The organism is Streptomyces sp. NPDC050674, from assembly GCF_040654575.1.
Lineage (GTDB): Bacteria > Actinomycetota > Actinomycetes > Streptomycetales > Streptomycetaceae > Streptomyces.
In genome coordinates this window covers 228,653-343,995 of the sequence record NZ_JBFAIG010000004.1, presented here as the reverse complement: position 1 = coordinate 343,995, position 115,343 = coordinate 228,653, and the positions used below count along the sequence as shown (strand labels likewise).

General features: G+C 71.9%; 99 protein-coding genes and 1 riboswitch (2 of these 100 running past the window's edge). Of the genes, 63 read left to right on the top strand and 36 right to left on the bottom strand.

The window, feature by feature from the left end; genetic code table 11:
* Together AB0I06_RS10210 and AB0I06_RS10205 are read right to left on the bottom strand one after the other, a co-directional pair.
* Positions 1 to 865: the 5' portion of an aldo/keto reductase gene (locus AB0I06_RS10210; protein ID WP_363118300.1), read on the bottom strand. The gene continues 44 nt to the left of window position 1, outside the view; 865 of the gene's 909 nt are visible here — the first part of the coding sequence; the start codon lies at positions 863 to 865; its stop codon lies off the left edge, out of view.
* A 1-nt stretch (position 866) separates the two neighbouring features.
* Positions 867 to 1,781: an NAD-dependent epimerase/dehydratase family protein gene (locus AB0I06_RS10205; RefSeq protein ID WP_363118299.1), complete on the bottom strand. Its 915-nt coding sequence runs from the start codon at positions 1,779 to 1,781 to the stop codon at positions 867 to 869.
* Positions 1,782 to 1,826: 45 nt separating this feature from the next.
* Between AB0I06_RS10205 and AB0I06_RS10200 the strand changes: the two genes are divergently transcribed.
* The 4 genes from AB0I06_RS10200 (at position 1,827) to AB0I06_RS10185 (ending at position 5,526) form a co-directional block, all read left to right on the top strand.
* The gene (locus AB0I06_RS10200; RefSeq protein ID WP_363118298.1) at positions 1,827 to 2,336 is read left to right on the top strand and encodes an Lrp/AsnC family transcriptional regulator; all 510 of its coding nucleotides are present in this window, start codon (positions 1,827 to 1,829) and stop codon (positions 2,334 to 2,336) included.
* 29 nt (positions 2,337 to 2,365) lie between these two features.
* Positions 2,366 to 2,794 (top strand): MerR family transcriptional regulator, encoded by a 429-nt coding sequence (locus tag AB0I06_RS10195; RefSeq protein WP_363118297.1) that lies wholly within the window; start codon positions 2,366 to 2,368, stop codon positions 2,792 to 2,794.
* 5 nt (positions 2,795 to 2,799) lie between these two features.
* Positions 2,800 to 3,114 (top strand): thioredoxin domain-containing protein, encoded by a 315-nt coding sequence (locus AB0I06_RS10190; protein WP_363118341.1) that lies wholly within the window; start codon positions 2,800 to 2,802, stop codon positions 3,112 to 3,114.
* A 180-nt stretch (positions 3,115 to 3,294) separates the two neighbouring features.
* Positions 3,295 to 5,526 (top strand): ATP-dependent DNA helicase, encoded by a 2,232-nt coding sequence (locus AB0I06_RS10185; protein WP_363118296.1) that lies wholly within the window; start codon positions 3,295 to 3,297, stop codon positions 5,524 to 5,526.
* A gap of 38 nt (positions 5,527 to 5,564) precedes the next feature.
* Here AB0I06_RS10185 and AB0I06_RS10180 read toward each other — a convergent pair whose 3' ends face one another.
* Together AB0I06_RS10180 and AB0I06_RS10175 are read right to left on the bottom strand one after the other, a co-directional pair.
* A complete protein-coding gene (locus tag AB0I06_RS10180; RefSeq protein ID WP_363118295.1) occupies positions 5,565 to 5,975 on the bottom strand; it encodes a hypothetical protein in 411 nt (136 codons plus the stop codon).
* Positions 5,972 to 6,919 carry a LysR family transcriptional regulator gene (locus AB0I06_RS10175; protein ID WP_363118294.1) on the bottom strand — a complete coding sequence of 316 codons (948 nt, stop codon included), beginning with the start codon at positions 6,917 to 6,919 and terminating at the stop codon, positions 5,972 to 5,974. Before AB0I06_RS10175 ends, AB0I06_RS10180 begins: the two co-directional genes overlap by 4 nt.
* Before the next feature lie 90 nt (positions 6,920 to 7,009).
* Here AB0I06_RS10175 and AB0I06_RS10170 point away from each other — a divergent pair, with 90 nt between their 5' ends.
* A complete protein-coding gene (locus AB0I06_RS10170) occupies positions 7,010 to 7,930 on the top strand; it encodes a zinc-binding dehydrogenase (RefSeq protein ID WP_363118293.1) in 921 nt (306 codons plus the stop codon).
* Complete coding sequence (locus AB0I06_RS10165; RefSeq protein WP_363118292.1) at positions 7,927 to 8,919, top strand: alpha/beta hydrolase; 993 nt, start codon at positions 7,927 to 7,929, stop codon at positions 8,917 to 8,919. The genes AB0I06_RS10170 and AB0I06_RS10165 overlap by 4 nt, the downstream gene beginning before the upstream one ends.
* Positions 8,920 to 8,956: 37 nt before the next feature.
* Here AB0I06_RS10165 and glgB read toward each other — a convergent pair whose 3' ends face one another.
* From glgB to AB0I06_RS10140, 5 genes are all read right to left on the bottom strand, one after another.
* Complete coding sequence (gene glgB, locus AB0I06_RS10160; protein WP_363118291.1) at positions 8,957 to 11,887, bottom strand: 1,4-alpha-glucan branching enzyme; 2,931 nt, start codon at positions 11,885 to 11,887, stop codon at positions 8,957 to 8,959.
* A 28-nt stretch (positions 11,888 to 11,915) separates the two neighbouring features.
* The gene (locus AB0I06_RS10155; protein ID WP_363118290.1) at positions 11,916 to 13,358 is read right to left on the bottom strand and encodes a maltokinase; all 1,443 of its coding nucleotides are present in this window, start codon (positions 13,356 to 13,358) and stop codon (positions 11,916 to 11,918) included.
* 191 nt (positions 13,359 to 13,549) lie between these two features.
* The gene (gene treS, locus AB0I06_RS10150) at positions 13,550 to 15,250 is read right to left on the bottom strand and encodes a maltose alpha-D-glucosyltransferase (RefSeq protein ID WP_363118289.1); all 1,701 of its coding nucleotides are present in this window, start codon (positions 15,248 to 15,250) and stop codon (positions 13,550 to 13,552) included.
* On the bottom strand, positions 15,247 to 17,367 hold the full coding sequence (locus AB0I06_RS10145; RefSeq protein WP_363118288.1) for an alpha-1,4-glucan--maltose-1-phosphate maltosyltransferase: 2,121 nt from the start codon (positions 17,365 to 17,367) through the stop codon (positions 15,247 to 15,249). The genes treS and AB0I06_RS10145 overlap by 4 nt, the downstream gene beginning before the upstream one ends.
* A 214-nt stretch (positions 17,368 to 17,581) precedes the next feature.
* The gene (locus tag AB0I06_RS10140; RefSeq protein WP_363118287.1) at positions 17,582 to 18,784 is read right to left on the bottom strand and encodes a S8 family peptidase; all 1,203 of its coding nucleotides are present in this window, start codon (positions 18,782 to 18,784) and stop codon (positions 17,582 to 17,584) included.
* A gap of 276 nt (positions 18,785 to 19,060) precedes the next feature.
* On the opposite strand from AB0I06_RS10140, the gene AB0I06_RS10135 reads away from it, so the two are divergent.
* The gene (locus tag AB0I06_RS10135; RefSeq protein WP_363118286.1) at positions 19,061 to 21,679 is read left to right on the top strand and encodes a glycosyltransferase family 1 protein; all 2,619 of its coding nucleotides are present in this window, start codon (positions 19,061 to 19,063) and stop codon (positions 21,677 to 21,679) included.
* Positions 21,680 to 21,730: 51 nt separating this feature from the next.
* Here AB0I06_RS10135 and AB0I06_RS10130 read toward each other — a convergent pair whose 3' ends face one another.
* The 7 genes from AB0I06_RS10130 to AB0I06_RS10100 form a co-directional block, all read right to left on the bottom strand.
* Complete coding sequence (locus AB0I06_RS10130; RefSeq protein ID WP_363118285.1) at positions 21,731 to 22,270, bottom strand: DUF1990 domain-containing protein; 540 nt, start codon at positions 22,268 to 22,270, stop codon at positions 21,731 to 21,733.
* A gap of 58 nt (positions 22,271 to 22,328) precedes the next feature.
* Positions 22,329 to 23,975 (bottom strand): M4 family metallopeptidase, encoded by a 1,647-nt coding sequence (locus AB0I06_RS10125; RefSeq protein WP_363118284.1) that lies wholly within the window; start codon positions 23,973 to 23,975, stop codon positions 22,329 to 22,331.
* Positions 23,976 to 24,195: 220 nt separating this feature from the next.
* Positions 24,196 to 26,247 carry a M4 family metallopeptidase gene (locus AB0I06_RS10120; RefSeq protein WP_363118283.1) on the bottom strand — a complete coding sequence of 684 codons (2,052 nt, stop codon included), beginning with the start codon at positions 26,245 to 26,247 and terminating at the stop codon, positions 24,196 to 24,198.
* Positions 26,248 to 26,430: 183 nt separating this feature from the next.
* Positions 26,431 to 28,206 (bottom strand): ABC transporter ATP-binding protein, encoded by a 1,776-nt coding sequence (locus tag AB0I06_RS10115; RefSeq protein ID WP_363118282.1) that lies wholly within the window; start codon positions 28,204 to 28,206, stop codon positions 26,431 to 26,433.
* Positions 28,203 to 29,957 carry an ABC transporter ATP-binding protein gene (locus tag AB0I06_RS10110; RefSeq protein ID WP_363118281.1) on the bottom strand — a complete coding sequence of 585 codons (1,755 nt, stop codon included), beginning with the start codon at positions 29,955 to 29,957 and terminating at the stop codon, positions 28,203 to 28,205. The genes AB0I06_RS10115 and AB0I06_RS10110 overlap by 4 nt, the downstream gene beginning before the upstream one ends.
* A 22-nt stretch (positions 29,958 to 29,979) precedes the next feature.
* Positions 29,980 to 31,842 carry an ABC transporter ATP-binding protein gene (locus AB0I06_RS10105; protein ID WP_363118280.1) on the bottom strand — a complete coding sequence of 621 codons (1,863 nt, stop codon included), beginning with the start codon at positions 31,840 to 31,842 and terminating at the stop codon, positions 29,980 to 29,982.
* Positions 31,839 to 33,785, bottom strand: a complete 1,947-nt coding sequence (locus AB0I06_RS10100) for an ABC transporter ATP-binding protein (RefSeq protein ID WP_363118279.1) — start codon at positions 33,783 to 33,785, stop codon at positions 31,839 to 31,841. Before AB0I06_RS10100 ends, AB0I06_RS10105 begins: the two co-directional genes overlap by 4 nt.
* A gap of 205 nt (positions 33,786 to 33,990) precedes the next feature.
* On the opposite strand from AB0I06_RS10100, the gene AB0I06_RS10095 reads away from it, so the two are divergent.
* From AB0I06_RS10095 to AB0I06_RS10080, 4 genes are read left to right on the top strand one after another with little or no spacing between them, the layout of a single operon-like run.
* Positions 33,991 to 34,905, top strand: coding sequence for an ABC transporter ATP-binding protein (locus AB0I06_RS10095; RefSeq protein ID WP_363118278.1), 915 nt, complete (start codon positions 33,991 to 33,993; stop codon positions 34,903 to 34,905).
* Positions 34,902 to 35,651, top strand: a complete 750-nt coding sequence (locus AB0I06_RS10090; RefSeq protein WP_363118277.1) for an ABC transporter permease — start codon at positions 34,902 to 34,904, stop codon at positions 35,649 to 35,651. Before AB0I06_RS10095 ends, AB0I06_RS10090 begins: the two co-directional genes overlap by 4 nt.
* 25 nt (positions 35,652 to 35,676) lie before the next feature.
* A complete protein-coding gene (locus AB0I06_RS10085; RefSeq protein WP_363118276.1) occupies positions 35,677 to 36,927 on the top strand; it encodes a sensor histidine kinase in 1,251 nt (416 codons plus the stop codon).
* Positions 36,920 to 37,579 carry a response regulator transcription factor gene (locus AB0I06_RS10080; RefSeq protein WP_363118275.1) on the top strand — a complete coding sequence of 220 codons (660 nt, stop codon included), beginning with the start codon at positions 36,920 to 36,922 and terminating at the stop codon, positions 37,577 to 37,579. Before AB0I06_RS10085 ends, AB0I06_RS10080 begins: the two co-directional genes overlap by 8 nt.
* A gap of 6 nt (positions 37,580 to 37,585) precedes the next feature.
* On the opposite strand, the gene glgX is transcribed toward AB0I06_RS10080, so the two are convergent.
* Positions 37,586 to 39,838, bottom strand: coding sequence for a glycogen debranching protein GlgX (gene glgX, locus AB0I06_RS10075; RefSeq protein WP_363118274.1), 2,253 nt, complete (start codon positions 39,836 to 39,838; stop codon positions 37,586 to 37,588).
* A 187-nt stretch (positions 39,839 to 40,025) separates the two neighbouring features.
* On the opposite strand from glgX, the gene AB0I06_RS10070 reads away from it, so the two are divergent.
* From AB0I06_RS10070 to AB0I06_RS10050, 5 genes are all read left to right on the top strand, one after another.
* Entirely contained in the window at positions 40,026 to 41,270 is a 1,245-nt protein-coding gene (locus tag AB0I06_RS10070; RefSeq protein WP_363118273.1) for an Ig-like domain-containing protein, read from the top strand.
* 202 nt (positions 41,271 to 41,472) lie between these two features.
* Positions 41,473 to 42,651, top strand: a complete 1,179-nt coding sequence (locus AB0I06_RS10065; RefSeq protein WP_363118340.1) for an Ig-like domain-containing protein — start codon at positions 41,473 to 41,475, stop codon at positions 42,649 to 42,651.
* 88 nt (positions 42,652 to 42,739) lie between these two features.
* Entirely contained in the window at positions 42,740 to 43,507 is a 768-nt protein-coding gene (locus AB0I06_RS10060) for an enoyl-CoA hydratase-related protein (protein WP_363118272.1), read from the top strand.
* Between the two features lie 275 nt (positions 43,508 to 43,782).
* Entirely contained in the window at positions 43,783 to 44,286 is a 504-nt protein-coding gene (locus tag AB0I06_RS10055) for an ATP-binding protein (RefSeq protein ID WP_363118271.1), read from the top strand.
* A 76-nt stretch (positions 44,287 to 44,362) separates the two neighbouring features.
* A complete protein-coding gene (locus AB0I06_RS10050) occupies positions 44,363 to 45,541 on the top strand; it encodes a YncE family protein (protein ID WP_363118270.1) in 1,179 nt (392 codons plus the stop codon).
* Positions 45,542 to 45,550: 9 nt separating this feature from the next.
* Here AB0I06_RS10050 and AB0I06_RS10045 read toward each other — a convergent pair whose 3' ends face one another.
* On the bottom strand, positions 45,551 to 46,222 hold the full coding sequence (locus AB0I06_RS10045; RefSeq protein WP_363118269.1) for a GNAT family N-acetyltransferase: 672 nt from the start codon (positions 46,220 to 46,222) through the stop codon (positions 45,551 to 45,553).
* Between the two features lie 48 nt (positions 46,223 to 46,270).
* On the opposite strand from AB0I06_RS10045, the gene AB0I06_RS10040 reads away from it, so the two are divergent.
* The 3 genes from AB0I06_RS10040 to AB0I06_RS10030 all read left to right on the top strand — a co-directional run bounded on the left by AB0I06_RS10040 (position 46,271) and on the right by AB0I06_RS10030 (position 48,294).
* A complete protein-coding gene (locus AB0I06_RS10040) occupies positions 46,271 to 47,185 on the top strand; it encodes a MerR family transcriptional regulator (RefSeq protein ID WP_363118268.1) in 915 nt (304 codons plus the stop codon).
* Between the two features lie 58 nt (positions 47,186 to 47,243).
* The gene (locus AB0I06_RS10035; protein ID WP_266472295.1) at positions 47,244 to 47,456 is read left to right on the top strand and encodes an EF-hand domain-containing protein; all 213 of its coding nucleotides are present in this window, start codon (positions 47,244 to 47,246) and stop codon (positions 47,454 to 47,456) included.
* Positions 47,457 to 47,529: 73 nt separating this feature from the next.
* Positions 47,530 to 48,294, top strand: coding sequence for an NAD(P)-binding domain-containing protein (locus tag AB0I06_RS10030; RefSeq protein ID WP_363118267.1), 765 nt, complete (start codon positions 47,530 to 47,532; stop codon positions 48,292 to 48,294).
* A gap of 1 nt (position 48,295) precedes the next feature.
* Here the strand turns inward: AB0I06_RS10030 and AB0I06_RS10025 are convergent, their stop codons facing one another.
* The 5 genes from AB0I06_RS10025 to gcvT form a co-directional block, all read right to left on the bottom strand.
* On the bottom strand, positions 48,296 to 48,853 hold the full coding sequence (locus AB0I06_RS10025; protein ID WP_363118266.1) for a glycoside hydrolase family 25 protein: 558 nt from the start codon (positions 48,851 to 48,853) through the stop codon (positions 48,296 to 48,298).
* Between the two features lie 120 nt (positions 48,854 to 48,973).
* Positions 48,974 to 50,341: an L-serine ammonia-lyase gene (locus AB0I06_RS10020; RefSeq protein ID WP_363118265.1), complete on the bottom strand. Its 1,368-nt coding sequence runs from the start codon at positions 50,339 to 50,341 to the stop codon at positions 48,974 to 48,976.
* A gap of 123 nt (positions 50,342 to 50,464) precedes the next feature.
* Positions 50,465 to 51,727, bottom strand: coding sequence for a serine hydroxymethyltransferase (glyA, locus tag AB0I06_RS10015; protein WP_363118264.1), 1,263 nt, complete (start codon positions 51,725 to 51,727; stop codon positions 50,465 to 50,467).
* A gap of 14 nt (positions 51,728 to 51,741) precedes the next feature.
* Complete coding sequence (gcvH, locus tag AB0I06_RS10010; RefSeq protein WP_363118263.1) at positions 51,742 to 52,119, bottom strand: glycine cleavage system protein GcvH; 378 nt, start codon at positions 52,117 to 52,119, stop codon at positions 51,742 to 51,744.
* A 103-nt stretch (positions 52,120 to 52,222) separates the two neighbouring features.
* Positions 52,223 to 53,353, bottom strand: coding sequence for a glycine cleavage system aminomethyltransferase GcvT (gene gcvT / locus AB0I06_RS10005; RefSeq protein ID WP_363118262.1), 1,131 nt, complete (start codon positions 53,351 to 53,353; stop codon positions 52,223 to 52,225).
* A 147-nt stretch (positions 53,354 to 53,500) separates the two neighbouring features.
* A riboswitch (glycine riboswitch) is annotated at positions 53,501 to 53,600 on the bottom strand.
* Between the two features lie 221 nt (positions 53,601 to 53,821).
* Here gcvT and AB0I06_RS10000 point away from each other — a divergent pair.
* From AB0I06_RS10000 to AB0I06_RS09960, 9 genes are all read left to right on the top strand, one after another.
* Positions 53,822 to 54,499, top strand: a complete 678-nt coding sequence (locus AB0I06_RS10000) for an AAA family ATPase (protein WP_363118261.1) — start codon at positions 53,822 to 53,824, stop codon at positions 54,497 to 54,499.
* Positions 54,500 to 55,171: 672 nt separating this feature from the next.
* Positions 55,172 to 55,960 carry an enhanced serine sensitivity protein SseB gene (locus tag AB0I06_RS09995; protein WP_363118260.1) on the top strand — a complete coding sequence of 263 codons (789 nt, stop codon included), beginning with the start codon at positions 55,172 to 55,174 and terminating at the stop codon, positions 55,958 to 55,960.
* A 170-nt stretch (positions 55,961 to 56,130) separates the two neighbouring features.
* The gene (locus AB0I06_RS09990) at positions 56,131 to 56,931 is read left to right on the top strand and encodes an enhanced serine sensitivity protein SseB C-terminal domain-containing protein (protein WP_363118259.1); all 801 of its coding nucleotides are present in this window, start codon (positions 56,131 to 56,133) and stop codon (positions 56,929 to 56,931) included.
* A 351-nt stretch (positions 56,932 to 57,282) separates the two neighbouring features.
* Positions 57,283 to 58,290, top strand: a complete 1,008-nt coding sequence (locus AB0I06_RS09985; RefSeq protein WP_363118258.1) for an ABC transporter permease — start codon at positions 57,283 to 57,285, stop codon at positions 58,288 to 58,290.
* Between the two features lie 70 nt (positions 58,291 to 58,360).
* On the top strand, positions 58,361 to 60,151 hold the full coding sequence (locus AB0I06_RS09980) for an ABC transporter substrate-binding protein (protein ID WP_363118257.1): 1,791 nt from the start codon (positions 58,361 to 58,363) through the stop codon (positions 60,149 to 60,151).
* 108 nt (positions 60,152 to 60,259) lie between these two features.
* Complete coding sequence (locus tag AB0I06_RS09975; protein ID WP_363118256.1) at positions 60,260 to 61,258, top strand: ABC transporter permease; 999 nt, start codon at positions 60,260 to 60,262, stop codon at positions 61,256 to 61,258.
* On the top strand, positions 61,255 to 62,352 hold the full coding sequence (locus AB0I06_RS09970; RefSeq protein ID WP_363118255.1) for an ABC transporter ATP-binding protein: 1,098 nt from the start codon (positions 61,255 to 61,257) through the stop codon (positions 62,350 to 62,352). The genes AB0I06_RS09975 and AB0I06_RS09970 overlap by 4 nt, the downstream gene beginning before the upstream one ends.
* Before the next feature lie 23 nt (positions 62,353 to 62,375).
* Complete coding sequence (locus AB0I06_RS09965) at positions 62,376 to 63,638, top strand: dipeptide ABC transporter ATP-binding protein (RefSeq protein WP_363118254.1); 1,263 nt, start codon at positions 62,376 to 62,378, stop codon at positions 63,636 to 63,638.
* Positions 63,639 to 63,791: 153 nt separating this feature from the next.
* Positions 63,792 to 64,466 (top strand): trimeric intracellular cation channel family protein, encoded by a 675-nt coding sequence (locus AB0I06_RS09960; protein ID WP_363118338.1) that lies wholly within the window; start codon positions 63,792 to 63,794, stop codon positions 64,464 to 64,466.
* Here the strand turns inward: AB0I06_RS09960 and AB0I06_RS09955 are convergent.
* Positions 64,357 to 65,589, bottom strand: a complete 1,233-nt coding sequence (locus AB0I06_RS09955; protein ID WP_363118253.1) for an alpha/beta hydrolase-fold protein — start codon at positions 65,587 to 65,589, stop codon at positions 64,357 to 64,359. The genes AB0I06_RS09960 and AB0I06_RS09955 overlap by 110 nt on opposite strands.
* 169 nt (positions 65,590 to 65,758) lie before the next feature.
* On the opposite strand from AB0I06_RS09955, the gene AB0I06_RS09950 reads away from it, so the two are divergent.
* Together AB0I06_RS09950 and AB0I06_RS09945 are read left to right on the top strand one after the other, a co-directional pair.
* Positions 65,759 to 66,619, top strand: coding sequence for a thioesterase family protein (locus AB0I06_RS09950; RefSeq protein WP_363118252.1), 861 nt, complete (start codon positions 65,759 to 65,761; stop codon positions 66,617 to 66,619).
* 397 nt (positions 66,620 to 67,016) lie between these two features.
* Complete coding sequence (locus tag AB0I06_RS09945) at positions 67,017 to 67,151, top strand: hypothetical protein (RefSeq protein WP_363118251.1); 135 nt, start codon at positions 67,017 to 67,019, stop codon at positions 67,149 to 67,151.
* A gap of 114 nt (positions 67,152 to 67,265) precedes the next feature.
* Here AB0I06_RS09945 and AB0I06_RS09940 read toward each other — a convergent pair whose 3' ends face one another.
* Positions 67,266 to 67,904, bottom strand: a complete 639-nt coding sequence (locus AB0I06_RS09940) for a TetR family transcriptional regulator (RefSeq protein WP_363118250.1) — start codon at positions 67,902 to 67,904, stop codon at positions 67,266 to 67,268.
* Between the two features lie 116 nt (positions 67,905 to 68,020).
* Between AB0I06_RS09940 and AB0I06_RS09935 the strand changes: the two genes are divergently transcribed.
* From AB0I06_RS09935 to AB0I06_RS09925, 3 genes are all read left to right on the top strand, one after another.
* Complete coding sequence (locus tag AB0I06_RS09935; RefSeq protein ID WP_363118249.1) at positions 68,021 to 68,185, top strand: hypothetical protein; 165 nt, start codon at positions 68,021 to 68,023, stop codon at positions 68,183 to 68,185.
* A gap of 56 nt (positions 68,186 to 68,241) precedes the next feature.
* Positions 68,242 to 68,508: a DUF4190 domain-containing protein gene (locus AB0I06_RS09930; protein ID WP_363118248.1), complete on the top strand. Its 267-nt coding sequence runs from the start codon at positions 68,242 to 68,244 to the stop codon at positions 68,506 to 68,508.
* A gap of 140 nt (positions 68,509 to 68,648) precedes the next feature.
* Positions 68,649 to 69,818, top strand: a complete 1,170-nt coding sequence (locus AB0I06_RS09925) for a cysteine desulfurase family protein (RefSeq protein ID WP_363118247.1) — start codon at positions 68,649 to 68,651, stop codon at positions 69,816 to 69,818.
* A gap of 24 nt (positions 69,819 to 69,842) precedes the next feature.
* On the opposite strand, the gene AB0I06_RS09920 is transcribed toward AB0I06_RS09925, so the two are convergent.
* A complete protein-coding gene (locus tag AB0I06_RS09920; RefSeq protein ID WP_363118246.1) occupies positions 69,843 to 70,508 on the bottom strand; it encodes an N-acetylmuramoyl-L-alanine amidase in 666 nt (221 codons plus the stop codon).
* A 60-nt stretch (positions 70,509 to 70,568) separates the two neighbouring features.
* On the opposite strand from AB0I06_RS09920, the gene mnmA reads away from it, so the two are divergent.
* Positions 70,569 to 71,699: a tRNA 2-thiouridine(34) synthase MnmA gene (mnmA, locus tag AB0I06_RS09915; protein ID WP_363118245.1), complete on the top strand. Its 1,131-nt coding sequence runs from the start codon at positions 70,569 to 70,571 to the stop codon at positions 71,697 to 71,699.
* Between the two features lie 57 nt (positions 71,700 to 71,756).
* Here mnmA and AB0I06_RS09910 read toward each other — a convergent pair whose 3' ends face one another.
* Both AB0I06_RS09910 and AB0I06_RS09905 read right to left on the bottom strand, forming a co-directional pair.
* Positions 71,757 to 72,539: an alpha/beta fold hydrolase gene (locus tag AB0I06_RS09910; RefSeq protein ID WP_363118244.1), complete on the bottom strand. Its 783-nt coding sequence runs from the start codon at positions 72,537 to 72,539 to the stop codon at positions 71,757 to 71,759.
* Between the two features lie 61 nt (positions 72,540 to 72,600).
* On the bottom strand, positions 72,601 to 72,924 hold the full coding sequence (locus AB0I06_RS09905; RefSeq protein WP_362051980.1) for a DUF427 domain-containing protein: 324 nt from the start codon (positions 72,922 to 72,924) through the stop codon (positions 72,601 to 72,603).
* Between the two features lie 81 nt (positions 72,925 to 73,005).
* Between AB0I06_RS09905 and AB0I06_RS09900 the strand changes: the two genes are divergently transcribed.
* From AB0I06_RS09900 to AB0I06_RS09875, 6 genes are all read left to right on the top strand, one after another.
* The gene (locus AB0I06_RS09900) at positions 73,006 to 73,809 is read left to right on the top strand and encodes a class I SAM-dependent methyltransferase (protein ID WP_363118243.1); all 804 of its coding nucleotides are present in this window, start codon (positions 73,006 to 73,008) and stop codon (positions 73,807 to 73,809) included.
* Positions 73,806 to 74,345, top strand: a complete 540-nt coding sequence (locus AB0I06_RS09895; RefSeq protein ID WP_363118242.1) for a TIGR00730 family Rossman fold protein — start codon at positions 73,806 to 73,808, stop codon at positions 74,343 to 74,345. Before AB0I06_RS09900 ends, AB0I06_RS09895 begins: the two co-directional genes overlap by 4 nt.
* Positions 74,346 to 74,371: 26 nt before the next feature.
* Entirely contained in the window at positions 74,372 to 75,061 is a 690-nt protein-coding gene (locus AB0I06_RS09890; RefSeq protein ID WP_363118241.1) for an SDR family oxidoreductase, read from the top strand.
* 31 nt (positions 75,062 to 75,092) lie between these two features.
* Positions 75,093 to 76,100, top strand: coding sequence for a methionine synthase (locus AB0I06_RS09885; RefSeq protein WP_363118240.1), 1,008 nt, complete (start codon positions 75,093 to 75,095; stop codon positions 76,098 to 76,100).
* A 15-nt stretch (positions 76,101 to 76,115) separates the two neighbouring features.
* Positions 76,116 to 78,311 carry an NAD-dependent DNA ligase LigA gene (ligA, locus tag AB0I06_RS09880; RefSeq protein ID WP_363118239.1) on the top strand — a complete coding sequence of 732 codons (2,196 nt, stop codon included), beginning with the start codon at positions 76,116 to 76,118 and terminating at the stop codon, positions 78,309 to 78,311.
* A gap of 258 nt (positions 78,312 to 78,569) precedes the next feature.
* Positions 78,570 to 80,846: a bifunctional diguanylate cyclase/phosphodiesterase gene (locus AB0I06_RS09875; protein WP_363118238.1), complete on the top strand. Its 2,277-nt coding sequence runs from the start codon at positions 78,570 to 78,572 to the stop codon at positions 80,844 to 80,846.
* Between the two features lie 94 nt (positions 80,847 to 80,940).
* Here AB0I06_RS09875 and AB0I06_RS09870 read toward each other — a convergent pair whose 3' ends face one another.
* Positions 80,941 to 81,528 (bottom strand): TetR/AcrR family transcriptional regulator, encoded by a 588-nt coding sequence (locus tag AB0I06_RS09870; protein ID WP_363118237.1) that lies wholly within the window; start codon positions 81,526 to 81,528, stop codon positions 80,941 to 80,943.
* An 88-nt stretch (positions 81,529 to 81,616) separates the two neighbouring features.
* Here AB0I06_RS09870 and AB0I06_RS09865 point away from each other — a divergent pair, with 88 nt between their 5' ends.
* The 5 genes from AB0I06_RS09865 to gatB all read left to right on the top strand — a co-directional run bounded on the left by AB0I06_RS09865 (position 81,617) and on the right by gatB (position 85,694).
* A complete protein-coding gene (locus AB0I06_RS09865; protein WP_363118236.1) occupies positions 81,617 to 81,988 on the top strand; it encodes a DUF4267 domain-containing protein in 372 nt (123 codons plus the stop codon).
* Positions 81,989 to 82,122: 134 nt separating this feature from the next.
* Positions 82,123 to 82,419 carry an Asp-tRNA(Asn)/Glu-tRNA(Gln) amidotransferase subunit GatC gene (gene gatC, locus AB0I06_RS09860; RefSeq protein WP_018531282.1) on the top strand — a complete coding sequence of 99 codons (297 nt, stop codon included), beginning with the start codon at positions 82,123 to 82,125 and terminating at the stop codon, positions 82,417 to 82,419.
* Positions 82,420 to 82,424: 5 nt separating this feature from the next.
* On the top strand, positions 82,425 to 83,927 hold the full coding sequence (gatA, locus tag AB0I06_RS09855; protein ID WP_363118235.1) for an Asp-tRNA(Asn)/Glu-tRNA(Gln) amidotransferase subunit GatA: 1,503 nt from the start codon (positions 82,425 to 82,427) through the stop codon (positions 83,925 to 83,927).
* Positions 83,924 to 84,163 (top strand): hypothetical protein, encoded by a 240-nt coding sequence (locus tag AB0I06_RS09850; RefSeq protein ID WP_030851407.1) that lies wholly within the window; start codon positions 83,924 to 83,926, stop codon positions 84,161 to 84,163. Before gatA ends, AB0I06_RS09850 begins: the two co-directional genes overlap by 4 nt.
* Before the next feature lie 16 nt (positions 84,164 to 84,179).
* On the top strand, positions 84,180 to 85,694 hold the full coding sequence (gene gatB / locus AB0I06_RS09845) for an Asp-tRNA(Asn)/Glu-tRNA(Gln) amidotransferase subunit GatB (protein WP_363118233.1): 1,515 nt from the start codon (positions 84,180 to 84,182) through the stop codon (positions 85,692 to 85,694).
* 62 nt (positions 85,695 to 85,756) lie between these two features.
* Here gatB and AB0I06_RS09840 read toward each other — a convergent pair whose 3' ends face one another.
* The gene (locus tag AB0I06_RS09840; RefSeq protein ID WP_363118232.1) at positions 85,757 to 86,560 is read right to left on the bottom strand and encodes a methyltransferase domain-containing protein; all 804 of its coding nucleotides are present in this window, start codon (positions 86,558 to 86,560) and stop codon (positions 85,757 to 85,759) included.
* Positions 86,561 to 86,750: 190 nt separating this feature from the next.
* Here AB0I06_RS09840 and AB0I06_RS09835 point away from each other — a divergent pair, with 190 nt between their 5' ends.
* From AB0I06_RS09835 to AB0I06_RS09805, 7 genes are all read left to right on the top strand, one after another.
* Positions 86,751 to 87,083, top strand: coding sequence for a hypothetical protein (locus tag AB0I06_RS09835; RefSeq protein ID WP_363118230.1), 333 nt, complete (start codon positions 86,751 to 86,753; stop codon positions 87,081 to 87,083).
* A gap of 158 nt (positions 87,084 to 87,241) precedes the next feature.
* A complete protein-coding gene (locus AB0I06_RS09830; RefSeq protein WP_363118229.1) occupies positions 87,242 to 89,488 on the top strand; it encodes an MMPL family transporter in 2,247 nt (748 codons plus the stop codon).
* A complete protein-coding gene (locus AB0I06_RS09825) occupies positions 89,466 to 90,038 on the top strand; it encodes a GNAT family protein (RefSeq protein WP_363118228.1) in 573 nt (190 codons plus the stop codon). The genes AB0I06_RS09830 and AB0I06_RS09825 overlap by 23 nt, the downstream gene beginning before the upstream one ends.
* 35 nt (positions 90,039 to 90,073) lie before the next feature.
* On the top strand, positions 90,074 to 90,610 hold the full coding sequence (locus AB0I06_RS09820) for a hypothetical protein (RefSeq protein WP_363118227.1): 537 nt from the start codon (positions 90,074 to 90,076) through the stop codon (positions 90,608 to 90,610).
* Between the two features lie 199 nt (positions 90,611 to 90,809).
* Positions 90,810 to 90,995, top strand: coding sequence for a hypothetical protein (locus tag AB0I06_RS09815; protein WP_363118226.1), 186 nt, complete (start codon positions 90,810 to 90,812; stop codon positions 90,993 to 90,995).
* Positions 90,996 to 91,123: 128 nt separating this feature from the next.
* The gene (locus AB0I06_RS09810; RefSeq protein ID WP_363118225.1) at positions 91,124 to 94,168 is read left to right on the top strand and encodes an AAA family ATPase; all 3,045 of its coding nucleotides are present in this window, start codon (positions 91,124 to 91,126) and stop codon (positions 94,166 to 94,168) included.
* A 58-nt stretch (positions 94,169 to 94,226) separates the two neighbouring features.
* On the top strand, positions 94,227 to 94,412 hold the full coding sequence (locus AB0I06_RS09805; protein WP_363118224.1) for a DUF6191 domain-containing protein: 186 nt from the start codon (positions 94,227 to 94,229) through the stop codon (positions 94,410 to 94,412).
* A gap of 5 nt (positions 94,413 to 94,417) precedes the next feature.
* Here AB0I06_RS09805 and AB0I06_RS09800 read toward each other — a convergent pair whose 3' ends face one another.
* On the bottom strand, positions 94,418 to 95,590 hold the full coding sequence (locus AB0I06_RS09800; protein WP_363118223.1) for a PQQ-dependent sugar dehydrogenase: 1,173 nt from the start codon (positions 95,588 to 95,590) through the stop codon (positions 94,418 to 94,420).
* Positions 95,591 to 95,716: 126 nt separating this feature from the next.
* Positions 95,717 to 96,715 (bottom strand): aldo/keto reductase, encoded by a 999-nt coding sequence (locus tag AB0I06_RS09795; protein ID WP_363118222.1) that lies wholly within the window; start codon positions 96,713 to 96,715, stop codon positions 95,717 to 95,719.
* 77 nt (positions 96,716 to 96,792) lie between these two features.
* On the opposite strand from AB0I06_RS09795, the gene AB0I06_RS09790 reads away from it, so the two are divergent.
* From AB0I06_RS09790 to serA, 6 genes are all read left to right on the top strand, one after another.
* A complete protein-coding gene (locus AB0I06_RS09790) occupies positions 96,793 to 97,743 on the top strand; it encodes a 2-hydroxyacid dehydrogenase (protein ID WP_363118221.1) in 951 nt (316 codons plus the stop codon).
* 445 nt (positions 97,744 to 98,188) lie between these two features.
* Positions 98,189 to 101,206, top strand: coding sequence for an EAL domain-containing protein (locus AB0I06_RS09785; protein WP_363118220.1), 3,018 nt, complete (start codon positions 98,189 to 98,191; stop codon positions 101,204 to 101,206).
* Between the two features lie 230 nt (positions 101,207 to 101,436).
* Entirely contained in the window at positions 101,437 to 103,281 is a 1,845-nt protein-coding gene (locus tag AB0I06_RS09780; protein WP_363118219.1) for an acetolactate synthase large subunit, read from the top strand.
* Between the two features lie 36 nt (positions 103,282 to 103,317).
* Entirely contained in the window at positions 103,318 to 103,842 is a 525-nt protein-coding gene (gene ilvN, locus AB0I06_RS09775; protein WP_030851453.1) for an acetolactate synthase small subunit, read from the top strand.
* A 121-nt stretch (positions 103,843 to 103,963) separates the two neighbouring features.
* Positions 103,964 to 104,962 carry a ketol-acid reductoisomerase gene (gene ilvC / locus AB0I06_RS09770; protein WP_003993149.1) on the top strand — a complete coding sequence of 333 codons (999 nt, stop codon included), beginning with the start codon at positions 103,964 to 103,966 and terminating at the stop codon, positions 104,960 to 104,962.
* 327 nt (positions 104,963 to 105,289) lie between these two features.
* Positions 105,290 to 106,879: a phosphoglycerate dehydrogenase gene (serA, locus tag AB0I06_RS09765; protein ID WP_363118218.1), complete on the top strand. Its 1,590-nt coding sequence runs from the start codon at positions 105,290 to 105,292 to the stop codon at positions 106,877 to 106,879.
* A 54-nt stretch (positions 106,880 to 106,933) separates the two neighbouring features.
* Here serA and AB0I06_RS09760 read toward each other — a convergent pair whose 3' ends face one another.
* Complete coding sequence (locus tag AB0I06_RS09760; RefSeq protein WP_363118217.1) at positions 106,934 to 108,475, bottom strand: MFS transporter; 1,542 nt, start codon at positions 108,473 to 108,475, stop codon at positions 106,934 to 106,936.
* 113 nt (positions 108,476 to 108,588) lie between these two features.
* Here AB0I06_RS09760 and AB0I06_RS09755 point away from each other — a divergent pair, with 113 nt between their 5' ends.
* A complete protein-coding gene (locus AB0I06_RS09755; RefSeq protein ID WP_363118216.1) occupies positions 108,589 to 109,167 on the top strand; it encodes a TetR/AcrR family transcriptional regulator in 579 nt (192 codons plus the stop codon).
* A 10-nt stretch (positions 109,168 to 109,177) separates the two neighbouring features.
* On the opposite strand, the gene AB0I06_RS09750 is transcribed toward AB0I06_RS09755, so the two are convergent.
* Positions 109,178 to 109,303: a hypothetical protein gene (locus AB0I06_RS09750; protein WP_363118215.1), complete on the bottom strand. Its 126-nt coding sequence runs from the start codon at positions 109,301 to 109,303 to the stop codon at positions 109,178 to 109,180.
* 14 nt (positions 109,304 to 109,317) lie between these two features.
* The gene (locus tag AB0I06_RS09745; protein ID WP_363118214.1) at positions 109,318 to 110,829 is read right to left on the bottom strand and encodes a helix-turn-helix domain-containing protein; all 1,512 of its coding nucleotides are present in this window, start codon (positions 110,827 to 110,829) and stop codon (positions 109,318 to 109,320) included.
* Positions 110,830 to 111,020: 191 nt separating this feature from the next.
* On the opposite strand from AB0I06_RS09745, the gene AB0I06_RS09740 reads away from it, so the two are divergent.
* From AB0I06_RS09740 to AB0I06_RS09725, 4 genes are all read left to right on the top strand, one after another.
* A complete protein-coding gene (locus AB0I06_RS09740; protein WP_363118213.1) occupies positions 111,021 to 111,947 on the top strand; it encodes a proline dehydrogenase family protein in 927 nt (308 codons plus the stop codon).
* A 54-nt stretch (positions 111,948 to 112,001) separates the two neighbouring features.
* On the top strand, positions 112,002 to 113,633 hold the full coding sequence (gene pruA, locus AB0I06_RS09735) for an L-glutamate gamma-semialdehyde dehydrogenase (RefSeq protein ID WP_363118212.1): 1,632 nt from the start codon (positions 112,002 to 112,004) through the stop codon (positions 113,631 to 113,633).
* A gap of 76 nt (positions 113,634 to 113,709) precedes the next feature.
* Positions 113,710 to 114,252 (top strand): GNAT family N-acetyltransferase, encoded by a 543-nt coding sequence (locus tag AB0I06_RS09730; RefSeq protein WP_363118211.1) that lies wholly within the window; start codon positions 113,710 to 113,712, stop codon positions 114,250 to 114,252.
* A 255-nt stretch (positions 114,253 to 114,507) separates the two neighbouring features.
* Positions 114,508 to 114,639: a hypothetical protein gene (locus AB0I06_RS09725; protein ID WP_363118210.1), complete on the top strand. Its 132-nt coding sequence runs from the start codon at positions 114,508 to 114,510 to the stop codon at positions 114,637 to 114,639.
* 61 nt (positions 114,640 to 114,700) lie between these two features.
* Here AB0I06_RS09725 and AB0I06_RS09720 read toward each other — a convergent pair whose 3' ends face one another.
* A protein-coding gene (locus tag AB0I06_RS09720; protein ID WP_363118209.1) for a metallophosphoesterase family protein crosses the window boundary here: on the bottom strand, positions 114,701 to 115,343 show its 3' portion. The gene runs 944 nt beyond the window's last position; 643 of the gene's 1,587 nt are visible here — the last part of the coding sequence; its start codon lies off the right edge, out of view — the gene reads right to left on this strand; it ends in the stop codon at positions 114,701 to 114,703.

The window sequence follows — 115,343 nt, the reverse complement described above, 5'->3', positions numbered from 1 at the left end:
GGGTCCTTTCCTCGTCGGTGAGCAGCAGGTCCGCCGCGGCCGCCGAGTCCCGGACGGTCTCCGGACGGCTCGCGCCCGGGATCGGCACGACCGCCGGGGACCGGGCCAGCAGCCAGGCCAGGGCGACCTGCTGGGGGCTGACCCCGCGCTCCGCCGCCACTGCGTGGAAGGCGCCGAAGCGCTGCGCCCCCTCGGTGCGTGACGGGCCGTCCAGGGAGCTGCGCGACAGTCCGCCGAGCGGGCTCCACGGCAGGAACGCCAGCCCCAGCTCCGCGCACAGCCGCAGCTCCGGCTCACTGTCCCGGACGGCGGGGGAGTACTGGTTCTGCACCGACACCAGCCGGTCGCCGAGGATCTCCCGCGCCCGGCGGATCTGGTCCGCGTCCGTGTTGGACACACCGGCCAGCCGGATCGTGCCCGCGTCGAGCAACTCGCGCAGCGCTCCCACGGACTCCTCGAAAGGCACCGCGGGGTCGGGCTTGTGCAGCTGGTAGAGGCCGATCGCCTCCACTCCCAGTCGCTCGCGCGACGCCTCCGCGGCCGCTTTGAGGTGGCGGGGGGAGCCGTTCACCGTCCAGTCGCCGTCCGCCGGGCGGCTGCGGCCGCCCTTCGTCGCCACCAGGACGCCGGAGGTGTCACCGCCGTAGGAGGCCAGCGCCCGGGCCACCAGACGTTCGTTGTGGCCGGGTTCCGCCCCGGGCAGGTGGTAGGAGTCGGCCGTGTCCAGCAGGGTCACGCCCGCGTCGAGCGCGGCGTGCACCGTGGCCAGCGCGCGTGCCTCGTCCGGCCGGCCCTCGATGGACAGCGGCATCGCCCCCAGCCCGATCGCGCTCACCCGCAGTCCGCCGAGTGTCCGGTAACGCACGTCAGTCGCCCTTCCCGAGCGTCTCGGCCACGGCACGCGGCAGCCACCGCCGCGCGTCGGTGAAGCCGAACCCCAGCCCGGCCGCCCGGGCGCCGTCCATGCCGTAGGAGCGGCGGAAGGAGAACGGCGAGACCTCACCGACCCGCACCGGACGGAACACCACCCGCCCGCCCGGGACATGAGCGGCCACCGCCTCGCACAGTTCCTCGGTGCTCAGCGCCCCGGGCGCGGCGGCGTTCACCGGCCCGGTGAAGTCCTCGCCCGCCGCCCAGGCCAGGAAACGGGCGGCCTCCTCGACGTACACATAGGTGGCCGGCCGGTTCACCGTCGGCACGGCGATCGGCTCGCCGGTGCGGATCCGCTCGGCGTAGTGGGCCAGCCTGCCCGTGAAGTCGTCGTCACCGCCCAGCACATGGGCCATCCGCACCGTCGCGCAGGGGAACGCCGCGCCGCCGCCCGCGAGGACCGCCTCGGCCTGCCGCTTGCCCTCCCCGTAGTGCGCCTCGGCGAAGACCGGGTCGTCCCAGGGCAGGTCCAGGTCGACCGGGACGGTGGCCGGGGCGAGGGCCTCCTCGCGCAGCGGGGCGGGGGAGTCCTCGTACTCGTACACCTCGACCGTCGAGGTCATCACATAGCGGCGGGTACGGCCGGCGAAGACACGGCGGGCGATCACCGCCTGGCGCGGGGTGTAGCAGACCTGGTCGACGACGACGTCGTAGGCCCGGGAGCCGAGCGCGCCGGTCAGCGACCGCTCGTCGTCACGGTCGGCGAGCAGGTGCTCCGCTCCGGCGGGTGGCGGGGAGGAGCCCCGGTTCAGCACGGTGACGCGGTGGCCTTCGGTGAGCAGCCGTGCGATCAGACGCTTCCCGACGTAACGGTTCCCGCCGATGACCAGGACATCCAGGGGCTTTTCCATGGCCATAATTCTCCCGGCGTACATCGACGCCCTGAAGGGGGAACCATGGGAGTTCAGGCCGCCGCGCCGAAAGAACCACGGCATCTGCGCAGCGCCGCCGACGAAACATCGGTGGCCTTCGACGCACTGGACCGGCAGATCCTCCAGCTGCTCCAGATCGACGGCCGGATCAAGCTCAGCGAGCTGGGCCGGCGGGTCAGGCTCAGCCCCGCCGCCGTCACCGAGCGGGTGCGTCGGCTGGAGGCGGCCGGGGTGATCAGCGGCTACGGCGCCCACGTCGTACCGGCCCGGCTCGGCTACGGCATCCAGGCGTTCATCCGCGTCGACCCGCACGGCGGGTACACGCTCAAGCACCCCAGGACCCTGGAACTGACGGAGCGCCCCGAGATCATCGAGGTGCACCACGTGGTCGGGGAGGACTGCTGGATCCTCAAGGTCGCCGTCCGGGACACCGTCCACCTGGAAGAGGTCCTGGAGAACGTCTCCGCGCTCGGCCGCACCACCACGTCGGTCGTGCTGACCTCCCCGGTGGAGCGCAAACCGCTGTTGCCTTGACGCCGGGGTCAAGGATTACGTTCGGGGACATGCGAATCGGCGAGCTGGCCGCACGGGCCGGGACCACGACGCGGACGCTGCGGTATTACGAGTCCCGGGGGCTGCTGCCCGCGCGGCGCACCGGCAACGGATACCGGACCTACGACGAGGGCGATCTGCGGCTGCTGCGGCAGATCAGGACGCTCCAGGACTTCGGGTTCGACCTGGAGGAGACGCGGCCCTTCGTGGAGTGTCTGCGCGCCGGGCACCCCGAGGGCGACTCGTGCCCGGCCTCGCTCGCGGTCTACCGGCGCAAGCTGGACGAACTCGACTCGCTCATCGGGCAGCTGACCGGGGTGCGGGAGACCGTCGCACGGCAGCTGGAGCGGGCGGAGCTGGCGCGGGCCGAACTGGCCGCCGAGGCGGAGGTTCCGGGCGGTCCGGAACCGGTGTGCGAGCTGGGAGGGGATGCATGGTGACCCATGTGACCGAGGTGACGGACGCGGACTTCGAGGCGGAGGTGATCGGCGCGGAGCTGCCGGTGCTGGTGGAGTTCACCGCCGACTGGTGCCCGCCGTGCCGGCAGATGGGCCCCGTGCTCAAGGCGCTGGCCTCCGAGGAGAGCGAGCGGCTGAAGGTCGTGCAGCTGAACGTCGACACCAGCCCGGCGACGACCAACGCCTACAAGGTGCTGTCCATGCCGACCTTCATGGTGTTCCGCGGCGGCGAGCCCGTGAAGGCGATGGTCGGCGCGCGGGCCAAGCGGCGGCTGCTGGAGGAACTCGCGGACGTGCTGTAGGGGCCGGCCCGGTTCGTGCCCGGAATGAGGAAATCCCCCGAGCAATTGCGCTCGGGGGATTTCCTTGCGTATATTTGTCTGTTCGTGACTTCGATGGAATGAGGTCACGGAGAAGTTCAGTGAGCACAGTATATCCGGGCGGGAGTGGAATTGTCAAACACCGAATTTCCGGACGATGAATTGCGACAGGAACAGGAATTCATCGACGAGTTGTACGCGCGCGTGGACGCGCTGCGCGGCGACGCCGAGACCTCCGTCACGGACGCCCTCGCGCAGGGCAACACCCCCATGCAGGCCAGACTCGAGCGGGACATCCTCGTGGCCGAGCGCTCCGGGCTGCTCGCCGCGCTGAACGCGGTGGACGGCTCCCTGTGCTTCGGCCGGATCGACCTCACCTCGGGCGTCACCCACCACATCGGCCGGATCGGCCTGCGCACCGACGACGCCGAGCGCACCCCCGTCCTCATCGACTGGCGCGCCGACGTCGCCCGCCCCTTCTACCTGGCCACCGGGCACACCCCGATGGGACTCAGGCGCCGCCGGCACATCGCCACCGACGGCCGTACGGTCACCCACCTGCACGACGAGATCCTCGACCTCGGCGACGAGACCCGCACCGGTCACGAGGACCCGACGGGCGACGCCGTGCTGCTCGCCGCCCTCAACTCGGCGCGCACCGGGCGCATGGGCGACATCGTGCAGACCATCCAGGCCGACCAGGACCGCATCATCCGCGCCCCGCACCGCGGCGTCATGGTGGTGGAGGGCGGCCCGGGCACCGGCAAGACGGCCGTCGCCCTGCACCGCGCCGCCTATCTGCTCTACGAGCACCGGGAGCTGCTCGCCAAACGGGCCGTGCTGATCGTCGGGCCCAACCCGGCGTTCCTCGGCTACATCGGCGAGGTGCTGCCCTCGCTCGGCGAGACCGGCGTGCTCCTGGCCACCGTCGGCGAGTTGTACCCGGGCGTGAAGGCGACCGCCACCGACACCCCCGAGGCCGCCGCCGTGAAGGGCCGGGCCGACATGGCCGACGTCCTCGCCGAGGCGGTCCGCGGCCGGCAGGCGCTGCCCGACCCGGTCATCGCCATCGAGCACGACCGCGAGGTCCTCATGCTCGACGACGGCCTGGTCAACGTCGCCCGGGAGCGCGCCCGTGCCGCCAAGCTGCCGCACAACGCCGCCCGTGAGCACTTCGAGGGCCACATCCTCAACGCCCTCACCGACCTGTACGCCGAGCGGATCGGCACCGACCCCTTCGACGGGTCCAGCCTGCTCGACCCCAGCGACATCACCCAGATCCGCGACGACCTCGCCGAGAACCCCGAGGTGTGGGCGGCCATCGACCAGTTGTGGCCGGTGCTCACCCCGCAGCGGCTCGTCGCGGACCTCCTCGCCGCACCCGAGGAGTTCCTGCCCGCCGAGGACGCCGACGCCGTACGCCGCCCCGTGACCCGGCACTGGACCGTCGCGGACGTGCCGCTGCTCGACGAGGCCGCCGAACTGCTCGGCGAGGACGACCGGCTCGCCCGCGAGCGCGCCGAGCGCGAGCGGGAGCGCCAGATCGCCTACGCGCAGGGCGTGCTGGAGGTGTCGTACGCCTCCCGGACCTACGAGTTCGAGGACAAGGAGGAGGACGACCCCGAGAGCTCGGAGGTGCTGTCCGCGCACGACATCATCGACGCGGAGCGGTTCGCCGAGCGGCACGAGGAGGACGACCACCGCAGCGCCGCCGAGCGCGCCGCGGCCGACCGCACCTGGGCGTTCGGCCACATCATCGTCGACGAGGCGCAGGAGCTGTCGCCGATGGCGTGGCGGCTGCTGATGCGGCGCAGCCCGACCCGCTCGATGACCCTGGTCGGGGACCCCGCGCAGACGGCGGAGGCCGCCGGTGTCGGCTCCTGGTCGGACATCCTCGCCCCGTACGTCGAGGACCGCTGGGAGCACACCAGGCTGGGCGTCAACTACCGCACCCCGGCCGAGATCATGGACGTCGCGGCGGCCGTGGTGCGCGCCGAGCACCCGGAGTTCGAGCCGCCCAGCTCGGTCCGCTCCACGGGTGTATGCCCCTGGGCCCGGGCCACCGACGACCTCCCGGGCGCCGTCGCTAAGGCGGTCGGCGAACTGACCCCGGCCGAGGGCAGGCTCGCGGTGATCGCGCCGCGCGACCTGCACCGCTCCCTCGCGGCCCGGCTGGACGGCGTGACGGCGGGCGCCGAGCCCGACCTCACACGGTCGGTGGTCCTGCTGGACCCGCGCCAGGCCAAGGGCCTGGAGTTCGACTCCGTCCTCGTGGTCGAGCCGGGCCGGTACGGCACCAGCGACCTGTACGTGGCCCTGACCCGGGCCACCCAGCGGCTGGGCGTACTGCACACCGGCGCACTGCCGAAGCCCCTCGCGGACGCGTTCGCGTGACCGGCCGGCCCCGTGCCCGCCCGGGCACGGGGGCCGACCTACCCCAACAGCGACCTCGGATCCCGCAGGGCGTGCCGCAGTCCCGCCGCGAGCGGTACGACCGTCAGGGCGAAGAAGACCCAGAACAGGAACTCGGCCCCGGGCGCCAGTTCGTACAAGGTGCCGTCCTCCCACCGGCAGTAGGCCCTCGGTGGAAACGGGGTGGAGACTCCGGACACCCTTCCGCTGCCGATGACACCCTCCTGGTACGCCTCCCTGGGGCAGGGGGCGGTCTCCGGGAACAGGACGGGATCGTCCGCCGCCATGATGAACAGCCAGGTGAGAGCGCCGAGGGGCACCGACCAGAAGACCGAGGTCTTCACCCACAGTGGCAGCAGCGGATGCACCAGCAGACCCTGGAGGGCGACCCGGCCGACCACCAGCACGGCGAAGACCACCAGCAGCGTCATCGACTTCCCTGCTCCGTCGCGGCGTTCCCGGGTGGCTCGGGCAGCCAGTCACGCGCCGGGTCGTACTCCAGCCACCTGCTCGGGCCCGCCTGCGCGGCGAGGGCGGTGGTGAGGGTGCCGAGCCCGGGGTGCCCGCCGGCGGTGCGCCACACCAGCGACCAGGCGTACAGCGGTGTGGGATCGACCAGCGGGACGGAGCGCAACCCCGGTACGTCCGGCAGGGGCACGTCGGCGGGCAGCAGCGAGAAGCGCCGCGGGTCCCCGGCCACCTCGGAGAGGAAGTGGGCGAGGCCCAGGTTGAGGGTGGTGGCCGTGGTGGGGATGCCGAAGCGGTGGGCGAACCGGTGCAGGAAGTCGAGCCGGTCCAGCGCCCCGGGCGCCCACAGCACACTCCCGCTCAACTGCCCGGGCCGCACGGCCGGTTCGGCGGCGAGCGGATGGTCCGCGCCGAGCACGGCGTCCACCGGCTCCAGACGTACCAGGCGGTGTGCGAGCCCTTCGGGCAGCGGAGGGTGCACCCGGCCGAAGGCCGCGTCGATGTCACCGCGCAGCAGGGCCGCCGTCACCGACGGCAGATCACGGCCGTGCCCCAGCACCAGGTCCCCGGCGTCCGCCGCGACCCGGGCCAGGGTCCGCATCGGCGCGTAGAGGTGCCCCCAGACGTCGACCCGCAGGGGCCGGTCCGTCCCCACGGCCGCGGCGACGGCCGACTCGGCGGCGGCCAGGGCCTGCCGGGCCGGTGCCAGAAAACGCCGCCCCGCCTCGGTGAGGGCGACCGCCTTGCCTCCGCGCTCGAACAACGCGGCGCCCAGGAGCGATTCGAGCCGGGCGATCCGCTTGGACACCGCCTGCTGGGACAGTCCCATCGCGTCGGCCGCCCGCCCGAAGTGCAGTTCCTCGGCGGCGCGTACGAAGGCCCGTACCTGCGCCATGTCGAGATCCATGGCTCCTCACCCTAGGCGACAACCGAAAGGTGTCGGTCCTGCTCGTCCGTTGTTGGATCACGGGGTGACCGCGGAGGTTGCATGTGCGGCATGCGAAGACTGATTCCCACGGGGCTCCCAGCGCGTCCGGTCGCGTTCGCCGAGGTCCCGCCGCCCGTACCGGAGCCCGACGAAGCGCTCGTCAAGGTCGAGGCGTTCGCGCCGAACCGGGGCGAGACGTTCCTCCTCGAACACCCCCGCCCGGGGCTGCTGCCCGGCAAGGATGTCGCGGGACTCGTCGTGCAGGCCGCCGCCGACGGCTCGGGCCCCGCCATCGGCACCCGCGTGGCCGGACACCTCGCGCAGGGCGGCTGGGCCGAGTACGCCGCCGTACCCACCCACTCCCTCGCCCCGCTCCCGGACGGCGTCGACAGCGTCCGGGCGGCGGCCCTGCCCCTCGCGGGCATCACCGCCCTGCGCCTGCTGCGCGCCACCGGCTCCCTCACGGGCAGGCGCGTGCTGCTGACCGGTGCCTCGGGCGGGGTCGGCCACCTCGTCACCGAACTGGCCGTCGGGGCCGGAGCCGAGCTGACGGCGGTGACGGCCACGCCGGAGCGCGGCGAGCGGCTCGCGGAGCTGGGCGCGCAGGTCGTGCACCAGGTGGCGGCGGCACAAGGCCCCTTCGACGTCGTCCTGGAGTCCACGGGCGGACCGGAGCTGCCCGAGGCCCTGTCGAAGACGCGCCCCGGCGGCCTCGCCGTCTGGTTCGGCCAGGCGAGCCGCACCCCCGCGACCCTCGACTTCTTCGCCCTTCTCAGCGGTCCCGAGCGCGTCACCCTCCAGCACTTCCACTACGCCGGCGCCCCCTACGGCCCCGACCTCGCGACGCTGGTGCGCCTGGTCGAGCAGGAGCGGCTGCACCCGGAGATCGGCCGGATCGCCGACTGGTCGGAGACCGCCGAGACACTGATCGACCTGCGGGAGCGCCGGATACGCGGCAAGGCCGTCCTGCTGACCGGAGGAACCCGATGAACGTCACCGACTTCGCAGCCGCCCAGTGGACCCGTGCCACCGGCGCCGGCGTCGACCCCCACGAGTACCGGCGCCTCACCGCCGGCCTCACCTCCCTGGCCGACTGGGGACCGGCCTTCTCCCGCACCGGACATGCCCACAACGCTTGCGCGGAGCAGGCCGGATCGCCCGTCTCCGCGGGGGAGCACCTCCTGATGGCGGCCCGGTGGTTCCACCTCTCCACGCTCGCGCCGTACGCGGAGGCGGGACGTGCCGCCGCCGAGGCGGACCGGGCCCTGGGACGGGCGCTGTCCGTGCTGGAGCCCGGCGCCCGGCGCGTCACCGGCGACGGTTTCACCGGCTGGCTGCGCGGCCCCTCGGACGCCCCCGGCACGGTGATCGTGGTCCCCGGCCTGGACTCGGCCAAGGAGGAGTTCCTCGACCTGACGGCGGCGCTGCTCGCCAGGGGACTCGCGGTGTTCGCGATGGACGGGCCCGGGCAGGGCGCCCTCGCGGCCACGACCCCTGTCACCCCGCACTACGAGCAGGTCGTCGGCCGGGTCGTCGACGCCCTCGGCGTCCCGCGCGTCGGCCTCGTCGGGCTCAGCCTCGGCGGCTACTACGCGGCGCGGACCGCGGCCCTGGAGCCCCGCGTGGCGGCCGTCGCCACCGTCAGCGGCCCCTTCCGGCTCGACTGGGACGAACTCCCTGCGCCCGTCCGGGACATCATGACCCGGCGGGCCGGAGGAGCCGGCGCCGCCCGCGACTTCGCCCGCCGGGTCGATCTCACCGGCCTGGCACCGCGCGTCACGGCCCCGCTGCTGGTGGTGGACGGCGGCCGGGACGTCATCCCGGGCGTGACGAACGGCGAGCCGCTGGCCCGCCTGGCACCGCACGGCACCTACCTGTCCGTCCCGCACGGCGACCACCTGCTCGGCAACGCGCGCGGTGACTGGCTGTTCCCCCTCGCCGACCACCTCGCGCACACGCTGACGGGAGCGGCGGTGTGAGCCGCTCCCGTCCACGTCCTGCCTCTTCCCCGGCCCCTTACGCCGGCCGCAGCCACACCGTCGCCAGCGGCGGCAGGGTCAGCCGGATGCTGGCCGGGCGGCCGTGCCAGGCCAGCGGCTCGGGCTTGACCGGGTCGGGGTTGGTGACGTCGCTGCCGCCGTAGCGTGCCGCGTCGGTGTTGACGGCCTCGTGCCAGGCGGGGACGTCCTCGGGCACGCCCAGCCGGTAGTCCGGCCGGGTGACCGGCGCGAAGTTGGACACCGCCAGGACCGGGACGCCCTCCGGGTCCAGCCGCAGGAACGCGAGGACGTTGTCGTCGGCGGCGTCCCCGACGATCCACTCGAAACCGGCTGGGTCCGTGTCGAGGCGCCACAGCGCCGGGGTCGCCCGGTAGACGGTGTTGAGGTCGCGGACCAGGTCGCGCACGCCCCGGTGGTCGGCCTCCGCCCCGTAGCCCGGGTCGAGCAGCCACCAGTCGGGGCCGTGCGCCTCGGACCACTCGGCGCCCTGCGCGAACTCCTGGCCCATGAACAGCAGTTGCTTGCCCGGGTGGGCCCACATGAAGCCCAGGTAGGACCGGACCCCGGCGCGCTGCTGCCACCAGTCGCCCGGCATCTTCGACACCAGCGAGCCCTTGCCGTGCACGACCTCGTCGTGCGAGATCGGCAGCACGTAGTTCTCGCTGTACGCGTACACCATCGAGAACGTCATCTCGCCGTGGTGGTACTTGCGGTGCACCGGCTCGTGGCTCATGTACTGCAACGTGTCGTGCATCCAGCCCATGTTCCACTTCAGCCCGAACCCGAGCCCGCCGAAGCCGCTCGGGCCCTTGTGATGGGTGGCCCGCGTGACGCCGTCCCACGCGGTGGACTCCTCGGCGATCGTCACCACGCCGGGCACCCTGCGGTACACCGTCGCGTTCATCTCCTGAAGGAACGCCACCGCGTCCAGGTTCTCCCGGCCGCCGTGCTCGTTCGGCGTCCACTGCCCCGCCTCGCGCGAGTAGTCCAGGTAGAGCATGGACGCCACCGCGTCCACGCGCAGCCCGTCGATGTGGAACTCCTCGCACCAGTACACGGCGTTGGCCACGAGGAAGTTGCGCACCTCGTTGCGGCCGAAGTCGAACTCCAGCGTGCCCCAGTCGGGGTGCGCGGCCCGCAGCGGATCCTCGTGCTCGTACAGCGGCCGGCCGTCGAACTCGGCCAGCGCCCAGTCGTCCCGCGGGAAGTGCGCCGGCACCCAGTCCATCAGGACCCCGATCCCGGCCTGGTGCAGCTTGTCGACCAGGTACCGGAAGTCGTCCGGGGTGCCCAGCCGGGCCGTCGGCGCGTAGAAACCGGTGACCTGATAGCCCCAGGACCCGCCGAACGGGTGCTCCGCGACCGGCATCAGCTCCACGTGCGTGAAGCCCAGGTTCCTGACGTACCCGGGGAGCTGCTCTGCCAGTTGACGGTACGTCAGCCCAGGCCGCCAGGACGGCAGATGGATCTCGTACACCGAGAACGGCGCCTCGTGCGCCGGGGTCTCGGCACGCCGGGCCACCCACTCGGCGTCGCCCCACTCGTAGTGGGAGGACGTGATGACCGACGAGGTCGCCGGCGGCACCTCCGTGCGGCGTGCCATCGGGTCGGCGCGCATCGACCTCGAACCGTCGGACCGGGTGATCTCGAACTTGTACAGCTCGCCCTCGCCGACGTCCGGCAGGAACAGCTCCCACACCCCGGACGAGCCCAGCGACCGCATGACGTGTCCGGTGCCGTCCCAGAAGTTGAACGTGCCCGCCACGCGCACCCCGCGCGCGTTCGGCGCCCACACCGCGAAGCGGGTGCCGGTCACGCCCTGGTGCGTCATGGGGTGGGCGCCCAGCGCCGTCCACAGCTCCTCGTGCCGGCCCTCGCCGATGAGGTGCAGGTCGAGGTCGCCCAGCGTGGGCAGGAAGCGGTAGGCGTCCTCGGTCTCAAGGACCGTCCCCTCGTACTCCACGACCAGCCGGTACGCGGGGACCTCCCGCAGCGGCAGCAACCCGGAGAAGAACCCCTCCCCGTCGGCGTGCAGTTCGGCGCGCAGCTCCCCGGTGACGACGGTGACCGACAGGGCGTACGGCCGGAACGCCCGGAAGGCGATGCCGCCGGGCACGGGGTGCGCGCCGAGCACGGAGTGCGGGTCGTGGTGCGTGCCGCCGAGCAGTCGCTCCCGGTCCACCGCGTCGACGGCGGGCGAGACGGCGACCTCCATCTCCGGAGGGGTGACCTGGGCGGACCCGGCCGTCCCGGCGGGTGCCTCGCGCGCGAGGGCCGTCTCCGCGGGGGCCCCGGCCGTGGCCGCCTTCTTGACCGCGGTCTTCTTGACGGCGGTCTTCCTGGCGGTCGCCTTCTTCGCGGTCGTCTTCGCCGGGGCGGCCTTGGTGACCGGCGTCTTCGCGGCCGTGCTCTTCGCGGCCGTGGACTTAGCCGCCGTCGCCTTCGTCGCCGCGGCCTTCTTCGTGACGGCCTTCCTGGCAGCGGCCTTCTTCGCGGGCGCCGCCGGCTCGGCCGCCTCCGCCCCCGGCGCCGCCTTCTTCGCGACGGCCTTCGCGGGCGCGGCCTTCTTCGCCGCCGCCTTCACGGGCGGCGCCGCCTTCTCGGCTGCCGCCCTCCGGGCGGTCGTCTTCCCGGCAGCCGTCTTCCCGGCAGCTGTCTTCTTTGCGACCGCCTCCTTGGCCGCCGCCTCCTTGGCGACCGATTTCTTCGCGGTCGTCTTCGCCGGCGTCGCCTTCTTGGCCGCGGCCTTCACCGCCGGTGACTGCGCGGCGGGCGTCTTCTTGGCGGCGGCCTTCTTCGCGGCGGCCGTCTTCTTCGCCGCTGCCTGCTTCGGCACCGCCGTCTTCTTCGCGGCGCTCTTGCGCTGGGCGGCCGTGGGCTGCTCGGGGATCTTCTCCCCGGCGGTCCCCTTGGGATGCGAACCGCTGGACTCAGGGCGGGGGGTCACGGGCGGAGCCTCCAGGACGAGGGGTCGGTCAGGTCAGGTGGCCGGACGAGGCGAGCCGGTCTATGGCGGCCAGGGGCACCGGCAGCCAGTCGGGGCGGTGCCGGGCCTCGTACACCACCTCGTAGATCGCCTTGTCCGTCTCGTAGGCCCGCAGCAGCACCGGGTCGGTGCGCGGGTCGTGGCCGGAGGCCTCGGCATAGCCGGAGCAGAACGCGGAACGGCAGGTCTCGGCCCAGTCCGGCCGGGGAGGGTCGATCGAGCGGGCCGCGTAGTCGAAGGACCGCAGCATGCCGGCGACGTCCCGCACCACCGGCTGCGGCATGCGCCGCTCGGCGAGCGGGCGGGCCGGCTCGCCCTCGAAGTCGATCAGCCACCACTCGCCGGACGGCGAGCGCAGGCACTGGCCGAGGTGCAGATCGCCGTGCACCCGCTGCGCGGTCCAGGTACCGCCCTCGGCGGCCAGGTCGCCCAGCGCCGTGAACGCCGACCGCAGCCCACCGGCATACGGCCGCAGCGCGGGCACCGCCTGGACGGCCGCCTCCAGCCGCTCGATCATGCCGTCGACCATCAGCCGGAGCTGCATGTGACCGAGGGTGACGGTCGGCAACGCCCGGGCCAGCGCGGTGTGCACCTCGGCGGTCGCCCGCCCCAGGGCCCGCGCCTCGGCGCCGAAGTCCTCCCCCTTGGCCAGTTCGCGCAGCGCCAGTTCCCAGCCGTCGGTGGCGCCCTGCAGGAACGGCTGGAGCACCCCGAGGACGTACGGCTGGCCCGCGGGGTCGGCCGGTCCGGTCGTGACGACCGGGTCCGCCGTGGGGGAGATGTCCGCGACCATCCAGGCCGTCGGGGCGGGAACCCGGGGGCAGCCCTCGCGGGCCAGGGCGAGCGGCAGCTCCAGGTCGGGGTTGACACCGGGCACGATCCGGCGCAACAGCTTCAGGATGAACGTATCTCCGTAGACGATCGAGGAGTTGGACTGCTCGGCGGTCACCACGCGCGGCACCAGCCCCGAGCGGATGTCCTGCCCCGGGTCCCGGTCGAAGCGGAGCCTGCCGACCCGGGCCCGGGTGCGCAGCGCCTCCAGGAGCAGTTCGGCCGGCCGGGAGTCGTGCAGGGCGTCGTAGACGGTCCGGCCCGCCAGCGGACCCGTCGGCACGTGTCCGATGAGCGCGGGCGCCAGCCGAGGCGGCAGCGCCTCGCGCACGCCTATCAGCAACTGGTAGCAGTCACCGGGGTGGCCCGGCGCGCCGTGGGACGGCACGACGGGCTGATGGGCGCGCACGAGCAGGTGGTACAGGCCGAGCTTGGAGGTGGCCGGGAGCAGCTCCGTGGCCTCGACCAGCGTGAACCCGGTGACCGGCCGTCCCTTGCCCGCGAACCAGCGCTGCCGCGGCAGCCATTCCCGCAGCAGTGGATCAAGGGAGGCAAGAAGGCCGGGCGGGGTGGTGACGGTGCGTGTGACGGCTTCCGACATGGCGTCGCGTCCTTTCACCCGTGATCGGTGCGCCTCCGGCGCCTGTGGCGGGCCCCGGACGGCGCTCCTCCGGCTCACGCGGGTGGGCGGGGTGTTACTGATGCGTGCCCCGGGCGGGGCGGAGGAAACGCCCCGCCGCCGGGGTTTGCCGCCCGCCCCGCGCATCAGGCCTCAACAGGCCTTTTCAGGCCTCACATGGTCTCCTTGCGGAGCCTGAACCAGTAGAACCCGTGGCCCCCGAGGGTCAGCAGGTACGGCAGCTCGCCGATCGCCGGGAAGCGGACCCCGCCGAACAGCTCCACCGGGTGCCGCCCCTCGAAGGCGCTCAGGTCCAGTTCCGTGGGCTGTGCGAAACGGGAGAAGTTGTTCACGCACAGCACCAGGTCGTCCTCGTACTCCCGCAGGAACGCCAGCACCGCCGGGTTCGACGACGGCAGCTCCGTGTAGGAGCCGAGGCCGAAGGCCGGGTTCTGCTTGCGGATCTCGATCATGCGGCGGGTCCAGTGCAGCAGCGACGAGGGCGAGGCCATGGACGCCTCGACGCTTGTGACCTGGTAGCCGTAGACCGGGTCCATGATCGTGGGCAGGAACAGCCGGCCGGGATCGCACGAGGAGAATCCCGCGTTGCGGTCCGGGGTCCACTGCATCGGCGTGCGCACCGCGTCGCGGTCGCCGAGCCAGATGTTGTCGCCCATGCCGATCTCGTCGCCGTAGTACAGGATCGGCGAGCCCGGCAGCGACAGCAGCAGGGCCGTGAACAGCTCGATCTGGTTGCGGTCGTTGTCCAGCAGCGGGGCCAGCCGCCTGCGGATGCCGATGTTGGCGCGCATGCGGGGGTCCTTGGCGTACTCGGCCCACATGTAGTCGCGCTCTTCGTCGGTGACCATCTCGAGCGTCAGCTCGTCGTGGTTGCGCAGGAAGATGCCCCACTGGCAGTTCGACGGAATCGCCGGGGTCTTGGCCAGGATCTCGGAGACCGGGTAGCGCGATTCCCGGCGCACGGCCATGAAGATGCGCGGCATGACCGGGAAGTGGAACGCCATGTGGCACTCGTCGCCGCCGCTCGGGTAGTCGCCGAAGTAGTCGACGACGTCCTCGGGCCACTGGTTGGCCTCCGCCAGCAGCACGGTGTCCGGGTACTGGGCGTCGATCTCCTTGCGCACCCGCTTCAGGAAGTCGTGCGTCTCCGGCAGGTTCTCGCAGTTGGTGCCCTCCTGCTGGTACAGGTACGGCACCGCGTCCAGCCGGAACCCGTCGATGCCCAGGTCCAGCCAGAACTTCAGCGCGGAGATCATCTCCTCCTGCACGGCCGGGTTCTCGTAGTTGAGGTCCGGCTGGTGGGAGAAGAAACGGTGCCAGTAGTACTGCTTGCGGACCGGGTCGTAGGTCCAGTTGGAGGCCTCGGTGTCGACGAAGATGATCCGTGCGTCCTGGAACTGCTTGTCGTCGTCCGCCCACACGTAGTAGTCGCCGTAGGGCCCGTCGGGGTCCTTCCGGGACTCCTGGAACCACGGGTGCTGGTCGCTGGTGTGGTTCATGACGAAGTCGATGATCACGCGCATGCCGCGCTGGTGGGCGGCGTCGACGAACTCCACGAAGTCGGCCAGGTCGCCGAACTCCGGCAGCACGGCCGTGTAGTCGGAGACGTCGTAGCCGCCGTCGCGCAAGGGGGACTTGAAGAACGGCGGCAGCCACAGGCAGTCGACGCCGAGCCACTGGAGGTAGTCGAGTTTGGCGGTCAGGCCCTTGAGGTCGCCGACGCCGTCGCCGTTGCTGTCCTGGAACGAGCGGACGAGCACCTCGTAGAACACGGCGCGTTTGAACCACTCCGGGTCACGGTCCCGGGCGGGGGTGTCCTCGAAGGTGTCCTGGACGGGTTCGTTGACGATCATGTTGTGGGTGACCCTCCGATCTCCGGGGTGGACGGTCGCAGGACCGTGAAGACGTGCGCGGGCCGGTGACCCGGTTCGAGGCGCACGTAGTTGGTCCTGCCCCAGTGGTAGGTCTCGCCGGTGAGCTCGTCGCGCACCGGCACCGACTCGTGCCAGTCCAGGCCGAGTTGCGGCATGTCCAACGAGACCGTCGCCTCCTGGGTGTGGTGGGGGTCGAGGTTGGCGACCACCAGAACCGTGTTCGAACCCTTCCGCTTCGAGTAGACGATCACCGCCTCCTGGTCCGCGTGGTGGAAGTGCAGGTCGCGCAGCTGCTGGAGGGCCGGGTTCTCCCGCCGGACGGTGTTGAGCCGGGTGAGCAGCGGGGCGATGGTGCGGCCCTCGCGTTCGGCGCTCTCCCAGTCGCGGGGCCTGAGCTGGTATTTCTCGGAGTCCAGGTACTCCTCGCTGCCCTGTTTCACCGGGGTGTTCTCGCACAGTTCGTAGCCGGAGTAGATGCCCCAGGCCGGTGAGAGGGTCGCCGCGAGCACCGCCCGGACCTCGAAGGCGGGCCGGCCGCCGTGCTGGAGGTAGGCGTGCAGGATGTCGGGGGTGTTGGGGAAGAAGTTCGGCCGCATGTAGGAGGCCGCCTCACCCGACAGCTCCGTCAGGTACTCGGTGAGTTCTTCCTTGGTGTTGCGCCAGGTGAAGTAGGTGTAGGACTGCTGGAAGCCGATCTGGGCCAGGGTGTGCATCATCGCCGGGCGGGTGAACGCCTCCGCCAGGAAGATCACGTCGGGGTCGGTGCGGTTGACGTCCGCGATGACCCGCTCCCAGAAGACCACCGGCTTGGTGTGCGGGTTGTCCACGCGGAAGATGCGCACCCCGCAGTCCATCCAGTGCCGCAGCACCCGGCAGGTCTCGGCGACCAGCCCGTCCATGTCCGCGTCGAAGGCGATGGGGTAGATGTCCTGGTACTTCTTCGGCGGGTTCTCCGCGTAGGCGATGGTGCCGTCGGGGCGGTGGTGGAACCACTCGGGGTGCTTGTGCACCCAGGGATGGTCCGGGGAGCACTGCAACGCGAAGTCCAGCGCCACCTCCATGCCCAGCTCCCGCGCCCGCCCGACGAACCAGACGAAGTCCTCCAGCGTGCCCAGGTCCGGATGCACCGCGTCGTGCCCGCCCTCCGGCGAACCGATCGCCCACGGCACACCCACATCCTCCGGGCCGGGGGAGAGGGTGTTGTTCCTGCCCTTGCGGAACGTCGTGCCGATCGGGTGGATCGGCGGCAGGTAGACCACGTCGAAACCCATCGCCGCGATCGCCGGCAACCGGCGCGCCGCGGTGCGGAACGTGCCGTGCGGCCGCTCGGGGGTGCCCTCCGAACGCGGGAAGAACTCGTACCACGAGCCGTACAGCGCCCGCTCCCGCTCCACCAGCAGCGGCAACGGCTCGGACGTGGTGACCAGGTCCCGCAGCGGATACCGGGCCAGCACCCCGTCCACCTCCGGCGTCAGCGCCGCCGCCAGACGAGCCGCCGCGGGACGGTTCTCGTCCCGCAGGGCGTCGACGGCGGTGAGGATCACGTCGCGCAGTCCCTCCTCCTCGGGCACACCGGCGGCGGCCCGCTCGTACAGACGAGCCCCCTCCTCCAGGACGACGTCCGTGTCCATGCCGGCGGGGATCTTGATCCGGGCGTGGTGGCGCCAGGTACCGACCGGGTCCCCCCATGCCTCCACCGTGAACGTCCACAGGCCGGGTTCTCCGGCGGTGACGGTGGCGCCCCACCGGTCCGTCCCCGGAGCCAGCTCCCGCAGGGGCGTCCACGGGCCGGGGCGGCCCTCGGGGTCCCTCAGGACGACATTGGCGGCCACCGCGTCGTGCCCCTCCCGGAACACGGTCGCCGAGATCTCGAAGCTCTCGCCGGTGACGGCCTTGGCGGGCCGGCGGCCGCGCTGGACGACCGGGCGGACATCCAGGACGGGTATGCGCCCGACCGCGGTCTCGTCGCCCGGGAGTGGTGGCGAGGCCTGTGGGCCGGCGTCGGCCGGGCGCGCGGGGCGTGCTTCGCCGCCGGGTGCGCGCGCCCCGGTGGTGCGGTGGTCGGGGGGTGCTGGCGAGTGGTGCTTGGCGGGCATGACCGCTCCTGTCCGCGTCAACGTGGGTAGGCGGATGTCTGTGGGGAGGTGGGTCCTGCTTGGTGCTCCTGAGAGGGGTACCCGCAGGAGCCTTCCCACCCTATTCGGGTGAGCAATCCGGCACTTTGTTAACTACTCACGCGTATGTCGACACACAAGACCGGCCTCGTCCGCGACGGACGGGGCCGGTCCCGGGCGTGGCTGTTTCTTCGCCCTACCCGGGCGGCACCCGCAGTAATTTGTCCGGCGAACCGGCGCCCCGGCCGGAGACCTTCCCGGTCGTCGCCGAGGCGGTCAAAGCCCTCCCGACCTGCGACGGAGCAGCTTTTGGATGATCGGCCAAATAGAGGGCGGCCGCTCCCGCGGCATGCGGGGACGCCATCGAGGTACCCGAGGAGACGGCCCGTGCGGTGTCGCTCGCGGCCCACGCCGAGGTGATGGCGACCCCCGGTGCGAACAGATCGAGGGCCGGACCGTGGTTGGAGAAGGCCGGTTTTGTATCCTCCCGGTCGGTCGCGCCGACCGTGAGTGCCTCTTCGACGCCGCCCGGGGAGGTCCGGCCGGCCGGCACGCCGTCGTTGCCCGCGGCGACCGTGTAGGTGACGCCGGAGGCGATGGAGGCGCGGACCGCGGCGTCCAGCCGGTCGTTGCGCGGGCCGCCGAGGCTGAGGTTGGCCACCGCGGGTTTCCTCGCGTGCCGGGTCACCCAGTCGATCCCGGCGATCACCCGGGCCGTGGTGCCCCCGCCCGCGGCGTCCAGGACACGTACCGAGACGACCCTCGCCTTCTTGGCGACGCCGTAGGACGTCCCGGCGACCGTGCCCGCGACATGGGTGCCGTGGCCGTTGGCGTCGGAGGCGACCGGGTCGTTCCCGACGAAGTCCCAGCCGTGGCCCGCCCGGCCGGCGAAGTCCTCGTGGGTGGTCCGCACGCCGGTGTCGATCACGTACACCGTCACCCCGGCCCCGCCCCGCCGCGGCCAGGTGTAGCTCCGGTCCAGTGGCAGACGCGGCTGGTCGACGCGGTCCAGCCCCCAGGACGGCGGGTCGCGCCGGGTGTCCTCGAGTCGCACACGGGTGTCCTGGACGACCGAGGCGACCCGGGGGTCGGCGGCCAGCCGCCCTGCCTGTCTCGCGTCGGCCCGGACCGCGTAGCCGTTCAGGACCGTGCCGTAGATGTGGCTGATCTTCACCCCGTACGTCCGGGCGAGGCCCTGTCCGGCCGCCGACCGGGACCCCGTGCCCTCCTTCAGCGTCACCAGGTAACTTCCGTGCACGGAACCGGGTGATCCGGCGCCGAGTATCCGCCCCTCCGGTACGGCGTGCGCGGGCAGGGTGGTGGCCGAAAACGCCGCGGCGCAGATCGCCGCCGCCAGGCCCCCCGCCCGGCGCAGACGCCGCTCGCGCGTCCGAGCCATGGTCCGAGTTCCCCTCCTCGACTCGGCGTACGGCCGCCGCGCGGTGCCGCGAGCGGCGGGCACGGGCCGGTACGCCAGAGGCAGCCTCTCGTGACGTGTGAAGCACCACAAGGACGCCTATGGGGGTGGAATCGGCCATATCCGCCGATGGTGCCGTTCCGGCCGATCGGGGGCACCGGCCCTGAGCTCCAGCGGAGGGGGCGCCGACGCCGGTACTGTCGTAGAAGACGTCGTCGAAGCCCTGCGAAATCCAGCGAACGCGCCGAGGTGGAACCCGTGAAGGCGATCCGTCGATTCACCGTCCGACCCGTTCTCCCCGACCCCCTCCGGCCCCTCAGTGACCTGGCCCGCAACCTGCGCTGGTCGTGGCACGCGGAGACCCGTGACCTGTTCCGGTCCGTCGACCCCGAGCGCTGGGCGGCCTCGGGCGGCGACCCCGTCCGGCTGCTGGGCAGCGTGCCGCCCGCACGGCTGGCGGAGCTGGCCGGGGACCGCCCGTTCCTGCGCCGCCTCGCCGCGGTCGCGGGCGATCTGCACGACTACACGAGCGGCGACCGCTGGTACCAGACCCAGCCCGAGGACCTGCCCGCGGCGATCGCCTACTTCTCGCCCGAGTTCGGCATCACGGCCGCCCTGCCCCAGTACTCCGGCGGCCTCGGCATCCTGGCCGGCGACCACCTCAAGGCCGCCAGCGACCTCGGCGTCCCGCTGATCGGCGTCGGCCTGCTCTACCGGCACGGCTACTTCCGCCAGACCCTGTCCCGGGACGGCTGGCAGCAGGAGCACTACCCGGTCCTCGACCCCAACGAGCTGCCCGTCGTCCAGCTGGAGGAGCCCGACGGCACCCCCGCACAGGTCGCCCTCGCCCTGCCCGGCGGCAGGCAGCTGCACGCCCGGATCTGGCTGGCGCAGGTCGGCCGGGTCCCGCTGCTGATGCTGGACTCCGACGTCGAGGAGAACGACCTCGGCGAGCGTGGCGTGACCGACCGGCTCTACGGCGGCGGCAGCGAGCACCGGCTGCTCCAGGAGATGCTCCTCGGCATAGGAGGGGTCCGGGCGGTACGCACGTACTGCCGGCTGACCGGACACCCCGAGCCGGAGGTGTTCCACACCAACGAGGGGCACGCCGGGTTCCTCGGCCTGGAGCGCATCGCCGAACTCTGCGCCCAGGGCCTCGACTTCGACTCCGCGCTGGAGTCGGTGCGCGCCGGGACGGTCTTCACCACCCACACGCCCGTCCCGGCCGGCATCGACCGCTTCGACCGCGAGCTGGTCGCCCGCCACTTCGGTCCCGGCGCCGAGCTGCCCCGCATCGACGTCGAGCGCGTCCTCAGGCTCGGCATGGAGACCTACCCCGGCGGGCAGACGAACCTGTTCAACATGGCCGTCATGGGGCTGCGCCTGGCCCAGCGCGCCAACGGCGTCTCCCTGCTGCACGGCAAGGTCAGCCGGGAGATGTTCGCCGGGCTGTGGCCCGGCTTCGACGCCGACGAGGTGCCGATCACCTCGGTGACCAACGGGGTGCACGCGCCCACCTGGGTCGCCCCCGAGGTGTTCCGGCTCGGCGCCCGGCAGATCGGCGCCCAGCGTGCCGAGGACGCCCTGACCGTCGGCGGCTCGGACCGCTGGGACGCGGTCGCCGACATCCCCGACCAGGACATCTTCGACCTGCGGCGGGTGCTGCGCGAGCAGCTCGTCGAGGAGGTGCGCGAGCGGCTGCGGGCCTCCTGGCGGCAGCGCGGCGCCCACACGGCCGAGCTGGGCTGGATCGACGACGTGCTCGACCCGGACGTCCTCACCATCGGCTTCGCCCGGCGCGTCCCGTCGTACAAGCGTCTGACGCTGATGCTGCGCGACCGGGACCGGCTGATGGACCTGCTGCTGCACCCCGAGCGGCCGGTGCAGATCGTCGTGGCGGGCAAGGCGCACCCCGCGGACGACGGCGGGAAGCGGCTGGTGCAGGAGCTGGTGCGGTTCGCGGACGACCCGCGGGTGCGGCACCGGATCGTGTTCCTGCCGGACTACGGCATGGCGATGGCGCAGAAGCTCTACCCCGGCTGCGACATCTGGCTGAACAACCCGCTCAGGCCGCTGGAGGCCTGCGGCACGTCCGGGATGAAGGCCGCGCTCAACGGCTGTCTCAATCTGTCGGTTCTGGACGGCTGGTGGGACGAGTGGTTCCAGCCCGACTTCGGCTGGGCCATCCCCACGGCGGACGGTGTGGGGACCGACCCGGACCACCGGGACGACATAGAGGCCGCGGCGCTGTACGACCTGCTGGAGCAGCGGGTGACGCCCCGCTTCTACGAGCGGGGACGCAGCGGGCTGCCCGACCGGTGGATCGAGATGGTCCGGCACACGCTCAGCCTGCTCGGGCCGAAGGTGCTGGCCGGGCGGATGGTCCGCGAGTACGTCGAGCGGCTCTACGCGCCGGCTGCGCTCTCCCACCGGGCCGTGGGCCCGGACGCGGCGCGGGACCTCGCCGAGTGGAAGACGAGGGTGCGGGCGGCATGGCCGGGCGTCACCGTCGACCATGTGGAGACATCGGCGTCGGAGGTGCTGGCCGAGCTGGGGACGACGCTGGGGCTTCGGGTGCGGGTCGCCCTCGGCGATCTCGGGCCGGATGACGTGGACGTGCAGGTCGTGTCCGGGCGGGTGGACGAGGAGGACCGGATCGGGGACGCGACGGTTGTTCCCCTGAAGCCGGTGGGGTCTCCCGACCAGGACGGGCGCTGGGTGTACGAAGGGCCTTTGTCGCTGGATCGCACCGGGCCTTTCGGGTACACGGTGCGGATCCTTCCCGCGCATCGGCTTATGGCTTCCAGCGCGGAGTTGGGGCTTGTGGCCGGGCCCTCCGAGGAGCTGGTGGCGGCTGCGGGGTTGTTGATGCGGTGAGTTGCCGTCTGCGGGTGCGTGGGGGGTTGCTCGCGTAGTTCCCCGCGCCCCTCAGGCCAACTCGCCACCCCGGGTCGCCAAGTTCCGGAGGACAGTGCCGCACCGCCGTGCATACGCGTGCTGGAAACCCCTGGTCGCCGGGCCGCCCGCCTTCGCGTACCACTTCGCCGCCCGGCTGAACGCGTTCACCGTCAGCCAGACCGTGCCGTCTCCCGTGCGGTCGACCACGAAGGACTCCTCGCCGGTCTCCGGGTGGCCGGGCAGGGTGCCGTAGGCCCAGCCCGCCCGGCGGGGTTCCTCGACCGTCCAAACCACGCGGCAGGGGGCCTTGATCATCCCGGCCAGGGTGACCGTGACGTCCACGCCGGGGGCGGCGCGGTCCGCGGTCGCGTCGATGCCCACGCCCATGGCCCGGTGCATCTCCCAGGTCAGGACCGCCTCCGACGCCCGGCGGAAGACCTCCTCGCCCTCGCCCAGGCGCGTGCGTACGGTCATGGGGTGGAAGCCGGGCGGGCAGAAACCCCGGTCACGGGTGGCGCCGACATCGGCGTAGGTGAAGTCCTGCGAATCCGTAGAAGACACGGTCCCCAAGAGTAGGGCGGTACCCGGACCCGCCGGGGTCCGGGTACCGCCCGTGGCCGTGCTCCGGTCAGCCGACGTTCACGGCCGACCAGGCGGACGCGACCGCCTTGTACTCGGTGCTGGACGCGCCGTACAGCGCCGAGGCCGCGTTCAGGGTCGCCGTGCGGGCCTGCGCGTACTTGGTCGTCGACGTCATGTAGGTCGTCAGCGCCTTGTACCAGATCTGCAGCGCCTTGGTCCGGCCGATGCCGGTGACCGTGGAGCCGTTGGACGTGGGCGAGTTGTAGGTCACGCCGTTGATCGTCTTCGAGCCGCTGCCCTCCGACAGCAGGTAGAAGAAGTGGTTGGCGGGACCGGAGGAGTAGTGGACGTCCACGCTGCCCAGGCTGGAGGACCAGCTGTCCTTGGACGCGCCGTCCTTGCTGGGCTTGTCCATGTAGCGCAGCGGGCTGCCGTCGCCGTTGATGTCGATCTCCTCGCCGATGAGGTAGTCACCGACGTCGGAGGAGTTGTTCGCGAAGAACTCGGCGCCCGCGCCGAAGATGTCGCTGGTGGCCTCGTTCAGGCCGCCGGACTCCCCGCTGTAGTTCAGTTTCGCCGTGACCGAGGTCAGACCGTGGCTCATCTCGTGCGCGGCCACGTCGAGCGAGGTCAGCGGGTGGGTGTTGCCCGAGCCGTCGCCGTAGGTCATGCAGAAGCAGCTGTCGGACCAGAAGGCGTTGACGTAGCTGTTGCCGTAGTGGACGCGGGAGTAGGCGGCCTTGCCGTCGTTGCGGATGCCGTTGCGGCCGAAGGTGTTCTTGTAGAAGTCCCAGGTGACCTGGGCGCCGTAGTGCGCGTCGGCGGCGGCGGTCTCGGCGTTGGACGCGCTGCCGGTGCCCCAGATGTCGTCGGCGCCGGAGAAGAGGGTGCCGGTGCCGGAGGTGCCGCGGTTGAGGTTGTAGGTCTTGTGGCCGCCGCGGGTGCCGTCCGTCAGGTTGTAGGTGGACCCCGACTTGGTGGTGCTGAGGGTGACCTGGCCGCTGTAGGTGGTGTTGCCGGTGCCGGTCTCGACGCCCTGGTACTCGTAGAGCTTCTTGCCGGTGGCGGCGTCGGTGATGACGTGCAGCTCGTTCGGGGTGCCGTCCTCCTGGAGGCCGCCGACGACGGTCTCGTAGGCGAGGACCGGCTTGCCGTCGGCCGCCCAGATCACCTTGCGGGGAGCGGAGCTCGCCTCGGTCCTGTCCGAGCCGGCGGCCTTGGCGAGGGTCACCGCCTGCTTCTCGGCCTTGGCGGCGGTGACGGCGGGCTTGAGCGAGGCGACCTTCAGGGTCGCCTTGGTGGCTCTGGTGACGCCCTTCGTCGTGCCCGACTTCGACGCGTGCACCACGAGGTCGCCGCCGAGGACCGGCAGGCCCGCGTAGGTGCGCTCGTAGCGGGTGTGGACGGATCCGTCGGCGTCCTTCACGACGTCCTTGACGACCAGCTTCTCCTGGGCGCCGAGGCCTATCTCGCGGGCGGTGTGCGTGGCGTCCGCCTGCTGCTCCTGGATGAGCGCGGTGCGGGCCGGCGCCGACAGCAGCACGGGAGCGGCGGCGAGGGCCGGCTTGCTCGCGGCGTCCGCGGCGACGCTGCTGCCGGAGGTGAGTCCGGTGGTGAGCAGGGCACCGGCGGCGACGGCGGTGGCGATGGCGAGCGTGGCGCGCTTTTGACGCGCGTAGAGAGACGTGGACACACGAGCTCCTCGGTGTGGGGGAAGTGCTGCGGTGCTGTGCGGGGTGGGGGAAGAGTGGCACTGGGGACGCGTACATGTCAGGAGTGCGGCGTGATGTTGGCCGGAAAACGACGACCAGATGTACGCGAGGGCAGGTGAAACGGACGCCGCCCCGGGGGATTCGAACCCACCGGGGCGACGCCCTGACTTGGAGGCCCAACGGGCCGACGGATCTGCCGGTCTACGGGAACGTCAGCTTCCAGCTGTTGATGTAGCCGGTGTCGGCGGCCGCGTTGTCCTGCACGCGCAGCTTCCACACACCGTTGGCCACCTCGGAGGAGGCGTTCACCGTGTAGGTGGTGTCGATGTTGTCGGCGCTTCCGCCGGTGCCGTACCCCTTCAGCGTGTACGCCGTGCCGTCGGGGGCGACCAGCTCCACCTTGAGGTCACCGATGTAGGTGTGGACGATGTTCACCGCGACCTGGAGGTTGGACGGGGCGTTGCCGGTCCGGCCGGAGACGGTGATCGAGGACGTCACCGCCGAGCCGCGGTCCGGGATCGCCACGTCGGCGGTGTTCTCGAAGGACGTGCCACCGCCGCCTCCGCCGCCGGAGCGGGTGCCGACGTTGACGCCCGCCCAGGCGTCCTGGACCGCCTTGTACTCGGCGCTGTCCGTGCCGTAGAGCTCACCCGTGGCCGCGAGGGTGCCGGTGCGGGCGCCCGCGTAGTTGGTGTTCGAGGTGAACTTCGTGGTGAGCGCGCGGAACCAGATCTTCTCCGCCTTGTCCCGGCCGATGCCGGTGACCGGAAGGCCGTCCGAGGTAGCCGAGTTGTACGTGACACCGTTGATGGTCTTGGTGCCGCTGCCCTCGGAGAGCAGGTAGAAGAAGTGGTTGGCGGGGCCCGACGAGTAGTGCACGTCGACCGAGCCGATGCCCGAGTACCAGCTGTCCTTGGACGCGCCGTCCTTGCTGGGCTTGTCCATGTAGCGCAGCGGGCTGCCGTCGCCGTTGATGTCGATCTCCTCGCCGATGAGGTAGTCACCGACGTCGGAGGCGTTGTTGGCGTAGAACTCGACCGTCGATCCGAAGATGTCGGAGGTGGCCTCGTTCAGGCCGCCGGACTCGCCGCTGTAGACGAGACCCGCGGTGTTGGACGTGACGCCGTGGGTCATCTCGTGCGCGGCCACGTCGATCGACGTCAGCGGGTGGGTGTTGCCCGACCCGTCGCCGTAGGTCATGCAGAAGCAGCTGTCCGACCAGAAGGCGTTGACGTAGTTGTTGCCGTAGTGGACACGGGAGTAGGCGCCGACGCCGTCGCCCTTGATGCCCGAACGCCCGTGCACGTTCTTGTAGTAGTCCCACGTCAGCGCGGCGCCGTAGTGGGCGTCGGCGCCCGCGGTCTCCGCATTGGAGGCGCTGCCGTTGCCCCACACGTCGTCGGGGCCGGAGAACAGCGTGCCGGTGCCGGAGGTGCCGCGGTTGAGGTTGTAGGTCTTGTGGCCGCCGCGCGCGCCGTCCGTCAGGTTGTACGCCGACCCCGACTGCGTGGTGCCGAGCGTCACCGTGCCGCTGTACATCGTGTTGCCGGTGCCGTTCTCGATGCCCTGGTACTCGTAGAGCTTGGCACCCGTGGCGGCGTCCGTGACGACGTGCAGCTCGTTCGGGGTGCCGTCCTTCTGGAGGCCGCCGACGACGGTCTCGTAGGCGAGGACCGGCTTGCCGCTCGCGGCCCAGATCACCTTGCGCGGCGCCTTGTCGACGTCGGCGCTCCTGGCGTCGTCCGCCTTGGCTGCTGCCAGCGCCTGCTTCTTCGCCTTGGCGGCGGGGAGGGCGGCGGTGGTGGTGGCCGGCTCGATGGCGGCGCGGGTCGCCTTGACGACCGACTTCGTCGCTCCGGACGCGGCGGTCTTGACGACGAGGTCGCCGCCGAGGACGGGCAGGCCGTCGTAGGTGCGCTCGTAGCGGGTGTGGACCGTGCCGTCGGCGTCCTTCACGACGTCACGGACGACCAGCTTCTCCTTGGCGCCGAGACCCAGGTCCCGGGCCGTCCGCGCCCTGTCCGCCTCGGCCTCGCGGATCAGCGCGGCGCGCTGGGCGGGGCTGAGCCTGACCGATTCCGCGCCGGGGTTCGCCTTGCTCGCGGCCGACGGTGCCTTCTCCGGGGCCGCGACGGCGGAGCCGCTCTGGACGGCGGCGGCGATCAGCGCGGCGACGCCGGCGAGGGCCACGGCCGCGGTGCGGCGGGGAGTGCGTCTGTGGGAGGTGCCTCTTCGCGAGGAACTGCTTCTCAACACTGGCTCCTTCTGCGGGACCGGGGGTCGCCCGGCCTGGGGAGGTGGAGGTGTTGCTGTGGGGTTCCTGTGGAGCAGTCGTGGGAAGCGTGGCAGGGGACCGCGCTTTCTGTCAGGACCGCGTCAAAACTATGGCCGGAAAAGGTTCGTTGTCCGGAAGTTCATGTTCGTTATACGGACATGTCATCGGGAGGACGTGTCGCTCTCCCCGGGCCGGTCCCCATGCCAGGAGTGCCACAGCGCCGCATAGGCCCCACCGGCCGTCACCAGCTCGTCGTGCGTGCCGAGTTCGGACAGCCGGCCGTCCTCCATCACCGCCACCCGGTCCGCGTCGTGCGCGGTGTGCAGCCGGTGGGCGACGGCGATGACGGTGCGCCCTTCGAGCACGGCGGCCAGGGCCCGCTCGGTGTGCCGGGCGGTCGCCGGATCGAGCAGCGCGGTCGCCTCGTCGAGGATCAGCGTGTGCGGGTCGGCCAGCACCACCCGGGCCAGCGCCAGTTGCTGGGCCTGTGAGCCGTCGGTGCGGTGACCGCCCTGGCCGAGCGGGGTGTCCAGGCCCCGCGGCAGCTCCCGCACCCACCCCTCGGCGCCGACCACGGCCAGCGCGTCCCACAACTCCTCGTCCCGCGCGGCCGGTTCGGCGATCCGCAGATTGTCGCGGACGGACCCGAGGAAGACATGGTGCTCCTGGGTGACCAGGACGACCTGGCGGCGCAGCCGCTCCGGGCCCAGCCCGGCGACCGGCACACCGCCGACCGTCACCGAGCCGGCGGTCGGCGCGTCGATGCCCGCCATCAGCCGGCTCAGCGTGGTCTTGCCGGCCCCGGACGGCCCGACCACCGCCAGCCGCTCCCCGGGCCGCACCGTCAGATCGACGCCGCGCAGCACCTCGACGCCCCCGTCGTAGGCGTAGCGCACCCCGCGGACGTCGATGCGGTCACCGTCCGGATCCGGACACCCGCCCTCACCGGCCGCGCGCGGAGCCCGGGCGAGCCCCTCCACCCGGGCGAAGGAGGCGCCGCCGGACTGGAGTTGCTCGATCCGCACCAGGACCTCGTCCAGGGGCGCGCTCAGCTGGTGCAGATACAGCGCCGCCGTCACCACCGCCCCGAGGCTCAGGGAACCGGACGCGTGCAGCGCGCCGCCGACCACCAGCACACCGGCCACCGGAAGGACGTACGACGTCTCCATCACCGGGAAGAACACCGACCGCAGGAAGAGCGTGTAGGAGCGGGTGCGGCGGGAGGTCTCCAGGGCGTCCCGGCTCGCGGCCGTGCGCTGCTCCCGGAGCCCGAAGGCCTCCACCGTGCGTGCCCCGGCCGCCGTCGACGCCACGATCTCCGCCACGCCCGAGGTGGCGGCGCCCTCGGCGAGGTACCCGTCCCGGGCCCGGCCCAGATACCAGCGCAGGGCGATCCCGATCGGCGTCAACGCCAGCACCGCGAGGACACCGATCAGGGGGTTCAGCAGGAACACCGCGACGATCAGGAACAGCGCCTGCACCAGGTTGACCAGCAGGACGGGCCCCGCGTCCCGCAGGGTGTTGCCGACCGTCGTCACGTCCGCCGTCCCGCGAGCCGTCAGATCACCGGTGCCGGCCCGCTCCACCACCGACGCGGGCAGCGCCAGCGCCCGGTCCACGAACCGCTCCCGCAGCCGGGCCAGGGTCCGCTCCCCGAAACGGTGCCCCACGTACCGGGCCCAGCGCGCCAGCAGCACCTGCGTCAGGGCGCTCAGCAGCAGGAGCAGCGCCAGCCGGTCCACGGCGGCCGTCCCGTGCCCGGCCCGCACCTCGTCGATCATCCGGCCCAGCAGCCACGGCCCGGCCAGTCCCGCCAGGGCCGCGAGCGCGTTCAGGCCGAGGACGACACCGAAGGCGCGGGCGTCGGCCCGGACGAGACCCAGCAGGGCGCGCCGGGTGTCGGCCCGTTCGGCGACCGGCAGGCGGGTCCGGCTCATCGCGGGACCTCCTCGGTGTCCCGGGCGACGAGGGCCCGGTAGCCCGGGGTGGTGACGAGCAGTTCCCGGTGGGTGCCGGAGGCTTCGACCTTGCCGTCCTTGAGGTAGTGCACGGTGTCCGTGCGGTCCAGGACGAGAGGGGAGGTGGTGGTCACGACCGTGGTGCGGCCTTCCCGTGCTTTCCTCAGCCGGGTGGCGACGGTGGCCTCGGTGTGGGCGTCCAGGGCGGAGGTGGGCTCGACGGCCAGGAGGATCTCCGGGTCGGCGAGGAGGGCTCTGGCCAGGCGGATGCGCTGGCGCTGGCCCCCGCTGAGGTTGCGGGCCTGGGCGTCCATGGGCGTGTCGAGTCCGAGGGGGAGGGCCCGGACGATGTCCTGCGCCGCGGCCGTGTGGAGCGCCTCGCGGATCGCCGCGGGGTGCGGCGGTCCGGCCGGAGGGGCGAGGGGGCCGCTCGCGCGGTTCCCCGCGCCGCCGAGTGAGGAGGCGATCATCTCCTGGAGGGTTCCGGCGAACAGGTCCGCCTCGTGGTCGGACACCAGGATGCGTGACCGGATCTGGTCCAGGGCGATGTCGTCCAGACGTGTGCCGCCCCAGGTCGCACCCGACGGGACGTAGCGGCCCAGGCGGTCCGTCACCGCCGTGGCGTCCGCGGGGTGTTCCGCGACCAGGGCCGTCAGGCGTCCCGGCAGGACGCGCACGCCCGACTCGGGGTCGTGGAGGGCCGACGGTTCGGACGGGGCGTCCAGGGCCCCCGAGTGGGCCATCGGCTCCAGGCGCAGGAAGCGTACGACCCGGCGGGCGCACACCAGGCCGCGGCTGACCTGGTGGCCGCACTCGACCAGGAAGGCCACCGGCCACACCAGCGCCGCCACATAGCCGTAGACGGACACCAGCTGGCCCACGGTGATGTCGCCCTGCGCGGCGAGCCGGGCCGCCGGCCAGGTCACCACCGCGAGGAACAGGGTCGGCAGCCCCACGCCCAGAGCCTGCACCCAGCTGGTCACCGCCCCCACCCGGTACCCCTGGTCGCACAGGCGTCGCGAGTCCCGCCGGAACGCGTCCGCCACCAGCCGCTTGCCGCCCAGACCGGCGAGGACCCGCAGCCCGCCCGCCAGATCACCGATCCGCGCGGTCAGCACGCCCTGCCGCTCGCGGTACTCCGCCTCCGAGCCCTGCAACCGGCCGAGCAGCGGCCCCATCACCACGGCGAGCACCGGCATGCCGAGCAGCACGATCGCGGCGACGAAGCCCGAGACCGACACCAGCAGCACGGCGACCACCAGATAGCCCAGGACCGCGCCGACCCCCGGCCCCACCACGGTCAGCGACTGGCTGATCGTCTGCACATCGCCCACACCGATGGTGACCACCTCACCGGCGCCCGCCTGCCGCCGCAGCGAGGCACCTAGCCGCACCGCCTGGTCCACGACGACCTTCACCGTGCGGAAGTTGGCGTCCATGCGGACCCGCGTCATGGTGCGGTGCCGCATGACGCTCAGCCAGGCGTTGAAGGCCCCCACCGCGAACAGCGCGCCGCTCCAGAGCACCAGCGCGCCCATGTCGCCGGGCTCCAGACCCTCGTCGATCGCCCGGGACATAAGAAACGGCGTCGCCGCCAGCAGCACCATCCACACGCTGCCGAACATCGCCCCGGCGGCACACCGCCCCGGCTGCCGGGTGACCAGCCACCACAGGTACCGGGCGCCACCGCGCCGGTCGGGTGTGCCGGGGTCCTCGTACGCGTCGATCATCCGCCCGCCCCCTCGCCGCGCCCTACGCCAGACTGTCCCGCCAGGCCCGGTGCAGGTCGGCGAACCTGCCGGTGCCCGCGATGAGTTCGCCCGGCTCCCCGTCCTCCACGATCCGGCCGTGCTCCATCACCAGCACCCGGTCCGCGATCTCGACGGTCGACAGCCGGTGCGCGATGACCACGGCCGTACGGCCCTTCAGCACCGTCGTCATGGCCCGCTGCACCGCGCGCTCACCCGGGACGTCCAGCGAGCTGGTCGCCTCGTCGAGGATCAGCACGGCCGGGTCGGCGAGCAACGCCCGGGCGAAGGCGACCAGTTGGCGCTGACCGGCGGAGATGCGACCGCCCCGCTTGCGCACGTCGGTGTCGTAGCCGTCGGGCAGGGCGGTGATGAAGTCGTGCGCTCCGATCTCCTTCGCCGCCTGCTCGATCTCCGCGCGGGTGGCGTCCGGGCGTCCGATCGCGATGTTGTCGGCGACCGTGCCGGAGAACAGGAACGCCTCCTGCGTCACCATGACCACCCCGCGCCGCAGCTCCGGCACGGGAAGGTCGCGCAGGTCGACGCCGTCCAGCAGCACCCGCCCGTCGGAGGGGTCGTAGAACCGGGCCAGCAGCTTGGCCAGCGTCGACTTGCCTGCGCCCGTGGACCCCACGACCGCGACCGTCTGCCCGGCCGGCAGGGTGAGGTCGAACGTGGGCAGCACCTCGCCGCCGGTGCGGTAGCCGAAGCGGACGCCGTCGAAGACCACCTCGCGGCCCGGGTGCTCGCTCTCCAGGGGCGGCAGCTGCCGGGGCGTGACCGGCTCGGGGACCGACGGGCTCTGGGCGAGGAGGCCGGCGATCTTCTCCAGGGAGGCCGCCGCCGACTGGTAGGAGTTCAGGAACATCCCGAGCCGGTCGATGGGGTCGTACAGCCGCCGCAGGTACAGCACGGCCGCGGCCAGCACACCGAGGGCCAGGGTGCCGTCCGCGACCCGGTAGGCGCCCCACAGCACGATCGCCGCGACCGCCGTGTTGGCGACCAGCCGCGAGCCGGTGACGTAACGGGCCATCTCCAGCAGCGCGTCGCCGTTGACCCGCTCGTGCCGCCCGTTCAGCACGCCGAAGTCCGCGTCGTTGGCGGCCTCGCGGCGGAAGGCCCGCACCGGGCGGATGCCGTTCATCGTCTCGACGAACTTGACGATCACGGCCGCGATGGCCGTCGACCGCGCCCGGTACACCCGGCCCGCCCGCCGCTGGTACCACCGCACGAGCGTGTACAGCGGCACCAGGGACGCCACCGCCACACCCCCGAGGCCCAGGTCGAGCCAGAGCAGCATGACCGAGATGTAGACGAAGGAGAGGACGACCGTCACGAGTTCCTGGAGGCCCTCGTCCAGCAGTTCGCGCAGCGACTCCACGTCGGTCGTGGAGCGGGAGATGAGCCGGCCCGAGGTGTAGCGCTCGTGGAAGTCGACGCTGAGCGCCTGCGCGTGCCGGAAGATCCGGCCCCGCAGGTCGAGCAGCACGTCCTGACTGACCCGCGCGGCGGCGCCCACGAACGCGAACTGGAGCCCGCCCGCGGTCAGCGCGCACGCCAGATAGCCGGCGCCCACCGCGATCAGCGGCCCGTGGTCCTGCGCCCGGAACGCCGGCACGGCACGGTCGATGGCGTACGCCACGAGCAGCGGACCGGCCTGCACCACGGCCTGCTGGAGCAGCAGCAGGAGGGTGGTGACCGCGACCCTGGCCCTCAGCGGCGCGAGCAGGGAGCGGAGCAGGGCCCCGGTGGCTCCCGGCGGGGTGGGCAGCACGTCCCGGTCGAAGGGGTCGCCGGTGGCGGCGGGCCGGTCCTCGCGAGGGTCGCCGGGTTGGCTGCCGGCCGGTGCGCTGGTGGCCGCCGTCATCGTGCGCCCTCCTCTTCCCCTGACATCAGATGCGCGTACTCCGCGTTGGTGCGCAGCAGTTCGTGGTGGGTGCCGACGGCGGCGATCCGGCCGCCGGACAGCAGGGCGACGCGGTCGGCGAGCAGCACGGTGGACGGGCGGTGCGCCACGATCAGGGCCGTGGTGTCGGCGAGGACCTGCCGCAGGGCCGCCTCGACGGCGGCCTCGGTGTGCACGTCCAGCGCCGACAGCGGATCGTCCAGGACGAGGAACTCCGGCTGCCCGACGACGGCCCGGGCGAGCGCGAGGCGCTGGCGCTGACCGCCGGAGAGGCTCAGGCCCTGTTCGCCGACCTGGGTGTCCGTCCCCTGGGGCAGGGCGTGCACGAAGTCGGCCTGGGCGACGGCGAGGGCACGCTCCAGCTCGGCCGGGCCGGCGGTGTCCGGCGCGCCCATGAGAACGTTGTCGCCGACCGCCGCCGAGAACAGCGTGGGCTCCTCGAAGGCCACGGCGACCTTGGCGCGCAGAGCTTCCCTGGACAGGCCCGTGATATCGACGCCGTCCAGGGTGATACGGCCCGAGGTCAGCTCGTAGAGGCGGGGGATCAGCGCGGTGAGGGTGGTCTTGCCGCTGCCCGTGGCGCCGACCAGGGCCATGGACTCACCCGGGCGGATGTGCAGGTCGATGTGCTGGAGGACGGGCGCGGTGCCGGGCGGGGCGTCGGGGTAGCGGAACCGCACCCCGTGGAAGCGGAGCCCCCGGTCCCGGGGGTCTGCCGGGCCGGTACGGGCGCCGCTGGCGGTGGCGAGTGCGGCGGTGGTGGGGGCGCCGGTGGTCGTGGAGGTGGCTTTGGTTGTGGCGGTGGCGGTGGCGGTGGCGGTGGTCGTGGGGGTGGCTTCGACTGTTGGGCCGGCGGTGATCGTGGAGGTGGCTTCGGCTGTGGGGCCGGCGGTGGCCCTCTCCGCCTCCCCCTCCGTGTCCTCGTCCATCACCTCGAAGTACCGCTCGGTCGCCGTCGCCGCCTCCTGGCTCATCGCCAGCAGGAACCCGATCGACTCCACCGGCCACCGCAGCGCCAGCGCGGTCGACAGGAACGCCACCAGCGTCCCCGCCGACAGGGCGCCGTCGGCCACCTGGACGACCCCCACCACCAGCGCCGCCCCGATCGCCACCTCCGGCAGCGTCACGATGACGCCCCAGATCGTGGCCAGCAGCCGCGCCTTGCGCAGCTCCGTGCCGCGCAGCCTCTTCGACAGGTCGCGGAAAGCCAGCGCCTGACTCCGGTGGCGGCCGAAGCCCTTGATGATGCGGATGCCGAGCACGCTCTCCTCGACGACCGTCGTCAGGTCACCGACCTGGTCCTGGGCGCGCCGGGCCACCTCGGCGTACCGCTTCTCGAAGATCACGCAGGTGACCATGACGGGCACGGCCGGCCCGAGGATCACCAGCCCCAGGGTCCAGTCCTGGAGCAGCATGATGACCACGCCGACGACGATCGTCACCCCGTTGACGAGCAGGAACGTCAGCGGGAAGGCGAGGAACTGGCGCAGCAGCATCAGGTCCGTCGTCGCCCTGGACAGCAGCTGCCCCGAGGCCCACCGGTCGTGGAAGGCCACCGGCAGCCGCTGGAGATGCCGGTACAGACCCGCCCGCATCGACGCCTCGACGCGGGAGAGCGGACGGGCCACCAGCCACCGCCGCAGCCCGAACAGCAGGGCTTCCGCGAAGCCGAGCAGCAGCAGGTACAGCGCGCCTAGCCACACCCCTGCCGGATCCCGGCCGGCGATCGGCCCGTCCACCATCCACTTCAGGACGAGCGGAATCACCAGGCCCACACAGGAGGCGACTATCGCGACGGACGCGGCGCTGAACAGCCGCGCCCGCACGGGCCGCACATACGGCCACAGGCGCAGCAGCGTGCGCACGGCGGAACGGTCCTGGGCGGGGGCGGGTGTCGTGGCCATCAGCAGCGAGCCTACGGATCGCCACTGACACTGCCCACCGAGTTTCCGCCGGACCCGGACCGGCCGTCGGTCCCGCGACCTGCCTGTTCGACGAGTCACAGCGCGTCAGCGGCCGGGTCGTACCGCCGCATCAGCCGATCGGCTGATGCCCGTTCGAGCGGGACGGCCGATGCCGCGGACCCCGCCCCGCCGGGACCCTTTCGGTATGCCGAACGCACCGATCATCGAAGTCACCGAACTGCGCAAGAGCTACGCCGGCCGCCGCGCTGTCGACGGTGTCTCCTTCGCCGTGGAGGAGGGCGAGATCTTCGGGATCCTCGGCCCGAACGGCGCCGGGAAGACCACCACCGTGGAGTGCGTCGAGGGGCTGCGGGTGCCCGACTCCGGCCGCGTCCGGGTGACCGGGCTCGACCCCGTCACCGACCACGAGGCCACCCGGCGGGTGCTCGGCGCGCAGCTCCAGGAGAGCGAACTCCAGGCCAAGCTCACCGTCCGCGAGGCGCTGGAGCTGTACAGCGCCTTCTACCCGAGCCCGCTCGACTGGCGGCCCCTGGCCGAACGCCTAGGGCTGAGCACCGAGCTCGGCACCCGGTTCGCCAAGCTCTCCGGCGGCCAGAAGCAACGGCTGTTCATCGCACTAGCCCTGGTGGGCAACCCGAGAGCCGTCGTCCTGGACGAGCTGACCACCGGGCTGGACCCGCGCACCCGCCGCGACACCTGGGAGCTGATCGAGGACATCCGCGCGAACGGGGTGACCGTGCTGCTCGTCACCCACTTCATGGAGGAGGCGCAGCGGCTGTGCGACCGGATCGCCGTGATCGACAAGGGCCGGGTGGCCGCCCTGGACACCCCGGCCGGGCTGATCCGCCGCTCGGCGGGCGCCACCGTCATCGGCTTCACCCCGTCCGCGCCGCTGGACGAGCGTGATCTGCGCGCCCTGCCCGGACTCGCGTCGGCCGAGCACAAGGAGGGCCGCGTCATCCTGTCCGGCACCGACGAGACCGTCAACGCCGTCATCACCCTCCTCGCCCGCACCCGCGTCACGGCCCACCAGCTCCGGGTCACCGACGCCACGCTGGACGACGCGTTCCTCGACCTCACGAAGGAGGCGGCGGCATGAGCACCGCCCTCGTCGACACCGCCGTGCTGAAGAGCGAGATCCGCCTCTTCCGCAGAGAGCCCGGCGCTTGCTTCTGGATCCTGGTGTTCCCCACCCTGCTCCTGGTGATCCTCGGCTCGATCCCCTCCTTCCGGGAGGCCGACCCGGACTTCGGCGGGCTGCGCCCGGTCGACGGTTACGTCCCGGTGAGCGTGCTGCTCGGACTGATCATGGCCGGGGTCCAGGCCATGCCGCAGACCCTCACCGGCTACCGCGAGCGCGGCATCCTGCGCCGGATGTCCACCACGCCGGTCAGGCCCACCGCCCTGCTGTCCGCGCAGATGCTGCTGTTCGGCGGAGCCGCCCTGGTCTCGGCACTGCTCGCTCTCATGACCGGCCGGCTCGCCTTCGCCGTCCGGCTGCCGCGCCAGGGCTTCGGCTACGCCCTCGCCCTGCTCCTGGCCGTGCTCGCCGCCCTCGCGCTGGGTGCGGTGATCTCCGCGCTGTCCCGGTCGACGAAGATCGCCGGCGCCATCGGGTCGGCCGTCTTCTTCCCCGCCATGTTCTGCGCGGGCGTGTGGATGCCGGTGCAGACGATGCCGGGCGTCCTGGCCCGGTGCGTCGGCTTCACGCCCTTCGGCGCGGCGGCCGAGGCCCTGAACCAGGCCGCGGCGGGCGGCTGGCCCGGCTGGGACCACCTCGGGGTGCTGGTGGCCTGGACCCTGCTGCTGACGGCCGGGGCCGCGCGCCGGTTCCGCTGGGAGTAGGCGGGAAGCCGTGCACAATGGCGCGATGACCCTGGCGGACGAGCGGATCGAACACCGGCAGAACCAGTTCCACACCTGGGGCGTCTACGGGCTGCTCGCCGTCTCCGCCCTCCTGTCGGTGGCCTCGCACGAGCTGATGGTCAGTCCGGCCGAGTGGTACGCGGGCGGGGCGCTGCTCGTCGCCGCGGTGCTCCTCCAGCTGTGGCACGGGCCCCGCCGCGGCCGCCGTACCCCGTCCGTGCGCGGGACCGTCTACTACGTCCTGCGCTGGGCGCTCGCCTTCGCCCTCACCTGGCTGAACCCCTTCTTCGGGTTCTACGCGTCCGCCGGCTACTTCGACAGCGACGAACTGATCGCCGGACGGCGCCGGCAGTGGCTGGGTCTGCTCGCCACCGTGGTCGTGGTGGCGGGCTCGCAGTCCGGCGGGATGCCGATCGACGGCCGGATCCAGTGGCTGCTGTTCGGCGTGCTGCTGGCCACGAACTTCGGCCTGCTGACGGTGGTCGGCCACATCGCCCAGCAGGAGGAGCAGCGTTCCCGGGAGCGGGCCGTCACCATCAGCGAACTGGAACGCACCAACACCGCCCTTCAGCAGGCCCTCGACGAGAACGCCGCCCTGCACGCCCAACTGCTCGTGCAGGCCAGGGAGGCCGGGGTCGCCGACGAGCGCCGTCGGCTGGCCGCCGAGATCCACGACACCATCGCCCAGGGCCTGACCGGCATCATCGCCCAGCTCCAGGTCGTGGCGAACGCCCCCGACCTGGCCACGGCCCGCACCCACCTCGAACGCGCCTCGGACCTGGCCCGGCACAGCCTCGGCGAGGCCCGCCGCTCCGTGCACAACCTCGCCCCCGTGGCACTGGCCGACGCCGGCCTGCCGGAAGCCCTGAAGAAGACGGTCGCCGAGTGGGGCGAACGGACCGGTGTGCGTGCCGATTTCACGGTCACCGGCACCGCCGAGCAACTCCACGAGGAGGTCGCGGCCACGCTGTTGCGGATCGTCCAGGAGGCCCTCTCCAACATCGCCCGGCACGCGGCCGCGACCCGCGTCGGCGTCACCCTGTCCTTCCTCGGCGACGAGGTCATCCTCGACATCCGCGACGACGGCAGTGGCTTCGAACCCCTCACCGTCCCGGCACGCACGCGCACCGGCGGTTTCGGCCTGCCCGGCATGTGCGCCCGCGCCGAACGCATCGCCGGCACCCTGACGGTCGAGTCCGAGCCGGGCCAGGGTACGGCGGTCTCGGCTCGCGTACCGTTGGTCCGCCATGACTGAGGACGCCGCGCCGGGGGACGCCCCCATCACCCTGCTCATCGTCGACGACCACCCCGTCGTACGGGACGGCCTGCGCGGCATGTTCGAGTCCGCCCCGGGCTTCCGCGTGCTGGGGGAGGCGCCGAACGGCGTCGAGGCGGTCTCGCTGGCCGCAGTGCTGGACCCGGACGTGATCCTGATGGATCTGCGGATGCCGGGCGGCGGCGGGGTGGACGCCATCCGTGAGCTGATCCGCACCGGCGCCCGTGCCAAGGTCCTCGTCCTCACCACCTACGACACCGACTCCGACACCCTCCCCGCGATCGAGGCGGGCGCGACGGGATACCTGCTGAAGGACGCCCCGCGCGAGGAGCTGTTCTCGGCCGTACGGGCGGCGTCGGAGGGCCGGACGGTCCTCTCCCCGGCGGTCGCCTCCCGCCTGGTCTGCGCGGTCCGCACGCCCAGGACCCCCGGCAACGAGCCGCTCTCCGCCCGGGAACGCGAGGTCCTCGCCCTGGTCGCCAAGGGCACCTCCAACCGCGAGATCGCCCGCGACCTGTTCATCAGCGAGGCGACCGTCAAGACCCACCTCACCCACCTCTACGCCAAACTCGGCGTCAAGGACCGCGCGGCGGCGGTGGCGGTGGCCTACGACCGGGGCATCCTCGGCTGACCCGGGTCACCCCGCCACCCGCAGCAGCAGCACCGCCCGCGCCGGCATCGTGATCTCCGTGCCCGCCCGGTGCTCCACCCCGGGCGCCTCCCCCTGCTCCTCCAGGCTGGTGTCGACGACGACCTCGTACCGCTCGGCCCACGGCGGCCCCGGCAACCGGAAGGACACCGGCTCCTCGCCCGCGTGCAGCACGGCGAGGAAGCTGTCGTCCAGGATCTGCTCCCCGCGCTCGTCCCGCCCGGGGATGTCCCGGCCGGACAGGTACATGCCCAGGGTGGCGGCGGGCGCGAACCAGTCCTGCTCCGTCATCTCCGTGCCCCGGGAGGTGAACCAGGCCAGGTCGCGCAGCCCGTCCGCGGTCTGGGCCCGGCCCGAGAAGAACGCCCGGCGCCGCAGCACCGGGTGGTGGTGGCGCAGCGCGATCAGCCGGGAGGTCAGCTCGCACAGGGCCTTCCAGCCGGGGTCCTCCAGCAGCTCCCAGTCCACCCAGCTGATCTCGTTGTCCTGGCAGTAGGCGTTGTTGTTGCCGCGCTGAGTGCGGCCCAGTTCGTCGCCCGCGACCAGCATGGGCACACCCGTGGACAGCAGCAGGGTGGTCAGCAGGTTCCTGAGCTGCCGCCGCCGGAGCTCCCGTACGCCCTCGTCGTCGCTCTCGCCCTCGGCGCCGCCGTTCCAGGCCCGGTTGTCGTCCGTGCCGTCCCGGTTGCCCTCGCCGTTGGCCTCGTTGTGCTTGCGCTCGTAGGACACCAGGTCGCGCAGGGTGAACCCGTCGTGCGCGGTGATGAAGTTGACCGACGCGTACGGCCTGCGCCCGCCCCAGGCGTACAGGTCGCTGGAGCCCGACAGGCGGTAGCCCATCTCCCGGACGTCGGGCAGCGCGTGCCGCCAGAAGTCCCGCACGGTGTTGCGGTACCGGTCGTTCCACTCCGTCCACAGCGGCGGGAACGCCCCCACCTGGTAGCCGCCCGAGCCGACGTCCCACGGCTCGGCGATGAGCTTCACCCGGCGCAGCACCGGGTCCTGGGCGATGACCGCGAGGAACGGGGAGAGCATGTCGACGTCGTGCATGGAGCGGGCCAGCGCGGCCGCCAGGTCGAAGCGGAAGCCGTCGACGCCCATCTCGGTGACCCAGTAGCGCAGCGAGTCCGTGATCAGGCGCAGGACCTGGGGCTGGACCACGTGCAGGGTGTTGCCGCAGCCGGTGTAGTCGGCGTAGCGGCGGGCGTCGTCCTGGAGGCGGTAGTAGCCGCGGTTGTCTATGCCCTTCAGGGACAGCGTCGGGCCGAGCTCGCCCGCCTCGGCGGTGTGGTTGTAGACCACGTCGAGGATGACCTCGATCCCGGCCGCGTGCAGGGAGCGCACCATCCGCTTGAACTCGCCGACCTGCTGCCCGGTCGTGCCGGAGGCCGCGTAGGCCGCGTGCGGGGCGAAGTAGCCGATGGAGTTGTAGCCCCAGTAGTTCCGCAGGCCCCGGCGCAGCAGGTGGTCCTCGTGCGCGAACTGGTGCACCGGCAGCAGCTCCACCGCCGTCACGCCCAGCTTCACCAGGTGCTCGACCGCCGCGGGGTGGGCGAGGCCGGCGTAGGTGCCGCGCAGCTCCTCGGGGATGCCCGGGTGCAGCCGGGTGAAGCCCTTGACGTGCAGTTCGTAGATCACCGAGTCGGCCCACGGGGTCTTCGGGCGGCGGTCGTCGGACCAGTCGTCGTCATCGTGCACGACCACGCCCTTGGGCACGAACGGCGCCGAGTCCCGGTCGTCGCGCACGGTGTCGGCGACGTGCTGCTGCGGCCAGTCGCGGACGTGCCCGTACACCTCGGGAGGCAGCGAGAAGTCCCCGTCGACCGCCCGCGCGTAGGGGTCGAGGAGCAGCTTCGCCGGGTTCCAGCGGGCGCCCGTCCACGGGTCCCAGCGGCCGTGCACCCGGTAGCCGTAGCGCTGCCCGGGCAGCACGCCCGGGACGAAGCCGTGCCAGATCTCGTGGGTCAGCTCGCCGAGCCGGACCCGTGACTCCTTGCCCGCCTCGTCGAAGAGGCACAGCTCGACGCCCTCCGCCCCGCCCGCCCACAACGCGAAGTTGGTGCCCGCCACCCCGTCCGGGCCGACCCGGAACCGGGCCCCCAGCGGGGTCGGCGCGCCGGGCCACGCGGGCACGGTGGGCGGCGGCGCGGCCCGCCGCGCGCCGTTCACGGCGGCGGCCTGGCGCCCGTTCCCGGTGGCCCGACGGCCGGCCACCGCCTCCTGCTCGGCTGCGCTGGACACCTGTCAGCCTCCCGCGGCTCGTGGAACGACGGGGGACAGAGGGGTGCGGCCTGTGCTGCGGCCCGGGTCGCGGCTCCCCTGCGCGTCGTCCTCCCCACTGTTCTGCCCAGAGCGTGGGTCGCACTCACGTTTCCCCGGGGGCGGGCATGGTCGTTTCCCGGGGACGCGGCCGGTCGTTGGGCACCTCGTGAGGCACGTACAAGGGCGCGCGCGGCGCGCGAGGGCCGCGCTGGCCGCCGTAGTGACATGGGCAGGGCTCCTCGCCGGGGCCACCGGCTGTACCTCGGACGACGGCGGCGGGATCGCCGGTGCCTTGGGCGCGCCCCCGGCGCCCGAGGACGTCATCAAGGTCTCGCCCGGTGACGGCAGCAGGGGAGTGCGCCCCGGAAGGAAGCTGCGGGTGCACGTGCCCGACGGCCGGCTGGAGACGGTGAGGGTCGTCAGGTCGCAGGACGCGCAGGAGTCCCCGGTGCCCGGGCACCTCTCCGCCGACCGCCTGACCTGGGAACCCGACGACCAGCGCCTGGCGCTGGCCGCCAAGTACACGATCGACGCGGTGGCCGTGGACGGCGACGGACACCGCTCGGCCCGGCACACCACCTTCACCACCTACGTCCCCGAGGAACGCTTCATCGGCTACGTCACCCCGGAGAACCGCGCCACGGTCGGCACCGGCATGATCGTCTCCCTGGAGTTCAACCGGGAGATCGCCGACCGGGCCGCCGTCGAGCGCGCGGTGCGGGTCACCGCCCGTCCGGCCGTCGAGATCCGCCCGCACTGGTTCGGCAGGTCCCGCCTCGACTTCCGCCCCGAGGACTACTGGAAACCCGGCACCCGGGTCACCGTCGCCCTGCGCCTGCGCGACGTCCAGGGGGCGCCCGGCGTCTACGGCCTCCAGCACAAGACGCTCTCCTTCACCGTCGGCCGCAGCCAGGTCTCCGTGGTCGACGCCGCCGCCCACTCCATGGAGGTCCGGCGCGACGGCGAGCCCCTCGCCACCGTGCCCATCACGGCGGGCGCCCCCCGCACCACCACGTACAACGGCAAGATGGTGGTGACCGAGATGCTCGACGTCACCCGCATGAACGGCGCGACGGTCGGCTTCAAGAAGCGCGACGGCAAGGGCGAGTACGACATCCCCGACGTCCCGCACGCCATGCGCCTGACCGACTCCGGCACCTTCCTGCACGGCAACTACTGGGCGCACCGCACGGTCTTCGGCCGCACCAACGTCAGCCACGGCTGCATCGGACTGCGCGATGTGAAGGGCGGCGGCTCGGACACCCCGGCCGGCTGGTTCTTCGACCGCAGCCTCATCGGGGACGTCGTCGAAGTCGTCAACAGCAATGACAAAAAGGTCTCTCCGGACAACGGGCTCGGAGGCTGGAATATGGGCTGGAACGCATGGAAGGCGGGCAGCGCGGTGAAGTAACCGGGCAGGGGGGCGCGTTGAGCCGGTGATCGGTTGGGACCGAACAGTGACAATCGCGGGCCGCCGGTGCCGTGCACCCTGTGGTTACTATTCGCCGACGCGCGGGGGACGCGCGGGGTGCGGGCCTGACCAGGCCCTGGGAGGGGAGAACCACGTGAACGGGCGACCGATATCGGGGGCGTCGGTTGGGCGCAGGAACGGACTGCTCGTGTCGGCGGTCGGCGTGCTGCTGCTCGCCGTCACGGCGTGCGGCGGCGGGGGGACCGGCTCCGGCGGGGGCGACGGCGAGGGCAAGGACTCGGGCGCCGCGCAGAGCAAGCAGTCGGAGGCGGTCGTCGGCATCACCCCGAAGGACGGCGCCAAGGCCGTCGACACGAGCGGTGCGCTGAAGGTCACCGCCACGAAGGGGAAGCTGACCGAGGTCGAGGTCAAGAACGCCAAGGGTGACAAGGTCGAGGGCGAGATATCCGGGGACGGCGCCAGCTGGACGCCGTCCACCCATCTGGCCGGTGCCACCAAGTACACGGTCCACGCGGTCGCCAAGGACTCCGAGGGCCGCACGGCCGCGGAGGACGCCGGCTTCACCACGCTGACCCCGGAGAACACCTTCACCGGCACCTTCACCCCCGAGGACGGCTCGAAGGTCGGCGTCGGGATGCCGTTCTCCATCCGCTTCTCGCGGGGCATCACCCACCCGGAGGACGTCGAGAAGGCCATCCGCATCACCACGGAGCCCGCCGTCGACGTCGAGGGCCACTGGTTCGGCAACGACCGCCTCGACTTCCGCCCCGAGAAGTACTGGAAGCCCGGCACCAAGGTGACCGTGGACCTGAACCTCGACGGCGTCGAAGGCCGCTCCGGCGTCTACGGCGAGCAGGACAAGACGGTGAAGTTCACCATCGGCCGCAACCAGGTCTCCGTCGTCGACGCCAAGAAGCTCACGATGAAGGTCATGCGTGACGGCAAGACCATCAAGACCGTCCCGGTCACCACCGGCCAGCCCGGCATGGAGACCTGGAACGGCCAGATGGTCATCAGCGAGATGCTCACGGTGACCCGGATGAACGGCGAGACCGTCGGGTACGGAGGCGAGTACGACATCAAGGACGTCCCGCACGCCGTCCGCCTGACCACTTCCGGCACCTTCCTGCACGGCAACTACTGGGCGAGCGGCGCCTTCGGCAACTACAACGCCAGCCACGGCTGCATCGGCCTGCGGGACGTGCGCGGCGGCTGGGACAAGAAGGTGCCGGCCGCCTGGTTCTTCAACCACTCGATGATCGGCGACGTGGTGGTCGTCAAGAACTCCGAGGACCGCGTCGTCGACCCGGACAACGGGCTCAACGGCTGGAACATGTCCTGGGAGAAGTGGAAGAAGTAGTCCCACGCAGTCCCCGTACGACCTGAGGGCCCCGGTGTGACCGACCGCACCGGGGCCCCTTGTGTTAGCCCCGGTTAACCTGCTGCCCATGACCGTCTCTCTCGAAGTCGCTGAAGGCGTCGGCACCATCCGCCTCGACCGCCCGCCCATGAACGCGCTGGACATCGCCACGCAGGACCGGCTGAAGGAACTCGCCGAGGAGGCCACGCGCCGCGAGGACGTGCGGGCCGTGGTGATCTACGGCGGCGAGAAGGTGTTCGCGGCCGGCGCGGACATCAAGGAGATGCAGGCGATGGACCACACCGCGATGGTCCTGCGCGCCCGCGACCTCCAGGACGCGTTCACGGCGGTGGCCCGGATCCCCAAGCCGGTCGTCGCCGCCGTCACCGGCTACGCGCTGGGGGGCGGCTGCGAGCTCGCCCTGTGCGCGGACTTCCGGATCGCGGGTGAGAACGCCAAGCTCGGCCAGCCGGAGATCCTGCTCGGCCTGATCCCCGGCGCCGGCGGCACCCAGCGCCTGGCCCGTCTCGTCGGCCCCTCCAAGGCCAAGGACCTGATCTTCACGGGCCGCATGGTGAAGGCCGAGGAGGCCCGCGAGATCGGCCTGGTGGACCGGGTCGTGCCCGCCGACGAGGTGTACACCCAGGCGCACGCCTGGGCCGCGAAGCTGGCGCAGGGCCCGGCGCTCGCGCTGCGCGCCGCGAAGGAGTCGATCGACACGGGTCTGGAGACGGACATCGACACCGGCCTCGCGGTCGAACGCAACTGGTTCGCGGGCCTGTTCGCCACCGAGGACCGTGAGCGCGGCATGCGCAGCTTCGTGGAGGAGGGCCCGGGCAAGGCGAAGTTCCTCTGAACCTCCCTCCAGGGGCTTGCAATTGACGCGGTGTCTGACCCGGGGTCCCTCGATGGGGCGGTTTATGTCACCCTTAAGCCAGCCTTAAGCGTGTCTGGCCGAGGAGGCCCGGCCCGTGCTCCGCAACGGGCCGTTCCAGCAGGTCGGACGGGGTGTGGCCGTCTTCCACGTGCCGTTGGCATATGACGGACGGCCGTCGGTTCACCCCCCGTTCCCCGGGGCGTATTCCCCGGGAACGGCCCCGTCGGGCGCTGCGGGCGGCCATGATGGGGGGCATGGCGGGGCTGGAGGGTATGGAACAGCCGCGGGGACACGCACATGCGTCCGCGGCGCGCTGGTCGCCGACCGTCGAGGACGAACACGCGCTCAAGGCGCTCGAGTTGTACGGCAACCCGACGGAGGCAGAGGTTCCACTGCCGTCCCGCCCCGAGTCCGCCGCCACCGCCAGACGGCTCACCCAGGTCGTGGTGCTGCGCCAGTGGGGGCTCACCCCCAAGACCACCGAGGACGCGGTCCTGCTCGTCTCCGAACTCGTCGGCAACGCCGTACGCCACACCGGCGCCCGTGTCTTCGGGCTGCGTCTGCACCGGCGCCGCGGCTGGATCCGCGTGGAGGTCCGCGACCCCTCCCGGGGGCTGCCCTGCCTGATGCCGGTCCAGGAGATGGACATCAGCGGCCGGGGCCTGTTCCTCGTGGACAAGCTGGCCGACCGCTGGGGGGTCGATCTGCTGCCCCGGGGCAAGACCACCTGGTTCGAGATGCGGGTCGCCGACCGCTGAGCGCGCGCACCACCTCACCCGGCCGCCGGACGGGCGAATCACGCCTTTCGCCACGAGGCGCCCCTTAAATGGGGCAATGCACCGCCATCTCGTCAAGAGCACCCTGGTCGCGGCTGCCGCCCTCGCCGTCCTCGCCGCCTGTGGCACCGGGAGCGGGGAACGGACCTCCGAGGCGCGCGGCACCGAGGCCGCCGTGCCCGCCCCGCCCGAGAAGAAGCCCGTGAAGGGCCTGCCCGGCATGCCGCCCGTCCTGGACCCGGAGGACGTCTACGCGGCCGACCGCCCGAACAAACTGTCCCCGGTGGTCAAGGACTTCCCGTCCCGGGTCTACGTCCCCAACACCGAGTCCGACACGGTCACCGTCATCGACCCGAAGACCTACGAGGTGACCGAGACGATCCGCGTGGGCCGCCAGCCCCAGCACGTCGTGCCCTCCTGGGACCTGAAGACGCTCTGGGTCAACAACAACCGCGGCCACACCCTCACCCCGATCGATCCCGAAACCGGCAAGGCGGGCAAGGACGTCGAGGTCCACGACCCGTACAACCTGTACTTCACGCCCAACGGCAGATACGCCGTCGTCATGGCCTCCCTCGACCGCGAACTGGTCTTCCGCGACCCGCACACCATGGAGATCAGGAAGACCGTCCCGGTCTCCTGCTACGGCGTGAACCACGCCGACTTCTCCCTCGACGGCCGCTACTTCATCGTCTCGTGCGAGTTCAGCGGCGAACTCCTCAAGGTCGACACCGAGAAGATGGAGGTCGTCGGGCAGCAACGGCTGCCGTTCCAGGGCGCCATGCCGCAGGACGTGAAGATCTCGCCCGACGGCAAAGCTTTCTACATCGCCGACATGACGGCCCACGGCATGTGGGTCCTGGACGGCGACCGGTTCACCGAGCCCACCCTGATGCCCACGGGCAAGGGCTGCCACGGCCTCTACGTCAGCCGCGACTCGCGCGAGATGTACGTGACCAACCGCGGCGAGGGCACCGTCTCCGTCTTCGACTTCACCCAGGGCAAGCTCACCAAGAAGTGGAAGCTGCCCGACGGCGGCAGCCCCGACATGGGCGGCGTCTCCGCCGACGGCAAGGTGCTGTGGCTGTCCGGCCGCTACGACGCCGAGGTGTACGCCATCGACACCCGCACCGGCGTCCAGCTCGCCCGGATCCCCGTCGGCAGCGGCCCGCACGGCCTGGCGGTCTACCCACAGCCCGGCCGCTACTCCCTCGGCCACACGGGTGTCTTCCGGTGACGCCGGGGCTCACCCGCGTGTGCGGGAGCGCCCCGCACCACGCACCCCGGCCCTGAGCAGCACCTCCGAGCCCACCGGCCGGTAGCCGGCCGCCTGGAACGCCCGCAGACTGCGGGCGTTCCCCGCCGACACCTGCGCCCACACCGGCGCGCCCCCGGTCAGCTGCCGAGCCGCCGTCACCAGCCGCCGCCCGAGGCCGCGGTGGCGCGCCCCCTCCTCCACCTCGACGGCGACCTCCCACCGCCCGGCCACCCCACGGCCCAGCACCAGCACCCCGCCCTCCGCCGTCCACACCCGCACCCCGTCACGCCGCCCGCGGGCCGACACCACACGCGGATGGCCCGGATCGCCGAGCTCCACCAGCCCGCCCGGCGGCTCTCCGGGCAGCGCGGCACCCGTCAGCAGCACGTCGACCGTGTCCGACGCACGCCCCGTCCGGTCCATGAGGGCCGTCAGGAAACGGGCGTTCATCGTGGCCGCGAGGGCGTCGCAGTCGGTACGGGCCAGGACGTCGCGCACCCAGCCGGGGTCCTCGTCGGTGAAGACGACCGAGTGCGCCGTGAACGCCAGGACCCCCGCGTCCCGGGGAGAGGGCTGAGGCACGATCGTCGTACCGCCGTCCGGCGGCGGGAAGACACCCCGCGCCGCCGCGTCGAGTATGTCGCCCAGGCTGTCCGTCACGCCGAGCTCCTTGAGTCTCCACCCGCTGGAGGGTCCAGACTCGCAGACATGACCGATCACGGCACCGGACTGCTCACCATCGGTGAACTGGCCCGGGTCACGGGACTCACCGTGCGCACCATCCGCTACTGGTCCGACGAGGGCGCCCTGCCCCCGGTGGGCCGGTCCACGGGCGGCTACCGGCTCTACGACGCGGCGTCCGTGGCCCGGCTGGAGCTGATCCGCACCCTGCGCGAACTGGGCCTCGGCCTCACGGACGTTCGCCGGATCCTGGCCGGTGAGACCACCGTCGCGCAGGTCGCGGCCGCGCACGTGGTCGCACTGGACGCGCAGATCCGGGCGCTCAAGGTGACCCGTGCGGTGCTGTCGACCGTGGCGAAGCGGGATTCCGGCCTGGAGGAGATGACGCTCATGAACAGACTGGCACGGCTGTCGGCGGCCGAGCGGTGGCGGATCGTGGACGACTTCATGACGGAGATCTTCGAAGGGATCGACACCGCCGACCCCGACATCCGCCGCAGGCTGCGCTTCCCGGCCGCGCAGCTCCCCGACGACCCCACGCCCGAGCAGGTGGACGCCTGGGTGGAGCTCGCCGAGCTGATCCAGGACTCCGCCTTTCGCGCGCAGATGCGGCAGATGATCGAGTTCAATGCCGCGGACCGGGGGCCGGACGCCCCGGCCGGTTCGTCCCTGTGGTTCATGAGCCGGCTCGTGTCGCTCGCCGGCGATGCCCGCCGGCGCGGCATCGCCCCCGACGCACCCGAGGCGGACGAGCTCCTGCGGGACCTGCTCGCCGACACCGACCGGGCCGTCGTACGCGAACGCCTCACGGCGGCCTCCGACGTACGGGTCGCCCGCTACCGCGAACTCCAGGCCCTCGTCAACGGCCTCGGCCCCCAGCCGACCTACGACGAGGAGTTCGACTGGGTGGTCGCCGCGCTGGAGGCGCACCCGGCCGGTTAATCTGACCTCCGTCAGACCTGCGTCAGAAGACGCACAGCACGAGATGAGGGGCGGATCGGTGGCGGACATCGAGGAAGCACGCAAGCAGTTCGAGCGGATCGATACGGACGGTGACGGATTCATCACCGCTGCCGAGTTCAAGAGCGCCCTGGCCAAGTCGGGTGACTGGAACGTCACCGAGTCGGTCGCCGAGGTCGTCATCAAGACCCGCGACCTCGACGGCGACAAGCGGCTGAGCTTCGACGAGTTCTGGGCCTACCTGAACAAGTAGGCGCCGGTTCGCCGGAGCGCCGGTTCACCGGGCGAAGGGGCCCGGTCCGTCATGGCGGACCGGGCCCCTCGCCGTGCCCGCGACAGCCCGGAATAGCGGGCTGGACCCGCGGGTTGACCCTTCTCGCGAAGGCTTCACGAGGCGCTGTTCATCTCCGGAAGGGCAAGGCGAGGACATGAAGATCGGCATCATCGGAGCGGGCAACATCGGCGGCAACCTGACCCGGCGGCTCACCGCTCTCGGCCACGACGTGGCCGTCGCCAACTCCCGGGGGCCGGAGACGCTCACGGCCCTGGCGGAGGAGACCGGCGCGACGCCCGTGACGGTCGGGGAGGCGGCGCGCGGCGCCGAGATCGTCGTCGTCACCATTCCGCTGAAGGCGGTCCCGGACCTTCCCGCCGGCCTGCTCGACGGCGCGGCGGACGGCGTCGCGGTCATCGACACCGGCAACTACTACCCGCGGCAGCGCGACGGCAGGATCGCGGAGATCGAGGACGACGGCCTCACCGAGAGCCGCTGGACGGAGCGCCGGCTGGGCCACCCGGTGGTCAAGGCCTTCAACGGCACCTTCGCCCAGGACATCCTGGACCGCCCGCTCCCGGCCGGCGACCCCGACCGCATGGCCCTGCCGGTGGCCGGCGACGACGAGGCGGCCAAGCGCAAGGTCCGGGACCTGATCGACGCGCTCGGCTTCGACACCGTCGACGCGGGCGGCCTCGACGACTCCTGGCGCCAGCAGCCCGGCACCCCGGTCTACGGCCTGCGCGGCGGCGTCGAAGCGGTCACGAAGGCCCTGGCCGAGGCGTCCCCGGAACGCACGCCGGACTTCCGGGGCTAGGTCAGGCGCCCTCGGCCCATTCGCGCAGGGCGGCCCTGCTGCCGAAGTCGGCGACGTTCTTGTCCAGCGGGTTGTCGGTGTACTGGTGGAAGCGCCATTTGGCTTTGATGCGGGGCTTGCCCGCGCTCACGTAGTCGGCTATCCACAGCGCGTCGCCCGCGTAGGAGGTCGCGTCGACGTTCAGCCAGAAATGCCGGTTGCAGTAGAGCACCACCCGGTTGTCCGGCCGCAGCTCCTTCAGCTTCCGCAGGAACCGGTCCTTCTCGGCGTTGCTCGCGTGCGTGCCCTCGCCGGTCGTCTCCCAGTCGACGGCGAGGACGTCACCCGCCCGGTCCGGGGCCTTGCTCAGGAAGTACTCGGCCTGGGCGGTGAGGTTGCCGGGCCACAGGAAGTGGTAGAAGCCGACGACCAGCCCGGCGTCGCGCGCCCGCCTGGTCTGGGCGGCGAGTCTGGGATTGACGTAGGAGCGCCCCTCCGTCGCCTTGACGAAGACGAAGGACAGGCCGTCGGTACCGTAGGCCGAGGACTGGTACGCGCTCACATCGATGCCACGCAGCATGGCAGCTCCCTGACGTGCTGGTGGGGGAGGGGAGTTGATGCCCACCACCATGGCACGGGCTGCTGTGGCTTGACGGGGAAACGTCAACTCCTGGCCGGCGCTCCGTCGGCCAGGAGAGGCTCAGCACTCGATGATGTTCACCGCGAGCCCGCCCCGGGCCGTCTCCTTGTACTTGACGGACATGTCGGCGCCGGTGTCCTTCATCGTCTTGATGACCTTGTCCAGGGACACCTTGTGGGAGCCGTCGCCGCGCATCGCCATGCGGGCGGCCGTGACGGCCTTGACCGCGGCCATGCCGTTGCGCTCGATGCAGGGGATCTGGACCAGCCCGCCGACCGGGTCGCAGGTGAGGCCGAGGTTGTGCTCCATGCCGATCTCCGCGGCGTTCTCCACCTGCTCGGGCGAGCCGCCGAGGACCTCCGCGAGGGCGCCCGCCGCCATGGAGCAGGCGGAGCCGACCTCGCCCTGGCAGCCGACCTCGGCGCCGGAGATGGAGGCGTTCTCCTTGAACAGCATGCCGATCGCGCCCGCGGCGAGCAGGAAGCGGACCACGCCCTCCTCGTCGGCGCCCGGCACGAAGTTCATGTAGTAGTGCAGGACCGCCGGGATGATGCCGGCGGCGCCGTTCGTCGGGGCGGTGACGACCCGGCCGCCCGCCGCGTTCTCCTCGTTCACGGCCATGGCGTAGAGGGTGATCCACTCCATCGACAGGGCCAGCGGGTCGCCCTCGGAGCGCAGCTTGCGCGCGGTGTTCGCGGCCCGGCGGCGCACCTTGAGACCGCCCGGCAGGATGCCCTCCTGGGACAGTCCGCGCGCCACGCAGTCCCGCATGACCTGCCAGATCTCCAGCAGGCCCTCGCGGATCTCCTCCTCGGAGCGCCAGGCCCGCTCGTTCTCCAGCATCAGCGCCGAGATGGACAGGCCCGTCTCCTCGGTGAGGCGCAGCAGCTCGTCGCCCGTGCGGAAGGGGTACTTGAGCACGGTGTCGTCGAGCTTGATCCGGTCCGCCCCGACCGCGTCCTCGTCGACGACGAACCCGCCGCCGACCGAGTAGTACGTCTTCGTCATGAGCTCCGCGCCGGAGGCGTCGTACGCCCACAGCGTCATGCCGTTGGCGTGGTACGGCAGCGCCTTGCGGCGGTGCAGGACCATGTCGTCGTCGAAGGAGAACGCGACCTCGTGCTCGCCCAGCAGGTTCAGCCTGCCGCCGGCCTTGATCGCCTCCACCCGCTCGTCGGCACTCCCCACGTCCACGGTGCGCGGGGAGTCGCCCTCCAGGCCGAGCAGCACCGCCTTGGGCGTTCCGTGGCCGTGCCCGGTCGCGCCGAGCGAACCGTACAGTTCCGCGCGGACCTTGGCCGTCGGTGCCAGCAGCTCCTCGTTGCGCAGCCGCCGGGCGAACATCCGGGCCGCCCGCATCGGGCCGACGGTGTGGGAGCTGGACGGGCCGATGCCGATCGAGAACAGGTCGAAGACCGAGATGGCCACGGGGGGAACTCCTGACTACGGGGGTGGTGCCAAAGGGGTGGGGTGCCGCGCCCGCTTGTGGCCGGCGCGGCCCCCGAAAGGTTTCTTCGCGGCCGTTGTCCGCCGCTTGTGGTGCTGTGCCGGTTACTTGGTGAGAGCCGGGTACAGCGGGTGCCGGTCGGCCAGGGCCTTCACCCGAGCCTTGAGGGCATCCGCGTCGTACGACGGCTTCAGCGCCTCGGCGATGACGTCCGCGACCTCGGCGAAGTCCTCGGCCCCGAAGCCGCGGGTGGCCAGGGCCGGGGTGCCGATCCGCAGACCGGACGTCACCATCGGCGGACGCGGGTCGTTCGGGATCGCGTTCCGGTTGACGGTGATGCCCACCTCGTGGAGGCGGTCCTCGGCCTGCTGGCCGTCCAGCTCCGAGTGGCGCAGGTCGACCAGGACGAGGTGCACGTCCGTGCCGCCGGACAGGACGTCCACGCCCACGGCCCGGACGTCGTCCTTCACCAGACGCTCGGCCAGGATGCGGGCACCCTCCAGCGTACGGCGCTGGCGCTCCTTGAAGTCGTCCGAGGCGGCGACCTTGAAGGCGACGGCCTTGGCGGCGATCACATGCTCCAGCGGACCACCCTGCTGACCGGGGAAGACGGCGGAGTTGATCTTCTTGGCCAGTTCGGCCGTGGAGAGGATCACACCGCCGCGCGGGCCGCCGAGGGTCTTGTGGGTCGTGGTGGTGACCACGTGCGCGTGCGGCACCGGGTTGGGGTGCAGCCCGGCCGCGACCAGCCCGGCGAAGTGGGCCATGTCGACCATCAGGTACGCGCCGACCTCGTCCGCGATGCGGCGGAACTCGGCGAAGTCCAGCTGCCGCGGGTACGCCGACCAGCCGGCCACGATCAGCTTCGGCCTGGACTCCTTGGCGAGGCGCTCGACCTCGGCCATGTCGACCCGGCCGTCGTCGCCCACGTGGTAGGCGACGACGTCGTAGAGCTTGCCGGAGAAGTTGATCTTCATGCCGTGGGTCAGGTGACCACCGTGGGCGAGGTTCAGGCCCATGATGGTGTCGCCCGGCTTGAGCAGCGCGAACATCGCGGCCGCGTTGGCCTGGGCGCCCGAGTGCGGCTGCACGTTGGCGTGCTCGGCGCCGAACAGCTCCTTGACCCGGTCGATGGCGATCTGCTCGACCACGTCGACGTGCTCGCAGCCGCCGTAGTAGCGGCGGCCCGGGTACCCCTCGGCGTACTTGTTGGTGAGGACCGAGCCCTGCGCCTCCATGACCGCGACCGGGGCGAAGTTCTCCGAGGCGATCATCTCCAGCGTGGACTGCTGGCGGTGCAGCTCGGCGTCGACCGCGGCGGCCACGGCCGGGTCGAGCTCGTGCAGGGGTGTGTTCAGGACGGACATACGGCTACGACTCCTCAGCCCGCGGAGAACGCGGTGTACTCGTCGGCGGAGAGCAGGTCGCCCGGCTCGTCCGTGATCCGCACCTTGAACAGCCAGCCGCCCTCGAAGGGGGCCGAGTTCACCAGCGACGGGTCGTTGACGACGTCCTCGTTGACCTCGGTGACCTCACCGGAGACCGGCGAGTACAGGTCGGACACCGACTTGGTCGACTCCAGCTCGCCGCAGGTCTCGCCGGCGGACACGGTGTCACCGACCTCGGGAAGCTGGACGAACACGACATCGCCGAGGGCGTTGGCCGCGTGCTCCGTGATGCCGACCGTCGACACGCCGTCCTCGGCGGCCGACAGCCACTCGTGCTCCTTGCTGTAACGCAGCTCAGTGGGGTTGCTCATGGCCTGAATTCTCCTGTACGCGCGGGAGTGGTGTGGAAGGGGGGACTGCTGATGAGCCGGTGCGACGGTGGCCGGGCCGCGGGTGGCGGCCTCTGGCCAGTGTCTACTTCTGCCGCTTGTAGAACGGCAGCGCCACGACCTCGTACGGCTCGTGACTGCCCCGGATGTCCACGCCCACGCCGGCCGTGCCGGGCGCGGCGTGCGCGGCGTCGACGTACGCCATCGCGATCGGCTTGCCGAGGGTGGGGGAGGGGGCGCCCGAGGTGACCTCGCCGATCACCTCGCCGCCGGCGACGACCGCGTACCCGGCGCGCGGGACGCGACGGCCCTCGGCGACCAGGCCGACCAGCACGCGCGGCGGCTGGGACTCGGCCCGGGCGGCGGCCTCGCGCAGGGCCTCACGCCCGACGAAGTCGCCCTCCTTCTCGAACTTCACCACGCGGCCGAGACCGGCGTCGAAGGGCGTCAGGGAGGTGGTCAGCTCATGCCCGTACAGCGGCATGCCGGCCTCCAGGCGCAGCGTGTCGCGGCAGGACAGCCCGCACGGGACCAGCCCGGCGCCCTCACCGGCCTTGGTCAGGGCCTGCCACAGCTCGACGGCGTGCTCCGGCTTCACGAACAGCTCGAAGCCGTCCTCACCGGTGTAGCCGGTACGGGCGATCAGGGCCGGGACACCCGCGACCGTGCCGGGCAGCCCGGCGTAGTACTTCAGCCCGTCGAGGTCGGCGTCGGTCAGGGACTTCAGGATCCCGGGCGACTCGGGTCCCTGGACGGCGATCAGCGCGTAGGCGTCCCGGTCGTCGCGCACCTCGGCGTCGAAGCCGGCGGCGCGCTCGGTCAGCGCGTCCAGGACGACCTGGGCGTTGGAGGCGTTGGCGACGACCATGAACTCGGGGGCCTCGGTCTCGCCCAGCCGGTAGACGATCAGGTCGTCGAGGATGCCGCCGTCGGCCCGGCAGATCATGGTGTAGCGCGCGCGGCCCGGCTTCACACCGCCGATGTTGCCCACGAGGGCGTAGTCGAGCAGGGCGGCGGCCTGCGGTCCGGTGACGGTGATCTCGCCCATGTGGGAGAGGTCGAACAGCCCGGCCCTCGTGCGCACGGCGATGTGCTCGTCGCGCTCGGAGCCGTAGCGCAGGGGCATGTCCCAGCCGGCGAAGTCGGTCATCGTCGCGCCGAGCGAACGATGCAGGGCATCGAGCGCGGTGTGACGGAGTTCTCCTGTACTGCTCACGGTCGGTCGTCTCCCAGGGCGATGACGGGGCGAGGTCGTTCCTCCCCATCTGTCATCGGAACCTGAGAGGTTCGCCATGACCGCACGGGTCCATGGCTTGCACCTTGGGTGGAGCCGCTGTCGCAGCGGCCCGCTTTTCAGATGTGCCTCGCCCGCGCGGTAACGGGGCCTGAGAGATTCAAGGGAGGGACTTGCTCCTTCGGCGCCCCAGCGTCAGCGGTGCTGGGAACTCTCCCGCGCGGATTCAAACGGCCGGTATGCAGTTGGCGGGCACATCATTGCACGCATCCTTCCGGCGCGGCAGGGGGACCTTTCACAGGGAGTGCACGAGTCCCGCCCCCGCAGTGCCGCGACCTGTAGCAGCCCTGTTGCAGGACGCGAACGTAAATGAGAGGCCTGCGGCATTACCTTCTCTTTACACTCGGCGGGGATGGGACTCCGTACCTGGCCCCAGGGGAGGACATCACGGTGAACAGGACCACCGCGTACGCGACGACGGGCATCGCGCTGCCCGAGCAGCCGGCCGCCGCTCCGGTCCGGGCGGTCCGCGCCCCGGCTCCGGCGCCGGCGCCGGTCGTCCGCGATCTGCGCGGCCGTGCCGGGCGCGGCCCGCGCGCGTTGCTGTTCGGCCCCCGCGACCTCGTCGTGGTCACGGGTCTGCCCGGCAGCGGCAAGTCCACGCTGATGCGGCGCACGGTGCCGGGCCGGCGCATCGACTCCCAGGACGCCCGCGACCGCTGGGAGCGCCGCGTGCCGCGCGCCCTGCCGTACGCGCTCTACCGCCCGCTCGTCCGGCTCGCCCACTACGCCGGGCTGCGCCGCGCCCTGCGCACGGGTGAGGGCGTCGTCGTGCACGACTGCGGCACCCAGGCCTGGGTCCGCCGCTGGCTGGCCCGCGAGGCCCGCCGCCGGGGCGGCACGCTGCACCTGCTGATCCTGGACGTCACCCCCGAGCAGGCCCTGGCCGGCCAGCGCGACCGGGGGCGCGGCGTCACGCGGTACGCGTTCCTGCGCCACCGCGCGGCGAGCACCCGGCTGCTGCGCGCGGTGGAGCGCGGGGAGCTCCCCGCGGGCTGCGGCTCGGCCGTCCTCGCCGACCGGGACACGGCGAACGCCCTGCGCCGAATCGGCTTCACCGGCCGCTGAGAAGACAGAACCGGCCGCACCGGCCGTGGAGCCACCGGGCCGCCGACAACAGCCCGCACCAGCCGCCCGGGCCGGACCTGCCGACCGGATCGCGCTCAGCCGGAAGGCCGGCCCGAACAGCGGGCCGCGTGGCATCGGCGCGCGGGGGCTGGAGGGTAGCGGCTCGGTCCGGACCGTTGATCGACTCCGGACCGGCCGGCTGATCCGCCCCGGACGGCCGACGAGGCCGGTCCGCCGTCGATCGCCGGGCCTCCCGGCCGAACCCCGGGTCGGCCGCGGGCCCGACCGGGACCGGCGTCCAGGGCGCGGTCTGCCGACTCGTTCCGGGCCGGCGTCGGCCCGGCCCGCTGACCGGGACCGGTCCGCTGACTCGATCCGGCCCGGTCCGCTGTCGATCGCCGGGCCTCCCGGCCGAACCTCGGTTCGGCCGCGGGCGCAACCGGGACCGGCGTCCAAGGGCCCAGTCTGCTGCCGGCGTGCTCCGGGCCGGCGTCGCACCCGGCCCGCTGACCCGGCCCGGCCCGCTGACCCGGCCCGGCCCGCCGATCCGGCCCGGCGCGCCGACCCGCCCCGGCCGGTCCGAGGACCGGCCCGGCCCGCGGCCGGGCCTTCGTATCTTCGAGCCGTTAGCCTTTTGAGCCACAGCAGTGGTTCCAGGCAGGCGGTAGGCAGATGGACTTCCCGGCGGACTTCTCCGCGGACTTTCCGGCGCGGACGCAGACCCACCCGCACGGCGGTTGGCCCGGCAACGAGCTGGAGGAGGTGCTCTCGGCCTCCCTCGGCGCCGGTCCGGCGGCCGGCGGGCGGATCGTCGAGGTGCTCGGCCGGAGCTTCGTGTGGATCCCGCTGCCCAACGGCGGCGGTCCGCACAGCGGCCCCCTCGACCTGCCCGGCATCGAGATCGACGGCCAGGCGTTCGTGCCGGTGTTCAGCTCCGAGGAGCAGTTCCGCCAGGTCGTCGGCGCGCACATGTCGTACACCATCGCGCCCGCCGTGGAGTTCGCCCGCGGCCTGCCCCCGCACGCGGGGATGGTGATCAACCCGGGCGGTGTGGTGGGCATCCCGCTCCCGCCGGCCGCCGTGGCGGAGGTGTGCCGGGCCGGGCGGACCCCGCTGGACGGCCCCGCGAGCGGCGGCCGGGTCCGCCTCTTCGAGCCCGACTGGAAGGACGACCCGGTGGACTTCCTGGCCGCCGCGTCCGCCGAGTTCGAGGCCACTGGCGTCGTCGTCACGGCCCGCCGCTGCCTCGCCGTCATCGAGACCGCCGAGCCCGTGATGTTCGTGGGCGTCGAACTCTCCCAGTGGGAGGGCGACCTGCGCGCGCTCCCCCTGGAGGCCCTCACCCGGGCCGTCACCGCCGTCCCGGCCCCCTGGCAGGTCAACCTGGTGCTCCTGGACGTGACGGAGGACCCGGTGGGCGCCTGGATGAGGGAACGGGTCCGGCCCTTCTACCAGCGGTAGGCCGGCCGTCCGAGGCGCGCCGGGCCGTGTCGTCGTGCGACCGCGCCGCCCGGGCGCGCTCCACCACCCGCCACCCGCGGGCCGTACCCGCCCGACGGCACCAGTCCCCGGGGCCGGTCACGGGCTTAAGCTAGGGCACCGTCGAGGTGTTGTACGAAGGGGCGGTAAAGGTGAGCGCGAGCGGCACGGCCGCGGCCGGACAGGTCGAGCACATGCTGCGCCAGGTCACGCCCGGGCGTTACGACGCCTACGAGGCACTCCTGCGCGCGCTCGCGACCCCGCACAGCGGCCAGGTCTGGATGCTCCTGTGGCACGGGCAGGCCGGCTCGCCCGACGCCCAGTACGGGAACATGGACGTCGACGGGTTCGGCTACGCCCCGTGTGTGACCTCCGCCCAGGAGCTCTCCGCCAGCGGCTGGAACCGCTCGTACGAGGTGGTCGACGGGATCGACGTCGCCCGCGCCCTCTACCCCGACCACTTCGGCCTCTGGCTCAACCCGCACGCACCCGGCGGCGGCGTCGGCATCCCCTGGCTCGACCTGCGCAGAATCGCCACGGGCCTGGACCGCCAGCCCGCCGGCCCGCTGCGGCTGTCCGAACCCGCCATCGAGATCCCGCAGTTCTACGCCCTGCTCGCGCAGAACGCCCACCGCACCCCGGCCGTCCGCTCCCTGCGCCGCGCCTGGGTGCAGCCCGCGCTCGGGGCGCCGTACCTCGCCATCGGACTGGACGTGTACGACACCTCTCCTCCGGCGGTGGACTCCGTGCGCGCGATGATGCAGCAGTCCCTCGGCGCCGTGCCCGACGGGCTGCCGGTGTCGACCGTCGCCATGTCCGACGAGCACGACCCGGTCGCCATGTGGCTGCGGGCGAAGGCCCGCCCCTTCTACGACCGCGAGGCGCACGCCACGGCCCCCGTCCAGGCCCCGGCCTCCGGCTACGGATACCCTCCGGCCCCGGGCAGGTACTGACACCTCGCCCTCCCGCCCGCCTCCCCCTTCGAGTGGGGCCCGGCGCGTCTCCGCGAGTGGGACCCGGGCGCGTCTCCGCGCGTAGATAGAGGATGAAACGCCTAGTCTGCGTAAAGTGCCCCGATTCATCCGCGACCGTTCCGCGCTACCCGCCGTCCGGATAACGGAACCCCGCAGACAGCATCACGTTTACGCATCCTTTCATCGCCAAGTCTGGCAACGAAACGCTGAAGCGTTGAAGACTCCCGGCACCAGGGGAGTTTCGCCCCTGTGTACGACGGACTGATCACGCCGCCACAGCGGAAATGCGCGGGCCGGCCACCGCCGGTTGAGAAGAGGGGTCCCTGCCTGATGACGGCACCACTGCACGAGCCGACCGCGGAAGCCGCTCCGAGTGCGGCCGAAGAGGCGGCAGTCGTCGGCGTCGATGCGAAAGCCGTACAGGGTCGTTCTCTGGGCCGCATCGCCTGGGAGCGCCTGAAGCGGGACAAGCTCGCGCTTGCGGGCGGAATCATGGTGCTCGTGCTCATCGCGATCGCCCTGCTCGCGCCGGTCATCACGAGCCTGGTGGGCCAGGACCCCGAGGCGCACCACGAAGATCTGATCGACCCGCTGTTCGGCACCCCCACAGGGGCACTGGGCGGCATCAGCGGTGAGCACCTGCTGGGTGTCGAGCCGGTGAGCGGTCGCGACATCTTCGCCCGCATCATCTACGGCGCCCAGATCTCGCTCCTCGTCGGCTTCCTGTCGGCGATCGTCGCCGTCGTGATCGGCACCGTCGTGGGCGTCCTGGCCGGGTTCTTCGGTGGCTGGGTCGACTCCGTCATCAGCCGTGTGATGGACGGCCTGCTGGCCTTCCCGCAGCTGCTGTTCATCATCGCCCTGGTCTCCGTCATGCCGAACCAGATGCTGGGTCTGACCGGCACCGGCGTGCGCCTGTTCGTGATGATCCTGGTCATCGGCTTCTTCGGCTGGCCCTACATCGGACGCGTGGTGCGCGGTCAGACCCTCTCGCTGCGCGAGCGGGAGTACGTCGAGGCGGCCCGGTCGCTCGGCGCCGGGCGGTTCTACATCCTCTTCAAGGAACTGCTGCCCAACCTGGTCGCGCCGATCATCGTGTACACGACGATGATGATCCCCACCAACATCCTCACCGAGGCGGCACTCAGCTTCCTGGGCGTGGGCGTCAAGCCGCCCACGGCCTCCTGGGGGCAGATGCTTTCGAGCGCGATCGACTACTACGACTCGGACCCCATGTACATGGTGGTCCCGGGCGTGGCGATCTTCATCACCGTTCTCGCCTTCAATCTCTTCGGCGACGGCGTGCGTGACGCGCTCGACCCGAAGGGCTCCCGCTGAACTGCCGTACGAACAGCGACCCGTGACACCTGGCACGGCGTCTCTCATCTAATCCGGAGGATCCGAGATCGTGACTACCCAACGCACCTCAGGGCGGCGCAAGCAGGCCATGGCCGCTGCGGCCGTGGTCGCCGCACTGCTGACCACGGCGGCGTGCGGCGGCGGCAAGGACAACGAGGGGTCGAAGGGCGGGGCGGCCGGCTTCGACGCCGCGAACAACAAGGTCGCCCAGGCCTCCCTCGCGAAGAAGGGCGGCACGCTGAAGTTCGCCGGGGCCCAGGACGCCGACTCGTGGGACACCACGCGCGGCTACTACGGCTTCATGTGGAACTTCTCCCGCTACTACAGCCGTCAGCTCGTCACGAGCAAGACGGAGCCGGGCAAGGCGGGTACCGAGCTGACCCCCGACCTCGCCAGCGGGCTCGCCAAGATCTCGGACGACGGCAAGACCTACACGTACACCCTGCGTGACGGCATCACCTGGGAGGACGGCAAGCCGATCACCTCCAAGGACGTCAAGTACGGCATCGAGCGGGTCTGGGCGCAGGACGTGCTGTCCGGTGGCCCGGTCTACCTGAAGGACGTGCTCGACCCCAAGGGCGAGTACAAGGGTCCCTACAAGGACAAGTCCGCGGACAAGCTGGGCCTGAAGGCCATCGAGACGCCGGACGACAAGACCATCGTCTTCAAGCTGCCCCAGGCCAACTCGGACTTCGAGGAGATGCTGGCCCTGACCTCGGCGTCCCCGGTCCGCCAGGACAAGGACACCAAGTCCAAGTACGGCCTGCACCCGTTCTCCTCCGGTCCGTACAAGTTCGAGTCGTACAACCCGGGCAAGGACCTGACGCTGGTCCGCAACACCGAGTGGAAGCAGGCCTCGGACCCGATCCGCAAGGCTTACCCGGACAAGATCACCGTCAAGTTCTTCTCCAACGCCAACGACATGGACGCGCGCCTGATCGCGGGCGACTACGACCTGGACATCAACCAGACCGGCATGTCGCCGCAGGGCCGCACCACCGCCCTGAAGCAGCACAAGGGCAACCTGGACAACCCGGTCTCCGGCTACATCCGTTACGCGGTCTTCCCGCAGACGGTGAAGCCGTTCGACAACATCGAGTGCCGCAAGGCCGTGATCTACGGCGCCGACCACGTGTCGCTGCAGACCGCGCGCGGCGGCCCGGTCGCCGGTGGTGACATCGGCACCAACATGCTGCCGCCGGCCGTCCCGGGCTCCGAGGGCCAGAAGTACGACCCGTACGAGCTCGCGGGGGCCAACAAGAAGGGCAACATCGCCAAGGCCAAGGAAGCGCTCAAGGCCTGCGGTCAGCCCAACGGCTTCAAGACCACCATCGCGGTCCGCAACAACAAGCCGGCCGAGGTGGCCACCGCCGAGTCCCTCCAGGCGTCGCTGAAGAAGGTCGGCATCACCGTCGACATCGACCAGTACGACGGCTCGCAGAGCTCCGGCATCATCGGCAGCCCCTCGAACGTGAAGAAGAAGGGCTACGGCATCATCATCATGGGCTGGGGCCCGGACTTCCCGTCCGTGCAGGGCTACGGCCTCCCGCTGTGGGACAGCAGCTACATCCTCGAGAGTGGCAACAACAACTTCGCCATGATCAAGGACAAGACGATCGACGGTCTGTTCGACAAGTACGTCACCACGCTGGACGACGCGGGGAAGACCAAGATCGCCTCGGAGATCAACCACAAGGTGATGGAGGGCGGCTACTACCTGCCCTTCGTCTTCGAGAAGTTCATCAACTGGCGTTCCAACCGTCTGGCCAACGTCTACACGACGGACGCGTACAGCGGCATGTACGACTTCGTCAACCTCGGCCTGAAGTCCGCGAAGTAACCGGCACACCCGCCGTACGGCACGAAAGGCAGGTGAAGGCCGGCGCGGCGTGACCTCGGGCCATCGGAAGACCTCCGGTGGCCCGAGGTCCGCGGCGGGCCGAGATCTGTGCTCGCTTACCTGATCAGGCGGCTGTTCGCCGCCGTAGTGATGCTCGCAGTCATCATCATGGTGGTCTTCGGCATCTTCTTCCTCGTCCCCAAGTGGGCGGGCGTCGACATCGCCAGCAGCTTCGTGGGCAAGCAGGCCGACCCGGCTGCCGTCGAGGCCGTGCGGCAGAAGCTGGGGCTGGGCGACCCGATCTACGCCCAGGTCTGGGAGTTCTTCAAGGGCATCTTCGTGGGCCGTACGTACGCGGGCGGCGGCGACGTCACCCACTGCGCCGCGCCGTGCTTCGGTTACTCCTTCCGCAGCGAACAGGCCATCTGGCCGGTGCTGACCGACCGCTTCCCGGTGACCCTGGGTCTCGCGCTCGGCGCGGCCGTGCTGTGGCTGGTGCTCGGTGTCACGGCGGGTGTCCTGTCCGCGCTCAAGCGGGGAACGCTGTGGGACCGCAGCGCGATGGTCGTCGCCCTCGCGGGTGTCTCGCTCCCCATCTACTTCACCGGTCTGCTGAGCCTGGCGATCTTCTCCTACGGTCTCGGCTGGATCAACGCGGAGTACGTGCCCCTCGACGAGAGCTTCACCGGCTGGCTCGGCGGCATGATCCTCCCGTGGGTCACCCTGGCGTTCCTGTACGCCGCGATGTACGCCCGGATCACCCGCGCCACCATGCTGGAGATCCTCGGCGAGGACTACATCCGCACCGCCCGCGCCAAGGGCATGCGTGAACAGGTCGTCATCCGCAAGCACGCCATGCGCTCGACGATGACGCCCATCCTGACCATGCTCGGCATGGACCTCGGCGCCCTCATCGGCGGCGCCATCCTGACCGAGACCACGTTCAGCCTGCCCGGTCTGGGCCAGGCCGTGCTCAACGCGATCAAGAATCAGGACCTGCCCATCATTCTGGGCGTCACCCTGATCACCTCCGTCGCGGTGCTCATCGCCAACCTCGTGGTGGACGTGCTGTACGCCGTGATCGACCCCCGGGTGAGGCTCGCATGACCGAACTCAACAAGACCTCAGCGGCCGTGGGCGAGCCCACGAGCGACTCGTCGGCGCCGACCTCCTTCCTGGACGTGCGCGACCTGAAGGTGCACTTCCCGACCGACGACGGCCTCGTGAAGTCCGTGGACGGGCTGAGCTTCCGGCTGGAGAAGGGCAAGACCCTCGGCATCGTGGGCGAGTCCGGCTCCGGCAAGTCGGTGACCTCGCTCGGCATCATGGGCCTGCACACCGCCGGCCAGTACGGCAAGCGCAAGGCGCAGATCTCCGGCGAGATCTGGCTGGACGGCACCGAGCTGCTGTCCGCGGACCCCGATCACGTCCGCCGGCTGCGCGGGCGCGAGATGGCGATGATCTTCCAGGACCCGCTGTCCGCGCTGCACCCGTACTACACGATCGGCCAGCAGATCGTGGAGGCGTACCGGATCCACAACGACGTCAGCAAGAAGATCGCCCGCCGCCGGGCGGTCGAGATGCTCGACCGCGTGGGGATCCCGCAGCCGGACAAGCGCGTCGACAGCTACCCGCACGAGTTCTCCGGCGGTATGCGCCAGCGCGCGATGATCGCGATGTCGCTCGTCAACAACCCCGAGCTGCTCATCGCGGACGAGCCGACGACCGCCCTGGACGTGACCGTCCAGGCGCAGATCCTCGACCTGATCCGGGATCTGCAGAAGGAGTTCGGCTCCGCGGTCATCATCATCACCCACGACCTGGGGGTCGTCGCCGAGCTCGCCGACGACATCCTCGTGATGTACGGGGGCCGCTGCGTCGAACGGGGACCGGCCGAGCAGGTGTTCTACGAGCCCCGCCACCCCTACACCTGGGGTCTGCTCGGCTCGATGCCGCGTCTCGACCGCGATCAGCAGGAGCGCCTCATCCCGGTCAAGGGTTCGCCGCCCTCCCTGATCAACGTCCCGTCCGGCTGCGCCTTCAACCCGCGCTGCCCGTACGCCGACGTCCCCAAGGACAACGTCACCCGCACGGTCCGTCCCGAGCTGACCGAGGTCGGAAGCCAGCACTGGGCCGCCTGCCACATGACCAGGGAGCAGCGGGAGCGCATCTGGACCGAAGAGATTGCGCCGAAGCTGTGAGCGAGAACTCCAAGGACACCGCTGTGACCACTCCCGCCGCAAGCGACGGCACCGAGGCGAATGCGTCCGGCACGGCCACCCTCACCAAGGACGCCGCCGCCGGTGACATCCTGCTGAAGGTGACCGGGCTGCAGAAGCACTTCCCGATCCGCAAGGGCCTGCTCCAGCGGCAGGTCGGCGCGGTGCGCGCGGTCGACGGCGTCGACTTCGAGGTCAGGGCCGGTGAAACCCTCGGTGTCGTGGGCGAGTCGGGCTGTGGCAAGTCGACGATGGGCCGGCTGATCACCCGGTTGCTCGAGCCCACCGCCGGCCAGGTCGAGTTCGAGGGCCGGGACATCACGCACCTCGGTGTGGGCGGCATGCGCCCGCTCCGCAGGGACGTGCAGATGATCTTCCAGGACCCGTACTCCTCGCTGAACCCGCGCCACACCATCGGCACGATCGTCGGCGCCCCGTTCAAGCTCCAGGGGGTCACGCCCGAGGGCGGCGTCAAGAAGGAAGTGCAGCGGCTGCTTCAGGTCGTGGGCCTCAACCCCGAGCACTACAACCGCTACCCGCACGAGTTCTCCGGCGGCCAGCGCCAGCGCATCGGCATCGCCCGCGCGCTCGCGCTCAACCCGAAGCTCGTCGTGGCCGACGAGCCGGTCTCCGCGCTCGACGTGTCGATCCAGGCCCAGGTCGTCAACCTGCTCGACGACCTCCAGCAGGAACTCGGCCTGACGTATGTGATCATCGCGCACGACCTGTCGGTCGTCCGGCACGTCTCGGACCGGATCGCGGTGATGTATCTCGGCAAGATCGTGGAGCTGGCCGACCGTGACCTGCTCTACAAGACGCCGATGCACCCGTACACCAAGGCGCTGATGTCGGCGGTGCCGATCCCTGACCCGAGGCGGAAGAACGCCAAGAGCGAGCGGATCCTGCTCAAGGGCGACGTGCCCTCGCCCATCGCCCCGCCGAGCGGCTGCCGCTTCCACACCCGGTGCTGGAAGGCCACGCAGATCTGCAAGACGACCGAGCCGCCGCTGAAGGAACTGCGTCCCGGTCAGCGGGTGGCCTGCCACCACCCGGAGAACTTCGAGGACCAGGCCCCGCAGGACACGGTGCTGCTGACGGCCGCCAAGGAAGCGGCGGAGCTGGTGGCCGACGAGGTGCTGGCCGAGTCGGCGCAGACGTCGGCGGCGGTGGCCGGGGCGGTCGAGGGCAAGCCCGCGGACGGGACCTCGTCGGGTGCCGCCACAGCGAAGGAAACGGACGAACCGGCCTCGGGAGACAAGCCGGCCTGACAGCCGGGCCATACCCGCGGACCATGCCGGACAGACGGGAGGACCCCGCCTGTCCGGCATTCGCGTGCCGTTCCTTTGCCCGGGAGCGCGGTCCGACCCCGCTGTGTCGCGGCCGGGGTGGGCCGCCCGTGAGCGGTGAGCGAGTATGTCCGGGTGCTCCAGCAACTCTTCAGCCCGTCCGTCCAGCACACGCTCGACCTGATCGGCATCTTCGTCTTCGCCATCTCCGGTGCCCTGCTGGCCGTGCGCAAGAACTTCGACGTGTTCGGCATGGCCGTCCTCGCCGAGGTCACCGCACTGGGCGGAGGCCTGTTCCGTGACCTGGTCATCGGTGCCGTGCCGCCCGCCGCGTTCACGGACCTGGGGTACTTCCTCACCCCGCTGCTCGCCACCCTCCTGGTCTTCTTCCTGCACCCCCAGGTGGAGCGCATCCAGGTCGCGGTGAACGTCTTCGACGCGGCGGGCCTCGGCCTGTTCTGCGTGGCCGGCACGACCAAGGCGTACGAGTACGGGCTCGGTCTAACCGCCTCCGCCGGGCTCGGGCTGACCACGGCCGTGGGCGGCGGTGTGCTGCGGGACGTCCTCGCCAACGAGGTGCCCTCGCTGCTGCGCTGGGACCGGGACCTGTACGCCGTCCCGGCGATCGTCGGCTCCGCCCTGGCCGCCCTGTGCATCCGCTACGACACCCTGAACCCGCTCACCAGCTCCCTCGCGGTGGTCACCGCCTTCGTACTGCGGCTGCTCGCGATGCGGTACCACTGGCGAGCTCCGCGGGCGTGGCACCGGCGGTCGACGGTGAGCGAGGAGGAGCAGCCGGTCCTGCCGTGACGCGGGCGCCCATCTCCTCGGTCAGCCAGCGGAACGCGGGGACGACCTGCGGCCGCCACAGCGCCATGTTGTGGCCGCCCGCGCTCTTGGGGATGTACACCACGTGCACGGTCGTCGGTGCCTTCGCGCTCTGTTCCAATGCCACGGCGGCCTCGTAGCCGTCGTGCGGCTGGCCGGAGAGGTACAGCGCGATCCGCGGCGGGACCGGCGCCCTGCGCAGCATCAGGTACGGGTTGTTCTCGGAGCGCAGGGTCCGGCTCTGCGCGGTGAGCGAGTCGCGTTCGCCGATCGGGTCGTTGTAGCCGGACATGCTGACGGCGGCCCGGTAGCGGTCCGGGTGGGCGATGGCGAGCCGGGTCGCACAGTGCGCCCCGGCCGAGTAGCCGGCGACGGCCCAGCCCCGCGGGGCCGCCTGGGCACGGAAGTTGTCCATGACCATCTTCGGCACGTCGACGCTCAGCCAGGTGTCGGCGTCGACCGTGCCCGGGATGTTGGCGCAGCCGGTGTCGACCCCGGCCAGCAGGTTGGTGCGGGGCGCGACCAGGATGAACGGGGCCACCTGCCCGTCGCGCATCAGCGGCTCCAGCTGCTCGTGCGCGTGCAGCGAGCCGAACCACGCCTTCGCGGAGCCGGGGTAGCCGGGCAGCAGTTCCACGACCGGGAACTTCCGGTGGCGGTAGGCCGGTTCGCCGTACTGCGGGGGCAGCCAGACGTAGACCTCGGCGTTCACACCCGACACCCGGCCCTTGAGCTGGGTCACCCGCACCCCGCCGGCCGCGCCCATCCCGGGCCCGGTGGCGGGCTCGAAGGTCTGGCGCACCTTGGGCAGCCGCTTGAGCGAGATGCCGCCGGTGCCGTCGGTGCCCAGATTCGCCGCCTGCTGCACATGGTCGCCGGTGCCGAGCAGGTCGGCCCAGTTGTCGTACAGGTTGTTGGCGTTGTTGACCAGTGTGAAGACCAGGGCCACGGCCGTGCCTTGCGCGAACAGCAGCATCGACGCCCGGGCGACGGCCCGCAGGAAACGGGGCCCGCGGATGCGCGACCACAGCAGCAGCGGCACCACGAGCGCGGCGACGGACAGTACGACCAGCGTGCAGAGGAACGGTGTCCCGGTGAGGCTCATGCCCCTACAGAGGACGGAAAGGGTCCGGGGGTTTACGGACGAGTCGGACACTTACCGAGAAATTGCCCGCGTCTCACCCAGGTCTGACCCGGGGTGGGGCGTAGGGCGGGGCGTGAGGTGCGACTGTGGAAAGCTACCGCTTAGTAGCTAGTTCTTGTACTGTTCAGCCATGCCAGAAGCAGCCACCGCCCCGGCCGCCCGGGCCACGATCGGCGACAGCGAGTTCGACCGCGACACCGCGCTCACCCGCCGCGCGCCGGGCGTCTACGACATCGACCTCTCCGCCGGCTGGACGATCATCAGCGCCGTCAACGGCGGCTACCTGCTGGCCGTCCTCGGCCGCGCCCTCGCCGACGCCCTGCCGCACGCCGACCCCTTCACGATCTCGGCGCACTACCTGACCGCGTCCCAGCCCGGCCCCGCCGTCGTCCGCACGGACGTCGTCCGCACCGGCCGCACCCTGTCGACCGGCCAGGCCTCCCTCTTCCAGCATGACGACGAGGGCCGCGAGGTGGAACGCATCCGCGTCCTCGCCTCCTACGGCGACCTGGACGCCCTGCCCGACGACGTCCGTACGACGGCCCGCCCGCCCGCGATCCCGCCGCTGGAGCACTGCTTCGGCCCCGAGGACGGGCCCGCCCCCGTCGACGGCAGCTCCGCGATCACCGAGCGCCTGATGCTCAAGCTCGACCCGTCCACGCTCGGCTGGGCCCTCGGGCAGCCCTCGGGCAAGGGCGAGATGCGGGCCTGGTTCGGCCTGAAGGACGGGCGCGACCCCGACCCGCTCTCCCTGCTGCTCGCGGTCGACGCCCTGCCGCCCACCGCCTTCGAGCTCGGGCTCAAGGGCTGGGTGCCGACCATCGAGCTGACCGTGCACGTCCGCTGCCGCCCGGCGCCGGGCCCGCTGCGGGTGTCGATCACAACGCGCAACCTCGCCGGCGGCTTCCTGGAGGAGGACGCCGAGGTGTGGGACAGCGAGGACCGGCTGGTGGCGCAGTCCCGGCAGTTGGCGCGGGTCCGGCTGAGCTGAACTCCGCCCGGCTGACAGGCAGGTCACAGGGCGGCCCCAAGGAAGGCCCAGACGGCGCTGGTTGAGTACGCGCCTCAGGACTCCCTCATCTTCCCTGGAGCTGTCTCTCATGAAGCGTGCGCGTCTCGTTCCCGCCGTGGCCCTGCTGGTGCTGTTCCCGCCGGCTCTGACGGCCTGCGGGTCGGGTGAGTCGTCGTCCTCGGACGGCGGGGGCGGTTCCGGGCAGCGGCAGGCATGCCAGGCGCCGTCGGGGGCGGCTTCGGGGGCTCCCTCGGGTGTTCCGTCGGCGGCTTCGGGAGCTCCTTCCGGGGCTCCCTCGGGTGTTCCGGCAGGGGCTCCTTCGGGCGCCGCCTCGGGCGCCAGGCCGACAGGGGCACCGTCCGGGGCTCCTTCGGGCATGCCCAGTGGCGCGCCCGGCGGCGCGCAGGGCGGTCAGGGCGGTCCCGGCGGCGGTTGCGGCGGCCCCGGGGGCGGCGGTCAGGCCGCGGGCGGGACGGGGCAGCAGCCCCAGCAGCCGCAGAAGGAGCAGTAGGCGCATCCGGCCGGCCCGGGTCCGACCCGCATCCGGCCGGGGCGCGGCAGCACGGCAGGGGCGGCGCGTCCGGCGTACGGGCGCGCCGCCTCCGCGCGTTGCCGCACGAGGGTGTCAATCCAGCCAGTGGCCGCGGCCGAGGCCGATCAGCCGCATCTGGCGGGTCGCCAGCTGTGTGACGTGCCGGGTCCGGTCCGGGCGCTCCTCCTCCGGGCCCTCCAGGGCCTCCAGGAACAGCGACGCCGTGCTCAGCATCTGGTCCACGTAGAGGTGCGCGAGCATCAGCAGGTCGTCCTCGCTCCAGCCCTCGGACACCGGGTCCTTGGCCAGCTCGTCCTTGACCTCCTGGGCGAACCGGGCCAATTGCTCCCGTATCGCCTCCCGTACCGGCAGAACTCCGCCATGTCGTTCACGGGCGATGAAGCGGACATGGGCGGGGTACCCGTCGACGTGACGGGCGATCAGTTCGATGGTGCGTGTGATGCGTTCCTCGTGGTCGCCCGTGGTGGACACCGTCGTCCGGATCATCGGGTGCAGGCTGCCCAGCGCCTCCTCGACCAGGGCCACGCCCAGATCCGCCGTGGAGCGGAAGTGGCGGTAGAAGGCGGTCGGGGCGACACCGACGGCGCGGGTGACCTCGCGCAGACCCAGGCTGCTCAGGCTCTGCTCCTCCAGCAGCCCGAGGGCCGCGTCCAGGAGTGCCTGCCGGGTCTTCTGCTTCTGGGCCTGCCGGATCCCGAGGGTGTGACTCATACCATGCAGTTAACAACTGTTCTCTGGAATTGGAAAGTCATGGGAGGCGTTAGGCTGGGAAGTCAGTGAACAACTGTAACCACAACCGTTCACCGAAACCCTGGGGGCTGTTTCCCGTGCTGTTCATCGTCGCCGCACTCCTGCTGCTCGGTGTCGTCCTGGGCACCGTGGCCCACGCGCCGCTCACCTTCTCCGTCGCCGTCGGTGTCGTCATCGCCGTCTGGCTCGGCATCTTCGCGCTCCGCGAGCGCGGCCGCCGCCGCCACACCCAGGCCCACTGACACCGGCCACCATCCCTTCGACCACCCCTTCGATCCGACTTCGGGAGTCGATCACCATGCAGCTCACCGCTCCGGCCTCGCGCCGCACCGGCATCCGCGACACCGACGGCATGGCCGTCGCGTCCTTCATCCTCGGCCTGCTGGGCCTGCTCGTGCTCAACCTCTTCCTCGGCCCGATCGCCATCGTGCTGGCGAGTGTCGCCCTGTGGCGCGGCACCGAGCGCCGCGGCCGCGCCTGGCTGGGTCTGTCCCTGGGCATCGCCGACCTGCTGGTCCTGGCGGCCTTCATGGAGTTCGACAGCACCATCTCGTGGAGCTTCTGAGCCGTCGTCGGACAGCCGTCCGCCGGCACGCCGCGGCCGGGCCCGGGGACGACGGGCCGTCGCCGCGCCGCTCGGCGGTTCATGTTCGGCCAGCCTTGATCTGAGGCCGGTCGAAGGGGAGCCGTAGAATCGGGCTCACCATGGCTTACCTCGACCACGCCGCGACCACCCCGATGCTCCCGGAGGCGGTTGAGGCGTTCACCGCCCAGCTGGGTGCCACCGGCAACGCGTCCTCCCTCCACGCATCCGGCAGGCAGGCCCGACGCACCGTCGAGGAGGCCCGCGAGACCCTCGCCGAAGCCCTCGGCGCCCGCCCCAGCGAGGTCGTCTTCACCTCGGGCGGCACGGAGGCCGACAACCTCGCCGTCAAGGGCCTGTACTGGTCACGCCGTGACGCCGATCCGGCCCGCACCCGCGTCCTCGCCAGCCCCGTCGAGCACCACGCCGTCCTCGACGCCGTGCACTGGCTCGGTGAACACGAGGGCGCCACCGTCGAGTACCTGCCGGTCGACTCACACGGCCGCGTCCATCCCGGCGCCCTGCGCGAGGCGATCGCCCGCAACCCCGACGACGTGGCCCTCGCCACCGTCATGTGGGCCAACAACGAGATCGGGACGATCCTGCCGATCCGCGAACTCGCCGACACCGCAGCCGACTTCGGAGTCCCGCTGCACTCGGACGCCGTCCAGGCCTTCGGCCAGATCCCCGTGGACTTCGCCGCCTCCGGCCTCGCCGCGATGACGGTCTCCGGCCACAAGATCGGCGGCCCCTACGGCATCGGCGCCCTGATCCTGGCCCGCGAGCACACGCCTGTGCCGGTCCTGCACGGCGGCGGACAGGAGCGCCATGTGCGCTCCGGCACCCTCGACGTGCCCGCCATCGCCTCCTTCGCCGTCGCCGGACGCCTCGCCGCCGAGCAGCGCGCGTGGTTCGCCCGCGAGATCGGCGCCCTGCGCGACGCCCTGGTCACCGCGGTCCGCTCGGCCGTGCCGGACGCGATCCTCGGCGGCGACCCGGACCCCGAGGGCCGCCTCCCGGCCAACGCGCACTTCACCTTCCCCGGCTGCGAGGGCGACTCCCTGCTGCTCCTGCTCGACGCCCAGGGCATCGAGTGCTCCACCGGATCCGCCTGCACCGCCGGCGTCGCCCAGCCCAGCCATGTCCTGCTCGCCACCGGCACCGATCCCGACCTGGCCCGCGGCACCCTGCGCTTCTCCCTCGGCCACACCTCCACGGAGGCCGACATCGAGGCCCTGGCGAAGGCCATCGGCCCGGCGGTGGAGCGGGCGAGGGCGGCGGGACTGACCTAGGCCGGGCCGCGCGGAGGCCGGTGATCAGGCCGGTGTCGTGCGCGCCCGCCGCACCAGGCGCAGGTACGTGTCCCAGTCCCAGTGCCGCCCCGGGTCGGTGTGGTCCGTGCCCGGGACCTCCACGTGGCCGATGATGTGCTCGCGGTCGACGGGTATGTCGTAGCGGGCGCAGATCCGGGCCGTGAGCCGCGCCGAGGCCTCGTACATCTCGTCCGTGAAGTCCTGCGGGCGGTCCACGAAGCCCTCGTGCTCGATGCCGACACTGCGCTCGTTGTAGTCGCGGTTGCCCGCGTGGTAGGCCACGTCCAGCTCGCGGATCATCTGGGCGACCCGCCCGTCCTGCCCGACGATGTAGTGCGCCGCGGCCTTGTGCCCCGGGTCCTGGAAGGCCTTCACCGCGCTGTCGAAGCTGCCCTGCGTGACATGGACGACGACCAGGTCTATGCCGTAGTCGTCGGGGCGGTCCGCGCGGCGCCAGTTCGCGTCCGACGCCGCCACCCAGCGCGCGCCCGCGTAGTCGACCTCGCCCTCCTTGCGCGGCTTCTCCACACCCGGGGTACGCCACCACAGGCGCGCCAGCTCGTCCCGGGCGAGGACGGCGGAGCCCGCGGCGGCCGCGGTGCCGCCGATCAGCAGCGCGCGGCGGCCGACCTTCCGGTCGCCGTCCCTCGAAGCCTTCCGCTCTCCCATGTGATCGTCAACGGATACCCGGCGGTCCTGGTTCCCGTGTCCCCGTACCCTGGAGGGGTTATGACTGAGACCTCGCAGCGCTCCCGCCCCCTCCGCGTCCTGGCCGCCATGTCCGGCGGCGTCGACTCCGCCGTCGCCGCCGCCCGCGCGGCCGAAGCGGGCCACGACGTGACCGGCGTGCACCTCGCGCTCTCCGCCAACCCCCAGTCCTTCCGGACCGGCGCGCGGGGCTGCTGCACCATCGAGGACTCCCGCGACGCCCGCCGCGCCGCCGACGTCATCGGCATCCCGTTCTACGTGTGGGACCTCGCCGACCGCTTCCGGGAGGACGTCGTCGAGGACTTCGTCGCCGAGTACGAGGCCGGCCGCACCCCCAACCCGTGCCTGCGCTGCAACGAGAAGATCAAGTTCGCGGCCCTCCTCGACAAGGCGCTCGCCCTCGGCTTCGACGCGGTCTGCACCGGCCACTACGCCCAGGTGATCGTCCGCGAGGACGGCACCCGCGAGCTGCACCGCGCCTCGGACATGGCCAAGGACCAGTCCTACGTCCTCGGAGTGCTCGACGACCGGCAGCTCGCCCACGCCATGTTCCCGCTCGGCGACACCGTCACCACCAAGGAAGAGATCCGCGCCGAGGCCGAGCGCCGCGGCCTGGCGGTGGCCAAGAAGCCCGACTCGCACGACATCTGCTTCATCGCCGACGGCGACACCCAGGGCTTCCTCGCCCAGCGCCTCGGCCGCTCCGAGGGCGACATCGTCGACGAGTCCGGCGCGAAGGTCGGCACGCACGAGGGGGCGTACGGCTTCACCATCGGCCAGCGCAAGGGTCTGCGCATCGGCACCCCGGCGCCCGACGGCAAACCGCGCTACGTCCTCGACATCTCGCCGGTGGACAACACCGTGACCGTCGGCCCGGCCTCCGCCCTGGACGTCGGCGCCCTCACCGCGATCAAGCCCCGCTGGTGCGGCGCCGCCCCGGCCGGCCCCGGCACCTACACGGCCCAGCTGCGCGCCCACGGCGGCGAGACCGAGGTGAGCGCCGAGGTCGTCGACGGCCGCCTGGAGGTCACCTTCTCCGAGCCGGTCCGCGGCGTCGCCCCCGGGCAGGCGATCGTGCTGTACGACGGCACGCGCGTGGTCGGCTCGGCGACGATCGCCTCGACGACCCGCGCGGCGGCGGGCGTGGCCTGACCCGCCCGTCGGACCCGGGGCCCGGCTCCACGCGCGCGTGGAGCCGTACCGCCCCTCTCAGCCCCGGCTGAAGAACTCCGTCAGCACCGGCGCCAGCACGTTCGGCTCCACCATGTGCGTCTGCCCCTGGAGCGTGCGGTAGGAGCCCTCGGGGACGGAGTCCGCGATCGCCCTGGCCGCCTCGCGCAGCCACTCGGGGCTCGCGTCGCCCGCCACCGCCAGAACGGGGACGCCGACCGAGCCCAGCCGGGAGCGGGGGACGGTGCCGTCGCCCATCACGGCGTCGTCGTAGGCGAGGCTCGGGGCCATCGCCTCCATCCCGGCCCACATGGGGGACTGGCGGGCGCCCTGGATCATGCCCTCGGCGAGACCCGTCAGCCGCAGGAACAGCTCGACCGCGTCCCCGCGCCGCCCCTCGCCGAGCGCCTCCGTCAGCCGCTCGGTGTACCGCGCCCGTTCCCCGGCGCCCTCCTCGGACATCGCGAAGGGCGCCTCGTAGACGGCCACGCGCCGCACCGGCAGTCCGCTCGCCGCCGCCTCCAGCGCCAGCGCCCCGCCCGAGGAGATGCCGTACAGATGCGCCTCGCCGCCCACCGCCTCGATCACCGCGGCCAGGTCCTCGACCTCACGCTCCACGGCGTACGGAGCCGTGTCCGCACTCGCGCCGCGGCCCCGGCGGTCGTACACCACGGCCTGGAAACGCTCCGAGAGGGACACGGCCAGCGGCGCCAGCGTGCCGCCGGTCGACATCGCGCCGCTCACGAGGACGACCGCGGGGCCGTGCCCGGTGCTCTCGTAGGCGATGCGGGTGCCGTCGCGCGAAAGAGTCTTCTTGTCCATGCTCATGCAGACTGCCGCACGCCGGGGTGTTCATCGATGAGGCGGGCGGCGCGTCAGCCGATCAGAACACTTCCACTTCGTAGAAGCACAGGTGGTCCCTGATCTCGGCCACGTCCGGCTTGGGGTCCGGATACGCCCAGACGAGGTCCGCCGCGTCCGGCAGCGACCAGTAGGAGGCGGTGCCCTTGAACGGGCAGTACGTCTGCGTGCCGGACGGCGTCAGCAGATCCAGGCGCACGTCCTCGGGCGGGATGTAGTACCGCTCGGGACAGCCCGTCTCGCGCAGCACCAGCGACCGGTCGCTCTCGGCCAGCACCTGCCCGCCGTGCACCACCCGCACGTGCCCGCCGCTGCGCTCGATGGTGATGCGATGTCCTCTGGTCACGATCGCCCCTCCTCGGGTAGCCGACTGTCGAGGTACAGCGCACGCTGAAGCGGAGTTCTTCCCTCGCCGCAGGAGGCCCCCATGCGTGCCACGGAACCGGCCGGAAACCGCTCCCGCCTGCTGCACCAGGTCCGGTACGCCCTGCGCCACCCGGAGCGGGTGCCCGCGCACGCCAGGCGCGCCGTGCGGGACGCCTGGCTCCGGCTGCGCCACCCCGACCACATCGCCTACTACCGGGCCGTGATGGCCTCGGACGCGGCCCGCAGCACCGAGGCGGCGGTCGGGCACAACCCCTCGCGCGCACAGTGGGCACGCATCGGGCGCATGCAGTTCGACTACCTGGTGGGCCACGGCCTCCGGCCGCACCACCGGATGCTGGAGATCGGCTGCGGCAACCTGCGCGCCGGACGGCTGTTCATCGACCACCTCGACACCGGGCACTACTACGGCATCGACATCTCGCCGCACATCCTGCTCGCCGCCCAGGACACCCTCGTGGCCGAGAAGCTCCAGCCCAAACTGCCCTACCTGGTGCTCGCCGACGACCTCACCTTCGCCTTCCTGCCGGACGCGCACTTCGACGTCGTGCACGCGCACAGCGTCTTCTCGCACTCACCGCTGCACGTCATCGAGGAGTGCTTCGCGCACGTGGGCCGGATCCTCGCGCCCGGCGGGTTCTTCGACTTCACCTTCGACCGCACCGAGGGCGAGGAGCACCAGGTCCTGCACGAGGACTTCTACTACCGGACGCGGACCCTGACCGACCTCGCCGCGAAGCACGGCCTGTCCGCCCGGTTCATGGACGACTGGGAGCTCCTCCCGCACCGGCAGTCCAAAATGCGGCTCACCGTCTCCGCGGACCGGGCCCGTACGGTGGGTTCATGAACATCTGTGTCTTCCTGTCCGCCGCCGACCTCGACGAGCGGTACACCCGCCCCGCGCGGGAGTTCGCCGAACTGCTGGGCAAGGGCGGTCACACGCTGGTGTGGGGCGGCTCCGACGTCGGCCTCATGAAGGTGGTCGCCGACGGGGTGCAGGAGGCCGGCGGCCGGCTGGCCGGCGTCTCCGTGCAGTTCCTGGCGGCCAAGGCCCGCCCGGGCGTCGACGAGATGGTGATCGCCAAGGACCTCGCCGAGCGCAAGAAGCTGCTCCTGGAGCGCGCCGACGCCGTGGTGATCATGGTCGGCGGCACGGGCACGCTCGACGAGGCGACCGAGATCCTGGAACTGAAGAAGCACGGCCACACCGACAAGCCGGTGGTGCTGCTCAACACCGCGGGCTTCTACGACGGCCTGAAGGAACAGTTCCGCCGCATGGACGCCGAGGGCTTCCTGCCCCGGCCGCTCACCGACCTGGTGTTCTTCGCCGAGGAGCCGGTGGGGGCGCTGGCGTATCTGGAGGAGAGCCGGGGCATCGCGTGACCCGGCGCTGATGCGAGCATGGCGGCATGGCAACTCATGTGATCACCGGAGCCGGTTCCGGCATCGGCGCGGCCGTGGCCCGCCGCCTGCACGCGCGCGGGGACGACCTCGTGCTGCACGCGCGCGACGCGGGCCGCGCGAAGGAGCTGGCGGCCGGGTTCCCCGGGGCGAGGACCCTGGTCGGCGACCTCGCCGAACCCGACAGGCTGTCCTGGGCCTTCTCCCACCAGTCGCTGCCGGACCGCGTGGACTCGCTGCTGCACATCGCCGGCGTCGTCGACCTCGGCCCGGTCGGCGAGCTCACCCCGAAGGCCTGGCGCCACCAGCTCAACGTCAACCTGATCGCCCCCGCCGAGCTGACCCGGCACTTCCTGCCCCAACTGCGCGCCGCCCGCGGGCACGTGCTGTTCGTCAACTCCGGCGCCGGGCTGAACGCGCACGCCGGCTGGTCCGCCTACGCGGCCTCCAAGCACGGCCTGAAGGCCCTCGCCGACTCCCTGCGCCACGAGGAGCACGCGGCCGGGGTCCGCGTCACCTCGGTCTACCCAGGCCGCACGGCCAGCCCCATGCAGGCCAAGGTCCACCAGCAGGAGGGCAAGGAGTACGACGCCTCGAAGTGGATCGACCCGGAGTCGGTCGCCACGACGATCGTCATGGCCCTGGATCTGCCGCGGGACGCGGAGGTCAACGACCTCACGGTGCGACCGGGAGGCTGACCCCGCCCAAAGGGCTGCGTAGGCTTCTCCGGTGAGCGAAAACAGCCAGTTCAGGTTCGGCGCCGCCACCGGCGTGGGCTCCATGCCGGGCGGCGACGCCCGTGAGGCCGCCAAGACCGTCACCGGCACCTTCGAGGACTTCCCCTTCCTGCCCGAACTGCCCGCCCGGGGCCCCGGCGCGGACATGATCGGACGGACCGCCGGCCTGCTCGTCGAGCTGTACGCGCGCGTGGAGCCCAGTGGATGGCGCCTCGGGGACCGGCCGGGCCGCGACACCAAGCGGGCCCGCTCCTGGCTCGGCGAGGACCTCGACGCCCTGGAGGAGTTCACACAGGGGTACGAGGGGCCGCTGAAGGTCCAGGCCGTCGGCCCGTGGACCCTCGCGGCCAACCTGGAGCTGCGGGGCGGGGAGGCCGCCCTGTCCGACCCCGGTGCCTGCCGCGACCTCGCCGCCTCCCTCGCCGAGGGACTGCGCCAGCACCTGGCCGAACTGCGGCGGCGGATCCCCGGCGCTCAGCTCGTCCTCCAGCTCGACGAGCCCTCCCTCACCGCCGTGCTGCGCGGCCAGGTGAAGACCGCCAGCGGCTACCGCACGCACCGGGCCGTCGACCGGCAGGTCGTCGAGCAGACGCTGCGCGACCTCGTCGCGACGCACACCGACGGCCCGGTCGTGGTCCACTCCTGCGCCCCCGACGTGCCGTTCGCCCTGCTGCGCCGGGCCGGGGCGGCCGCCGTCTCCTTCGACTTCTCGCTGCTCACCGAGCGTGACGACGACGCGATCGGGGAGGCCGTGGAGGCCGGGACCCGGCTGTTCACCGGTGTCGTCCCCGGCACCGAGGGCCCATTGTCAGACCCTGCCGGTAGCGTCATGGGTGTCAGGACGCTGTGGCGCAGGCTGGGGCTGTCTCCGGGGCTTCTCGCGGAGGCGGTCACGGTCACCCCGGCGTGCGGGCTCGCGGGGGCCTCCCCGGGGTACGCGCGCACGGCTCTCGCGCACTGCGCCAGGGCGGCGAGATCCCTCGCGGACAACCCAGAGTAACGGGAGGACGACACGGTGGCCGGCGACAAGCAAGCGGAGACGACGACGGTGCCCGCCGAGGCACGGGAGAAGCACGCGCGCCTCGCGGAGCAGATCGAGGAGCACCGCTTCCGCTACTACGTGAAGGACGCTCCCGTCGTCAGCGACGCGGAGTTCGACCAGCTGCTGCGCTCCCTGGAGGCGCTGGAGGAGGAGTACCCGGAGCTGCGCACCCCGGACTCGCCGACCCAGAAGGTCTCCGGCTCCTACGAGACGGAGTTCACGGCGGTCCGGCACCGCGAGCGCATGCTCTCCCTGGACAACACGTTCAACGACGAGGAGATGGCCGCCTGGACCGAGCGCATCGCGAGGGAACTGGGCGAGCAGACGTACCACTTCCTGTGCGAGCTCAAGGTCGACGGCCTCGCCGTGAACCTCACCTACGAGCACGGCCGCCTCACCCGCGCGGCCACCCGCGGCGACGGCCGCACCGGTGAGGACATCACCCCGAACGTGCGCACGATCGCCGAGATCCCCGAGCGCCTCAAGGGGGATGCCGTCCCCGACCTCGTGGAGATCCGCGGCGAGGTCTACTTCCCGATGGAGAAGTTCCAGGAGCTCAACGCCCGCCTGGTGGAGGCCGGGGACAAGCCCTTCGCCAACCCGCGCAACGCGGCGGCCGGTTCACTGCGCCAGAAGGACCCGCGCGTGACGGCCACCCGCCCCCTGCACATGGTGGTGCACGGCATCGGCGCCCTGGAGGGCTACACCGGCCTGACCCGCCTCTCCCAGGCCTACGACCTCCTCAAGACCTGGGGCCTGCCCACCTCCCGGCACAACAAGGTGGTCGACGACCTGGAGGGCGTCCGGGAGTTCATCGCCTACTTCGGCGAGAACCGCCACTCCGTGGAGCACGAGATCGACGGCGTGGTCGTCAAGCTCGACCAGATCCCCCTCCAGGGCCGCCTCGGCTCCACCTCGCGCGCGCCGCGCTGGGCGATCGCCTACAAGTACGCGCCGGAGGAGGTCAACACCAAGCTCGTCAACATCCGCGTGGGCGTGGGCCGCACCGGCCGCGTCACCCCGTACGCCCAGGTCGAGCCGGTCACGGTCGCGGGCTCCGAGGTCGAGTTCGCCACGCTGCACAACCAGGACGTCGTCAAGGCCAAGGGCGTCCTCATCGGGGACACGGTCGTGCTGCGCAAGGCCGGTGACGTCATCCCGGAGATCCTCGGCCCCGTCGCCGACCTGCGCGACGGCAGCGAGCGCGAGTTCGTGATGCCGAGCGAGTGCCCCGAGTGCGGCACACCGCTGCGGCCGATGAAGGAGGGCGACGTCGACCTGCGCTGCCCCAACGCCCGCACCTGCCCTGCCCAGTTGCGCGAGCGCCTGTTCTACCTCGCCGGCCGCAAGGCCCTGGACATCGAGCACTTCGGCTACGTCGCCGCCGCCGCTCTCACCGCCCCCCTGGAGCCCGAGACCCCGCCCCTGGTCGACGAGGGCGACCTGTTCGACCTCACCATCGAACAGCTGCTGCCCATCAAGGCGTACGTCCTCGACCCGGACAGCGGACTGCCCAAGCGCGACCCCAGGACCGGCGAGGAGAAAGTCGCCACGATCTTCGCCAACCAGCAGGGCGAGCCCCGTAAGAACGCGGTCGCCATGCTGGAGAACATCGCCGCGGCCAAGGAGCGCCCCCTCGCCCGCGTCATCACCAGCCTGTCGATCCGTCACGTCGGGCCCGTCGCGGCCGAGGCTCTGGCCCGCGAGTTCCGCTCGATCGAGCGGATCGACCAGGCGACCGAGGAGGAACTGGCGGTCACCGAGGGCGTCGGACCGACCATCGCCGCCTCCCTCAAGCAGTGGTTCGCCGAGGACTGGCACCGCGACATCATCCGCAAGTGGAAGGCCGCCGGCGTCCGCATGGAGGAGGAGAGCACCGGCGAGGACGAGGGGCCGCGCCCCCTCGAAGGCCTCACCGTCGTCGTCACCGGCACCCTCGAACACTTCACGCGGGACGGCGCCAAGGAGGCGCTGCAGAGCCGCGGAGCGAAGGTGACCGGCTCGGTTTCGAAGAAGACCTCGTTCGTCGTGGTGGGGGACAGCCCCGGGTCGAAGTACGACAAGGCGATGCAGCTGAAGGTTCCGGTTCTGAACGAGGAGGGTTTCGGGGTCCTGCTGGAGCAGGGACCGGACGCGGCGGCCGAAGTCGCCCTTTCGGCCGAGGAGTAGCGGTTGAAGGCCACCCGTTCGGCGCATACCAGATGCATACGGGTGGCCGGGGCGCATTCGGGCAACCGTCGGCGACCGCTGCCCCTGGAAGCCTTCTGCGGCCTAGTGTTGAGATGTGCGCCTGCCGTGCCCAGCCGCGGTCGGGGCATCGTCGTGCTCGCGCGGAGCGCGGGGAAGGGTTTTCGGGCGCGGAGCGTTGAGGGTTGTCGGGCACCGGGCCGCGGGGCGTGGGCACCGCCGGCTGTGAGAGGGACGGGAATGGAACCGACCGAGAGCGCCGTGCCGGGCTCACGGCTGCGTCTGCGCCGCATGGCGGTCGCATGGCGTGCAGTCCGTGGGACCGGGCGGCCGGTGGGACGTCCGGGTGCACAGGCGCGCGCCGTCGGACAGTACACCCCGCGGGAGCGGCCCGGCGCCGGGCGCGCCGCCGACGGCCCCGGCGCACAGCCGGCCTCCGAGCACCCGCCCGGACTGGCCGGTGCGGAGGCGGACGGCGAACGGCAGCACTCCTGGCCCGCGTTGCCCGCGGCCGTCGTCGCGGCGGCCGGGTTCGTCCTGGGCGCCGGTTTCTACCGCGCCTTCACGGACGGTCACGCGCTGTTCCCGTCCGGCACGGCGGGCTGGGCGCTGGCCGTGCTGACCGGCGTCATCGTCGGCCACCTCGTGATGCTGGGCCGCTCCCGCTGGTGGGGCGGCACCGGCTCGGGCGCCGCCCTGACCCTCGCCGTGCTGCTGCTCTACGGCTGGGTTCCGGCCGGCCTGGTCAGCCTGACGGTCGTGGTGCTCGTCGGGATAGCCCGCCGCAACCGCTGGCGCCAGGGCGTGCTGCACGGCGCGGCCGACCTCCTCGGCATCGGCGCCGGCGCACTGGTGCTGCGCGCGTTCGGGACCGTGCCGTCCGTCGAGTCCCCGGCGGAGCCCGCCGCCTGGACCCTCGCCACCGCGCCCCAGGTCGCCCTGGTGGCCGCCGCCTATCTGACGGTCACCCGCGTCCTGCTCTGGTACCTGCACGCCCCGCGTCCCGGCCTGCCCACCGTCGCCCGCACCGCCCTGGTCAGACACGGCCTGGTCGCGGTCGCGCTGCTGGGGATCGCGCCGCTGGTCTGCGTGGTCGGCGTGGCCAAGCCGATCCTGCTGCCGCTGTTCGCCATCCCGCTCATCGCCCTGGACTCCACCCTGTGGATAGCCCGGGCCCGGGCGGAGGAGCAACTGCGCGACCCGCTGACCGGGCTCCCCAACCGCCAGTGGCTGCTGGAGCGCATCTGGACCGCGCTGGACGACGCGGAGCGGATCAACGCCCGCGCCGCGCTGATGCTGATCGACCTCGACCGCTTCCGGTCGGTCAACGACACGCTCGGTCATCTCGCCGGTGACCGGCTGCTGTTGCAGATCGCCGACCGGCTGCGGGTGGCGCTGCCGCGCGGGGCGGAGGCCGCCCGGCTCGGCGGGGACGAGTTCGCCGTCTTACTGCCCGTCGCGGACTCCACCACCTCCGCGACCCGTATCGCCCGCAACCTCGTCACCGCGCTCAGCTCCCCCCTCGACCTCGACGGCCTGACCCTCGTGCTGGAGGCCAGCGCCGGAGTCGCCGTCTTCCCCGACCACGCCCTGGACGCCGAAGGGCTGCTGCGGCGGGCGGACGTGGCCATGTACCAGGCGAAGCGGGACCGCACCGGCGTGGAGGTCTACGAGTCCAAGCGCGACTCCAACACCCCCGACCGCCTCGGTCTGCTGGGCGACCTGCGCCGCGCCCTCGACGCCCACGAGGTCCATCTGCACTACCAGCCCAAGGTCCGCTTCGACGGCCAGGTCGCGGGTCTGGAGGCCCTGGTCCGCTGGGTGCACCCCGAGCGGGGCAAGGTGCCGCCGGACGAGTTCATAGCGATCGCCGAGTCCTCGGGGCTGATGCCCCACCTCACCGAATACGTGTTGGAGACCGCGCTCGGCCAGGTCGCGCGCTGGCGGGAACAGGGCCTGTTCGTGCCGGTCGCGGTGAACGTCTCACCGCGCGATGTGCACACCCCGGGCTTCGCCGGCTCGGTCGCCGCCCGGCTGGCCCGGCACGGCGTCCCGGCGGGAGCGCTCCAACTGGAGATCACCGAACACGTCCTCCTGGAGGACCCGCAGCGCGCCGCCGACACCCTCAACCAACTGACCGCGCACGGCGTGAAGATGTCCCTGGACGACTTCGGGACGGGCTACTCCTCGCTCGTGCACCTGCGCCGCCTCCCGGTCAGCGAGCTGAAGATCGACCGCTCGTTCGTGGCCCGGCTCGCGGTCGACACCGAGGACGCGGAGATCGTCCGCTGCACCGTCGACCTCGCCCACTCCCTCGGTCTGCTCGTCGTCGCCGAGGGCGTCGAGGACGACGAGACCTGGGAGAGACTGCGCGACCTCGGCTGTGACGCCGTACAGGGCTGGCTGGTGGCGGCGGCGATGCCGCCGGAGGAGACCACCGCGTGGCTGCGGGCGCGGGGCCCGCGGGGGTGGCAGCGACCGCGGGCCGCGCTGCCGGCGGCGACGGCCGACGAGTAGGCCCCCGCCGCCGCACCCGGCCGGGGCGCACCTCGGGGCGAGCGGTCAGTGCGTGCCCCGCGCCCGGCCGTGACGCACCTCCCGGGGCGAGCGGTCAGGCCGTGCCCTGCGGCGCGAAGTGGCCGATGAACAGCGCCAGCCGCAGTTCGTGCGCCTCCTCGGGCAGCCGGCCGCTGCGCATCAGGGTCACCAGACCGTGCAGCCCGGCCCAGTACGTCTCCGTCAGTGCTCCGGTGTCCTCGCCCTCGGCCGCGATCGGCCGGACGGCCTGCGACAGCTCGCCGAAGGCGTCCTGGAGGGCCGCCGGCGCCTCGGGGGTGGCGAAGGGCAGGTCCACGTCGAGGGTGAAGATCACGTCGTAGAGCGCGGGCCGCCGCCGGGCGAAGGCGGTGTACGCGCGGGCCACCGCCGCCAGCGCCTCACGGGCGCCGGCGGCCGCCGTGCGCGCCGCCCGCAGCTCGACGGCCAGCTCCGCGCAGCCCTGGACCGCCACCGCCGCCATGATCGCGCCCTTGCCCTTGAAGTGGCTGTAGAGGACGGGCTGGCTGTACTCGATCTCCTCGGCGAGCCGCCGCGTGGTCACCGCGTCCCAGCCCTCCGCCTCGGCCAGTTCCCGCGCGGCCGTCACGATCATCCGCTCGCGTTCCGCTCGTTCGCGCTCCCGGCGCGTCTGGATCGTCATAACCGGAACCCTAGCATCGCTAGCGATCCTATCGATGCTCTGCTAGCTTCGCTCTTGCCCCTAGCGCTGCTAGCAAACGGAGAAGCACATGACCGTCACCGCGTACACCCTGGCCGTCGTGCTCAACCTGTTCTGCCTGTTCCTCGGCTACCGGTTTCTGTTCCGCCCCGCCGCCTCGGCCGCCGGGTACGGCGTTCCGGCCGACCCCGGCGGCGACGCCGGCGCCTACCTGACGATCAAGGGCCTGAGGGACGGCACCCTCGGAGTGGTCGGCCTGGCGCTGCTCGTCTTCGCGGGGGCCGGGGCCGAGGCCTGGTTCATGCTCGCCGTGGCACTCGTCCCGCTCGGCGACACCCTGATCGTGCTGCGCCACGGCGGTGCGAAGGCGGTGGCCTTCGGCGTCCACTTCGCCACCGCGGTCGTCGTCCTGATCGGCGCCGGCCTGCTCTTCGCGGTCTGAGCACGCCCCGAGAGCCTCCGGGACGGTCTGAGCACGCCCCGAGAGCCTCCGGGACGCCAAACCGTTTCACGGGCACGGCCCCTCGCCCCATAGGATTGGCCCAAACCCATTCACTCACCCCAGAGGATCGCTGCATGCCTGGCATCACGCGCGAGGAGGTCGCCCACCTCGCCCGGCTGGCGCGTCTGGAGCTGAAGCCCGAAGAGCTCGACCACTTCGCGGGACAGCTGGACGACATCATCGGCGCGGTCGCCCGCGTCAGTGAGGTCGCCGACCAAGACGTACCGCCGACCTCGCACCCGCTCCCGCTGACGAACGTCATGCGTGCGGACGAGGTCCGTCCGTCGCTCACCCCCGAGCAGGCGCTCTCCGGCGCCCCGGCCCAGGAGCAGCAGCGTTTCAAGGTGCCGCAGATCCTGGGGGAGGACTAACCGCCATGACGGACAACGTCAACATCATCAAGCTCACGGCCGCCGAGACCGCCGCGAAGATCGCCTCCGGCGAGCTCACCGCGGTCCAGGTCACCGAGGCCCACCTCGCCCGCATCGAGGCCGTCGACGAGAAGGTGCACGCCTTCCTGCACGTCGACCGCGAGGGCGCGCTCGCCCAGGCCCGTGCCGTCGACGAGAAGCGGGCCAGGGGCGAGAAGCTCGGCCCGCTGGCCGGCGTCCCGCTCGCGCTGAAGGACATCTTCACCACCGAGGGCGTGCCCACGACCGTCGGCTCGAAGATCCTCGAGGGCTGGATCCCGCCGTACGACGCGACCGTCACCCAGCGGCTCAAGGCCGCCGACGTCGTCATCCTCGGCAAGACCAACATGGACGAGTTCGCCATGGGGTCCTCCACCGAGAACAGCGCCTACGGCCCCACCGGCAACCCCTGGGACCTCACCAGGATCCCCGGCGGCTCCGGCGGCGGTTCCTCCGCCGCTCTCGCCTCCTTCCAGGCGCCGCTGGCCATCGGCACCGACACCGGTGGCTCCATCCGCCAGCCCGCGGCCGTCACCGGCACGGTCGGCGTGAAGCCGACCTACGGCGCGGTCTCCCGCTACGGCATGGTGGCGTTCTCCTCCTCCCTCGACCAGGGCGGCCCCTGTGCCCGCACGGTCCTGGACGCGGCCCTGCTGCACGAGGTCATCGCCGGGCACGACCCGCTCGACTCCACCTCCGTCGACGAGCCCGTCCCGGCGGTCGTCGAGGCCGCCCGCAACGGCTCGGTCGAGGGCATGCGCGTCGGCGTCGTCAAGCAGTTCCGCGGCGAGGGTTACCAGGCCGGCGTCATCCAGCGGTTCGACGAGTCCGTCGCGCTGCTCAAGGAGCTGGGCGCCGAGATCGTCGAGCTGGACTGCCCGTCCTTCGACCTGGCGCTGTCGGCGTACTACCTGATCGCGCCGAGCGAGTGCTCCTCCAACCTCGCCCGCTTCGACGGCCTGCGCTACGGCCTGCGGACCGGCGACGACGGCACGCGCTCCGCCGAGGAGGTCACCTCGCTGACCCGTGAGGCCGGCTTCGGCCCCGAGGTGAAGCGCCGCGTCATGCTCGGCACCTACGCCCTGTCGAGTGGCTACTACGACGCCTACTACGGCAGTGCCCAGAAGGTCCGCACGCTCATCAAGCAGGACTTCGACAAGGCGTTCGAGCAGGTCGACGTGATCGTCTCCCCGACGACCCCGACCACCGCCTTCCCGATCGGCGAGCGCGCCGACGACCCGATGGCGATGTACCTCGCCGACCTGTGCACCATCCCGACCAACCTGGCGGGCAACGCGGCCATGTCGCTGCCGTGCGGCCTCGCCCCGGAGGACAACCTCCCGGTCGGTCTGCAGATCATCGCCCCCGTCATGAAGGACGACCGCCTGTACAAGGTGGGTGCCGCCGTCGAGGCCGCCTTCGTGGAAAAGTGGGGCCACCCGCTGATCGAGGAGGCTCCGTCGCTGTGAGCGCACTGTCCAAGGCCAAGGGCTTCAAGAAGTCCAAGTCCGGTCTGTACATCTCGATGGCCACGTCGGCGTTCGGCGCCGTCGGGGTCTACAAGCAGATCAAGAAGGCCCGCGGAGACAACGACACGCTGCGGCTGCTCGACGCCGTCGTGACCGGAGCCGCGGTCGTCACCAACCTGGCCATTCTCTATCGCGAGCTGAAGCAGCTGGGCGACGACGACGTTCTGCTGGGCTGAGAGGGAAGTACTCACCGTGACCACCACGACCGACCTGGTGTCGTACGAGGACGCACTCGCGTCGTACGACCCCGTCATGGGCCTCGAGGTCCATGTCGAACTCGGCACCAAGACCAAGATGTTCTGCGGCTGCTCGACCGCCCTCGGCCAGGACGCCAACACGCAGACCTGCCCGGTCTGCCTGGGCCTGCCCGGCGCGCTCCCGGTCGTCAACGCGACCGGCGTCGAGTCCGCCATCAAGATCGGCCTCGCGCTGAACTGCGAGATCGCCGAGTGGTGCCGCTTCGCCCGGAAGAACTACTTCTATCCGGACATGCCGAAGAACTTCCAGACCTCCCAGTACGACGAGCCGATCGCCTTCAACGGCTACCTCGACGTGCAGCTGGAGGACGGCGAGACCTTCCGCGTGGAGATCGAGCGCGCCCACATGGAGGAGGACACCGGCAAGTCGACCCATGTCGGCGGCGCCACCGGCCGCATCCACGGCGCGTCCCACTCCCTGCTGGACTACAACCGCGCCGGCATCCCGCTCATCGAGATCGTCACCAAGCCGATCGAGGGCGCCGGCGAGCGGGCCCCCGAGGTCGCGCGGGCGTACGTCCGTGAGCTGCGCGAGGTCATCCGCGCGCTCGGCGTCTCCGAGGCCCGCATGGAGATGGGCCAGATGCGCTGCGACGTGAACCTGTCGCTGCGCCCGCACGGCACCGAGAAGTTCGGCACCCGTTCGGAGACGAAGAACGTCAACTCGTTGCGGTCCGTGGAGCGCGCGGCCCGCTTCGAGATCCAGCGGCACGCGGCCGTGCTGTCCTCCGGCGGCACGATCGTGCAGGAGACCCGGCACTTCCACGAGGACACGGGGTCCACGACCTCGGGCCGGGTGAAGGAGGAGGCCGAGGACTACCGGTACTTCCCCGAGCCCGACCTCGTCCCGGTGGCCCCGTCGCGCGCGTGGGTCGAGGAGATCCGCTCCGGGCTGCCCGAGCTGCCGCTGGTCCGCCGCAACCGGCTCCGCGAGGAGTGGGGCATCTCCGGCACCGACATGCAGGCGATCCTCAACGCCGGTGCGCTGGAGCCGATCGTCGCCACCATCGAGGCCGGGGCCGACGCCGCCTCCGCCCGCAAGTGGTGGATGGGCGAGCTGGCCCGCAGCGCCAACGAGTCGGGCAAGGCGCTCGACGAGCTGGCGATCACGCCGCAGCAGGTGGCCCGGGTCACCGAGCTCGTCGCGAAGGGCGACCTGAACGACAAGCTGGCCCGTCAGGTCATCGAGGGCGTTCTCGCGGGCGAGGGCACCCCGGACGAGGTCGTCGACAAGCGCGGTCTGAAGGTTGTCTCCGACGAAGGCGCCCTCACCACCGCCGTCGAGGAGGCCATCGCCGGCAACCCGGCCATCGCGGACAAGATCCGCGGCGGCAAGGTGGCGGCGGCCGGCGCCCTGGTCGGCGCGGTCATGAAGGCGACCCGCGGTCAGGCCGACGCGGCGCGCGTCAAGGAGCTCATCCTGGAGAAGCTGGGCGTCAGCGAGGGCTGACCTCCCGTGGACCCGAGGAGGGGGGACGCACCGGACCCGGTGCGTCCCCCCTCGTCATTCATTCAGAGGCGGCGGCCGACGACCCGGACGAAGCCCAGCGTCTGGCCCCGGTCGAGGCGCAGCATCTCGGCGCACTGCCCGGCCATCCGGACGTGCCACTCGTCGGTGTGCTCCTCGGCCACGATCTCGCACCAGCGCAGCCAGTCGCGCCAGCCGTCCTGGAGCCAGTCGGCCGTCTCGACCTCCACGGCCCCGCTGCGGGTCCAGTGGCGCCGCCACCAGGCCGCCGTGTGGAAGCACCAGAAGTCGGGCTCCCAGTACGGCTTGAGGTGCTCCGGCGGCTCGACGCCGTCGATCTCCTCGCGCAGCGCCGGCACGACGACGCCGATTCGCCCGCCGGGCTTCAGCAGCCGCGTCAGCCCGGGCAGGTACAGGTCGTTCGTGCCGAAGTACTGGTAGGCGTCGATCGAGACGATCGTGTCGAAGCTGTTCTCGCCGAACGGCAGGTCGTGCGCCTCGGCGAGCACGGGCAGGACGCGGTCGGCGACGCCCGCCTCGGCGATGCGCCCGGCGTTCTCACCGGGCATGATCCACAGGTCGGCGGCGGTGACCTGGGCGTCGTACTCCTTGGCGAGGAAGATCGACGTCATGGCCCGGCCGCAGCCCAGGTCGAGCACGCGGGATCCGGGACGCAGGGCCTCGGGTCCCAGGGCGGGGGCCAGCCACTCCAGCAGCCACAGTGCGTGCGGGCCCATCTGGCTGTCGACGGCCCAGCGGGCGTCGTAGCCGTTGCTGCGCGGGTAGCCGGGGTGGCTCACACGGTCAGCGAGGGGGTCGTTCGAGGTCCGGGAAGTGATGTCGGGCATCGGTGAACGGGCTCCTTGAGTCCTTGAGGAAGAAAGGGGATGCGTCGGAGCTCGGTCGGACCGTTAAACAATGCACCTGCTTCGGCCGGCGGCGGGAACCGCCGCGGTTTCCTCGGACCGGCGGACGCTAACAGCCGGCCCCCGGGCCCCGCATCCGGTTTTCCCCGCCCGGCGCGCTACCGTCTCGGCCATGAGTGGACGTCCTGATTCCGACACCGGTCCGCAGGCAGCGGACCTGGAGGCGGCCGCCGACCAGGACGAGGCGGACGACCCGGTGGACGACGCACGCCGGGCCCGCTGGACGGCGCTGGGCACCGGCGCCGCACTGACCCTGGCCGGTCTGGCGGCGGCCCTGCTCCGCCTCGTCCGGTCCGCCCCGGCGCTCGTCCCGGCCGCGTACGCCGGCGGGGCCGCCGTCTGCGCTGCCGCCGCCGTGCTGGGCGCCCGCGGCCGGACCCGGCGCGCGCTGTGGCTGTTGGTGGCAGGGGTGATGGTGATGGCGCTGGGGGACCAGTTCGACTGATTCCGGCCGCTGTGAACAAGCCCACGAAACCGACAAATGATCTCGTGAGCCTGTAAGAGTGGCAAGGCATTGCTCATGCGTTCTTTGCTGGCCGTTCAGTTCATGTACGACTGTTCCCGGTCAAAGATCCACACAAGGCAACTCCGGGAGCACGTTTCGTGGCAGCCCTCGCACGCTGGTGTGTCCAGCGCCGTCTGCTCAGCGTCCTGCTGTGGCTCCTCGCGTTCGCGGGGGTCGCCGCGGGCGCCGCCGCCGCCGGCACCACGTACTCGAACGACTACCAGGTCCCCGGCACCGAGTCGGGCCGCGCCACCGAGCTGCTGCATGAGGGCTTCCCGCAGCTCGGCGGGGACAGCGACACCGTCGTCTGGCACACCGCGTCCGGCAGCGTCCGCGCCGCCGACGTCGAGCAGACGATGACCCGCACCCTGGACCGGATCGAGAACCTCCCCGGCGTGGCCTCGGTCACCAGCCCCTACGACGGGCCGGGCACCGGCCGCGTCAGCGAGGACGGCCGCACGGCGTACGCCTCCGTCACCTTCGACGACCAGGCCGAGGACGTCACCAAGGGCGAGGCGCAGGCCGTCGTCGACACCGCGAAGAGCGCCCGGTCCGACGGGCTCCAGGTGGAGCTGGGCGGCAGCGCGGTCGCGCTCACCGAGTCCTCCGGCGGGCACGTCGCCGAGATCGTCGGCGTGGTCGTCGCCGCGGTGGTGCTGTTCCTGGCCTTCGGCTCGCTCGCCGCGTCCCTGTTGCCCATCGCCACCGCCCTGGTCGGCGTCGGCACCGCCTACGCCGGGATCGTGCTGCTCGGGCACGCCATGACCGTCGCCGACTTCGCGCCCATGCTGGGCATGCTGATCGGCCTCGGCGTCGGTATCGACTACGCGCTGTTCATCGTCACCAGACACCGCCGCGGACTCAAACGCGGCCTGTCCGTCGGCGAGGCCGCCACCAACGCCGTCGCGACCACCGGAAGGGCGGTCGTCTTCGCGGGTGCCACCGTTTGCATCGCCCTGCTGGGCATGCTGATCCTCCGGCTGAGCTTCCTCAACGGCGTCGCCATAGCGGCCAGCCTCACCGTGATCCTCACCGTCGCCGCGTCCGTGACCCTGCTGCCCGCCCTGCTGTCCTTCATCGGCATGCGCGCGCTCAGCCGCCGCGAGCGCCGCCGCCTGGACGAGCACGGCCCGGAACCCGAGATGCCCACCGGCTTCGCGGCCCGCTGGTCGGCCTTCGTGGAGCGCCACCCCAAGGTGCTCGGCGCGGTCGCCCTGGTCGTCATGGCCGTCCTCGCCCTGCCCACCCTCTCCCTGCACCTGGGCACCTCCGACCAGGGCAACGACCCGAAGACGGCCACCACACGGCAGGCGTACGACCTCCTGGCCGACGGCTTCGGCCCGGGGGTGAACGGCCCGCTCACCCTCGTCACGAAGGTCGACGGAGCCGGCGACAAGCTCGCCCTGGACAACCTCGACGGCACCCTCCGCGCCACCGACGGCGTCGCCGCGGTGACCCCGGTGACCTTCGATTCCGGCGGCCACACCGCGTACCTCACCGTCGTCCCGGAGTCCTCCCCGCAGTCGCAGCGGACCAGCGACCTCGTCGACCGGCTGCGCGGCGAGGTGCTGCCGCGTGCCGAGGCGGGCACCTCCCTGGACGTGCAAGTGGGTGGCATGACGGCCGGCTACGACGACTTCGCCGACGTCATCGTCTCCAAGCTGCCCGTCTTCGTCGGGGTCGTCATCGGCCTGGGCTGTCTGCTGCTCCTGCTCGCCTTCCGGTCCGTCGGCATCCCGCTGAAGGCCGCCGCGATGAACGTCGCCGCCGTGGCGTCGGCCTTCGGCGTGGTGGTGGCGATCTTCCAGTGGGGCTGGGGCAGCGAACTGCTCGGCCTCGGCAGCGCCGGGCCCATCGAACCGTTCCTGCCCGTGATCATGGTGTCCGTGCTTTTCGGCCTCTCCATGGACTACCAGGTCTTCCTGGTCAGCCGGATGTACGAGGAGTGGCTGGAGACCGGCGACAACCGGCGGGCCGTGCGCGTCGGCCTCGCCGAGACCAGCCGGGTCATCAACTCGGCGGCGGTCATCATGATCTCCGTCTTCCTGGCGTTCGTGCTCAGCGGCGACCGGGTGATCGCCATGTTCGGCATCGCCCTGGCCGCGGCCGTCGCCCTGGACGCCTTCGTCCTGCGCACCCTCCTGGTCCCGGCCCTGATGCACCTGCTCGGCGGCGCCAACTGGTGGTTGCCCCGCTGGCTGGACAAGCGCATGCCGCGCATCAGCATCGAGCCGCCCGAGAGCCGCGCCGCCCATGAGAGGCTGGCCGCCGCGACGGACGCCGAGGTGGCGGACGTCCTGGCGGAGGAGGAGCGACAGCGGGATGTACGCGATATCCCTGGGTGACGACGCCGAGCTGAGGCCCCTGGAGCCCTGGCACGCCGAGGAGTTCCTGACCCACCTGGAGCGGGGGCGGGAGTTCATCGGGCAGTACATCCCGTTCGGGACGACCGAGACGGACCTGCTCTCGGCCCGCGCCAAGCTCCAGCGCTACGCCGACATGCGCGCCGCCGACACGGGCTCCCTGCACGGACTGTGGCTGAACGGCACGCTGGTGGGCGGCGTTCTGTTCCTGAACTTCGACGCGGCGACCGGCAACTGCGAGGTCGGCTGCTGGCTGGAGCCCGCCGGCACCGGCCGGGGCCTGGTCACCCGGGCGATGCGGGTCCTCATCGACTGGGCCGTCGAGGAGCGCGGCATCCACCGCGTCGAGTGGGTCGCCGCATCCGGCAATCAGCCGAGCCTGAACGTGGCCCGGCGGCTCGGGATGACCCGTGACGGTGTGCGGCGCGAGGCACACCCCTATGGTGGCGTACGGCACGACCTCGAAGTCTGGTCGGTGCTGGCGCCCGAGTGGCGCGCCGCACGCGCGCGTGCCGCTCACGACGATCATTAAGAGACTTCTCAGACAGCGACCCTACGGTGCGAGGCATGGCAACGAACGCAGTGGACGAGACCGAGGCCACCAAGGCCACGACCGACGAGAGGGCGGTGGACACCACCGAGTCCGACGAGACGCCCGAGACCGAGGTCCCGGCCACGGCCGAGGACACGCAGACCAAGGAGGAGGGCCCCTCCGGCGTCGGCCAGGGCGCCGCCGCCGTGGTCTCGGCCGCACTGGGCGTCGTCTCGCTCACCGGCAGCTGGATCGGCACCGTGGCCTCCGCGCGCCAGAACCTCGTCGGACAGCTGGAGACCGCGCAGAACGCGGGCGTCGCCCAGCAGATCCAGGCGGTCTACGGCGACGCCTGGCAGACCACCGCCCTGTGGGGCGGTCTGTTCGCGCTGATCGCGCTGGTCGTCGGCGTCGTCACGCTCGCCCGCCCCGCGTTCGGCACGCCCGGCAGGATCCAGGCCCCCTGGATCAAGTCCGTCGCCTGGGCGGGCGTCGCGCTCGGCGTCATCGGCCTGTTCCTGGCCGTGCTGAAGTACACCGGCATCCTGCTCGGACTGCCGTCCGCGAGCTGAACCGCCGCACGTCCTGAGGGGTCTCAGGGATTCCGTAAGCACCTTACGGAGCCCCCTGGGGCCCCTCAGCCGTGTCTAAGGCCCCTCGCAGGTCCAAAGATGCGGAAGTCTCCCGATGTGGCCACCCCACCTGGGCGACGAGAGTTGAGGTCGTCGCGGAGGAACCCTCCGTGACCGGCCCTCTCACGAAGGACACACCATGTACGAGTACGAGCTCCAGCAGCTGCGCACCGCCGACCTCATCCGCCGCGCCGACCACCAGCGCATGGTCCGCGAGGCCGACCGGGCCCGCCGCGCGGCCCGCCGCTCAACGGGCGAACACTCCGCCGAGCACGAGAGCCATAGCCGCCGTCTGGGGCGGCTTCGGTCCGCCCGGACGGCGTGAACAGCGGGGCGGGACCGGCCACCGCCGTGGCCGCCCGCACGGCGGCGGCCGTCGTTCGCACCGCGACGACGGCCGCCGCCGCGGCAGTTCACCGGAAAACCGGTGCCACACCGTCGGACCCGCATGCGATGCTCGGGGCCGTGGAGACCAGGTCCGTCAGCCCCGTGTTCGTCGGTCGTGCCGAGGAACTGGGCACCCTGCACGACGCACTCGTCCGCGCCTGCGAGGGCGAGCCCCAGGCGCTGCTCATCGGCGGGGAGGCCGGGGTCGGCAAGACCCGCCTGGTCGAGGAGTTCGCCGCCGCCGCCCGCCGCGGCGGGGCGGTGGTCGCACTCGGCGGCTGCGTGGAGATCGGCGCCGACGGGCTGCCCTTCGCCCCCTTCTCCACCGCGCTGCGCGCACTGCGCCGCGCACTGCCCGGCGAACTGGCCGCCGCGGCCGCGGGCCAGGAGGAGGAACTGGCCCGGCTGCTGCCCGAACTGGGCGAGTCGGGCGCCGGGCGGCACGACGAGGACGGCATGGCCCGCCTCTTCGAGCTCACCGCACGCCTGCTGGAGCGCGTCGCCGCCGAACACACCGTCGTCCTCGCCCTGGAGGACCTGCACTGGGCCGACGCCTCCACCCGGTATCTGCTCTCCTACCTCTTCCGCACCCTGCGCACCGGCCGCCTCGTCGTCCTGGCCACCTACCGTTCCGACGACATCCACCGCCGCCACCCGATGAGGCCCCTGCTCGCCGAACTCGACCGGCTCCGCACGATCCGCCGCCTCGAACTCGCCCGCTTCAACCGCGACGAGGTGTGCCGCCAGGTCGCCGGGATCCTCGCCCAAGAGCCCGAGCCCGACCAGGTCGACGCGATCTTCGAACGCTCCGACGGCAACGCCTTCTTCGTCGAGGAACTCGCCGTCGCCGCCCACGAGGGCTGCCGGACCGGCCTGACCGACTCCCTGCGCGACCTGCTGCTCGTCCGTGTCGAGGGGATGCCGGAGCCCGCCCAGCAGGTCGCCCGGATCGTCGCCGAGGGCGGCTCCACCGTCGAGTACCGGCTGCTGGCCGCCGTCGCCCGGCTCACCGAGGACGACCTCATCGAGGCGCTGCGGGCCGCGGTGAACGCCGGCATCCTCGCCCCCGCGCCCGGCGGCGACGGCTACCGCTTCCGGCACTCCCTGGTCCGCGAGGCCGTCAGCGACGACCTGCTCCCCGGCGAACGCTCCCGCCTCAACCGCCGCTACGCCGAAGCCCTGGAGAGCGACCCGGCGCTCGTTCCCGCCGACCAGCGGACCACCCGCCTGGCCAGCTACTGGTACCACGCCCACGACCCCGCCAAGGCCCTGCCCGCCGTCCTCGAAGCCTCCGTCTCTGCCCGCCGCCGGCACGCCTACGCCGAGCAACTGCGGCTGCTGGAGCGGGCGATGGAACTGTGGGACACCGCCCCCGAGGCCGTACGCCGCACCCTGCGCCCCGTCGACTACGCCGAGGTCTATCCCCCCTGCGGCTGCGACCCTGCCACCACCGCGCTGCGCCACCTGGACCTGCTGGCCGAGGCGGCCGTCGCGGGACGGCTCTGCGGGGAACGCGAACGCGCCCTGAAGATCACCAAGCGCGCCCTGCGGCTGCTCGACGAGGAGAACGACCCCCTGCGAGCGGCCTGGTTCTGGATCCAGCGCTCCCGGCTGGTGCAGGGGCTGGCCCGGGGCGACGGCTGGAAGGAGATCGCCACCGCCCAGGAGCTGGTCCGCGGCCTGCCGCCGTCCGAGGTGCACGCCGAGGTGCTGGCCACGGCCGCCCACTGGTCGATGCTCCACGAACCGGGGCCGGACGCCCTGACGGCGGCCGAGCGGGCCGTCCAGTACGCGCGCATGGTCGGCGCCGACGACATCGAGTCCAACGCCCGGCTCACCCTCGGCGGACTCATGGTCGACGCCGGGCAGATCGACGCCGGGCTCCGCCACATGTACGACGTCAGGGACGAGGTGGTCGCCCGGGGCCTCGCGGCGATCGTGGGCCGCAGCCATGTGAACCTGCCCTCCGTCCTCGAAGGCGTCGGCCGCTCCGAGGAGGCCGTCTCCATCCTGCGCGAGGGCCTGCGGCTCACGGGGGCGATGGGGCTGCGGGACGCCGAGGCCTGGATCTGGAGCAACCTCGCGGAGTCGCTCGTCTCCCTCGGCCGCTGGGACGAGGCCGCGGAGGCCGCCGGCAACGCCCAGCGACGCGGCCAGACGGCCGGCCCGCACGGGTCGGGCGCCAACTGCCTGGCCTTCCTGGCGCTCGCCCGGGGGGAGGTGCCCGAGGCGGCCCGTTACCTCGCCCAGGGCCGCGCCGCCTACGGCCCGCACGACCCCATGCCGCAGCACGACCTGCCGATCTCCTGGCTCACCATCGCGCTCGCCGCCGCCGAGGGGCGCCTGGCCGACGCCCGCGCCGAACTGACCCGCACCCTCGCATCGGGCTTCCCGCTCGGCACCCAGCGCTACGCCTGGCCGCTGCTGCTCGAAGCGGCCACCGCCGAGGCCGAGGCCCGGGCACTGCCCGCCGCCCGCGAGGGCCGCGCGGAGGTTCTCCAAGGCGTCCTCGGCGCCGCCAAGCGCCTCACCACCCACGCACCCGTCTGGCTCGCCCACGAGCTGTGGGTCCGAGCCGAACTGAAGCGCGCCGAGGGCATGAGCGCCCCTGATGCCTGGTCGCGGGTGGTCACCGCCTTCGAACCCCTGGACCGGCCCTACGACCTCGCCCGCGTCCGGTACCGCCTGGCCGAGTCCCTGCTGGCGGGCGGCGGCGAGGACGAGCGCGACCGCGCCACGGAACTGCTCCGCCTCGCCCGCACCGTCGCCCGTCACCTCGGGGCCCGGCCGCTCGCCGACGCCGCCACCGCGCTCGGCCGACGTGCCCGCCTCCCGCTGACGCCCGCCGGCGAACCGGGCCCGGCGCCTGCCGACCCCGTCCAGGCCCTCGGGCTCACCAGCCGGGAACAGGATGTACTGCGCCTGGTCGCCGCCGGGCACACCAACCGCCGGATAGCGCAGGAGCTGTTCATCTCGCCGAAGACCGCGAGCGTGCACGTCTCCAACATCCTCGGCAAGCTCGGCGTCTCCGGGCGGGGCGAGGCCGCCGCCGTGGCGCACCGGCTGGGACTGTTCCCGGCCGACCTGCTCACGCCCGGTCCGGCGGGCTGAGGCATACGCTGGACAGACGTCGCGGACGCCGTGCCCCGCGCGGCCCAGGGAGGTCCCCTTGTTCAACATGTTCGAGGAACTGTTCTCCCCCGGCCGCAAGCACACCCGGGACGAGCAGAACCGGCTGGAACTGACCCGCGAGGATGTCGGGGACGCCGACCCCGGCCGCGGGCCGATAGACCTCGCGTCCGGGAAGGTCGTCGTGCGCCCGCCCGAGGACGAGGCGGGGGCCCCGGACGACTAGGGAGGTCAGCCCACCTTCAGTTCGAGGATCCGGTCGTCCCCGTCCTTCGGGTCGCCCCGGCCGTCCGTGTTGCTGGTCACCAGCCACAGCCGGTCGCCGCCCGCCGCCACCACCGTGCGCAGCCGGCCGTACTCGCCCTCAAGGAACGCCTGCGGCTCGGCCGAGGCCCCGGTGCCGTTCAGCGGGATGCGCCACAGCCGCTTGCCGCGCAGGCCCGCCATCCACACCGACCCCTCGGCGTAGGCGATGCCGCTGGGGGAGGCCTCTGCCGTGCTCCACTGGTCGACCGGGTTGTGGAAGCGCCGGTCGTCGGACCGGCCCTCGGCCTTCGGCCAGCCGTAGTTGTCGCCCGGCTTGATCGCGTTGAGCTCGTCCCAGGTGTCCTGCCCGAACTCCGCGGCGAACAGCCGCTGCCGGCCGTCCCAGGCCAGGCCCTGCACATTGCGGTGGCCGTACGAGTACACCGGCGAGTCGGGGAACGGGTTGCCCGGCGCCGGCTCGCCCTCCGGGGTCAGACGCAGGATCTTGCCGCCCAGCGAGTCCTTGTCCTGGGACAGACCGGTGTCGCCGCTCTCGCCCGTGCCCGCGTAGAGCATCTTGTCGGGTCCGAACGCGATGCGGCCGCCGTTGTGGATGAAGCCCTTGGGGATGCCCTTGAAGACGACGTCGGGCGCGCCGAGCTGCTCACCCGCGGGTTTGCGCTCGTCGTGGATCATGCGCACGATGCGGTTGTCCGAGGCCGAGGTGAAGTACGCGTAGACCATGTGGTCCGAGGCGTAGTCGGGGGACAGGGCGAGCCCGAGGAGCCCGCCCTCGCCGGCCGCAGAGACCCCCGGCACCTCGCCCACGTCCGTCTTCTTGCCGGTCTTGTCGTCGACCCGGACGATCGTCCCGTCGTCCCGGGAGGCGACGAGCAGCCCGCCGCCCGGCAGCGGGGCCAGTCCCCACGGCGACCTCAAGCCCTCGGCGACGGTGCGCACCACCCGCACCGAGCCCTTGGCGGGCGGGGTCGGCTCGGCGGTCTGCCGCGGCGGCGCGGACGACCACGGCGCCGCGGAGCCGGGGGAGGAGCCGCCGTCGGCATCGGACGACCCCCCGCCGTCGGAGGAGCAGCCGGCCGTCAGCAGGAGCGCCGCGGCGGCCAGCACGGTCGGGACGGCTCGACGTTGCACGATCATGGTCCCTTCGACGGGGCGGGTCCTCTCCCTGTCATACACCGCTCGCGGCCGTCAGGTTCCCGATCACGCAACCCCGAACCAGGAACACCGGGTTTGCCCGGAACGCACCCGGCGGCGGGAGCGCGCTCAGTCCCACGACCCCTGCGCCGGCGGCAGCCCGGCCACCTCGGCGAGATCGTCGCGCGTCAGGCGCAGGTCGGCCGCGGCCGTGTTCTCCACGACCCAGCGCTCGTGCTTCGTGCCCGGGACGGGCACCACGTGCGGGCCCTGGGCCAGCACCCACGCCAGGGCGACCTGGGCGGGCGTGACGGCCGCGCCGTGCCGGCGGGCCACGCGGCGCAGCCCCGCGACGATCGGCTGGTTCGCGGCCATCATCTCGCCTGTGAAGCGGGGGTGCCGGGCCCGCGGGTCGTCCGCCTCGAAGCCCGCGCCGGGCCGCAGCCGGCCGGTCAGGAAGCCGTTGCCCAGCGGCATCGCGGCGAGGAAACCCACGCCCCGCGTCACACACCACGGCAGCAGGGTCTCCAGCGCCTCGGGGGACCACACCGACAGCTCCGCCTCCACCGCGCTCACCGGGAAGACCTGCTGCACGCGCTCCAGCTGCCGGATCGTCCCGTCGTGCCGCCGGGCCCCGGACCGGCGGCCGGCCCGCGCGCCCACCGCGCACAGGCCCAACGCCCGTACCTTCCCGGCCTGGACGAGCTCCGCCATCGCGCCCCAGGTCTCCTCGACCGGCACCTCGGGGTCGGCCCGGTGCAACTGGTAGAGGTCTATGACGTCCGTCTGGAGCCGCCGCAGCGAGGCGTCGCAGGCCCGCTTCACATACCCGGGGCGGCCGTTGGCCACGATGTGCTGGTCGCCCACGAGCAGCCCGACCTTCGTCGACACGAACGCGTCGGACCGCCGCTCCCTCAACGCCCGCCCCACCAGCAGCTCGTTGGTGAAGGGGCCGTACATGTCGGCCGTGTCCAGCAGGGAAGCGCCCAGGTCGAGCGCCCGGTGCACCGCCCTGAGCGACTCGTCGCCGCGCCGCCGCGACGCGCTGTAGGCCCAGCTCATCGGCATGCACCCGAGTCCGACGGCCCCCACCGCGAGCGCCGCCGCGCCGATCGTCCTGCGCTCCACCTGGTCGTGACCCTCCCTGTTCGAGCCACCCCAACCTAACCTCTGCCGTCGCGCGCTCCTGACATAGCCTCCAGAGCATGACTGCTGACGTGTGGCTGCCCATCCCGCCGGACGAGATCGAGGGACTCCCCGACGGCCCGGCCTACCGCTTCTGGAACGGCGCCGAGGACTTCCCCGCGGACCCGGCCGACTGCGCCTTCTACGTCGTCCCCTACATGAAGCCCAGCCCGCTGTGCGTACGTCCCCTGGGGCGGATGCGCAACGTCCAGGTCGTGCAGACGCTCTCCGCCGGCATCGACCACGTGGAGCCGGGACTCGGGCGGCTGCCCGGCGGGGTGCGGCTGTGCAACGCGCGGGGGGTGCACGAGGCCAGCACCGGCGAACTCACCCTGGCGCTGATCCTCGCCTCGCTGCGCGGCATCCCCGACTTCGTCCGCGCGCAGGACCGGGGCGAGTGGTTGGGCGGGTTCCGGCCGGCGCTCGCCGACAAGAACGTCCTCATCGTCGGCTACGGCTCGATCGGCGAGGCGATCGAGGACCGGCTCGTTCCGTTCGAGGTGGCGCGGGTGGCGCGCGTCGCGCGCTCCGAGCGCACCACGGCGCGCGGTCCGGTGCATCCGCTCACCGCACTGCCCGCCCTGCTGCCCGAGGCGGACGTGGTCATCCTGTCCACGCCGCTCAACGAAAGCACCCGTGGCCTGGCCGGAGCCGACTTCCTGTCCCGGATGAAGGACGGCGCGCTCCTCGTCAATGTCGCCCGCGGCCCCGTCGTCGACACCAAGGCCCTGCTCGCCGAGCTGGAGAGCGGCCGCATCACCGCCGCCCTCGACGTCACCGACCCGGAGCCGCCGGGGCCCGAACACCCCTTGTGGCGTGCGCCGGGGGTACTCATCAGCCCCCACGCGGGCGGACCCACCTCCGCGTTCCTTCCGCGCGCCAAGCGGCTCCTGGTGGACCAGTTGAACCGTTATGTGAACCGGGAGCCGCTCCGCAACGTGATCCTCACGACGGGTGCATCAACCGACTGAGAGAGCTTCGAGTACCGTCCGCAATCCTCCGGGTGCGGTGGGTACTCATATATCTGTTGATCGTCACGGAGCGTAGAGAACCTATGTCCCTGAGTGACGAGACTGGTGTATCGTCCCGACAGGGGCTGCGCCGGGGACCGTTCGGCGCCGGGGACGGACACTTCAGACTGTGAGGGGGGCGACGGGCGATGCACGGCCTTTGGACGAGCGATCCGACGGGGCGGGGCGGCCGGCGGCGACCCTGGCGGACGGCCGCGCGCAGGCGCGGTCACCACGCCGATCACGGCGGCCACCACACCCACCACAGCGAACGCCACAGCGGGCACCACACCGACCATCACACCGACCACGGCCGTCACCACCGCAGGCAGGGCAGCGGCGAAAGGCATGACCGGCCGGTCCACCGGGACCCACGGGGCCCCGCGGCGCGAACCGGGAGGATCCGGTGAGCGCGCCCCCCACCCCCACGCTGGACGGAGCGCTGCGGGCACAGCCTCAGTCCACGGGTGCGCTGCTGCCTCGCACACCGGCCTCCGGCCGCAGGCCGGGCCCGGCCCTCCAACTCGTCCTCGCGCTGGCCTGCGCGGGATACGCCGTCGGTTCCGCACTCGGCTGGGGTTCGTACGAAGTGGCCCTCTTCATGGGCGACTTCGGGCTGAGCGCCGCAGCCGGCACCGCCGCCGTCTCGTGCTTCCTCTACGCCCGCAGCCGCCGCACCCGCTTTCGACCCGCCTGGCTGCTGTTCGGCCTCTCCTCGACCATGGCCGCGCTGGGCAATCTGGTCTGGGGATGGTACGAGGTGGTCCTGGGGCTGCCCGTACCCAGTCCCAGCTACGCCGACCTGTTCTTCCTCTGCTTCGCGCCGCCCGCGATCGTCGGGCTCCTCGTGCTCGCCAAGCGGCCGGTGACCAAGGCGGGCTGGGTCTGCCTGGGGCTCGACGCCTGGCTGATCGGCGGCTCGCTGCTCACGCTGGCGTGGAGCCTCGCCCTGGCCCAGGCCGCGAAGTCGGAGGGCCCGGGCGTCGCGCACATCGCGCTGTCGCTGGCGTACCCGCTGCTCGACATCGCCCTGGTCAGCATGGTCCTCGCGCTGCACTTTCGGCGGTCCGCGGTGAACCGCTCGGCGGTCAACACCGCCATCGGCGCCCTGGCGCTGACCGTGATGTGCGACGCCCTGTTCACCTCGCCGCTCATGCACCACGACTACCGCTCCGGCCAGCTGCTCGACGCGGGCTGGTTCGCCGGATCGCTGCTCCTGGCGTACGCCCCGTGGGCCGCGCCGCGAGCCGACGCCGACGCCGAGCGGCACGGGCCGGACCGGCACGGCGCGACGGGACACACCCGCGTGGTGCACGAGCACGTGCCAGGCCAGCGCAGCACACCCCACCACCAGGCTCCCCCGCCCGGCGCCGAGCACAGCCGGTACCCGGCCACCCGGCCCATCGCCGGCTCCCTCGCCGCCCTCACGCCGTATCTCGCCGCCGCCGTGTGCACCCTGGGCATCCTCTACAACGTCCTCAACGGGCGCAGCGTCGACCGCGTGGTCCTGCTGACCGGGGGCACCGTGGTGCTCGCGCTCGTCGTGCGCCAGGGCATCATGCTGCTCGACAACATCACGCTCACCCAGGAACTGGCGCAGAAGGAGAACCACTTCCGCTCCCTGGTCCAGGGCTCCAGCGACGTCATCATGATCGCCGCCCCCAGCGGCGTCCTGAGGTACGTCTCCCCGGCCGCCGCCGGTGTCTACGGCCGCTCGGCGGAGGACCTGGTGGGTTCGGAACTGGCCGGCCTCATCCACCCCGAGGACCTGGGCTGCGTCGTGCACGAGGTGCGCCGGTTCCTCGCCGCCGACCCGGTCGAGGAACCCACCACGCGCATCGAGTGCCGCTTCCGCTCGGGCGACGGAGGCTGGCTGAACGTCGAGTCCACCATCAACCGCCATCACGGCGGCCTCATCTTCAACAGCCGCGACGTGACCGAAAGGGTGCGGCTCCAGGCCCAGTTGCAGCACAACGCCGAGCACGACCCGCTCACCGACCTGCCCAACCGCGCCCTGTTCACCAAGCGCGTCCAGCACGCCCTCTCGGGCCGCCGCGCCTCCGACCGGGGCGTGGCCCTGCGGAACACGGCCGTGCTGTTCATCGACCTGGACGGCTTCAAGGCCGTCAACGACACGATCGGGCACCAGGCCGGCGACGAGCTGCTCGTCCAGGCCGCCCGCAGACTCCAGGAATCCGTCCGGCACGGAGACACCGCCTCCCGGCTCGGCGGGGACGAGTTCGCGGCCCTGATCGCCGGGGACAACACCCGCGACCGGGACGCCCGGGAGCGGCACATCCTGGAGCTCGCCGACCGCCTCAGGACCACCCTGTCCCAGCCCTACCTCATCGACGGCAACGATGTCCGGGTCAACGCCTCCATCGGCGTCGCCTTCGCGGAAGCCGGCCTCGGCGCGGGCGAACTGCTGCGCAACGCCGACCTGGCCATGTACCGAGCCAAGGCCGGCGGCAAGGGCCGTGTCGAGCTGTACAGGCCGCAGATGCAGCAGGACGTCGTCCGCAAGGCCGAGCTCGCCACCCGTCTGCGGGCCGCGCTGCACGACGGGGAGTTCGCCCTGCTGCACCAGCCGGTGGTGTCCCTGGAGGACGGCCGGATCTCATCGGTGTCCGCGCAGGCGCGCTGGCGCTCCTCACAAGGGGTGCTCTTCACCCCGGCGGAGTTCCTGCGTGTGGCCGAGGACAGCGACAAGACCGCCGAGCTGGGCCGCTGGATGATGGAGGAGGCCGTCGAGCAGGCCGCCGAGCGGCACACGGCCGGGCTGTCCGTACCGGTCGTCGTGCGGATGAGTGCCCGCCGGCTGCTGGACCGTTCGCTGCCGCTCGGCTCGATCGAGGCACTGCTCACGCGGCACGGGCTGCCGTCCGGGTCGCTGATCATCGAGCTGGCGGACGCCGACCCGAGGGTCTCGATGGACGAGCTGGAGCGGCGTCTGGCCGCCCTGCGGCGGGTCGGCGTACGGATCGCGCTCGACGGGTTCGGCAGCGGCTACGCGGCGATCACGGCCCTCAGGCGGCTCCCCGTCGACGTCCTGAAGCTCGACCGCGGTCTGGTCGACGGCGTCGTGGAGTCCGCGCGGTTGCACAAGATCACCAGCGGGCTGCTGCGCATCGCCGGCGACCTCGGGCTGAAGTCCGTGGCCGAGGGGGTGGACCTGCCCGAGCAGGTCGTCGCCCTGCGCGCGATGGGCTGCACGCACGGGCAGGGCATGGCGTTCTCGGGGCCGCTGGACGAACACCGGCTGCGCCGGGCGCTGGCTTCCGGCCACTATCCGGTGCCGAGCGGGCCGGTCGAACCGGCGTTCGTGGGCGGCGCCCCGCGGGTCTACAGCTCCGGTGTGTCCGCCGTCATCGGAGGCGGCACAGCCCTCCGTTCACATAATGAGACTCCCGTCCCACCCACTTGACAGTGAGTGCGTGCCGGGGGGAGGGTCAGTGCCATGCGCACCCGAATTCTCGTACTTGGACAGCGCGTCGGCTGACGCTGAGCTTCGACCGCTCAGCGACCCCACCCGGCGCGCTCCCCTCGCTTGCCTTATGGCACGAGGGGTTTTTTGTTGCACAGGCACCCCTCGTGCAGCAGCCGAAGACCGCACAAACCTCGCAAAAACCCTCAGCATCTGAGAAGAGAATGCCGATGACCGAGCAGGCCACCGGGGCCCACCACCCGCAGCCCCGGCCCCGATCCGGAGGACACTCCGCCCCCGAGCAGGTGACGGGCGCGCAGTCCCTCATCCGCTCTCTCGAGGAGGTCGGCGCCGACACGGTATTCGGCATTCCCGGCGGTGCGATCCTCCCGGCCTACGACCCGCTGATGGACTCCACCCGGGTGCGCCACGTCCTGGTCCGGCACGAGCAGGGCGCCGGTCACGCCGCCACCGGCTACGCGCAGGCCACCGGCAAGGTCGGCGTCTGCATGGCCACCTCCGGCCCCGGCGCCACCAACCTGGTCACCCCGATCGCCGACGCGCACATGGACTCGGTGCCGCTGGTCGCGATCACCGGCCAGGTCGCGTCCAAGGCGATCGGCACGGACGCCTTCCAGGAGGCGGACATCGTCGGCATCACCATGCCGATCACCAAGCACAACTTCCTCGTCACCAAGGCCGAGGACATCCCGCGGATCATCGCCCAGGCGTTCCACATCGCGTCCACCGGCCGCCCCGGCCCGGTCCTGGTCGACATCGCCAAGGACGCCCTCCAGGCGAAGACGACCTTCTCCTGGCCGCCGGCCATGGACCTGCCCGGCTACCGCCCGGTGACCAAGCCGCACGCCAAGCAGATCCGCGAGGCCGCCAAGCTGATCACCCAGGCGCGCCGCCCCGTGCTGTACGTCGGCGGCGGCGTCCTCAAGGCCAAGGCGACGGCCGAGCTGAAGGTCCTCGCCGAGCTGACCGGCGCGCCCGTGACCACCACGCTGATGGCGCTCGGCGCGTTCCCCGACAAGCACCCGCAGCACCTGGGCATGCCCGGCATGCACGGCTCGGTGGCCGCCGTCACCGGTCTTCAGAAGGCCGACCTGATCGTCGCCCTCGGCGCCCGCTTCGACGACCGTGTCACCGGCAAGCTGGACAGCTTCGCCCCCTTCGCCAAGATCGTCCACGCGGACATCGACCCGGCCGAGATCGGCAAGAACCGCGCCGCCGACGTGCCGATCGTCGGTGACGCCCGCGAGGTCATCGCCGACCTGATCCAGGCCGTCCAGAAGGAGCACAGCGAGGGCCACCGGGGCGACTACAGCGCCTGGTGGAAGGACCTGAGCCGCTGGCGCGACACCTACCCGCTCGGCTACGACCAGCCCGGCGACGGCTCGCTCTCCCCGCAGCAGGTCATCGAGCGCATCGGGCAGCTCGCCCCCGAGGGCACGATCTTCGCGGCCGGCGTGGGCCAGCACCAGATGTGGGCCGCGCACTTCATCGAGTACGACAAGCCGGGCACCTGGCTGAACTCAGGCGGCGCCGGAACGATGGGCTACGCGGTCCCGGCCGCCATGGGCGCCAAGGCCGGAGCGCCGGAGCGGGCCGTCTGGGCGATCGACGGCGACGGCTGCTTCCAGATGACCAACCAGGAGCTCACCACCTGCGCCCTGAACAACATCCCGATCAAGGTCGCGGTCATCAACAACGGCGCCCTCGGGATGGTCCGCCAGTGGCAGACCCTCTTCTACAACCAGCGGTACTCCAACACCGTCCTGCACTCCGGGCCGGACGACGTCAACCCCGAGGCCCGCGGCACCCGCGTCCCCGACTTCGTGAAGCTGTCGGAGGCCATGGGCTGCTACGCCATCCGCTGCGAGTCCCCGGACGACCTCGACAAGGTCATCGAGGAGGCGAACTCGATCAACGACCGCCCGGTCGTGGTCGACTTCATCGTCCACGAGGACGCGATGGTGTGGCCGATGGTCGCCGCCGGCACCTCCAACGACGAGATCATGGCCGCCCGGGACGTCCGCCCCGACTTCGGCGACAACGAAGACGACTGAGAGCCACCCAGGACTTTCAAGCAGAGGAAGCAGATCATGTCCAAGCACACGCTCTCCGTCCTGGTGGAGAACACCCCCGGCATCCTGGCCCGGATCGCCGCCCTGTTCTCCCGCCGCGGCTTCAACATCGACTCGCTCGCGGTGGGCGTCACCGAGCACCCCGACATCTCCCGCATCACCATCGTCGTCGGCGTGGAGGACCTGCCGCTGGAGCAGGTCACCAAGCAGCTCAACAAGCTCGTCAACGTGCTGAAGATCGTCGAGCTGGAGCCCGCGCAGGCGGTGCAGCGCGAACTCGTCCTGGTGAAGGTGCGCGCCGACAACGAGACGCGCTCCCAGATCGTCGAGATCGTCCAGCTGTTCCGGGCCAAGACCGTCGACGTCTCCCCGGAGGCCGTCACCATCGAGGCCACCGGTTCCGGCGAGAAGCTGACCGCGATGCTCAAGATGCTGGAGCCGTACGGCATCAAGGAGCTCGTCCAGTCCGGCACGATCGCGATCGGCCGCGGTGCCCGTTCCATCACGGACCGGTCGCTGCGCGCACTGGACCGGTCCGCCTGAGACCCGAAACGGGCGGCCGGCGCGCCGTCGGCCGCCCGTATTCCGAGACCCTCGAACTTCCCTTCCGCCCGCCGTCATACGGTGGGACGCAACACCTGCACTCCCGAGGAGAGAACCCAAAGTGGCCGAGCTGTTCTACGACGCCGACGCCGACCTGTCCATCATCCAGGGCCGCAAGGTCGCGGTCATCGGGTACGGCAGCCAGGGCCACGCCCACGCGCTGTCGCTCCGTGACTCGGGTGTCGACGTCCGCGTCGGTCTGCACGAGGGCTCCAAGTCCAAGGCCAAGGCCGAGGAGCAGGGCCTGCGCGTGGTGAGCCCGTCGGAGGCCGCCGCCGAGGCCGACGTCATCATGATCCTCGTCCCGGACCCCATCCAGGCCCAGGTCTACGAGGAGCACATCGCCCCCAACCTGAGCGACGGCGACGCGCTGTTCTTCGGCCACGGCCTGAACATCCGCTACGGCTTCATCAAGCCCCCGGCCGGCGTGGACGTCTGCATGGTCGCCCCGAAGGGCCCGGGCCACCTGGTCCGCCGCCAGTACGAGGAGGGCCGCGGCGTTCCGTGCATCGCCGCCGTCGAGCAGGACGCCTCGGGCAACGCGTTCGCGCTGGCGCTGTCCTACGCCAAGGGCATCGGCGGCACCCGCGCCGGCGTCATCAAGACCACCTTCACCGAGGAGACCGAGACCGACCTGTTCGGTGAGCAGGCCGTCCTCTGCGGTGGCACCGCGGCCCTGGTCAAGGCGGGCTTCGAGACCCTGACCGAGGCCGGCTACCAGCCGGAGATCGCCTACTTCGAGTGCCTGCACGAGCTGAAGCTCATCGTCGACCTCATGTACGAGGGCGGCCTGGAGAAGATGCGCTGGTCGATCTCCGAGACCGCCGAGTGGGGCGACTACGTCACCGGCCCGCGCATCATCACGGACGCCACCAAGGCCGAGATGAAGAAGGTCCTCGCCGAGATCCAGGACGGCACCTTCGCGCAGCAGTGGATGGACGAGTACCACGGCGGCCTGAAGAAGTACAACGAGTACAAGAAGCAGGACTCCGAGCACCTGCTGGAGACCACCGGCAAGGAGCTGCGCAAGCTCATGAGCTGGGTCGACGAAGAGGCGTGAGCCGCCCGCCCGAGGGGCCGGAGCATCCCCGCTCCGGCCCCTTCGGCGAACCCCGGGTAACGTCGGTGGTCCGGCGTTGTCCATCCCGTCCGGCCACGGACGGGTGATCCTTCCGCAGCGGCACAGGACGACGCCCCGTGCGCCACTAGACTGCTGCACACATACGCGTCAGGCCCACAGCGTCGTGCGTCTCCAACGCGGCCAGCGACACCGGAGTAGTGCAGGCACGCCCACGCCGCCCGGCACGCACTCCGGCGCCGCTCCACCCCTCCACCGCCTGCGGCCGTCGGGACGGCCGTCCGCAGCACTGGACTTGTGAGGACTCACGTGAGCTCGAAACCCGTCGTACTCATCGCTGAAGAGCTGTCGCCCGCCACCGTCGACGCCCTGGGCCCGGACTTCGAGATCCGGCACTGCAACGGCGCGGACCGAGCCGAGCTGCTCCCCGCCATCGCCGACGTGGACGCGATCCTGGTCCGTTCGGCCACCAAGGTCGACGCCGAGGCGATCGCCGCCGCGAACAAGCTGAAGGTCGTCGCACGAGCCGGCGTCGGCCTGGACAACGTGGACGTCTCGGCCGCCACCAAGGCCGGCGTGATGGTCGTCAACGCCCCCACCTCGAACATCGTGACCGCCGCCGAGCTGGCCTGCGGTCTCCTCATCGCCACCGCCCGCCACATCCCGCAGGCCAACGCCGCGCTGAAGAACGGCGAGTGGAAGCGCAGCAAGTACACGGGTGTGGAGCTGGCCGAGAAGACCCTCGGTGTCGTCGGCCTGGGGCGCATCGGCGCGCTCGTCGCCCAGCGCATGTCCGGCTTCGGCATGAAGGTCGTCGCCTACGACCCCTACATCCAGCCCGCCCGCGCCGCGCAGATGGGCGTGAAGGTCCTGTCGCTGGACGAGCTGCTGGAGGTCTCGGACTTCATCACCGTCCACCTGCCCAAGACGCCCGAGACCGTCGGCCTCATCGGCGACGAGGCGCTGCGCAAGGTCAAGCCGAGCGTGCGCATCGTCAACGCCGCGCGTGGCGGGATCGTCGACGAGGAGGCGCTGTACTCCGCCCTCAAGGAGGGCCGGGTCGCCGGTGCCGGTCTCGACGTGTACGCGAAGGAGCCCTGCACGGACTCCCCGCTGTTCGAGTTCGACCAGGTCGTGTGCACCCCGCACCTCGGCGCCTCCACCGACGAGGCGCAGGAGAAGGCCGGTATCGCCGTCGCCCGCTCGGTGCGTCTCGCCCTCGCCGGTGAGCTCGTGCCGGACGCGGTGAACGTGCAGGGCGGTGTCATCGCCGAGGACGTCAAGCCGGGCCTGCCGCTCGCCGAGCGTCTCGGCCGGATCTTCACCGCGCTCGCCGGTGAGGTCGCGGTCCGCCTCGACGTCGAGGTCTACGGCGAGATCACCCAGCACGACGTGAAGGTGCTGGAGCTGTCCGCCCTCAAGGGTGTCTTCGAGGACGTCGTCGACGAGACGGTCTCCTACGTCAACGCCCCGCTGTTCGCGCAGGAGCGCGGCGTGGAGGTGCGCCTCACCACCAGCTCCGAGGCGACCGAGCACCGCAACGTCGTCACGGTGCGCGGCACCCTCGCCGATGGCGAGGAGGTGTCGGTGTCCGGCACGCTGGCCGGTCCGAAGCACCTCCAGAAGATCGTCGCCGTCGGGGAGTTCGACGTCGACCTCGCGCTCGCCGACCACATGATCGTGCTCAGGTACGAGGACCGGCCGGGCGTCGTCGGCACCGTGGGCCGCATCCTCGGTGAGGCGGGCCTCAACATCGCCGGTATGCAGGTGTCGCGGGCCGCGGCAGGTGGCGAGGCGCTGGCGGTGCTGACCGTGGACGACACGGTGACCGCCGGTGTGCTGGCCGAGGTGGCGGAGGAGATCGGAGCCACGTCCGCCCGTTCCGTGAACCTGGCCTGACCCTCCCGGGGGCCGCCGCCCCCGGGTCCCCGTTCGTCTCGAACGGACTCGTCCTCACACGCCGGACGGGCTGAGCCGATCAGCCTGTCCGGCGTTCGTGCGTACCCGGACCCGTCGCAGGGTCACCGCCGCCGCTGCCGCCGCCCCGGCCAGCAGCACCGCTCCCGTGACCGCCGCCGCGTGCATGCCGCTGGTGAAGGCCTCGCGGGCCGCCGTCGCCAGGGCGTCCCCCGCGCGCCCCGGGAGCCGGTCGGCCACGGCCAGGGCGCCACCCAGCGTCTCGCGGGCCGCGGCGGGGGCGGAGGCCGGGATCTCGTGGCGGTAGACGGCCGTGCCGATGGAGCCGAGGAACGCCATGCTCAGCGCCCCGCCGAACTCCGTGCCGGTCTCCAGCAGGGACGAGGCCGCGCCCGCCTTCTCCACCGGGGCCGCGCTCAGGGCCAGATCGGCCACCTGCGACATGACGACGACGATGCCGCAGGCCAGGACGGCGCACGCGGCCAGCAGCAGCCACAGGGCGTCGGTGCCGGCCAGGGCCAGCAGCACGTATCCGCACGACGAGACCGCGAAGCCCGCGCCGACGACGTACGCGCGGGGGATTCCCCGCTGGACCAGGTGGGCGCCGACCGGGGCCGCGAGCGCGATGGGCACCGACGGCAGCAGGCTCCACAACGCCGCCTCCAGGGGGCTGTTGTCCAGCACCGACTGGATGTACTGGGTCGTGAAGTACGCCGAGCCCATCATGCCGAAGGCGGCGACGAGGTTGAGGACGACGGCGGGGCTGAAGCCGCGGCCCCGGAACAGCTCCGGCGCGATCAGCGGGGAGAGGGCCGTGCGCTGGCGGTGGACGAACAGTGCGGCGAAGAGCAGGCCGACCGTCACCGCCATCACGTACCGCACGTGCCAGCCGGCGGACGCGAGTTCCTTCAGGCCGTAGATCACGGGGAGGACGGCCGCCATCGACAGCGGGACGCTCAGCAGGTCGAAGCGGCCGGGGGCCGGGGTGCGCGACTCGGGCAGCAGGACCGGGCCGAGGATCAGGAGCAGCACCATCGCGGGCAGGTTGACCAGGAAGACCGAGCCCCACCAGAAGTGTTCGACGAGCACCCCGCTCATCACCGAGCCGAGCGCGATGCCGGCCGTCATCACGCCCGACCACACGCCGATCGCCCTGGTGCGCTGGGCGGGGTCGGTGAACATGGTGCGCACGAGCGCCATCGTGGACGGCATCAGGGTCGCTCCGCCGATGCCAAGGACCGCGCGGGCCGCGATCAGGGTCTCGGCGCTGGTCGCGTAGGCCGCGACCAGGGAGGCCGTGCCGAAGGCGGCGGCGCCGATCAGCAGGAGCCTGCGGCGGCCGGTGCGGTCGCCGAGCGAGCCCATCGTCATCAGCAGGCCGGCCAGTACGAAGCCGTAGATGTCGAAGATCCACAGCTGCTGGGTGGCGCTCGGTTCCAGGTCGGCGCTGATCGCCGGGATCGCGAAATAGAGGACGGAGACGTCCATCGAGACCAGCAGCAGCGGCAGCATCAGCACGCCGAGGGCCGTCCATTCGCGGCGGCCGGCGCGGGCGGGAGGGTGCGGGTTCGTCGTCATGGGGCAGGACTGTACGAGCGTCTTAAACACCTGTCTAGTACGACTGTATTATCCGCCTGTGCAAGACAGTCGTCTGGGACGGCCGTATGGACACCCGGGTAGGCTGATGTGCCATGGGACACCGTGAGGATCTGCTCGAAGGCGCCAAGCGCTGCCTGCTGGCCAAAGGCTTCCTGCGCACCACGGCGCGCGACATCGTCAAGGAGTCGGGCACCAACCTGGCGTCGATCGGCTACCACTACGGCTCGAAGGACGCGCTGCTGGCGCAGGCGTACGTCGAGATGGTGGAGGGCATGTCCGGCGCCTTCGAGGGCGGCGGTGAACTGCGGGGCGAGCCGGGGTCGCTGGAGCGGTTCACCGAAGTGTGGGCGAACATCATCGAGACCATGCGCGAGCCCGGGTCCACATGGCGGCTCAGCATGGAGATCGTGGCCATGGGGGACCAGCTGCCGGAGGTGCGGGACCATCTCGCGCGGGCTCAGCGGGAGGCGGCGCGCGGCATCCTGCCGCTCTTCCACGGCGGGCGCGAGGAGGACGTGACGGACGAGCAGGTGGACACCCTCGGGTACTTCTACCTGACCCTGATGATGGGCCTCATGGCGCACTGGTCCTTCGACCCGAAGAGCGCGCCGGAGGCCGGGCAGCTCGCCGCCGGGCTCCGCCGGGTGATCGAGGCCGCCGGGGGGAAGTGACGCGTCTCCCTCAGCCGGATGGGTCGACGACGACCAGGGTCCGGCCGGCGGTGGCCGCCCGGGTGAGGGCGGTGCGCGCGGGCCCCGACAGGACCAGGCGGTCGGCCGCGCCCCGCCCGAGCGGCAACGGGGGCACTGCTGCGCCGGTCCTCACAGTCGGTGTGCCTTCAGGGCCATGTGCAGCAGCAGCCGGTCCTCTCCGTCGTCCAGGTCGAGTCCGGTGAGCTTCTCGATCCGGGACAGGCGGTAGTACAAGGTCTGGCGGTGGATGCCCAGCTCGGCGGCGGCCCGGGCGGCCTGCCCCGCGCAGTCGAGGTAGACCTCGGCGGTGCGGGCGAGTTCCTGGTGGACCGGGGCGAGCAGGGTCCGGGTCACCGGGTCGCGGGCGATCTCCGGGGGCAGCGCGGTGAGCAGCCGGAACGGACCGATCGACGCCCACTGCGCCACCGGCCCCAGCCGGGGTTCGGCCAGCGCCGCCCGGGCGGCCGACGACGCCTCCTGCCAGGCGGTCGCCAGGTCGGCGAGGCCCGAGCGAGGGGTGGCGACACCGGCGGCGGGACCCGCGGCTGCGTGCGACGCGCTCCCGGCACGACCGGGCGGGGCGTCCGTGCGGGCGGAGGCCGAGGGGCCCGGGCCACCGGCGGCACCCGGAACCCCAGCGGTACGTCCGACGGCATCCGGGCCACCGGCCCCCGACCGGCCTGCCCCGGACCGGCCTGCCCCCGAGGCGCTGGGCCCCAAGTCACTGGCCCCCGACCGGCTTGTCCCGGACCGGCCTGCCCCACCGGTCCCCGACCGGCTTGCCCCAGACCCGCCTGCCCCCGACCCCCCGGTCCCCGACCCCGCGGTCCCCGACCCCCCGGCCCCCGCCCCGGGCACCACCGCACCAGTCATGCCGTTCCGCCCGCGTGCCCGTTCCAGCAACCGTCCCGCCGCCGTGGTCGCCGGAGTCAGGACCTCCGGGGAGCGCAGGCGCAGGAGTACGGCCACGCACTGGTCCGTCGCCCCCCACGGCAGCGTGCACAGGGCCGTGGCCCCCGGGACCGCGCGGACCGACGGCGCGTCGTCCGGGTCCGCCGAGGGCCAGGGGGCGACGCACACCAGGGCGTGCAGGCCGTCGGCCCGGACGCCGAGGGCCGTGCGGAGCTCGGCGACGGCCATGTCGCTCTGCCAGCCGCGCTCGGCGGTGAGGACGGCCCGGAGCTCACGGCTGAGGTCGGCGCCGTGCTGCGCCTCGTCCGCGAGCAGGGCGCCGATGCGGGCCGTGACCCGCATGGCGGCGGACAGCTGAGGCTCGCCGGGGCCGGGATCGTCGTCCAGGAGCCAGACGTAGCCGTGGACCACGCCCCGGTGACGGACGGGGAGGCAGATCCGGCCCCGGTAGACGCCGGCCTCGGGGGTCGGGGGAATGCGGACCGGGCCCGACGCCCGCGTGATGCCGAAGCCCTCGAACCAGGCGCGGACCGCGGCGGTCGAGCGCCGGGTGAGGATCGACCGGGTGCGCACGGGGTCCAGGGCCGACGGATCGAGGTCGCCCTCGCTGTCGTACGCGCCGAAGGCGATCAGCTCGAAGTCCCGGTTCTCCAGCGTCGCGGGCGCGCCGAGCAGCTCCGAGATCTCGTCGACCAGCTCCTGGTAGTCGCCCCTGTGTTCCGACGTCACCCGGGCATTGTCCCTCACCGCAGAAGACCCTTCATACATCTGTCTGAGATCTGCGGCACGGATGCGTGACAGCTGTCGATGGCAGACGATCGGAGGGATCCTTAGGTTTCACGGTGGTTCTCCGTGCCGTACCCGCCGCGTCGCCCGCGAGGGGTCCGGCGCCTCGTTGCCTGTGCTCCTGGAGGTGCCCCGTGCTGGGTCCCGTGATTCTCGCCGCGTCACGCAGCGACCGGATGCGACGCCTGATCTCGGCGGCCCCGGTGACCAAGCAGGTCGTCGACCGCTTCATCCCCGGCGAGGACGTCGACGACATCGTCCCGGTCATCCAGCGCCTGACCGGGCAGGGTCTCGAACTGACGATGGACGTCGTGGGCGAGGACATCACCAGCCCGGAGCAGGCCGCCGCCGCCCGGGACGCCTACCTGGAGCTGATCGACCGCCTCAAGCCGCTGGAGCTCGGCACCCGCGCCGAGATGTCGGTGAAGCTGTCGATGTTCGGGCAGGCCCTCGGAGGCGGCCACGAACTGGCCCTGAACAACGTCCGCCCGGTCGTCGAGGCCGCCGCCGAGATCGGCACCACGGTCACCCTGGACGCCGAGGACCACACCACCCTCGACTCGATGTTCGCCATCCACGAGGAGCTGCGGAAGGACTTCCCGCAGACCGGCTGCGTCATCCAGGCGTACCTCTTCCGCACCGAGGACGACGCCCGCCGCCTCGCCGCGAGCGGCAGCCGGGTCCGCCTGGTCAAGGGCGCCTACAAGGAACCGGCCTCGGTCGCGTACCAGGACAAGCACGAGATCGACCGGGCCTACGTGCGCGTTCTGCGCACGCTGATGCTGGGGGAGGGGTACCCGATGATCGGGTCCCACGACCCGCGCCTGATCGCGATCGGCCAGGAACTCGCCCACCAGGCCGGGCGCAAGCCGGACGAGTACGAGTTCCAGATGCTCTACGGCATCCGCGGCGAGGAGCACCTGCGGCTGGCCGCCGAGGGCCACCGGATGCGCGTCTACACCGCCTACGGCACCGACTGGTACGGCTACTTCATGCGCCGTCTCGCGGAGAAGCCGGCCAACCTGCGCTTCTTCGCCCGGTCGATGCTCACCAAGGGCTGACAGCTCTTCACGGGCTGAGACCGACACACCGCTCAGTAAGGAGTTACGGAAAACATGGACGCTGTGACCCAGGTCCCCACCCCCGTCAACGAGCCGGTGCACGGCTATGCCCCCGGCTCGCCCGAGCGGGCCCGGCTGGAGGCCAGGCTGAAGGAGCTGGCCGACAACCCGATCGACCTGCCCTGCACCATCGGCGGCGAGAAGCGGATGGGTGGTGGCGAAGCCTTCCAGGTCGTCCAGCCGCACAACCACAAGGCCGTGCTCGGCACCTACCGCAACGCCACGCAGGCCGACGCCCAGGACGCCATCGACGCGGCCCTGGCCGCCGCGCCCGCCTGGCGCGCGATGTCCTTCGACGACCGCGCGGCGATCATCCTGCGCGCCGCCGAGCTGCTGGCCGGCCCCTGGCGCGAGACGCTCGCCGCCTCCACCATGCTCGGCCAGTCCAAGACCGCCCAGCAGGCCGAGATCGACACGCCCTGCGAGCTGGTCGACTTCTGGCGCTTCAACGTCTCCTACGCCCGCCAGCTGCTCGCCGAGCAGCCGCCGGCCAACGCCCCGGGCGTGTGGAACCGTCTGGACCACCGTCCGCTGGAGGGCTTCGTCTACGCGATCACGCCCTTCAACTTCACCGCCATCGCCGGCAACCTGCCGACCGCCCCGGCCCTGATGGGCAACGTCGTCGTCTGGAAGCCGTCCCCGACGCAGACCCACGCCGCCGTGCTGCTGATGCGGCTGCTGGAGGAGGCCGGTCTGCCCAAGGGCGTCATCAACCTCGTCACCGGCGACGGCATCGAGGTCTCCAAGGTCGCCCTGGAGCACCGCGAGCTGGCCGGCATTCACTTCACCGGCTCGACCAAGACCTTCCAGTACCTGTGGAAGACGGTCGGCGCCAACATCGAGAAGTACCGCGGCTACCCGCGCCTCGTCGGCGAGACCGGCGGCAAGGACTTCCTCGTCGCCCACCCCTCGGCCGACCCGGCGATCCTCAAGACCGCCCTGACCCGCGGTGCCTTCGAGTACCAGGGCCAGAAGTGCAGCGCCACCTCCCGGGCCTACATCCCCGCCTCCATCTGGAACTCCGGCTTCAAGGAGGAGTTCGCGGCCGAGGTCGACGGCATCAAGATGGGTGACGTCACCGACCTGTCGAACTTCATCGGCGCCGTCATCGACGAGCGTGCCTTCGCCAAGAACAAGGCCGCCATCGAACGCGCCAAGGAGGACGCCTCCTGCACGATCGTCGCGGGCGGCACCTGTGACGACTCCGAGGGCTACTTCGTGCGCCCGACCGTCATCGAGTGCACCGACCCCGGCAACGAGGTCTTCCGCACCGAGTACTTCGGCCCGATCCTCGCCGTGCACGTCTACGAGGACGACCGGTACGACGAGATGCTCACCCAGATGGAGTGCGTCTCCGACTACGCGCTGACCGGCTCGGTCATCGCGGGCGACCGCGCGGCCGCGGCCTACACGGCGAACAAGCTGCGCTACGCGGCCGGCAACTTCTACATCAACGACAAGTCCACCGGCGCCGTCGTCGGCCAGCAGCCCTTCGGCGGCGGCCGCGCCTCCGGCACCAACGACAAGGCCGGCGCCCCGCAGAACCTGATGCGCTGGACCCTGACCCGCGCCATCAAGGAGACGCTGGTCCCGCCGACCGACTACACCTACCCGCACATGGGCTGACACCCGGCCGCACCGGCGGGCCAGGTCGCGCGAAACGACCTGGCCCGCCGGCATGTCCGCGGGCAAGACTGGCCCGATGACCACCCGAGTGCGCACCGCCCACACCGCCGACCTCACGCCCGCCGAACTCGACGCCGCACGCCGCCTCCTGGACGCCGCGTTCGACGGCGACTTCGGCGACGACGACTGGGACCACGGCCTGGGCGGCATGCACACCCTCGTGCACGACGACAAGGGCCTCGCCGCGCACGGGGCGGTCGTGATGCGGCGGGTGTGCCACCGCGGCCGGTGGCTGCGGACCGGGTACGTCGAGAACGTCGCCGTCCGCGCCGACGCCCGCCGCACCGGCCTCGGCGGCCGGGTCATGGCGGAACTGGAGCGCGTCGTCGACCGCGCCTACGACCTCGGCGCCCTCTCCGCCAGCGACGACGGGGCCCGGCTCTACGCATCCCGCGGCTGGCGGTCGTGGACGGGGGAGGTGCACGCCCTGAGCCCCCGGCACGGGGTGGTCCGGATGCCGGAGGAGGAGGGGAGCACCTGGGTACGGACCGCTCCCGGCCGCTCCCTCGACCCGGCGCACCCGCTGCTCTTCGACTGGCGGGACGGCGATGTCCTCTAGGGAGGAAGCGCAGGTCGCCGGAGTATGACTCGAGCCGCCGTCTCAGATAGTAGGAAGTCCGAGTAATTGTGGAGACAGACGCTCCGCGCTCCCTTAGCTTTGTAGGAGCCGAACGTCTCGCTCGACCAAGCGAATGGCGGTCGTGAGCCGGACCCTGGCAGGCAACCCCTGCGGCCGTGCTCCCCGCCCCCTTCCGGCGTCTCGTATCGCGTTTCCCGCGCACTCCGTGCTGTTTTCCGAAGGAGTCGATGTCCCATGGCCGAGACGACCGCCCGCCGCCGAGTCCGTCACGTCACCCGCACGACCGAGTCCGACCGCAAGAACGCCGCCGCCGCGCTCCAGCGCGCCCTCGACCGCAGGGACAACGGCGGATCCAGCGGCCACTGAGCCGCGGCGGACGAGCAGACCAGCAGACCGGGAGCCGCCCGACGGGGCGCGGTGCGGGGCCTCACGCCCCGCGCCGCACCTCGAAGTGGTCGATCCGCTCACCGCTCGACGCCAGCGCCGACACCTCCAGTCTCGGCCGGGCGCCGCTCACCGCCTCCACCGAGAGGAACGAGAAACCGCGGTAGCGCACCCGCGACCACTGCGCCGATTCCGCCGCGGTGTCCCGGGACTTGGTCCAGCGGAACGTGGCGACCGCCTCGTGGTCCGCGGTGTTCCCCTCGTAGCTCTCCTTCACGCCGCCGGGGAAGCCGTACAGCTCCTTGCCGCCCCCGCCCGCGGTGACGTACACGATCCCGTCGCGGCGCGGATCCGTCGTCCCGCCCACCGGCACCGGCCTGCCCACCTCGCCGCCCCGGATGGCGTCGGTCCGCTCGTAGACGTGGTTGTGCCCGTTGATCACCAGGTCCACCTCGTGCCGGGCGAAGAGCGGCAGCCACGCGGCGCGCACCCCGCCGTCGGAGGCGTGCGTGGACGTGGAGTACGCGCAGTGGTGGAAGAAGACGACGATGAAGTCGACGTCCTTCGAGGACCGCAGTTCACCGAGCTTCCTGTCCAGCCACCGGCTCTGCCTCCCCTCCGTGTAGCCGAAGTTGGCGGGGATCTCGTAGGACACGTCGTTGGCGTCCAGCGCGACCACGCCCACG

Coding starts and splice junctions, on each gene's coding strand:
- AB0I06_RS09955 (WP_363118253.1), bottom strand. CDS start 65,589: ATGAGCCTCACCGGGACACCGTTCCTCTGCACGCTGGTCGTACTGTCC.
- AB0I06_RS09985 (WP_363118258.1), top strand. CDS start 57,283: ATGACGGCACCACTGCACGAGCCGACCGCGGAAGCCGCTCCGAGTGCG.
- AB0I06_RS09755 (WP_363118216.1), top strand. CDS start 108,589: ATGGGACACCGTGAGGATCTGCTCGAAGGCGCCAAGCGCTGCCTGCTG.
- gcvH (WP_363118263.1), bottom strand. CDS start 52,119: ATGAGCAACCCCACTGAGCTGCGTTACAGCAAGGAGCACGAGTGGCTG.
- AB0I06_RS10205 (WP_363118299.1), bottom strand. CDS start 1,781: ATGGAAAAGCCCCTGGATGTCCTGGTCATCGGCGGGAACCGTTACGTC.
- AB0I06_RS10055 (WP_363118271.1), top strand. CDS start 43,783: ATGGCGGGGCTGGAGGGTATGGAACAGCCGCGGGGACACGCACATGCG.
- AB0I06_RS10060 (WP_363118272.1), top strand. CDS start 42,740: ATGACCGTCTCTCTCGAAGTCGCTGAAGGCGTCGGCACCATCCGCCTC.
- AB0I06_RS10170 (WP_363118293.1), top strand. CDS start 7,010: ATGCGAAGACTGATTCCCACGGGGCTCCCAGCGCGTCCGGTCGCGTTC.
- AB0I06_RS10095 (WP_363118278.1), top strand. CDS start 33,991: ATGCCGAACGCACCGATCATCGAAGTCACCGAACTGCGCAAGAGCTAC.
- AB0I06_RS09870 (WP_363118237.1), bottom strand. CDS start 81,528: ATGACGATCCAGACGCGCCGGGAGCGCGAACGAGCGGAACGCGAGCGG.
- AB0I06_RS09940 (WP_363118250.1), bottom strand. CDS start 67,904: ATGAGTCACACCCTCGGGATCCGGCAGGCCCAGAAGCAGAAGACCCGG.
- AB0I06_RS09800 (WP_363118223.1), bottom strand. CDS start 95,590: ATGATCGTGCAACGTCGAGCCGTCCCGACCGTGCTGGCCGCCGCGGCG.
- AB0I06_RS10040 (WP_363118268.1), top strand. CDS start 46,271: ATGACCGATCACGGCACCGGACTGCTCACCATCGGTGAACTGGCCCGG.
- AB0I06_RS10090 (WP_363118277.1), top strand. CDS start 34,902: ATGAGCACCGCCCTCGTCGACACCGCCGTGCTGAAGAGCGAGATCCGC.
- AB0I06_RS09835 (WP_363118230.1), top strand. CDS start 86,751: ATGAGTGGACGTCCTGATTCCGACACCGGTCCGCAGGCAGCGGACCTG.
- AB0I06_RS10110 (WP_363118281.1), bottom strand. CDS start 29,957: ATGATCGACGCGTACGAGGACCCCGGCACACCCGACCGGCGCGGTGGC.
- AB0I06_RS10080 (WP_363118275.1), top strand. CDS start 36,920: ATGACTGAGGACGCCGCGCCGGGGGACGCCCCCATCACCCTGCTCATC.
- pruA (WP_363118212.1), top strand. CDS start 112,002: ATGGACGCTGTGACCCAGGTCCCCACCCCCGTCAACGAGCCGGTGCAC.
- gatC (WP_018531282.1), top strand. CDS start 82,123: ATGCCTGGCATCACGCGCGAGGAGGTCGCCCACCTCGCCCGGCTGGCG.
- AB0I06_RS10140 (WP_363118287.1), bottom strand. CDS start 18,784: ATGGCTCGGACGCGCGAGCGGCGTCTGCGCCGGGCGGGGGGCCTGGCG.
- AB0I06_RS10145 (WP_363118288.1), bottom strand. CDS start 17,367: ATGCCCGCCAAGCACCACTCGCCAGCACCCCCCGACCACCGCACCACC.
- mnmA (WP_363118245.1), top strand. CDS start 70,569: ATGACTGAGACCTCGCAGCGCTCCCGCCCCCTCCGCGTCCTGGCCGCC.
- AB0I06_RS09825 (WP_363118228.1), top strand. CDS start 89,466: ATGTACGCGATATCCCTGGGTGACGACGCCGAGCTGAGGCCCCTGGAG.
- AB0I06_RS09810 (WP_363118225.1), top strand. CDS start 91,124: ATGCTCGGGGCCGTGGAGACCAGGTCCGTCAGCCCCGTGTTCGTCGGT.
- AB0I06_RS09910 (WP_363118244.1), bottom strand. CDS start 72,539: ATGGACAAGAAGACTCTTTCGCGCGACGGCACCCGCATCGCCTACGAG.
- AB0I06_RS09815 (WP_363118226.1), top strand. CDS start 90,810: ATGTACGAGTACGAGCTCCAGCAGCTGCGCACCGCCGACCTCATCCGC.
- AB0I06_RS09895 (WP_363118242.1), top strand. CDS start 73,806: ATGAACATCTGTGTCTTCCTGTCCGCCGCCGACCTCGACGAGCGGTAC.
- AB0I06_RS09820 (WP_363118227.1), top strand. CDS start 90,074: ATGGCAACGAACGCAGTGGACGAGACCGAGGCCACCAAGGCCACGACC.
- AB0I06_RS09900 (WP_363118243.1), top strand. CDS start 73,006: ATGCGTGCCACGGAACCGGCCGGAAACCGCTCCCGCCTGCTGCACCAG.
- AB0I06_RS09730 (WP_363118211.1), top strand. CDS start 113,710: ATGACCACCCGAGTGCGCACCGCCCACACCGCCGACCTCACGCCCGCC.
- AB0I06_RS10115 (WP_363118282.1), bottom strand. CDS start 28,206: ATGAGCCGGACCCGCCTGCCGGTCGCCGAACGGGCCGACACCCGGCGC.
- AB0I06_RS10085 (WP_363118276.1), top strand. CDS start 35,677: ATGACCCTGGCGGACGAGCGGATCGAACACCGGCAGAACCAGTTCCAC.
- AB0I06_RS09995 (WP_363118260.1), top strand. CDS start 55,172: ATGGACTTCCCGGCGGACTTCTCCGCGGACTTTCCGGCGCGGACGCAG.
- AB0I06_RS09920 (WP_363118246.1), bottom strand. CDS start 70,508: ATGGGAGAGCGGAAGGCTTCGAGGGACGGCGACCGGAAGGTCGGCCGC.
- ilvN (WP_030851453.1), top strand. CDS start 103,318: ATGTCCAAGCACACGCTCTCCGTCCTGGTGGAGAACACCCCCGGCATC.
- AB0I06_RS10155 (WP_363118290.1), bottom strand. CDS start 13,358: ATGTCGGAAGCCGTCACACGCACCGTCACCACCCCGCCCGGCCTTCTT.
- AB0I06_RS10105 (WP_363118280.1), bottom strand. CDS start 31,842: ATGACGGCGGCCACCAGCGCACCGGCCGGCAGCCAACCCGGCGACCCT.
- AB0I06_RS09890 (WP_363118241.1), top strand. CDS start 74,372: ATGGCAACTCATGTGATCACCGGAGCCGGTTCCGGCATCGGCGCGGCC.
- AB0I06_RS09760 (WP_363118217.1), bottom strand. CDS start 108,475: ATGACGACGAACCCGCACCCTCCCGCCCGCGCCGGCCGCCGCGAATGG.
- AB0I06_RS10050 (WP_363118270.1), top strand. CDS start 44,363: ATGCACCGCCATCTCGTCAAGAGCACCCTGGTCGCGGCTGCCGCCCTC.
- AB0I06_RS09875 (WP_363118238.1), top strand. CDS start 78,570: ATGGAACCGACCGAGAGCGCCGTGCCGGGCTCACGGCTGCGTCTGCGC.
- glyA (WP_363118264.1), bottom strand. CDS start 51,727: ATGTCCGTCCTGAACACACCCCTGCACGAGCTCGACCCGGCCGTGGCC.
- AB0I06_RS10200 (WP_363118298.1), top strand. CDS start 1,827: ATGGGAGTTCAGGCCGCCGCGCCGAAAGAACCACGGCATCTGCGCAGC.
- treS (WP_363118289.1), bottom strand. CDS start 15,250: ATGATCGTCAACGAACCCGTCCAGGACACCTTCGAGGACACCCCCGCC.
- AB0I06_RS09865 (WP_363118236.1), top strand. CDS start 81,617: ATGACCGTCACCGCGTACACCCTGGCCGTCGTGCTCAACCTGTTCTGC.
- AB0I06_RS10195 (WP_363118297.1), top strand. CDS start 2,366: ATGCGAATCGGCGAGCTGGCCGCACGGGCCGGGACCACGACGCGGACG.
- AB0I06_RS09840 (WP_363118232.1), bottom strand. CDS start 86,560: ATGCCCGACATCACTTCCCGGACCTCGAACGACCCCCTCGCTGACCGT.
- AB0I06_RS09945 (WP_363118251.1), top strand. CDS start 67,017: ATGCCCAGTGGCGCGCCCGGCGGCGCGCAGGGCGGTCAGGGCGGTCCC.
- AB0I06_RS10175 (WP_363118294.1), bottom strand. CDS start 6,919: ATGGATCTCGACATGGCGCAGGTACGGGCCTTCGTACGCGCCGCCGAG.
- AB0I06_RS10180 (WP_363118295.1), bottom strand. CDS start 5,975: ATGACGCTGCTGGTGGTCTTCGCCGTGCTGGTGGTCGGCCGGGTCGCC.
- AB0I06_RS09725 (WP_363118210.1), top strand. CDS start 114,508: ATGGCCGAGACGACCGCCCGCCGCCGAGTCCGTCACGTCACCCGCACG.
- AB0I06_RS09970 (WP_363118255.1), top strand. CDS start 61,255: ATGACCGAACTCAACAAGACCTCAGCGGCCGTGGGCGAGCCCACGAGC.
- AB0I06_RS09950 (WP_363118252.1), top strand. CDS start 65,759: ATGCCAGAAGCAGCCACCGCCCCGGCCGCCCGGGCCACGATCGGCGAC.
- AB0I06_RS10100 (WP_363118279.1), bottom strand. CDS start 33,785: ATGGCCACGACACCCGCCCCCGCCCAGGACCGTTCCGCCGTGCGCACG.
- AB0I06_RS09780 (WP_363118219.1), top strand. CDS start 101,437: ATGACCGAGCAGGCCACCGGGGCCCACCACCCGCAGCCCCGGCCCCGA.
- AB0I06_RS09930 (WP_363118248.1), top strand. CDS start 68,242: ATGCAGCTCACCGCTCCGGCCTCGCGCCGCACCGGCATCCGCGACACC.
- AB0I06_RS09925 (WP_363118247.1), top strand. CDS start 68,649: ATGGCTTACCTCGACCACGCCGCGACCACCCCGATGCTCCCGGAGGCG.
- AB0I06_RS10025 (WP_363118266.1), bottom strand. CDS start 48,853: ATGCTGCGTGGCATCGATGTGAGCGCGTACCAGTCCTCGGCCTACGGT.
- AB0I06_RS09790 (WP_363118221.1), top strand. CDS start 96,793: ATGACTGCTGACGTGTGGCTGCCCATCCCGCCGGACGAGATCGAGGGA.
- gatA (WP_363118235.1), top strand. CDS start 82,425: ATGACGGACAACGTCAACATCATCAAGCTCACGGCCGCCGAGACCGCC.
- AB0I06_RS10165 (WP_363118292.1), top strand. CDS start 7,927: ATGAACGTCACCGACTTCGCAGCCGCCCAGTGGACCCGTGCCACCGGC.